We start from the raw sequence: 115,343 nt of genomic DNA, 5'->3' as shown, positions 1-115,343 counted from the left end.
AATTATCGCTGTTTCTCGCCCGTCAGGGGTACGACGTACTCGGCATCGACCTCTCGTCGGTGGCGATCTCGCAAGCTAATAAAAAAAGCTCGTTGGCGCCGAGTTTCTGCACAGTTTCTCGTCTGGGATGCACTGGATCTCCAAGGACTGAAGAATGCAGAATTTTCGTTTCGTACGGTCGTCGATTCAGCGATGTTCCATATTCTCGGCGATCGGGAGCGCGATCGATTCATCGCTGAACTCGGGAAAATCGTGCGAAAAAGTTCTTCGCCGCATACTGGCCGACGGCGGGAGAAGGAGAGACCGCCGACTTGATGAACAGCATCGACAAGTTCGTCGCATCGAGGACCTTGGACGAAGTGAAATGGCAGAATTCTACATTGCTCAAAGGGGATGCGGCAGAGGCCGTCCCCGAGTTGAAACGACAGATCAGCGGTGACCTCCGGGTCATGGGCAGCGGCGAACTCGTCCAGACGCTCATGCAGCACGATCTCGTCGACCAGTACCAGCTCAAGATCCATCCAAAAATCCTCGGGAGTGGGAAGAGACTCTTCAGGGAGGGAAGCAAGCGAACCGATTTAGAACTTCTCGACAGGAAAATGACCGGGACAGGCGTCGTAATTCTCAAGTACCCGATTGAAAAATAGGAATAGACGGGAGAGGCAGGATCGGGGTTCGAGTTCTGAGCTCGCGTAAATCAGGTGACCCGGACGCTCTCTAAGCAGACCCACCGATCAGTCGGTTCACGCTCGGTTACACTGCAAATAAGTCACGCATCAAATCCATCCTTCGAGGTCGTAAAGATGAGACTATACGGGCAATAGCGTGCCCAGGTTGCATGATTTGGGACAGCAGTCGAAACTTCTGGCGCCAGTTGACAGTTCGACCCAGAGCTGTGGCTCATCGACTGGCATTTATTGTATCGTACCGCAGTTCTAGCCACTTCTTGTCTGCTTCAGCAGCGTGAGAACCATGTTTGCCGTTATGAGTTTCTTTAACCTTCGTTGACCATTAAATAGTGTCGGACAATAATACTGTGTATGGAGTACCGTACACGGTCGCGTATCCGTATCCTTATCGGTCTTGTTGTAGCTCTCCCTATTTTTACCAACTATTGGTTTGGTTGGCCAGAGATCAAATCATATCTCGAAATGGCAGTAGTAACGATAGCTGCTTTACTTTTAGTTTTAGGATGGGCGTACTACGATTTCTTTACCCAGAGAAACTCGCAAAACACGTAGTTTGCGCCCCCCACATCGTGAATGAATGCCTTGAGAACACCAATTCCAACTAATGTTCAAGGTACATTTTTGTTCCCAATATCTCGATTTTATGGCCTGCTCGGTCGCCGATGGAGGGATTGTCCTCCGCCAAATCAATCGCGACGATTCCAGCGATCTAGTCATATGAGGGTTCCGGAGTAAATATATGCCCGAGTATTAGTTATTATAGTATAGTGGGAGAACGGACACGGCGACTAGGTGGCTTCTTAACCCGATATGGAATCTTCTATCCGGGCATTGCAACTGGGTGCTCCTACCTCGCGAGCACGATTCTTGAAGCGAGTTTCGAAATCATCCTATTTACCGTATTCGCGATAGCCACTGTCCTAACCGGGTTCAGCGCGATGAGTGGTCCGTCGTCGAACGATCCAGTTCATGCTCAAGGCGGATTCTTCGGCACGGTTAACGCTGGGGAAGACTGGGGAATTACTACGATTGTCAAACTGGTCCTGTTTGACGTGGGAATGGCGGTGGTGCTCACCCTCTACACTTTCGCATGAGCTGACCCTCGGGTGAATACTACCGCAAGATCCTCCTTTCAGCGTATTCTATGCATTGGAAGCTGTTGACGCAACTCTTGCAATTCGTCTACTAATTGCTCCAGGTTACATATATACCGTAGATGAAGCCGGTAACTGCGCCTTCTATCACACTACTGGGAAGGATTATGAAGGGCGTGTTACCACCTGTTGCTGGCAAAGAGTTGTGGTGAACGAGTATGTCCGCGATAAGAATAGCAGTACCGACGAGTGTGAGACAAATGGCTCCGGCAACACTCCAAACGGCGATGGTAACAGCCTGTTCACCCCGAGAGTCGCTTGTCGCTAACCAGTATCCAGCGTAGAGTAGCACTACTGAAAGACAAAGCGGGAATACGACACCGGAGACGACTGGCATCGTGTGTAAATCTTCGAGAAGATGGTCAATGTGCATCAATCCAGTTATCACTCCGATGCTGCTGATAACGCCCCCACTAAGCCTGCGCTGAGACACTGGGGTTCCGATTAGTGACCTACCCATCCTTCTAGATTTTCTCGAAGACGCTGGTTTTGATCATCGAACAAACGATACAGTCACTATTTCATACGTGTACGGATATATCTTGATACACGAGAGCAAATTATTTATCATTGAGTGTTTGGATATGATATAATGAGTGCAAACGTCTCTTCCATCCTCGTTGGCCGCAACCAGCACCGCTCTCGACAGTTTTCCGTTCTAGGGGGCGCTTTTAGCCTGGGGAGTGCTTTAGCATACACTGCGATAGTGCTCGGTGGGCTTCCGGATACTTTTCTGTTCATGGTCGGGCCTGTGGTAGTAGTGCTTGGTGTCGCGACGATTAGCGCATTTCTCAACGACGGGCTTCTCGTAAGTGGGTTGATTACAGGTATGTTCGCACTTGGAGGAGTCGTTGCGATGCATATCGATGCCAGTCTTGGTCCGGTTAGCTATCCGGTTTCTCTGGCAACGGACATCCGTATCATTGCGATTTTCGTCGGGCTCGGAATCGGAGGGTTCGTCATCGGTGCTGTCACACGACGCGCGATAACGCATATTAGATGAGAATCGGGAGGAGAAGTGGATACTGCGTGATGACCTTGGTAACAAATTGTAGAGAATGGGTAATAAACGTCAAAGATAGTCATCCCTTCGTTCACACATGAGTCACTCATATCCTGCCAGCCCTCCAGCCCGCTCAGAGGCCGTGAGAATGAGCCGACTGCTCACTTCTGTCGCATTGAAGCAGCTCGCCACGTGTCAACCAGTACGATTGCGAGTCCCATACCTAACAAAACCAGAGAGGAGACATGGGTTATCTGCCAGAGAGCTATAAAACCGACCGCTGTTGCACCAACTGTTAGAGGCAGCGAACGATTTTCAGGCCATTCAAACGAATTCATACCCGTACTTCTTGCCGCTCGCCCTTCATTTTTACCCTGTCAGTAGACGCTTGGTTGCTCACAGGAGCCCCCTCGATAGCCAAGAATTACCGTCATGTGCTAGCGAATCGGACAGGGAGCCCTTCTGCGTCGGCGTGAATCAGCTCCACGTTTCCGAGGTCTGTCTCACTCATTGTCTTCTGGAGGTAGCGAAGGGCGTCGTGATTTCTCTCGATGGCGTACACGACACCTGACGGTCCGACTCGCCAGGCCACGCGGAACGCTGTGCGACCGGGATCACTCCCGACCTCGACAACCGCGTCACCGGTTTCGACTGAGACTTCGTCGAGCCACCTGAAAACGTACTCGTCGCGTGTAACCGACCGATCGTACACTTCGTCCCAGGTGAGGAGGCTCAGATCTCTGTGGTAGTCGTCGGTTATGCTCGTCCGTATCGACCATTGAATCTACACGCAATCATCCTGTCTTTTCGCTCCCACAAGAACCGGGTGGACTACCTCTCCGGTGGTACCAAGTTATCCGCCAGCCATCCAGCGACGTCTCTCTGTTTCGTGGGTACGGGGTCGACTCGACGCGCGTCAGATCGTGTAGAAATGAAATCCGCAGGCGTCAATTTGAATCGGTGTCGATGGGAAGGTGACTCTAAGTGCGTTATGAACGTAACTCGGAGACGTCAAAGACCGGTTTGCAAGTCTGTCCGCCAACGAATGATTCGAAAGCTTCGTCAGCGTTCAATAGCGAAAAGCGGTCGTCGATGAATGTCTCAGCATCAACGTCGCCGCTATCAATCAACCGAAGCGCGTTCTCAAAGTCCCCATACATCGAAGCGTAAGAGCACTGGAGGTCGATCTCGGCGCGAACGAGCGGCGAGTATTCCATGGTAGTCTCACCAGTCTGCCCAATGAGGACTATCTGGCCGCCCTTCCGTACTTCCTCAACTGCGGAAGAAAGACCGGAGGGGTGACCGGTTGTGTCGAAAACGACGTCGTATCCGATATTATCGGTAAACTCCTCGCGACACAGATTGAGGTCATCCGTTGCGATGTTGATCGTCTCGAATCCAAGCTCTTCGGCAAGCGGGAGACGGTAGTCAGCGTCCTGTCCAACTCCGGAGACGACCACGTCACCGCCCTGAGCGCGTGCTATCTGGGCCGTCAATAGGCCGATTGGTCCTGGACCTTCGATCAAGATCCGATCACCGGCACTGACCCGTGAGTTCTGGATGACGGCACGGGCGCCGATGCTCGTCGGTTCGACCATAGCGGCGTGTTGTTGTTCGACGCCGTCGGGGACCTGGTGAAGCGCTTTCTCGGGGACAGCGATGAATGGCTCGTAGGCGCCATCATGGTCGACGCCCGTGATGACGGAGTTCTGGCAGACGTTCGATTCGCCGATCTCACACTGGTAGCAGTCACCACAACCTCGAATCGGTCGCTCGACCACTCGGTCACCCACGTCGAACTTCGTGACCGCGTCGCCGGTCTCCACGATATGGCCAGAATACTCGTGACCGATGACAGTCGGAAGATTCATCCGCTCGAAGGCGGACTCAAACTCGTAAATGCCAGCATCGCTACCGCAGAGACCGGCGTAGTCGACTTCGACGAGAGCCTCGTGAGGACTCGGTTTCGGTCGCTTACGGGAGATAATGTCCATCGCACCGGGGGTACGGTCGATTTTCGCTAGTCCTTGCATAGGGGAGAACTCTCACGGAGGGGTAAATAAGGTGTGAGATAGATACAAAAGTTTGCCCTTCTCCGAAACAGTAATAGGAACTCTAGACACGATACAGCTATGAGTTCTTACGAGCACACACCTGTATCCGTGGACGAGAAGCGCGCGGTCGTTGTCGGCGGAACGAGCGGCATCGGACAGGTGATTGCCCTCGGATTCGCGAGCGAGGGCGCGGACGTTATCGCGACAAGTCGTGGCCAAGAGAAGGTCACTGAGACTGCCGACGCCATCGAAAACTACGGCGCCAACACTGCCCGGATTACATGCGATGTCACTGATCAGGATTCGCTAGATGCAGTGTGTGAGACTGCGACTGAGGAGTTTGGCGGCCTTGACGTCGTGGTCGCCTCACAGGGAGCCATCTCCCGCGAGACGGTGCTGAGCATTGGTAATGACGACTGGGACTTTGTAACCGATGTGGCACTGAACGGCGTTCGAAAGGTAACCCAGGCAATGGCGCCAGCGATGGACGAGGGGGGGTCGATAATCAATATTTCTTCAATGGCTGCCCGTCTCGCGATGGCGAACCTGCCGGCGTACTCCGCGGCCAAAGGCGGCGTCGAGGCCTTCACTAGGGCATCAGCAAAGGAACTCGCCCCCGAAATCAGGGTCAATGCTATCGCGCCAGGCTTCGTCATCACGCCGCAGAACGCCGAGACGTACGCCGAGGGAACCGACAAGCGCACCGAAATTAACGAGCGGACTCCCCTCGGCCGGGTAGCCGACCGCGAGGAAATCGTCGGCGCGGCAGTGTTCCTCGCTAGCGATGCCGCCTCCTACGTGACTGGTGAGGTACTCACTGTTGACGGCGGTTTCGGCGACAGCGCATTCTGAGGGGGATATTCGAGCCCGAAATCCGTTTCTCGTAGCCAAGAATCGCATCCGCTTGTTAGTATACCATACTAACTCTTGCACACCCCCAACCCTGACGGTCTGTTCGGTTGAATATGCGCCTATTCACAAATTCGAATAGTCGACTATTCGGATAGGCGTCTGACGCACCTATTTATCAATTCCGTACAGACGCCTATTCATGACGTATAGTGTCAGCGTATCGAACCAGAAGGGTGGCACCGGCAAAACGACTGTTGCTGTCAATTTAGTGGGTGCACTTGCCAATCGAGGCAACGAGGTGCTCCTCGTCGACCTCGATCCACAGGGCTATGCAACCGAATCGGTCGGTATCCCCGACGCATACGACGCTGATGGGCTCACACTCCATGACGTGCTTCTCGACCTCGACAAAATCTCTCGGACTGACGACTTGGTCCGAGAAGCCCCCGAGTTCGACGTCATTCCCAGCAATGTGGCTCTCACGGCTAGGAACACCGAGACAAATCTACAGAATGCGCAAGGTGGAGAACGACGGGTTGGGATGGCCCTCGACAACCTTTCCACTGACTATGACTTCATCGTCATCGATTGTCCACCTGGACTGGGCGCACTTACCGACAATGCTCTTCTTGCTACCGGGCGTGTGCTGATTCCGGCGGAAACCAAGGGAACGAGTAAACGAGCTGTCGAACTCCTACGCGATCAAATCGACTCGCTCGAAATGCTGTTTCCGGAAGCTAGTATTCAGCCCGTTGGAGTCGTCGCTAATGACGTCCGCCAGGATGGGGTTAGTAACGAGATGATCGAGTGGTTTGATACGGTGTTCGGGGAACTCGTCCCCGTCTACGAACTCCGGAAGCGAGTGGTCCTCCAACGAGCCCAGATGGCCGGTCGAACGATTTTCGAACACGATGAAGAGTGTGATATGGAGGGCGTGTTCGATGACATTGCTGCGGATCTCGAAGGGAGGGCTGCTGAATGACTGACGATCGTGCCCAGGAGTTGTCCGGCCGATGGGGAAACTCAGACGATGAGGATAATGAACAGGCGGATAGTCAGATAGACGAACAGGCGTCTGAAACGAATGGGCAAACAGATGACGAAGACGAACAGGCGAAGAAGCGTCGGAAACTGACGACGAGAGAGCGGGAAAGTCAAATGGTCTATCTTCGCCCCGACCAATATGAACAGCTCCATGGCACGTGGTTAGACTTGGAGTATCGGTTCGGCCGAAAACGTGGGATCGACCTGGAGAAGAGCCGCGACTTCCTCGTGCCACTACTTGAACTAGGGATGGCCCAGCTAGGTGATGTAGAGTCCCGAGATTTAGATGAGTTGGCGGACCTGCTCGGCATTGAAGACCAGTAACAGGTATTTTGGATAGTTCGTCGATTTTCCCTGTCTTATCGTGATCTCATACAGTTGTCTACTCTAGGAGAAAGGCATACCTATGAACAACTACTAGACTATGAATAATGAGTAAATCAGAACAACCAAGCGACTGAAAAGAAGTCGTCGCCGTGACAAAACACGGACAAGCCACGATCCCAAAACGGTTCCGCGACAAGCTCGGAATCGATGCCCCGGGGAAGGTTCTGTTCCGAGAAACCGACGATGGCACTGTCATCGTCGAGCACGTCCGCTCACCCAGTGAAATGCGTGGCTTCGCCACGCGAAGTGATGCACGGACCGACACACCAGCAACGGAGATTCTCCGTGAGAAACGCGAACAAGACCGAGACGAGCGCGAAGCCCAGTTTTCATCCGAGGACGAGTAATGATACCTGACTGCGTTGTTTTCGATGCCGAGCCGTTGATCGCACATGCAGACGATGAACCGGGAAGCAAAACCGTTGAACAATATCTCAATGCCGTTGCTGCCGAGAATACTGCTGGATACACTAGTCGTGTGAATCTCACTGAAGTTCGGTATACGCTCGCCCAAAAATACGACCGAGCGACTGCTGACGAATATCTAGAGTGGCTCGACGATCTTGGCTTCAAGCCCGTCGATGTCGAGCAGGTGTGGATGGACGCTTCCGACTATATTCTCGAATATAATCCTGCTCTGGGCGATTCGTTCGCACGTGCGACCGCAACTCATCTCGACGCAACGCTCCTTGTTGGTGGGGATAACGATTATGATGAAACCTCCTCGGAACCCATTGAGCGCTTTCGCGACGGGTCTGCGTAGCTATCCTTTCGAGCGGCGGTCGAAACTTCGTATTTGTGGGATGGGCTGTTCAGACTTGCTCACGCCGAATCGTTACGATATCGGCAGCCACTCGTTCAGATCCTTCGGCTGCAATCACGAGCAGATTCGGTGCTGGTGTGCAGGGCGCCCGATCACCCACGTGAAATCCTGCATCTGCAGCACCGGGGAGTTGCACCTGGTACCCATTGCCCGCAATTTGCAGTGAAGCGTTTGCAACTCGGTGGATCGAGACGGTGTCGAGCGCCGCTGACGTTGCGAGTTCGACGGTGTTCTCGTCATTGATGCGGTCGAGGTCGACGACGAGCAGGAGACCGTCAAATGCGAATACGCGGATGTTGGCAAGACGGGTGGGCTCGTCAGTCTCTTCGACGAGTCCAGCGGCTCGGGCGGGCTTTGTGACTTGGAGAGCGAGGCCATCGCCGGAGCGTTTGATTGTGTTGGGCATTATCGGTAGTATGTTATACTAACCGATGAGTGTTTGCCTTGTCGCTCTTGTTCTCGGCGCAGTAGTGGTGATGTGAATGGTAGAACCATGTTTGTAGCGGGTACATTCAGTTTCACTTCCGCTGTGGTTGGCTGAAGACTTTATCCGTCGGGTACCAAGTATAGATTGCAGTTAACGTTCTGAGCAGCCGATGTGGGTTGTCGTACTCATCCCAACCCATACTCCCACATCGGCTGCTTATTCCCCTTCTACACCATACTAGCTAGTGGCACGAACAAACTCTGTCCGAGGGTTTACCTGTGTGGTAGATGAATTGGAGGGTACGAATGGTTCCAAATGGGAAATCTCCGCTCTCCCCACTTGCGCAAGACGCGCTTGATGCGCTCGCGAGACGTCTCCCTGAAGAGCGCGAGCTCACCTACGAGCACGCCTATTCGATTTTGGACGATGAAGAGGATCTCGGACGACCATCTGCCGAGGATATCATCGAACGGCTGCACGATAAGGGCCATATTTACGAAGTGGAGGGAAAGATTCGACTCACCGACTACAGCTCTGAATAGCGACGTCAGTCTCGATAGCGCCTCTTGGTCGATACGAAGATCATCTGGACTTTGTTTGGGGGGTTAGTTCAGTATGGCACTGTCGATCTCGGTGCGTTGTGATCCAAGTGGTTCGTAGATACGGACGGTGTTGTCGCTCCGAACGCTGATGAGATGGTTTTCGATCACAAATCGCACTTCGACAGCACTCTGCTTTGAGCCACTTGCCTCGATAAGCTCTTCGAGGGCATCCGGATTGACGTGCTGGTACAAATTGAGCGACGTCTGGCCATCGGGTGGCCTCAGTGTCTCGACGATCGTTTCGATCAAACTCACTGGTAGTGAGTGATCTGGATCAATCGATTGGGTCGCGATTAGGGCGTATTGTGGTAAGGAATTTGTGCCAGTAGATGTGTTCTCGTTTTCGAACCAGCTTGTCGTCTCGCAAGGGTATCTTGTGATTTTAGTGCTCTAAATGGATACTAAAATCAAATTTTGTGCTTACGGTACCTCCTTTATGCCCTTGACCGTTGGCCCACATGCACTCACACAGTCCAATAACAGAGCCACACTGTCTGGCGTCATCACCCAGAGACAGTCTTCATGAGGGGCTGTCTGTGAGCTGCCTCCCGAATTGCCGCCATCCTCCCTTTCGTTGATTAAATCGCCCTTGGTTCATTCGACTCTGATTGTGATGGGTCCTTGGCTTTCGGAAGCATGAATCGGAAACAGATAAATCGAGGAGGACTACTCTATATCGTCGGGTTGCTTTGGAGTGAAATTGATGCACGTTTCGGTACGAGATTCCAGTGCAAATCGCTTCGACAGCACCCATCGATCTCCGAGGAACTAATCTGATCACTCATAGTGTTATCTTCGATCGATTCACCAAGCCGATTTCCCCACAACTAACTCCATGCCGCCCGTGTTTCGGGTATGAAGTAGACTGCTATCTCGTCGAACACGCTTGGGCTGAGTCGAATGCGTTGAACCGTTCTCACGGTGGTATCGTCCGGTCAGAACCTCCGTCAATATCGGTCTTATTTTCCTCCCAGTATGGCAGCCAGCAGGTGGCGCTACCGATGCGTGTTGACAGCGGCATCTCCTGTATCGGAACCTTTGGAAATGACTCGGGCTTGCCTAAGGGACTCTCGGTAGTCGTGATTACCTGCAATGATGCAAAGCAGCCACAGTGAGTCCGGATGGGATGCGTTTCGCCGAGCACTTCGACCGACCGATCAGGAAGTATTCGATCGACTCGTCGAATATGCTCAGTTGCATACCGATCCTAGCACGGTTCACAAGCCCCTGTTCGTTGAGACGCCCATTCTGCTCTCAATATTGCTTGAACAGCAACTGCAGATCGACGATTTGGAAGAACGGCTTGATCACTTTGAAGACGATTTGAACGGCCAGGGATGAGCCGATGGTGTACAAAATCGACTACGTCGACGGCGACGACCTCATTCCGGACGGACGGTTTGCGATTCGTGACAGAGGCAAGCATCTCATCGTCATAGCGGGCCAATCGTTGCAGTGGAAGCAGGTCTGCTATTGAGTGGGCAACGCTGCCACTGCGATCGAGGATATCTTTCTCGCCCCGGCTCGCTGCGGTACTTTCATCTAATCAGCGCCATGTATTCCATCAAGTGCCAACCGTTCGTACCAACGACATCGAAACCTACTACGAGAGGCGTGGTGACGGACCCCCGGTCGTCTTCATTCACGGCATGATCATGACCGCCACCATGTGGGAGCCCCAGCTGGGTGCGCTTGATGATGTGTTCACGACCATCGCCTACGACGTCCGTGGTCACGGACGTACCGGTGGCGCAGACAGAAATCCGTATTCCATCGACCTCTTCGCATCAGATCTTGCTGTGCTCTTGGACGAACTTGATATTGACCGGACGGTCGTCTGTGGCCTCTCGATGGGTGGCGCCATCGCACAGGCATTCGCTGCTGCTCATCCCGAGAGGGTAGCGGGACTCGTCCTTGCTGATACGTTTCCTCCCGGTCCGTTGCCCCTGACCGGGCGACTCGCGTTGGCGAACATTCGATTCCTCGCACGGCTCGACCGGCTGATCAACTACAAAACCCTCAATCGGTGGCAACTTCGGGTCGGCAACTGGCTCCTTCCCGGAGTCTCAGGTGACGAGGTGACCATTCAACGGATCGTCGACGAGTCACCGACGATTCCCCATGCCGAGTTCGTCAAAATTGCTGATGCGACTGCACGGTTTCCGAAGGACAGTATCGATCTCTCGCGGGTCACTGCGCCGACGCTTATTCTCCATGGCGAGCATCTCCCGATGGCCAACGAGGAAATCACCGGACAACTGGTCAGGCAACTCACGAGCACCGACCCCACGGTTCACGTCGTCCCGGGAAGTGGGCATGCATCGAACCTCGACAACCCCGAATTATTCACCGCGAGACTGCAGGAATTCCTCACTGGGTGTGTCTACAGTGCCAGACCCGAGGATAACGATGATCCAAGTGACGCCGGAGAGTCGCCTTGATGACTCTACGAGATCAGCGACGACGTAGTCGGCGACGCTCCTGCTGAAATAGAAGCTCGATTACACCGTTGTACTTTTGATCCAAGTGGGGGTTCTGCGAACCCCCGTGATTACAATGCTGTAATCAGCGCCCTCCGTTCTCCCGCGTTTGTTTCGTATGCTCGAGGACGTTCAAGTATTTGTCCTCTATCCGACGGTTGCTGATCGATCTCCCCAGTAGTGGTGTCCAAGCGACCGTTCCCGGTGCGCCCTGTTCGAGGGGTGAAAACGGAGGGGATATACGAGGCTGTTAGCTGTCCCGATTTGGTATCTCTCCAGCAGGCACGATTTCGCATTCCGGGAGATCGGCCAAGACGTCTTCTGGACCGGGTGGTGAGTACACCGCCAGTAATTGGAGCGGTTGCCAACCGGTGTTTATCGTTCCGTGCTCGGTTCCAGCAGGGACGAATATCATTTCACCGGGTCCGACCTCGCGCGTTTCGTCCTCGACAGTCTGTTCTCCTTCCCCGCTGATAACGTACAGTATCTCATCGCTATCCGGATGTGTATGTAACTCGTGGCCTTTTCCGGGCGCGAGTTGAACGACACCGGCGCTGAATCGCTCGGAGCCGTTAACGTCGGGTGTGGCCATCCATTTGAGCGTTCCCCAATCAAACAGCTGAGTCGATACGTCTTCGCTGCTAACGAAATTCTCGTCTGCCATTGTCCCACGAATCCCTCGACGTATACGATCATAGTTGTATCGCGGATCTCGGTCGGAAAGCAGGTCGACGAACCCATCGGTGCGACGAATCGGGGGGACTGCGACTGTGAGTGTCTCGTATCGATCTAATTACACTTCTTGTGAATATTGATTATGGTTCTCGCTGTAGATGGATGCGGTACATGAAATATACACGTGAGGAGTCGCTCGCGCGACTCGAAGAAACGATAGCCAGCGGCGAACCTATCATCGGAGCCGGTGCGGGAACCGGTATCTCGGCGAAGTTCGCGGAGCGAGGCGGCGTCGATATGCTCATCATCTACAACTCGGGGCGGTACCGGATGAACGGTCGAGGCTCCCTCGCTGGATTGCTCCCGTACGGCGACGCCAATGAAATCGTCGTCGAGATGGGACACGAAGTCTTGCCGGTCGTCGAAGACACGCCAGTCCTTGCAGGGGTCAACGGAACCGACCCATTCCGCCAAATGGACGTCTTCATCGACGATCTGAAACGCCGTGGGTTCTCTGGCGTCCAAAACTTCCCGACGGTTGGGCTTATCGACGAAGGAAGTCAATTCCGGCAGAACATAGAGGAAACGGGGATGGGCTACGACAAGGAGGTAGACATGATCCAAGAGGCGGCCGAACAGGAGATGCTGACATGCCCGTACGTGTTCACCGAAGAGCACGCTCGCGAGATGACCGAGGTAGGTGCCGACGTCATCGTGTCGCACATGGGGCTCACTACTTCCGGCGACATCGGTGCGGAGACGGCACTGGATTTGGACGATGCGGCGGAGCGTGTGCAGGCCCATCACGATGCTGCAAAAGCGGTCAACGATGAGGTCATGGTCATCTGTCACGGCGGTCCGATAGCGTGGCCGGACGACGCCGAGTACGTGCTCAACAATACAGACGGCGTCGTCGGCTTCTTCGGTGCCTCGAGCCTCGAGCGCTTGCCGACGGAAGAAGCGATTCAGAACCAAGCTCGGGACTTCAAAGAGATCCAGTTCTAGCATGGCAGTCGTACTCATCGGGACGCTAGACACCAAAGGGGAAGAACTGGATTTCGCCCGAGAAATCATCGAAGCACACGATATCGATGTCCACCTGATCGACGTTGGGGTACTGAACGACCCCGACATCGAACCGGATACGTCGGCACACGATGTTGCCGAGGCGGGTGGTACCAGCCTCGAACGACTTCGGGAGGAAGCCGACCGTGGGAGCGCCATGGAGACGATGGGCGACGGCAGCGCCGTCGTTGCGTCTCGACTTCACGACGAGGGCGTTCTCGATGGTATCGTGGGACTCGGCGGGTCAGGCAACACTTCTATCGCGACCACAGCGATGCGCGCACTGCCCGTCGGGGTTCCGAAACTGATGGTCTCGACGATGGCCTCCGGTGACACGGAACCATATGTCGGCGCGAAAGACGTGATGATGCTGTACTCGGTCGCCGACATCGAAGGACTCAATCAGCTCTCCCGCCGCGTCATCTCCAACGCGGCGCTCGCGATGGTCGGTATGGTAGCCAACGAACCCGATATCTCGATCACGGAAAAGCCGACGATCGCCATCACGATGTTCGGGGTGACGACTCCCTGCGTGCATGCGGCACGCGAGTATCTGGAATCAAACGGATACGAGACGATAGTCTTCCACGCGACCGGAACCGGTGGCCGCGCGATGGAACAGCTCGTCAGGCAGGGCGTCGTCGACGGTGTGCTCGACGTTACGACAACCGAATGGGCCGACGAACTCGTCGGTGGTGTGCTGAGTGCTGGGGAAACACGGCTCGATGCGGCCGCGGAGATGGGAATTCCACAAGTCGTCTCGCCGGGTGCGCTCGATATGGTCAACTTCGGTCCGCGGGAGTCCGTGCCGGAGAGGTTCGAGGGGCGGACGTTCCACATTCACAATCCACAGGTGACGTTGATGCGAACGACACCCGCGGAGAACGCCGAGCTCGGCGAAATCATCGCGAAGAAACTGAACGCATCCACGGGGCCAACCGCGCTGTTTCTCCCGCTCGGTGGAATCTCGCTCATCGACGTCGAGAGTGAAGGTTTCCACGACCCGGAGGCGGATTCGAAGTTGTTCGACGCCCTGCGGGAACACCTCGGGGAGGACGTGGAGTTGGTCGAAGTCGATGCCGCCATCAACGACGAGGAGTTCGCGACGGCGATCGCGGAAAAGCTCGACGAGTATCTGCGCGCGACCGATAGCAGTCAGTAAGGAATAGAGAGTGTGTAGGTTGGTAGCATCTATTACTATACGCGGCATTAGTATTGTCGAAATGTCCACAGACACAGACAGCTCACGGAAGGGTTACGCGCTCTTCCTGGAGGAAATTACCGACTGGGAGAGCTACCTGAACGACTATCTTCCGGTCGCAGCCGAAACGATCGAGGACCACGACGGAGAGGTGATCGTCGGTCATCCTGACCCTGCGGTCATCGAGGGAGAATGGGACCACGGCATGAGCGTCGTCACAGAGTTCCCATCGCTCGAAGACGCTCAAGCGTGGTACGACGATCCCGCGTATCAGGAGGTCAAACCGATTCGGGTTGAGGCATGCGAGTCCGCGCACGCGATACTCTACCCGTCGTTTTCCCCGGAGGATCTGCCGAGCTGAGCGACCGTATCGTGTCGAATTCGTCCACGCTTGATAGGATATGTCGGTTTGATTGGAGTCATATGAACGTTCGCTGCCTTCGATCAAAAGCGGTCGACCTCCAAACCACCTGATTTCAGCGCGAACAATACACGTTCGCTGATCGGAGAACATCCGTTGAATACACCCTCTATATCCGGCACACCATTCCTGACAGACCCTTGTCGGGAGACCGCTGACTGCTGGCTCGAAATCGTGAATCACTTCGGCACGATCTCGATCGTAACATCCTCGACTGCCACGAGTGGGAGTCATCGATTATCGGCCAGAAGATAGTGAGTTGAGACCGCGAGCCACGCCTTATTGCCCGTTCTAACCCTTAATTACGCTGATGGGATATGGACGCACTGGCGGTACTCGGAACGAGTAGAAATACTAAACGGTGGAATGGTTTGTCGTCTCTAAAACAGGATACTACCGACAATCTACAAGCTTAATCCGCTCGATTTTCCCTCCACACTCGGGACAAACGAGATATGAATCTGCCGCTGAAGTTATTTCTCCACAGAGAACACATTCATAGAGAAGTTCACCTGTCGCCGACGTCTGGTACTGCTTGATCGGCGATTCAAACGTGACCATTTTCGTTCCTCCAGAGTGGAGGGTTCGATACCCAATTCATAATAATTATTGGCTAGTGATTGGCCTGCTGTAATTACTTAATTGCTGTCTTGATGGCGGTTTAATGGGGACAGAGTGGGTGTACGAGGATTTGAACCCCGGGCTGCCCGGTTCTACGGTACGTCGCTTGGGTACTACCATGGTTTCACGTTTTCCCACTACTGAGCACACACCGTGCGTTCTGCCAGACTGAACTACACACCCAATTCGATACCTGTAGGCATCCTACAAACGTGTTGTTTTTATCAGTACCGATAGCGACCCCATATTGGCTATCTGGATGCAAATGAATCTCGTAAGTCCGATGCAATCGCTGCAAGTGCGTCTGATGCAGCGTCAATGTCGTCGATTAAATTGATGAAGCCATGAATTTGACGCTCGTATTCACGATGCATAACGGAAACTCCAGCGGTTTCTAGTCGATCAGCGTATGCTACGCCTTCGTCGTGGAGTGGATCAAATCCACATGTAAGGACCGTTGCAGATGGCAACTCGGTAAAGTCGTCGGCAAGCAGTGGTGCTGCATACTCGTTGCGAGCGTCGGTGAAATGGGACAGGTACTGGTCGTAGTACCACTGCATACTCTCGTGTTCGAGAAAGTAACCGTGACCGTTTTCCTCGTAACTGTCGAACGTGTGTACGAGTGGAGACGCGACAGCAGGATAAATGAGCACTTGGTGGTCGAGTTCGAGTCCTGTATCTGGATTTTCAGAACTTCCTATAAAACCAGTGCTTTCGTCTCGTGCAAGTAATGTCACGGATGCAGTGAGTTGCCCTCCGGCGCTATCACCTCCGACTGCGATATGATCGGTATCGACGCCGATTTCTGCGCCGTGGTGCATGACCCATCTTGCGGCTGCGTAGGCATCCTCGACCGCAGCTGGGAACGGTGATTCGGGAGCGCGCCGGTAATCGACCGAAACGACGATGCAATCGGCACTATTGCAAAGTGTTCGACAGACGTCATCATGTGTGTCGAGCGACCCACGCACCCATCCCCCACCGTGATAATACAGCAGTGCAGGATGAGGACCGTCGCTATCGGGGACGTAGACTCGTAGTGGAATATCAGACGCAGGACCGGGAACACTGAACTCGCTGATTGTTCCGACCGGTTCGATTTCCTCCGTAGTAAAGAACTCTTCGAGGGAGGTGCGCCCGCTTTCGACAGAGAGTCCCGGTGTAGACGGAAGGACGCTCTCATCGACGCGTTCGAGGACGGCTTTTGCTTGTGGATCAAGTTCTGCCATATTGTACGTATCAGTGCCCGTGCTACAAATTATCTCTTACGCTCGTGTTCGTCAGCATTTTACTCGTTACGTAGTGTACAAGCGAGATAGCGTTCTTCTATTGCGTGATTCGGACGCTGGTGTGTTGACGAATCCCTTCCGAAAAGTCGCTATTTACTCGGTAGTCTCCCTTGTGACTGTGCTTCCCACTGCTTCGCTCGAAGCGACTTCGCCGGCCTCGATCAAGGCCTCGACCGCCTCACGAGTCGCTTCGAGCGAGGTGTATCGCGGTTCGTATCCGAGTTTCTCGCGTGCCTTCTCGATGCTCACGTTCGGGCTGTAGCGGATGTGTTCCTCGGTCATCTCGACGTCTTCTCCGCTGTATTCAGATCGGTCGGCCCACTCGTCGAACGGCAGGTACGTGAGGTCGGCATTTCGTCCGAACCACCCGGCGACGGCCTCGGCGTAGCCCCTGAGGGTGAGCGCTCGCGGCGAGACGACGTGGAAGCTTTCGCCAACGGCCGCTGACCAGTTCTCTAGGGCACGCTGGAAGCCCTGTGCGACGTCATCGGCGTGGACGTGATGGACGGTTTCGAGCCCGAAGTTAGGGAGCGCGACTTCTTCACCTCGCGCGAGTCGCGAGAACACATCAGCGTCGAAGTTGCCCGCCGGATTGACGGGCTCCCAGCCGGGACCCACGATGTGTCCGGGGTGGAGGACGGTCGCCGGGAAATCGTTCCGGCGCGCCTCATCAAGCAGGTATGCCTCGATCTCGGCTTTCTTTCGTCCGTACTCACCGAGCGGCCGGCGCGTGCGCGGGGCGTCCTCGATCGTGGGAACGACGTCGCTGGGACCGTGGACCCAGACCGTCCCACAGTGCAGCAGGTGTTGGACTTCCCCACGTAACGACGCGACGAGCGCTTCGGCGCTCTCCGGTTCAAAACAGATCAGGTCGACAACGGCATCCGGGTCGGTGGCCGCGATCGCCTCGCCGAACTCGCCGCGTTCCTCGGCAGTTTCGCGGTCGAGCTCGACTGATTCGACGTCGGTCCACGCGCTATCGTCTTGGTAGGGATCGCGCTCTCCCCGGCTGACTGCGACGACTTCGTGGCCGGCCCGCACCAGTCGCGGCACCAGGTAGGTGCCGATGTGTCCGGTGGCTCCGATGATAGTGACTCGCATGGTTAGCGCAATCGCTAGACCTCACGAAAAGAATTTGGATACCGGACTGATTCGGCTCTTGTCCGAGCGATCCGCATGTCGCATCCAAGGTGCTAGATGGTACGGTCGGTGCGCTCGTCATTGATGATTAGCACGTGGACACCGTAGACATCATCAGCCGGATTCTCGACGCGGTGGCCGAGCACGAGCAGGGACTCCGATAGCTCTTCCTTCAAAGGTTTTTCATACTACCCAAGTCAGGATAGGATACTTAAACCCCAGATAGATGGGAGACAACGATATCCATAGATATAGCCGACGTCAAAGGATTTGTGAAAAACCGGAACCATTGGAAAAAGAACAGCAGTTATGTTGATGTATTGTTGTATATCTGATCAGCTGATTGAGTATCATCTGTATCCCGAAATCGCTGGCAAGTAGAACGGGAAACAGATCGACATGACAATCGAGTGGATATCGGAACAACTAGAGTTAGACAACGCAAAAACACTAGATTTGGGTCGTCGCACTGGTCTCTATACCGAAAATCTCGCTCTCTTCAGTGATAATGTCTTTGGGATTGATTCCCCAATATCTTTATAAGTCGGGCGAGAAAGAGAGCGACAGGAAAAGACGTTTATATCGATTACTTCCCCAACAACTATCGAGATACTGAGTATGAAAATGAGTATGATCATATATTGGTGATCTACTGTGAGTTTGGTGCCCTATCTCCCGATGAGCAGGAGGTACTGTCGAGCAATAATCGAGTCCTGAAGTATCGGGCCGTCGCTCATCCCATGATTGCAACGAACTAACGACTTTCAAAGTGACAAATCACGAATCACAGGCACCAAGGCCGATTCCTGTCGGGGGTATTTTCCCACTGGTCTCGCGATTCGGTTGCGAATATCGTGTCGTCGGCCGAGACGAACCGGGTCAGAACTTACTTGAAATGGCTGCCCGTACTCGTTTTCATGAACGAAGACACGCGGCGGGTGATTATCGATACCGATACGGCGGGCGACGACACGCAAGCACTTCTCCTCGCGGCAACCAGCAACGACATCGAAATCGAAGGCGTGACCATCTGTACCGGAAACGTCGAATTCGAATACATGGTGGAAAATGCCAAGTACACGCTGGACATGGTAGGCATCGCCGAAGACGTTACCGTGTATGAAGGTGCACGATCGCCGCTTGTGAAGACGCACGAATACGCCGATTACGTTCACGGGGAAGGTGGACTCGGCGGCGACCTATTCCCGGATACCGGAATCCCCTCCGGCGACCGCCACGGTGCGGACTACATCGTCGAGATGGCACGGGAGAATCCGGGAGAAATCACGCTCGCCTGTATTGCGCCGCTGACGAACGTCGCCCTCGCACTGCAAAAAGAACCGAACCTGAACGAATTACTCGACGAAGTGTGGGTGATGGGTGGAAACGTCAACTGCCTCGGGAACGTCACTCCCGCCGCGGAGTTCAACTTCTGGGTCGACCCTGACGCCGCTAAGCGAGTCATCCGCGATCTGGATGTCGTTCTCTTCGATTGGGGTGTCACCGTCCGAGACACCGTATTCGATGCCGACCTGCTGACCGAAATAGACGATGGTCCCGACACCGAACTTGCATCGTTCTTTACAGAGATAACCACTCCCGTCCGCGAGTTTAACGAGGAGTCACAGGGGCGGGACATGACGACGCAACCGGACGCGGGCCTGATGGCAACGCTCATCGAACCGGATCTCATCGAATCGGCCGCTACCTACCACGTCGACGTCGACGAGCGAGAAGGCCTGACTCGCGGATACACGTTAGTGGACGAGGACGACGTCACGGACGGGGAGGCCAGGACGACTGTGATCGAATCGATCGATACCGCCACGTTTCACCGGATGTTCGAGGACATGCTGTTCGAATCGTCGCCAAAAGCATCCCTGTAACCGGATCAACTCGGCCTTCAGCGTGGGGGAACGGTATGAGAATCCACTCCGCTCGTAGCGAACGATCCAGACGTGATGGTCTCGGTTTTGGAACGACGCTGCGTATCACCCTTCGCGAAGCGAATCCCGTCGATAGAGACCGAACCGTAGACGACTGGTACATGCTACTCCAGATGGCCCGTTCTCGGTAGGGAGAATATAGTCACAGCAAACCGTCACCCTTAGAGGTCCGTTCGGCTCGAATGACGGACGTCCAATCGAGTCTCGGATACACTTCCGTCAAATCGGGGAGTGCGACGTTCCAACGACGGATGAAAGCCGTGTGGAGCTACGACTCGCGTTCGAAGGCGGCAACCTGCTCGTTGATTTCTCGAAGTCGCTCGGGGTCGAACTTCGGTTCCCGGTCGTAGGTGTACAGCCCGTTCGTCTCCTGCTCCACGTCGTAGAGCTGCGTGTAACAGAACGCCCACATGGCCTCGTTTTCGAGTAGCGTCTCGGTCATCCCCCGATAGCGGGCGAAGAACTCTGCCTCGTCCTCGGGACGGTCGCCGTATCCCCATCCGTCCTCGGCCTCGGGGTTCCACCAGATACCGCCGTATTCGCTCACGTAACTCAATTCCTCGCTCCACTCGGTGTGACTATGGCCGGTTGGCTCGACCGGCCCCTGGATTTTCCCGTAGGTTTCATGGAAGGTATCTGGGTCCTGTTCGTAGTCGTGAGCGTCCACGAGGTCGGTTTCGACGTGATACCAACCACTCGTGTCGATGACCGGTCGCGTGGGGTCCAATCGCTTCGTCGTCCGGTACACAGTCCGAATGAGGTCGTCATCCTGGTGCGATTGGGTTTCGTTGAACGGCGTCCACCCGACGAGCGCCGGGTGGTTGTAATCGCGTTGGATCACCTCCAGCCATTCCTGGAGAAACGGTCCCAGCGTCTCGGTGCGACCGTGGTCCATTCCCCAGTTCGCGTGTTCGTCCCAGACCAGATATCCCAATCGGTCGGCGTGGTAGAGGTAGCGTGGTTCGAACACCTTCTCGTGAAGTCGAGCACCGTTGAATCCGAGTTCCAGTGAGCGCTCGATATCCTCCCGGAGTGCGGCGTCCGAGGGCGCGGTGTAAACCCCGTCGGGGTAGTATCCTTGGTCGAGTACCAATCGTTGGAACACCGGTTTCCCGTTGAGGTAGACGCAGTTATCGCCGAGCGTCACCGACCGGAGGCCGAAGTAGCTCTCGACAGTATCGATGGGTTCTCCACCCACCGCGAGTTCGACAGCCAGGTCGTAGAGGTTCGGGTTTTCGGGAGTCCAGAGGTGTGTCTCGTCGATCGGGAGCGTGAATGCAGCGTAGGTGCCATCCGTCACCACCGTCGTCTCGCCGACGGGGTCGTCATCGAACGTCGCAGTGGCGGTGAGGGTTCCCCTTTGAGCCGCGCCGCTCAATTCGACTTCCGCGTGGAGCGTATCGTTCTCCGGATCGGGTTGAAATCGTAGGTTCTCTACGTACGTCTCGGGAACGGGTTCTAGCCACACCGTCTGCCAGATTCCCGTTACGCGCGTGTACTTCGGCCCGTGTGAATCGTACTCTTGGCTCTGTTTGCCTGCCGGTTGGAGCGTCGATCGAACGTCGTCCTCGGCACAGATCGTCACGACGTTCGTCCCCGGTTCGACGGCATCGGTGACGTCGAATGCAAAGGGAGTGTAGCCGCCACGGTGCGTCCCGACGGACGTTCCGTTGACCCAAACCTCTGACTCGTAATCGACTGCACCGAACCGCAGGTGCAATCGTCCGTCGAGGAATCGCTGGGGGACGTCGAATTCCCGTCGGTACCACACAGCGTCCATGAAGTCGGTGTGTTCGACGCCCGAGAGTTCGCTTTCGGGTGGGAACGGGACTGTGATCGTCTCCCCTAGCGATTCGGCGTCCGGAAGGTCTCGGGCACGGCCGCTCGCTCCGTGGTCGATTTCGAATTCCCATTCACCGTTCAGATTGTGCCACGAATCGCGTCGCAGTTGTGGGCGCGGATACTCCGGGCGTGGTGTTGAATCAGTCATCGATTTCTATACACGCAGTATCGCGATTTAATCGTTGTTCCCGGCGACGAACGTTACATCGACTGGACGGCTGTCATCACGAACGGACGGCGTGCGGTCGTCGGTGACTTCGAGGTGCAAACTGAACACCACGGCCGGGACGATGATGACGAGTCCGACGACGGAAACGACGCCGACGAGAACGATACCGGCCATCGTCAACGCGCTCGATACCGAGAGCATCGGGTTGCGTACGACCCACCCGTAGCCTGCACTGACCGACTCGACGAACCCGTCGCCGTCGGAGAGGCGGCCGACGGTCGTCAACGATACGAGCAGGAGGAATGTAGCCAGATACACACCCGAAATCGACAGGAGGAGGTACTGAATCCCTCCTGTCTCGACGTACTGCACGGCATACAGCACCGTCATCACGGCGAGGAGCATCGGGACGAAACTCATCACCGTCACGTTGAATCCGTGACGGCGGAGCGATTCGCTGACGGTATCCCACCGCGGTCGGTCGTCGTTTCGTAGTGACCGGATCGCCGAGAATGCACCGAGCGTAGCGATCCCGGATGTAACGACTGGGAGTGAGGCGAGGACCCAACAAACGCTGATCACGACGAGCCACGTGCTGTGTCGGTAGACAAACCCGGCGGTTCGCCGGAGCGAGCGTCGATATCTACCGGCGCTTTTTCGCGGTGCAGTCATCCGGTCATCCCCTGGAACTGTACCGCCTCGATGATTCGGTCCTGTAGCAACAGGAAGAGGATGAAAAGCGGGAGCGCGGCGATGACTCCTGAAGCCATGGTGAGGCCCGGTTGGAACGTGAAGGTATCGCGGAGCACGACCAGACCGAGCGGGAGGGTAAACGAACTCTGGCTCTGAAGCACGACCACCGGCCACACGAACTGGTTCCAGTTGAACACGAAGACGAAGATGGCCAGTGCGGACAGTATCGGCTTCGAAATCGGGAGGATGATACGGGTGTAAATCTGGAAGTTCGAGAACCCGTCCAACCGGGCGGCTTCGTCGTACTCGTCGGGGATATCACGGAAGAACTGATAGAGGAGGAAAACCCCGAGCGGATTCGCCACCGCGGGAAGTATCACGCCGAGCAAACTGCTGACGAGCCCCAAATCCGCCACGATGGTGAACAAGGGAACCAGATTCACGTAGAACGGGACGAGGAAACTGGCGACGATGACGCTCAGCAGCAGCGATTGACCGGGCCAGTCCAACCGCGTGAGCGAGAACGCGATCATCGAATCGACGATGAGGACGAGTACCGTCGCGACGGTGGCGACGATGAAGGTGTTGATGACCCACGGGATTATCAGCGAGCTATCGAGCAGTTCGGTGTAGTTGGCGAACGTGATCTCCGGCGGGATGAGATGGGGCGTCGAACTGATAGCAAATCGTTCCGGTTGGATCGATAGCGATATCATGTAGATGTACGGCAGCAGGAACAGGAACGCGACGCCGTACAATCCGGCGTGAACCGCGACGGTACGTAGTGTTATGCTGGAATCTATACGGCTCGTCAGACCGACGTTCGAGTTGCTCATGCTGAATCACTTCCGATGTATCGATAGTTGACGTACGAGACGCCGACGAGGATGGCGAACAGGAGATAGCCTATCGCCGCAGCGTATCCGAACCGCTGTTGGCTGAAGGCCGCGTTGTAGAGGTAGAAGACCAACGTCGTCGTCACGTTATTGGGTCCACCGTTGGTCATCACGTAGGGTTGGCCGAACACTTGGAACTGCTGTATGAACTGGATGATGACGACGAACGCGATGGCGTTTCGCATCTGGGGAAGCGTGATGTCCCGGAAGGCACGCCACGTTCCCGCACCGTCGAGTTTGGCCGCCTCGTACAGTCGCTCCGGGACGTTCTGCCGTGCGGCCAGCAGGATGACGAAGTTGAACCCGAGGAGCCACCAGTCGGTGACGAGGGCGAGTATCGGCATCGCCAACGTCGGGGAGCCGAGCCAATCGGGCGGGCTGTCCATGACGAATCCGAGGTAGTAGTTGACAGGGCCGAATCCGGTCGCGAGGAACAGCGACCATACGATTCCGACGATGGAGACGGTGAGGATGTACGGACTGAAGTAGATCGTCCGCAGGTATCGCCGTCCGAACACCTTCCTGTTCACACCGAGTGCCAGCGCCAGACTTAGGACGACCATGGTCGGAACGGTGAGGACGACGAAGTACACCGTGTTCCACAGCGCGTTCCAGAACGCCGGGTCCTGAAACATCGCAACGTAGTTCCCGAGGCCGACGAACCGCGACTGTGACGGAAAGAGCGGGTCCCACTCGAAGAGGCTCATGTACAACCCTTCCAACAGGGGGTACAGAAGGAACAGACAAAAGAAGGCGAGATACGGGAGGGAAAACAGGATACCGTCGACCGTCTCCCGCCGTCCGAGACTCTCACGCAACCGATTCCTCCCCTCATCTCCGAATTTATCTCTAATTGACATCGTTGATCAGTCGTTGGATGGAGTTCACGCCTCTGTTCATGCCCTGCTTCGGCGATGAGTTGTGCGCGTAAATGTCCGGGAAGAAGTTCCACGTCGACGAGTTGTTGACGTTGAACGGCGTCCGGGGAAGGTAGGCGAACTGGTCGTCGCTGGCCATCTCGAAGAACGTCGATAGCGACTTCGGCCATAGTGGCGAGTTTCGAAGCGCGTCCGAGTTCAATGCATCAGTCGCGGCCGGTAAGTGCCCGGCCCGCGTCCCCCATATCGGGTTCTTCTGCGTTATCCACTCGGCGACTTCGACCGAGACGCGCGTCTTCTTCTCATCTCGACGGGGGTTTCGAGGGAGGATGACCGTGTGGCTTCCCGATTCCGTGAAGCCCCGTTTCTTTCCCGGGGCGACGAACGGTTTGAACATGCTCCAGTCGAATCCGTCGATGGATTCCAATACGGACGCGTACCACGTCCCGTTCATCGTCATCGCTAGCTTATCATCCTGAAACGCGATGTCGGCTCTGTTTTCCGAGGTGTTCGGGATGTCCCACCCGTACTTTCCGGTTATATCGTGGAGCAGTTGGGCGGTTCCCATTCCGGCCTCGTCGTCGAAGGTCACTTTGGTCATGTCGTCGTTGAACAGTTCACCGCCGCGCTGTTTGTCGAACGCGACGAACGTTCGGAGCATACCGATGGGGTCGAGATACGGGGTCGGTGCGAACGCGTGTGCGTCGGTCTTCTTCGTGATCGTGTCACACGCCCGTTTGAACTCTCGGAAGTTCTTCGGCGGTGAGTCGGGATCGAGGCCAGCCTTCTCGAATAGCGATCGGTTGTAGTAGATTCCGACCGGATGCGCATCGAGTGGGAGGGATAACTGGTCGCCGTCGAAACGCATTCGCTCCCACAATGTCGGTACGTACTTGTCCGCGGCGGAGTCACTCAGGTATCGGTTGTACGGAACGAGCATCCGTTGAAATCTGCCCATCAACGCCTGGTGCATTATCGCGATATCCGGTCCCTTGTCGGCTACGAGCGCAGTGTACAACTTCGTGTAGTAATCATCCCATGGAATCCGTTGTCGATCTATTCGGACGTCTCCGAGGGGCCGTTCGTCGTTGAACCGGTTCACGATGGATTTCATCGTCGCCCCGTCGCCGCCGCTGAAGAGCGTCCAGAATTGTATCGTCGTCCCGGCGGTGCTAGCTGAGTTCCCCAGAATCATGTTCCGGGAACTACAACCGGCCAGCCCCAGGGTGCTTGTGGCGCCGACACCGCCGAGGAGTTGCCGTCTCGTTAGTGCACTATTCGGTCCCTTCGTTGATGCCATGATAACAAGTAGCGAGGGGAACTGTTTTAAAAATTTTGTTTGATTATATATTATATTGAGGCCCTAAAGCAACCCTCGGGTCAGACGCGGCAAGATTCACCCGCCAGTTCGGACAGGAGTCAGAAACGGACCGTCCTGCAATCACCGTCGAACCTATGCGTCCTGTTTCGTATCGCTAGTGGGGGCGGTGCTGACGACGTCCTGATAGACGAAAACGTTCTCACCCGTCGCTCTGTCGAAGACGTGTATATCCGATTCGTCGAAGGAAACCTGCAACGTATCACCTTCCTCGTACTCCACTTGCCCCAGAACGCGCATCGTGAACTCGGTGTCCCCGCTTCGTAGGTAGAGGTAGTTGTCATCGCCGACGGGTTCGCGTACTTCCAGAACTGCGTCGATTCCGTTGTCGTGAGTCGTCTCGGCGAACGTCATGTGTTCGGGGCGGATGCCGAGTATGAGGTCGTCGCTCGTGCTTCGTTCGAGAATTCGTTCGGCGAGAGGACGGGAGACGGAATAGGTGACGTCGCGGCCGACGAGGGTCGAATCCTCCAAGCGGACGTCGAAGAAGTTCATGGAGGGACTGCCGATGAACTCGGCGACGAACGTGTTTTTCGGTTCGGTGAACACCTCTCGCGGCGTTCCAACCTGTTGTACCTCACCGTGGTTCAGGATGACGACCCGATCGCTCATCGTCATCGCCTCTTCCTGGTCGTGTGTGACGTAAACGGTAGTCGTCTCGAGTTCCTCCTGAATCCGTTGCAGTTCGGTCCGCATGTGCGACCGAAGCTTCGCGTCGAGGTTCGACAGCGGTTCATCCATCAGGAATGCTGCCGGGTCGCGGACGATGGCGCGACCGGTCGCCACGCGCTGTTGTTGCCCGCCGGAAAGTTCGCTGGGTTTCTTGTCCAACTGGTCCTCTATTCCCATCATCTCCGCCGCTTCCCGCACGCGATTTTCTATCGCTTCGTCCGCCTTGTCGGAGTTGAGTTTCAACCCGTAGGACATGTTCTTCTCGACACTCATGTGGGGGTAAAGCGCGTAGTTCTGGAACACCATCGCGATGTCGCGGTCTTGCGGTTTCACGTCGTTAATCTGCTGGCCACCGATGGAGATCGAACCGTCCGTGATGCTCTCCAATCCGGCGATCATTCGGAGGACGGTCGATTTTCCGGACCCCGACGGACCGACGATGGTGATGAACTCCCCGTCTTGGATATCGAGGTCGAAGCCGTCCACCGCGACGATGCCGCCATCGTACTGTTTCTTCACGCCATCGAGACGTATCCCGCTCATAGATAGCAACATCATCGTCTATAATGTATATACCTTTCCTAAACAACCAAATCAATTATTTGTTTGCACGATGTTGATTTTCTGTGGAATATACTTCGAAAGCTGTGAAAACGGCGGCCTACGAGCGATGAGCGGGATGTCGAGCGTTCCCGCGGAGAGCGGATTATCGAACGGAGAACCCGGCGACCGTAGACGCCGCCAGTTCCGCCGTCAGGACGCCGTCTTCGATCGAAACGTCGAGGTCCGTCGCTTCAAACTCGTCGGCGTTGTCCACGGTGACCTCAACCTTTGGGCCGTGTTCTGCGAACAGGACTTCGGCGTCAACCCGGTTCGGGTCTTGGATCCCTTCGAGGGCGATTTCGACGGAGCGCGCCTCCCGGCAGTCGAGGTTCGTGACGGTGATGAAGACCCCGTCGTCGTCCGTCGACGCGGACGCTTTGACCAGCGGGAGGTTGGTTTCATCGAGGTCTCGCGACGGCGCATCGACGGACGTCCGGACAGCTTCGTTCCCTTTGTGGTTGGCATAGAGGTCGAAGACACGGTACGTCGGTCGCGCCCACGCATCGTCGCCGTCCGTTTCGACGAGACACTGGAGGACGTTGACCGTCTGGGCGATGTTCGCCATCGTCATGACGTCGCTGTTCTCGTTGAACACGTCGAGAACCGCGGCGGCAGACAACGCGTCGAGGACGGTTCCAGGCTGTTCGAGTCCGCTTTCGGGGACCGATTCGGGATGCCACGAACCCCATTCGTCGATGATGACGCCGATGTCGCGGGTGGTCGCAACCGCGTTGATGGCCGCTGCAATGCGCTCGATGTGGTCCTCGATTTCGAGGGCTTCGACGAGAAACCGGTCGTACTGGTCCTCGTCGGCCTCGGAGACGGAAAAGGAGCGTCCGTAGTAGTGGTGGAGCGTGAGATGGTCGAGGGGGAACTCGACACCCCAACTGCTGCTACCGATCTCCTCCATGAATCTGCGGTTCCAGTCGTGGTTCTCGAACCCACACGCGATGAGATCGAGGTCGTGATCGAGCATCAGTTTGTCCATGCTGCCGACGTAGGTGGCGTATCGACGGTACTCCCGAGCGTACTGTTCGGGCGTCATCTGCCCGCCACAGCCCCAGTTCTCGTTTCCGAGTCCCCAGTACCGAACGCCGTACGGTTCTTCGTGCCCGTTCTCGCGTCTCCGGTCGGCGAGTTCGGTATCACCGTCGTAGTTACAGTATTCGACCCAATCTACCGCCTCCTGAGGATCTCCTGAGCCCACGTTCGCGGCGAGATACGGTTCCGTATCGATGTGTTCACAGAGTTCGAGAAACTCGTCAGTTCCGAACGCGTTGGACTCCTCGGGGCGCTCGCCCGTGTCCTGCGCCCAGAAGAGATTTCGACGACGAGGACGGTCCTCTCGCGGGCCGATACCGTCCTCCCAGTGGTAGTCGTCGGCGAAACAACCGCCCGGCCACCGAAGCACGGGTATTTCGAGATCGGAAAGCAGGGAGACGACATCCTCCCGGAAGCCGACCTCCTCATCGGCTTCGCCGTGCCAGATTCCGTCGTAGATACACCGTCCGAGGTGTTCGGAGAAGTGGCCGTGTAGTTCGGGCGCGATACGGTCGATAACCGCCGCAGTGTGAACTGTGACGCGAGCGTCTGTCATACACTTCGATGATATTCCTTGGCCCGAGCATAAATTAACCGGTTATTGACCGATATGATACCTGTCATCACATGCGGGACTGACGATTCGTTTCACTCGAGAGCACCAACTGAACTCGATCAACCAGCAATCTCTGTTACAGCAATCGGCCGGGTACTGACTACCCGCGGATCGAGAAAGAGAATACGTCGTTCCGACGTAGTCGGAGTGAATTCGCCGGATTTTCCAAATACGTGGATGCATGACGAGGATATACGGACGCGCGATGAAGAAAGGAATCTCCACGTTTCATACGCCCTCGTAGTAGCCATCGACAGTTGGAATCCGACAATATCGGATCCGTACATTCTTATAGATGATGAATAAAAGGGAGGGAAGGCGGGCACTCGCTAGCGATTTGGTTACAGTCCTAACCTTGTAATGATCGGGCGACTTTGGGGAGTATTTGATCCGACGATATCGGATACACCGTCCGGCACACATCTCGACCGAAAGGGGCGAAACCATCAGCCGGTTTATTTTTCACGACGATACTCTTTTAACACTATCCGGCAATCGTTCAGTATGCGCTATTACCGACTCCCCGGTGGAGAGCGTTCAGCGATGAGTTCGCTCGTTGCATTGGATGCCGACGGAACCGCATACGACTTGCGTTCAGCGTCACCCGATCTCGGGTCGTTTACGGCCCTCGCTCGGACGGCAAACGCGAGTAACGAAACCATCGACGCTATCGCCCGAAAACGCCTCAACGACGCCGACCATATCGACCCCCACACCCTCGGTGACGATGTCCTCCAACCCGTCATCGCCGACGAAGTATGGGCGGCCGGCGTCACGTATCAAATCAGCGAGGAGGCGCGCAAAGCGGAGAGCGGGAAACCCGAGGTGTATATCGACGTGTACGACAGCGAACGCCCAGAGCTGTTCCTGAAAGCAACCCCCTCGCGAACGGTCGGTCCCTCGGAGGACATCGGCGTACGGGGCGATTCGGAGTGGAACGTCCCTGAACCGGAACTCGGAGTCGTCCTTCACCACGGCAACATCGTCGGGTATACCATCGGCAACGACGTTTCCAGTCGCGACATCGAGGGGGAAAATCCGCTGTTCCTCCCGCAAGCGAAGGTGTACGACCGCTGTTGTTCCATCGGACCATGTGTTGCGACCGAGGAAACGGTCGGAAACCCACACGACCTCGAAATGTCGTTGACCATCGAACGCAACGGCGAGATAATGTATGAGGACTCGACATCCACGAGCGAGATGGCGACCACATGCGAGGAACTCGTCTCGTATCTCGAACGTCACAACAGTCTCCCCGAGACGGTAGTTCTGCTCACGGGGACTGCCCTCGTTCCACCCGAGTCATTCACTCTGAGCGAGGGCGATGATGTCATTATCGACATCGACGACATCGGCCAACTCGTCAACGGTACGGTCACCGTCTGAACGGGTGAAAGGTTTGTCGCAGTCCCACTCCGTCCGCGAGAAGTCACCCGAATCACCATATCTTTCTACTCGACGGGCGTAGTTCGTGTCTTCGAGAAGTACGTCCGGCCGTTCGCTGGCACGTCCTTCGTCGCGGTTACCTCGAACTCCGCCGAATCGACGATGCCGTTCGCCGAACGACCGACGCGGAGTTCGTACGGTCCCGACTCGACCCCGAGGTTCATATCGCGGTCGTAAAATGCAATTTGGGATGTGTCAACGTCGAAACCTTGCTCTTCGCCACGCGTCCGGATGGCGTCGAGCGGCGTCGTCGGCTTTCGGTCCGATGCCCGCACAGGCGACAAGGTCCACTTCTGCTTGCTCGTACGCGCTGGCGTGGCGGTACGTCATCGCGATTCCTTGGTTGTTTTGCGTCCCGGGGTCCGGACCAGTTCCGGTAAAGACGCTAGTGATCGCTTTCATTGGTCACGAATCACATCTGAGTGATCCAAATTAGACGATAAAGTTTGTGATCGATCAACCCAGAAGATTGCGGATTTGAGGTATAGAGTGCCAGTCAGCGATTCGTCGATAACGGATCGATATCGGTTATGCGCTTCCGAAACGACTGCATTGGGACGCCGTTCTATCATTGTAGCGGATGAATATGGCTGAAATCGGGCGTTTTAACGTATGAGAAGAGGATTCATGGCAAAATCCCCCAATCATTATGATTCTCCATTATAGAAAATGATAGAGGAGTACTGTAATATTGTCGATGATACTCGAATACGACTTCAAGTGAACTCCGCAAGATCGGATCGGATAACGAATCTGCATTACATCGTTAGCTATGTAATTCTTATCTGAATCAGAACTACATGACACGTAGGATATGTTCACTGGCTTATGAGATCCCAAATACCCCGTTCTCCATCTCAGGAACGATTGACTTTGAATAAATCGACCATCGATATGGGATATCGTTCGGTAGCGTTCAATGATATCACAAACAATAAAGATAATCAGTCGATAAGCCGATTTCTCGTCTGGTTTTTCAGTGCAGAAGAGAATTGAAAAATGCACATCCTGACGACTGCCAGCGATACGGAGGTAATCAGCGCAAATGAATCACAGTACGGAGTCGTTGGTTGATTGTGTAAACAGGGGTATATTCGACATTAGTATTCAGATACATAACCTGACATTCCAATAGTCGGTAATTCCTCAGTAGGATAGCGATTCTATATCCCAGAAAGCCTTGAAGGAATCGATGAATGGACATGGGAGTAGCCGATAAGGAGACAAGAACACATTCAACTCGACATCGCCACCGATCCTAATGACAATTATAGCAGCAGTATTGTCGGAATCGGTGGCATCACAGGACGAACTTGATACAAAATTAGTAATGCGGATCCCCACCGACAGCGAATCTCGTTTGTGAGAGACTTGCTCTGTCTGTATCACCGGAACCACACTGGTTCACACTGAACCATGGGCAAGCAGCCCGCTCCCTTTCGAGATTGCGAGAGCCACGACCTGTGGAAACAATATAGCGCCATATAGTATATAGATGGCTGTACTCGCTCGGCCGTACAGCCAATCGCTGAATTCTTGACCGTGATCAGAGTAGATCGGGAAGCAACTGCAACCGTTTTACGAACAGAAGTCAGTCGCTCGGTATCCTCGGCCGTTTCCAATGGTGGCGTCAAATATCTCCACGTCGCTCAACCACTCGCAGAATCCACGGAGTGGCTACAGCAGGAACTGGACATGTGGACAGTCATCGTTGTGACACAACTATCGCTACTTGCGAATTAGTATCTATTTGGACGATGCCTCTGCGTTACCGCTACATTTCCAGGATGAGTTTTGGTACAACGTCGTTTGCGATGTTAGAAGTTCGTGCGATGTTTACGATTCATTAAATTCGTATGGTTAGCACACGACAGTTAGAGAAGTCGGAGAATTAATTGGAGTATTGGCGCATTCGAGGTTTGCGAACTTCGAGATTCTCAGGATGTTCACGATTCGTGAGAATCGTAGAGTACGCTATTTCCGATCTGTTTTTTAGCCCTTTGACCGACGAAACGCGTCACGTACGGTAGACTTCGTACATTGTTTGAGGTTCGATCGAGTTTCACGATGCTTGCAGTTCGTACGATTCGTACGAATCGTATGATTCGCACAATTCTCACAGTTCGCTCGTAACGTTTATACAATCGTCGTGAGATAATTGGATCAGAGGCGCTTGCGAGGTTTACGAACTTCGAGATTCGGAGGATGTCTGCGATTCGTTCGAATCTCATAGTTCGTGAAGTTCGCAGAGTGCAGGAGGATCAATCATGGAAGAGGAACACAACAGCGGAGAACCGCGCGCCGTTTCTGTCGGCGTACTTAAAGGCGGGTTCGGGAAAACAACGACAGCGATTAACCTCGCTCGTGAGTTAGCTCATCGAAACGGCTCAGCTCTCGTGGTCGACCTCGACGACAACGGCCACATGAGCCAAAACCTCGGATTCACAGAGCAGTACAGTGCCGAAGAGAATCATGCCGAGGCCGTTCTCATCGACGGTGAGGAACCAACTCGATATATTCAAACAGTTACGCATGGACTCGATATTTTCCCTGCCCACGTACAACTCGAAGACGTCCAGAGTGGCCTAAAGGAGGCAACAATGGGAACGACACGACTCAAGGAGAACCTCATCACACCACTGCTCGGTGACGAGTACGACTACATCGTGGTCGACTGTCCAGCAAATCGCGGGAAGTTGAACGACAACGCCATGTACGCAACAGGGAACATTATCATCCCCCTTCGTGCAGAGAGCGGATACGAAAGCGGACTTTCGAGCACCGTTCAACGACTCGTGCAAGAAGCACGGCAGTACTTCGAGTTGAACATCCTCGCAATCACACCTACAGACTTACAAGATCGTATCGACCAAGACACGCGCGACCGTTCACTCCTCAAGGAGATCAACAATCGGGATGGTGTATCGAAGCTCGTACCGAACTATGCACGAATAACCGATGATGATTGGGAAGCGATCGACCAAGGGAAACAAAACGGGAATCTGCCGGGGATTCGACACCGAGCGGCGATCGATCGTGCGCACGATGAAGGTGTTCCACTCCGAGATTATGATGAGACCTGCGACCAGCTCGAAGCCTACGACGAACTCGCTCAAATCGTCGAGCATGGGGAGGTGGTGCACGAATGACGGCGTTTGACGATCTCGAAAATGCGATCAACGAGGAAACAGAGGAGACACCAACTGCGAGCAGCTCGTCCGATTCGAACGAATCCCACGAATCTAACGAGCCTCAAACATCTAACGAATCGCAAACATCGAAGGAGGTAAAGGATCCACGAAAGACGCCTGCATTCGAGTTTTCACCGGATTTACGACGGAGTATCTACACACGAGAAGATTCCTGGCAGGAGTTTGAGGATGCACGTGATCTAGAGATGACACGACAATTGCGGGATGCAGGCGTTCGAAACCACGCGAGCCGTGAGGTGCACGATGCGATGGTTCGATTAGCGGCGGAGAATCCCGAAGAGATGGCGCAGTTAATCCTTGACGCACGGGGTATCGACGAAGAGTAGACGCAAGCCGAAGTTGCCACTATACACTTCCACAGTCCACATTGCAAGCGGACAATATCGTATTTCTTGACAATGCTCATTTGAAGAGCGTAAATTTCCCAAGTTAGTATTGGATACTAACGGCAGCTAGCACTGACCATATGAGTCGTCGATAGGGATAATCAACAAGATCCTCGAACGTTCAAATTCCGATCAACTGTTTTGAAGATCAGAGACGATATTCTGTTTGGTCTTTGGCTGTTCGAATACAGTATCGAGCACCATATCCGAGTCGCGCAAGAGAGAGTGTTCCCGGTAGCTTCCTTCACTCTTTCCACCGCCAGTATGCCGATTTTCAGTGACATCACTAAAGGCCCATTCCTTCAATAATTCCAGTACCCGCTGGTGACTGAGGGGATCAGTTCCTTCACTCGTACAGACGTCTTCGTACACACGGTAAATCTCGCCTGTGCTAAAGGCTTGCTTCAGAGAGGATTTCTGGAGATAGGCGAGTGCAAACAGGACATATTTCGAATGGGGAGTTGATCCCCGAATTAGCTCTTGGAATCGAGACATTTCCGCATAGTCCTGTGCTGCGTCGACATGCTCTTCCGTCACACCGGAATCCCCGTTTCGAGCCGCCAGCTTTCCTGCGCTCGAAAGGATCTCAATCGCTTTCCGTGCGTCACCATGCTCACGCGCGGCGAGCGCTGCTACGCGTGGGATAACACCCTCTTCGAGAACATCCGGTTGGAATGCATCTCGCCGTTTACTCAGAATTTCACGAATTTGACCGGCGTCATATGGATGAAAAACGAGTTCGTCGTCTTGAAAACTGGACTTCACACGCTCGTCGAGATTTTCGTAATACTCGATCTTGTTGCTAATCGCAACGACGCCGATATAGCAACCCGTTTTACCACTCTCTTCGGCTCTAGAGAGTTTGAATAAGATTTCATCGTCACCCAGTTTGTCGATCTCGTCGATGATGGCAATGAGGACATCAGCGTCGTCGAGGAGCGTATAGAGGTAATCCATGTACTCGCTCGATCCGATCCCCTTATCTGGAATACCGAGTGAGCGAGGAGATTGATATTCAGCCTGTTGGGAAAGAGATCGAGCGACGCGAGTAATGGTGTTTGCTTGATCACAATCGATATAGGCAGAAATGAGAGAGACGTCGTTAGTTTGGGCGATCGCTCGAACACGTCCCGTAACGTGTCGGGAGACGAGCGATTTACCGGACCCTGTTTTTCCGTATACGATCGCATTTCCCGGTGGATCACCAAAAACACCGGGTTGGAGCAACTCTTCTATATCTTTGATTTCAGCATCACGACCGACGATACGGTCGCTATCAGGAACATGGCCAATTCGGAGTAGTTCACGGCGCGCGAAAATAGAGTCATTACGCTTGGTAAGAGGATCGTCAGTGAGATCTTCTGGATCCGGCGTGGGGATAGGATCATTTGGCATGTTATTACAGCGTTTCAAGAAGGAACATCTTAGTTCTACCGCTCCCCCTGTTTTCAGTGAAAAGAGTAGAACGAGTATCGAGAGCGTATGAGTATGGACAACCAGTGGTCTAAAAGTGACGAGAGACACCCCTCGCTTTCAGTGAAATCAGCAGAGCGAGTAGCTACTCGATTCGATGAGAATACGCTAACTTAAAAGAGCGATAGTAACCGTATCGTCAGACACCACGTTTTCAGTGAAAAATGCGGTGACTGCAGTCGATTTCCATCTTCCACACTCGCCGCATAAATCCCCTCTACCCATAGATACTTACTATACTTACTAGTTAAACTAGTAGAGTAGTTGAGGTTCAGTAGTAGAGTAGTTGGAGTTCAGCTAGCAGTTCTATTTTCACTGAAAATGAGGGGTCTCTCTAGTGGCAGATATTCGACTTCCATACTGTGAGGAATCGACACTCGTTTCACTGAAAACGAGGGGTGTATGGATTCGTCGAACGTACTCTCAACCCCTGTAGAAATGACCTTCCAATCTGCCCCATGTATTTCTCCTACCGTGGTGATGGGCTGACCTCCGACTTCGAGTTTTTTCCTTCTGCTGTGAGTAGCGCATGTGAACCATCGCGACTACTCGGGTGGCCCGTCCCACTCCTCACCGTTATCTTGGGGAGCATACCCGATGGTCTCGTGGGCATATTCGAGATCATCGAGCCATCTACGTTGATTGTTGCTCACTCCGTAGAAATGATCCCACTCCACCGAGTCGTCCTGAAGACAACACTCGACCAGTCGTGCCAAATCCCTCCTCGATTGCCACAGTCCTTTCATCCGGGCAACCTGTTCTTCGTATTCATCGCTCCCACGCTCGAAGTCCCCGTTTTCAACGCCCCGTTCGGCGTCACCGTACGGATGATCGTACGCCGGATCCCGACAAGCACCGATACGTAACCCGTAAAACTGAATGTCGTGAGCCTCCGCGGCCAATCGGCCAAGATCCTCGCCGTAGCTCTTAGTTACCCCATACCGGGAGTCCGGTCGGTGGGGCTCGTCGTGACCGGCAGTGATACCTTGTCTATGATATACTTCCGGAGCGTTTCGAACTTCTACCATCCCGACCGCGTGGTTCGAGGACGCAAAGATGAGAGTGTCGAGGCCGGCGTCGACAGCCGCTTCATAGACGTTGTTGATCCCCTCTAGATTATCTGCCAGTGACTGCGACCAACCCAACTCACGGGAGCTAGCCCCACCTGTCCCTGGAATCAGCGCCAGATGGACAACGGCATCCTGCCCATCGAAATGTGGTCGGAGTTCCTCGTAATCCCGTACGTCGGCGCGAATGGCCTCACCCGGGCCATCAACGGATTCGATATCAAGTAACGTGAACTCATAGCGGTCGTCGTCTCCGAGATGGTCTGTGATGGCCGTCCCGACGATACCCCCTGCGCCGGTGATTAATACGTTCATATCGACTACTGTACGGATTTCTACTTAGCTTTTCCTTTAATCAATAATTGTCACTTAACTAAATTAAACATCGGGTTAACTGAATTATCTATTCTGGCAATTGAGGCGGTATTCTCCATTATCGAATGGACAATATCCAGACGAACTAATAGCTAGCATTCGAGTGTTATCTCTCGAGCGGTGGTGGCAAAAATCCCGACCCAGGGAGGTCTACTTCGCAAGCATGACACGGGTCATGCCCACGTATAGGCCGGAATTCGAGATGCTGCGGTAGTGGTGTGGTGGTCACCAAACCGATGGTGAAGGTGGTTTACAGCGAACTACCGAATCGAAGGACGTCAACCGTCCTGACTCTGGTTCGATCGGTAGCGGTCGAGTGAACCTCGACCATTTCGGGCTATGACTGATTTCAAAAAATGAGTTTTGACCAGTCTCTCAAAAACGTCTGTACCAGTTCCCCGATGACAACTGATGCGCGACTTCCCAAGCGGTGGTTTCACTTTCACTACGTGGCCACGGGATATGGTTGAACCATCCGTATCGTACAATCAACGAACTATGACTCGGTTAGAGCATCTACACCCGGATACGTCGATGGATCGATCGACGACCCGAATGTTCATCATCGTTGCGGGAATCGTACTCGCACAAATGACGCTTCAAATATCACTTGCAACCGGTCTATCTCGCTGGCCAGCGATGGGAGCAGGGGCCGTGGTTGCGTTCATCGCTGGGGTGAGTCTGGCCGGGTATGAGACGAGTTCGACAGTACGAGAGCAGACCCCTACCCGTAGTTCGCTGAAGTAGACTCCAACCAGCCGGTTCATACCGATTCGGAACTTGCTACTTGTGCTGACACTGGTTGGTTTCGCCGTCGATATCGACCAAGTGACAGAGATGCACACTCGGGCCGACCAGTTTGGTTTTCGAGTCAAATTCACCAGACTAGTCGAGATGACTAACGAGATCCACGAGAACCTCGCTGAGCACCACTACGTCGTCACACTGCACAACGTGACGAACAATATGGTTGCTTCGACAGCGGACCGTGCTTTCCAATCATGTACCCGAAACTGACAATCCGGCGGCTAATGAACTATCGAATGATCGTATCTCTCACTCGCTAATCTCGATTTCGACCAAATCCTGTCCCGCATCGACTTCCGATTCGTTGTCCACGAAATACCGGGTGATCGTTCCCGACTGTTCAGCCGTGATGTCGTGGAAGTTCTTCATCACACCAACGAGACCAATAACATCCCCTGCTTCGACGAAATCTCCCTCCGTGGCGAACAGGTCTTCGTCCGGGTCCGGCCGGCGGTAAAACACGCCGGGCATCGGGGATTGCATCGTGATTTGTTCAGTCATGATCCACGCTCCATTGTATCATCAGTATCGATACTCCGGATATGTTTGTATATGCTTCGTCCGATAGAGCGTCGTGACCGGGTTTTATTTGATGATTGTATCATTCGCTGAGTGTGGATTGAATTGCCTCGAGTCGTTCGGTGTGCTCGGTTCGTGCAGTAAGTGCCTCGTCGATGGTCACAGCTTCGAAGGAAAACGACTGATGCGTTCGATGTTGCGCGAGGCGGTTTCGGTCGGGGCTGATAACCGTTCCAATCGTCGCATAGCCTCCACCAGTCACAGCGTCCCGCATCAGAACGATGGGCTGTTCTGGAACTTGAATCGATCCGACTGGATAGCCCAAATCCACGACGTTCGAAGGGTCCGGTCCCGCACCGAAGGGTTGTTCCCGTTCGATAAACTCGAGATCGATTCCCTCCACCCGATACCCGACACGGTCTGCCTCGGGCGTCACAGTCCACTTGGCGTCCAAAAACTCCGCCTTACTCTCGTCGGTGAGTCGATAGTCACACAAGCCCATGACGACGCGAATTGGGGCCATATCACTGTATCCCGGTCGGAGTTCATTGGGCACACGCCTCTTGTCATGTACCGAATCGCCATCCACGTTCCCGATTGGGAGTGTGTCTCCACTTTCGAGTGATCTCCCTTCGTGGCCACCGATTCCGATAAGTGTGTACGTCGACCGGCTTTCCATCATGAGCGGTACATCGATTCCACCCTGAACGGCGAGGTAACTTCGGGCACCCTCGGTCGAAAAGTTGAACGACAGGACGTCTCCAGCATCGATCTGGTATGATTCCCAAGTATCGACTGATTCGTCATTTATCGTTGCGTCCATATCGGCACCGGCTATGGCGATGACGGTGTCCACGTCGAATTTGAGATCTGGACCTTGATACGTGACTTCCAGCGTCGCTTCGCCTTCATCGTTACCGACGAGATAATTTGCGACCTTGTGGGAGAGCAGGTCCATTGCTCCGGATGGTGGCATTCCGATGTGATAGTGACCAAATCGGCCGAGATCTTGGACCGTAGTCGAAATTCCGGATTCCAACACTTCGATCATTCGTACAGCACCTCCACGAGTTCCTCGTTGTACGTCTCAGGGTCCTGGAAAAACTCCTCGGGAGAGAATTTGACCGATTCGTACCGGTATTCGAACGTCCCATCGTCGATTTCCGTCCGAATGCGGTCGTACTCATCACGGTCGATTTTTCTGAATTTCATTATATCTCCGGGCTGTGGGAACACCATCGACTCCGTGAAGTCGGGGAGGTTCTGCTCGACATCCAATACCTCGACAGGGGTTCGACCGAACAACTGATAACCGCCAGCTCCCTGAACCGGATAAATCGCCGTGAACGCCCCCCCATAGCCGATCGCCCGACTCGGGGTATCGGTTCTCGGTTGAACGTATTTCGGAACTTCGATCTGCTCATCGCGCGGGACCATTTGGAACGTCCACGGGAGGCCCGGCACGAATCCGATCATCGTCACCATATGCGGGGTCCCCGCGTGTGCATCGATGAATGCCTCCGGAGTTTCGAACCCGTTGATACGTGCCGAATACTCCAAATCCGTCGCGTTCGGATCTTGATGGTTGTCACGGAAACGCATCAGCGTTTCATGTGTCCATGGATCGTCATAGAGTACGGGAAAGTCGATGATGCGAGTCTCCCACTCGTATTCCGAGAGGTGTATCTCACGGTCGAGGTCTTTCAGTTTGGCAACGAGCGCGTCCGGCTCGATCAGGTCCGGATCGAAGTGAAGCAGGTAGGACGCGTTCGCAGGACACACATCGATAAGTCCGGCCAGATCCATCTCCCGAATCTGTTGTGTAATTGCCATCGCCTTGAAGTTGGCGTCGAAACTCATCTCCTGGTCTAACTCGACGAAGATGTGGTCGTCACCGCCGTATTCGTACCGTGGTGACGGTAACTCCGTTCGTTGGATTTGTGATCCGGTCATGGTATAAACAAACACACCTCATGCGGAACCGTATAGTTATCGCCGGGTAGCAACTCGGTGGAATCCATTTTTGAAGTGTAGTCCGCTGGAAGACGTGTGGGCTACTTCGGTATTATATGCCGCGGGACCGATACTCATATACAATGTTTGATCGTGTAATGGTCGCGAATCGTGGTGAGATTGCCGTCCGCGTCATCCAAGCTTGCAACGAACTCGATATCGAGTCGATAGCCGTCTATAGCGACGCGGACGAAAACGCACGCCACGTTCGCTTGGCGGATGAAGCGTACCACATCGGTCCCTCTGTCGCCCGCGAGAGTTATCTCAACCAGGACTCGCTCCTCGACGCTGCTCGAAAAGCAAAGGTCGATGCCATCCACCCGGGGTATGGATTCCTCGCCGAGAGCAAATCGTTCGCTGCAGCAGTCGAAGAGAGTGATTTCGTCTGGGTCGGTCCACCGAGTCTGGTTATGGAGCAGTTCGGTGAAAAAACGAAAGCTCGGAAAATAATGCAGCGAGCCGATGTCCCGATCGTTCCTGGCACGACAGAACCGGTCACAGACATCGAAAAGATACGCCAATTCGGTCACGAACATGGTTATCCGATCGCAATCAAAGCCGATGGCGGGGGCGGTGGGAGAGGTCTCAAAGTCGTCCACGAGGAGGGCGAAATCGAAGAGCAGTTTACGAACGCGAAACGAGAGGGGGAGGCGTACTTCGACAACTCGAACGTGTACCTCGAACGCTACCTCGAAAACCCTCGACATATCGAAGTCCAAATCCTGTGTGATGAACACGGTAACGTCCGGGACCTTGGCGAGCGCGACTGCAGTATCCAGCGACGACAGCAGAAGCTCATCGAAGAGACGCCGAGTCCGGCATTGACCGCGACAGAGCGAGAGAACATACGGAATGCAGCGCGAAAGGGAGCTGCTGAAGCGGACTATGTTAATGCAGGAACGGTGGAGTTCCTCTACGAGGATGGCGAGTTCTATTTCCTCGAGGTGAATGCGAGAATTCAGGTCGAACATCCGATCTCGGAGATTGTCACGGGACTCGACCTCGTCCAGTGGCAACTCAAAGTGGCCGCGGGGGAACCGCTCACGTTCGAGCAAACAGATATCCGATCCCGTGGCACTGCGATGGAATTCCGTATCAACGCGGAAAACCCGTCTAACGAATTCGCACCGATGCCAGGGACGGTTGACCGATATCGACAACCGCGTGGCATTGGAACCCGTGTCGACGACGGAGTCGACGAAGGTGACGAGATTAGTCCCTACTACGACTCCCTTATTGCCAAGTTCATCGTCTCCGCGGAAGACCGACCACAACTCCTCCAACGAGCGAGACGCGTGCTTCAGGAGGCTGAAATAGAAGGTGTCCCATCCACTATTCCATTCCACTTAGCGATGCTTGATGACGATGCCTTCCGCGATGGCGAATATACTACCAAGTATATCGATGAGGAGTTTAGTATGCCATCCGAGCAAGCGGAGTGAGGAGGCGAGAGTTCATCAAACACGGGTCAAAACCGTTGCACGAGTTTGATACCCCGGTGGTTGTGCACGTTTATGCGATTTCGTCGAGTGACGTGAGTTGGATATCGTGTTCGTCCACCTGTTGGTGAATGGTTTCGAGCAGTTCAACCGCGTTCGGTCCATCGCCGTGAATACAGATACTCTTTGCAGGAACGTCGATTTCCGTCCCGTCTTCGGCGGTCACTTTCCCATCGATTGCGATATCGAAAAATCGCTCGGCGACCAGATTCGGATCTTTCGGTTCCATCTGTTGTTCGACGATGAGACTTCGGTCCGGACGGTACGTGAGATCCACGTATCCCTCGAACACGGAGCGAAGTTCGTCGTACTCCTGTGCGACCTCGTAGATGTTCATATCCGTCGCGAGGTAAATGAGGTCCTCGTTCACGTCGAGAATACCGTCCATTACCGCCCGAGCGTGCTCATCGCTCTCCGAGAGCATCGAATACATCGCACCGTGCGGTTTGACGTGTTGGACGGTCGTTCCGTGCCGCTCGGCAAACGCTTGCAACGCGCCCAACTGATAGGTGACGTAGTCGCGAACTTCCTCGGGACTCGCGGCCATCGTTCGACGCCCGAACCCCATCTTGTCGGGGAGGCCGGGGTGTACTCCGATTCCAACGCCGTGTTCCGCAGCGAGAGCAACAGTGTCGTCCATCACGTGTGGGTCGCCTGCATGATATCCTCCTGCAATATTGGCGGATGTGATGTATGGCATCACTTCTTCGTCCCGTCCCATCGTCCAGTTCCCGAAGCTTTCCCCCATGTCGCAGTTGATGTCGATAGTTACCATACCGAATACGTGGCCAGAGAGAAGGAAATAACTTCGGCCGGCTTTGTTGAAATCCTATTAGTTCGACTCCACTCTCTCTAAAACAGCCGTTCGGTAGCACTGCGTATCACTCATCGGACTGTGCGGAGCGGTCATACAGCCACCACGGAATATCAAGCATCATTGCCAGTACGACTGCTACTCCGAGTCCAATCAAGAGCCCATCAGTAACTCGAATTGCGAGGAAAACCGCGGCACCGCTCACGGCAATTCTCGTCACTCGGTTTAGGTTCCAGTCGAGAAGGACAGACCGAAGCGTGGACATATCTATCACTCATACAACTGTGGATGTATATCTTCGGGAGAACTGAGGATTCGACGAGAGCCAGCTGATAGACCTACACTGTCTACTCACTTGTGGCGACCGGTCAGCGTAGAGGCTCTATCTAACGTTCAGAGTGCCTTGTCGATATTGTGAGTGAGACAGCTGACAACGAGTTCTCGGAACTGCTTCCACCAGCGACGTGAGCGGACAAATGCACTGTACTTGCGTTTGAGTCGGGAGTTCACCGTCTCGTTCTGACTGCGCTGACCGTAGAGATCGGCATCCAGCCGAGCGTTCCATGCCTTCTGTAGCGATGAAAACTCGCGGTGCTTGATGAGCGGTCGAACACCAGTTGTACGCGCTAATGTGCGAACCTTCTGGTCGTCGTATCCTTTGTCGCCGAGGAGAATCGCCACATTCTCAGTATTCCGCTTGATGAGCGATAGTGCAATCTGAGAATCGTGTTTTCTGGTCGTCGAGTGATAAGCCAGACAATACCGATACCGGGATTAACGCACCGACGAAGGCGTTTCTGATTCCCTACCAAGTGGCGAGTCCGCTCGTCGTCTGGCCTGCGGTTGAGTGGTACTTCCCGCCAATTCCCTTTACTGGCTATCTCTCGGTTGGAACCCTGGTGTTGATGGGCATTTTAGGAAGATTGATCGATCGGGTTGAACGTCGCTGTGGTGGTTCAGCAGTGGAGTACAGCAGGTTCTGTGGCTGGGAAACAGCTCTTTTCAGGGTCACTCGCTGCATCCGGTGCGACTGCTTGTTGTTGCTGTGCACCAGCTTTCTATCGCGCCCTCAGTGTCCTGTTCGACACAGCCGTCACGCCAGTTTATTGGTCGTTCATGATTCCGTCGTCATCCGTTGGCAGTACGTTCCTCGCGGCAAGTGCACTCCTCTTCTTGGGAGCTTTCTCCAATCGGCGGGAGCGCCACAAAGTACGGTGAGTCGTCGATAACTCTCGCAAATTGAGTGAGCTGCCCCTCAATTAGACTCACAATAGGGGCAAAAACCTTAGTAGCGTTTCGGTGTGGCCTCTTCACACTGTTCTAACGTCGTATAATTACGCTCCAATTATAATTAATCTCTAAATATGGGTGGCCGAAACTTATCTTGCCATCGGTACGTCATTGGCATATCCAGCAATGTCCAACACAAACCAGCGGTCCCGGCGAACCGTCCTGCTCTCCAGCGGTGCTATCGCAATTACTGCCCTCGCTGGCTGTACTGGTGGATCGAAAGAGAACAAGAACGAGGATTCGGGAAAGAATGGTGGCGGTGGGAGTCAAAAAGAAATTCGACTTGGTGCGAAGAAAGAGGGCTGGATGGGTCGTGCACCTGATTCGATCAAGGACAAGAAGAACCCGACTCTCTCCCTGAAACCAGGTCAAAAGTACAAACTCACCTGGAAGAACCTTGACGGCAAAGAACACGAACTTATGCTCTTGGACAAGAATGGAGAAGAATTGAAAAAGAGCGATGATGCCGAAGAGAAAGGCGAGACGGTTACGATGACATTTACTGCGTCTGAAAAGATGGCGAAATACAAGTGTGAATATCATCCGCAAACGATGCGCGGCCAAATCAAACTCAAAAACAGCAAGTAGCTGCCTGGAAATCTTTTGCCTTCAGTAGGAGTCTCTTTTCTACGCGATCCAAACAGAAGCATTCGTTCCCTCCCACCGTCCGAGTCAGATTTCTTCGAGTAGGGTGATGCTCATGAATCTCGTTTTCCAAACCGAGAGAACTACACACAGTCGGCCCGGTGTGTGGCGGCGCTAGAGCGAGCGGCTGATTTAGGGTTGGCGCGTGCGCCTGGACAGTGTGTGTCGTATGTGATGGTCGATGATGCAAAGCAGTCGCGAGAGCGGGTGTAGTTAGCGAGTGAGGAGCTAAATGAGTATGATACTGGATTTCTCGTGGATGGCTACGGCTATCGGACTGCCCTCTTTCGAATTGGGTTGAGCGGTCGGCTCGACTACACGGAGCGAAACCTGACCGAAAAGTGGTTTCACACGCTCAAACAGCGCATCGACCGTTTCCATACGTCGTGGGTGGGCAGTCGGCCGAGCGTCCAGGGGTGTCTTGAACGATTTGTGCATTACTATTCCCATCAGAAATCGTATCAATCACTCAACAACCGACCACCTGTCGAGGAGGAGCTAAACTAGACAGTGCCGCTCTCTGGATCGTGTTTGAAGCCGTCTACTTTGAACGTGACCGTACTACGCGGTCGGGTGTCGCCGTGGTTGCAGAAGCTGGGCGGATTCACCTCGTCGTATTTGTGTCGCAGGTCGAACCATGACTGGAAAGCGTTAGAAAGTTCTTCGATGACCTTCTGACTGGATTGCACGTTCAATTCTTTCCAACAGCTTGGATCTTATGTACGCCTTCAGTACGCCCGCATCAGGGATTTTACCGGTTGCTTCCCATACGCGGTCTGCTGCCCATCGTGCGACGTCCCAGATTTTTGAGGCAGAATCTTCGAGCGAATCAAGGCCCTCACAGACATGCCGATGGTTCTGGATGGGACCAACGTAAGTCCGAGTGATATCAATTTCCTCACATAGGATATATTGGAACACTCACTTATTGGTTTGAACTCACGTGGAATATCCGGCCTACCATCGACGGTGGTTGGTGTCGGAGTTGTCGGATTCACTCCCGCCGTAAACGGCGAGATCTTCTCCTCAAAGATAGATAGCTCGAATATGCGACGGTCAGCAGCAACCTGACTCCGTCAGTTCTCAGAATTTCCCTCTACGGGAACCTCTGTGAACAGGTATTCATCATCAGTAGAGACTACCCATACTTCGATTTCATCGTGAGGGCTTAGATCGGTGAGCGATACAGAGCCACCGGATTCAACCAATTCTTTCTGGTAGGTGTCACCATCGTCAGGAATGACTTTGACGTACACCTGGTCGGCACTGCCCTTTCGATCCAAATCAATCGTGGCCGAACATCGCTTCTCCTGTTGACCAGTGCAGGTGTACTCCTGCCCCACCGAAATCTGGTCCTTGTCGACTGATTTGTTATTAGAGCTGACTAAGCCCGAATTGACTCCCGCGATGAGTGCTGCGAGCACTACGACCACTATGAATATCCCAACTCTTTTTGAGGCGATGCGACTCATACTCAAATATTATCTTGTAGCTGTATGTGTCTTGTGATTATAAAAACTTATTAATAGATAAAGTCATCGACTTCAGTTACGTGGCTATCCGAACCGTAAGGTATGAGTTCCCGAGTAGCTCGCATCGTCGAGGAACGTGGAGTAGTTCCATTCGGCATGATCCTTACAGATGATCTCGAGGTAATCTGGATCCCTGCCCATAAGTGCGGAACTTGCCACCTCGTATGTTTGAGTTGAAGAATTACCGTTGTTGATCGTCCAGTCCCAATCTGCATCTGTGACTCCACCACTAGGGGACATATACACATCCGGCGGATCGTACGAAACGCCAACGCTACCTACTTGTCTTCGACTTGCTGACTCTCGGCTCGTTTCTCGCGGAAGTTAACGAGCTCTGTGTTCTGTTCCGAACACTGGACCGTTTCGAAGAATTGACGAACAGCGTTCGACCAAACGAATCGGGGACGTCACTAGCTATTCTCACTAGCTATTCAAGACAACTCTCGCACGTTGTACATAGGTGTTCTTCGACCAACTTCGTGCCGTACTCATTTCATCGAGTAACGACTCCGCATCAGCTGGTGATACAATCTCGTTTCGCACGAGAGCAACAAGCAGCATCGGCGTGGTCACAAGCCGAGTATCAACGAGTGACGCATGGATGAGGGCAAGCCGATTGAACTCATCACACAGAAACTGCGTCGCGTTGCGTTCGTTCGTGAGTGTCACGGCGGCGTTCTCGCCATCGTCTAGTGGGAATGACTCATCGAGGTCGACAGCTCGTTCGTCAAAGTCCTCCCGTCGATCAAGAACCTGTTTTGCGCCGTGTCCCGACGCATCATCATACGCTGCCGTCTCCTCTAACTCATCGAAGACCAGTGTTGGAACGATGATCGTGTGAGTCGCAAGGAGATGGTCGAGTGGGTTCCACGTGTGATCGGCGACCGTGCCGAGGCTCACAAGAGCAGATGTGTCTGCGACAACCTGCATCTACGAATCAGCTAGCTCCTCGGCGGTCTCGTCAATGAATTCGTCCTCGAGTTGCTCTTTGAGAATTCGGAAGTTGGCAGCTTCTTCGTGACCAACAAGGTCCTTCAACTGTGTAAACGTAATATCGTTGCTGTAGAATGCTTCTGCGATCTCTTGTTTGAGTTCGTCGTTGTGTGCGGCATCACGAAGATAGTTCCGGAGTGCCGAGAGAATGACTGTCGTCCGATCAGTCTCTAAGACGGTGGCGAGCGTATCCGTTTGCTGGACGAGCCGCTCGGGGGCACGAAATTGGACTCGCTTTTTCTCCCCTGTATCCGAACTCATGTGTGTACATTGTGAGCCGAACGGGAAAACTCTGTTGTCGCATTCTATGATGCGAGTCTCACGCACCGGCTGTCCCGACCACAAACAGGTGGCCACATTCGAGAGCTCGTGCATCGCGTCCATCGTCCGGCGAGCAAGTTCTTGGCTGTATTTCTTGCTCACACCGGATTCTTTCAGGCGAATCCAATCAGCCAGCTCTGAAGCGTCTAAATAGGCTCGGATCTCCCCACTGCCCTTGGACCAGAGTGAGTAGCGACCTGCCTCGCCGCGTTCACGCCACGCCTTGCTTGCGAGTTCGTCGATCCGTTCGTCACAGGCCTGTGTCTTGCAGGTGATTGCCTCTCGATGGGCTTGTGCCCCATTGTGACTGAAAACTCCCGAATTCTGTAGGCTGATCCTTTAGTGAGATCTCAGCCCGATCGACCAACTGACGGTAAGAAGTGACCGTCGTTGAGCTCGGCGACAATCTTCGTCTCTGTACCGTTAAGTTGGACTTTCAGACTGGGAGCAAGCGTTCCGCCAAAGAGTTCCTTTTGCTCTTCTGGTGGAAGATAACCCACCTCGTCGAGGCTGATCGAACCGCGGGACGTATTGTCGAGCCCACGGAAGTTCTCGAAGCTTTCGACCAAGATGTTGTCTCCCTGCGGCATCGCAAGCCACGAATACGCCTGGAACGGTTGTTCTTCGGGGTTGGCGATAACCAGCCCACTTTCGTTAAGCGGTTCGTAGTCATCATACAGTGAATCGCCCACGAACCCGTACAGAGCGTCAGGACCACTCAGACCAGGTGCGAAAGTGAATTTATGGCTGATGGTGAACAGATACCACTTGCCGTCGTTGAATACAAAGTGAGGGCGCTCGAGCTGTTGGTTAGTTCCGATCGCTTCCATCACTGGCGGCAATAGTTCCCACTCGGTCAACTCATCATTCGTCGCGCGCATGACACCGATGTTTCCGTTGAAGCTTTTCGGGTCGCTTGGATCCTTACTTCCAGTTGGCGTGTTCGCCTCGAATACGACAAGGTCTTCACCCGTTTCGGGATGCTTGAAATACCACGGGTCACGGAACGCATAGACGATACCTTGCTCGCGAGACTGTTCGAGAGTCTGGTACATCTCGCCGTCGGGCGTACCCATGATGGCGTGTTCTTGGTCGCCAGTCAGTTCGACTCCCTTTGGACCCGTTTCGATCGAAGCACCGATGCCCACTGCGGGCCGCTGTCGGAACTCCGGCTCGGGACTGACAGCCGTGTAGAAGTGATAAATCTGCTCTTCGGTCTGATCATACATCGCAGAGCCAGCCCATTGATGATGGCCGAGTGGGGCGTCGAATGCTTTACCACCCTCCTGCCAATTCTTACCGTTCCGCGAGTAGAAGTACCGGATGGTTGCTGCATTGTGGCGGGCACCTGGGACGAGGTCATTGGGTGCCGTGAGTGAGAAGACGATTTGCCACCCGTTAATCTTCACAATGGCCCCATCACGAGTCCGAAGCGGCCACGTGTCCCAGATCCAATACTGATCGGAAATCGAGTTGGGGTTGTCGCTGATTACCGGTGCGGTGGTATCATCAGTCAGTTTGATCTGCTCTGCTTCTGCGCGTGTCCATTGGTCGGTATTCCCTATTTCAACAGCAGTTGCAGAGCCACCCATCGATGAGAGACTCAAACTGGCGACACCAAGACCAGCGGCTGTTTTCATGAAACTTCGGCGATTCGCTTTCGTCGAGTCGTTCTCGTTTCCCATCGCAACAAAATCTTTAAACTACCTCTTGAATAAGTTTCTGGCGAGAATTTTGATTATAGAGATAACGATGCTTACGAATGTTGTCTAACAAATTTACTAATACCGTGACTCACTAATACAATCTGAAAACTTCTGATATTATTTCCTAGTTTAACGTGGCTAGTGAATGAAAAATCCCAGTAAAGTGCGATACGTCCGTAGCGCACCGAGAACTTGAAGCGACTTGGAGAGGACTTTGTCCCGTGAACAAGTCAACCGATTAATTGGGCCTAAGAGTGACCGACGTCGCTTCGTAATCTTCTAAAATCGTATTTTGTCCTCCGACACTAACCTCGCCTGCATCGGTCTCAATGTAGAGACCTGTTTCCAATGTATGTTCGTTAGTCGGTGGTTCGACAAGTGCCTGACGGATTTGGCTCACTGTCCCAGAGATCGTCTGGCCATCGGTTGTTTCGATGTTCGCCCAGAGATCCACCCCTGACTTTTGATGCAGCCGTGCGTGAAGGACGGCCTGCCAAAACCACTCGAACGTTTTCGGGAGCGGATCTGGTTCAGTGACGAAGACTTCCTCCCCTGCCAGCCAATAGGCGCTAAAGAACATTCCACGAACAGAGCCTGCTAAGTGTTGTTCCGAGACTGCGACTCCGTCGCCGCGATCGTGAGTTCCAGACAATAATTGAGCATCACCTATCAAAACTGACTGTGTTGTCTGATGGTTTTTTGACTGGGTATCTGTTGCAAACAGGAATAGGACGTTCTCGCTCCAACACCGAACAACATCTGCGGCACCTGTATATCGATTTCGTGCTTCCTCAAGGTCATCTACATCTTGGACGAGAAGGAAAACAAGGAGATCTCGTTTGGCTGCAGCCTGTAGCTCTGATTCAATTTCTGGATAGATATATTCTGGAATCGCAACGATGACTTCTCTTTGTGCTTTCGAGATGGCGTCTCGCAATCGTTTGATTGCGGTCTTTTGAGACTTCACCATCTTCAGCTCCGGGGTCCGAGGTTCTGTGTCGTTAAACCGATCTTTGAGAACTGGTGTTATCGAATCTATTCGACTTGCGAGGGTTGCCATCGATTCTTCTGGTGGTATGGCACGAATTGTCTTCGGCGACGCGTGATCGTTAACATGGACTAAGCTACGGTCTTCCAGCCGGTCGGTGATGGTGTATACCGCTTGCTGTGTGACGTCAGCGTCTTCTGAAATGGCACCCGTGGTTGCTTCGCCTCGTTCTAGGAGAGTGAGATAGACATCGATCTCTTTATCTGAAAATCCGAACTCACCCAGCTCTTCTCTAAGCATCTCGTCGTTTGGCGCACCGTTCCGAGACATTATACTGGTAGTTGAGACTCAAAGATGATTTGGCTGTTCATTCATATGGCCGTGGATTGCGATGGTTTTCGACGGTCGTTGGCGCCAATTAGTGGTTAGTATTAGCTACTAACCTATCGGCGCAGACTCTTGTGAAATCATGTGCCGTTGGTGAAATCCATAGGAATAGTCGCTCAGAGAAAATCGCTACTATTGGCAGCAAAGCGACATTGACGTAGACAACGTCAACGCGATCATAGCCTGATTGTCGCCGTTAAAGATCCGATTCTCGTCGGCGATAGCGAATTGGTTACACTGTCGTAATCTCCTTCAGACGCCCAGTGTAATCAGCTGAACTGGTTCTTTCCTTCTCTTCGGGCCGCGAAGAGAAGACGCAATTACACCCTTCAGTAGCCAACCGTTCATTCCGCCCTCAGAGGGATTGCAACTTGCACCCCCTCATCTTTTGCGGATCGTCAATTACGGTTAGTGGTTCGGTGGTGATTACGACACTGTAAAGAGCGGGCGGCCTGCATTGGTTGCTTCCGCGGCGAGGTTCGGCGACTTGTCGTCAACGTTCTCTTCGGTTTCGTAATTCTGATCGTGAGCAAGTATCCACGAACCGCTTGTCAGTTTGTGAAGATTCTCGATGAATCGGAAAGCGTTCACGAAGGTCACTGCATCGCCATACCCATGCGATGTAAGTACGGTTTCGGCACCTTCCCCTGCAGCGATATCGGTTGTGTAAATGTATGCATGTGTAGTCGTTCCTGTACTGAGAAGTTGTGCTGCGAGTGCGGCAAGCGCGGCATCTGCTCGTTCGACTTTATCAGCAGGTCGGTCATCAGCATTCGCGATGTATCGCTGGACGCCATCCATTGCTTGCGATACGACTGAAATTGTATAGTCGAGCGGATCGGCTACCTGTGCCCATCCCTCTTCGATTGCCGTCTTAATCGGTGGTCTCTTGGTTTCGCCGGTAGTCTCTGCAATCTCCTCATAGACTCGCTCCGGGAGGAGAAACACGATATCATTCTGTCGGGCAAACGCTCTCACATGTTGATAGCGACTGTTTGTGGGCTTTCCGAGAGCGATGAACATTCCCGAGTCGGCGATATGGATGTCGCTCACGTGTCATCAGATGTCTCTGCAGTTTGCTCGTCCGGCCCAAGATCAGGTCCTACTGCACCGGATTCTTCAATGTCGATGTGATCGTGAACGACCGGGCGAAGGGCCTGGAGAATGATCTCTGCAGCGAGAGGCGAGATATCCAAATCGTCTGCCATCAATCGGTGGGTTACTTCACCGCGCTCACGTGCAACCGTATATGTGAGTGCTGTTGCGAGACCGTCAATGCCGTGGCGAGCGATGTATGTCTCGATATCGTCATTGGTAGATTGGCGACTCACGGCGTCCACCAACATCGGGGTAATCGTATACTCACGCGTTCCATTCCCAGCCGAGACCGTGAGGTCGATCGGGTGAGCAACATATGTTCGCGGTTGCTCGTCGCCCGTTGCTTCGATAACACCTGTATCGGCCAGCCGCTTCACGTACGTATAGGCCGTTCCTTGCGGGAGGTCCAATGCATCCATGAGTTCTTGGACGGTTGCTGGACCCTGTCGGGCAAGGTAGGCGTATAGTTGGGCTAACCGTGGCTCTTCGAGGAGGTCTGCAACCGAGAGGAAATCCCGAATGACATCGCCATTGGCGTGGGATGCAGTGTGTGACATTGGTGTTTGTGCTGTTTACAACTTACAGATAATCAGTAAAGAGTGTTTGGATTGTCGGAGCCGTCAGTCAGGAGCCTCCTCTGGAATCCGCTACTGAACGCATATCGACGAGACGAGTTCACCACATAGCATGCGTTTCGCCACGAGAAGTTCGAAACCATGCATCGATTTGATCACGCTTCCCGACCACAGACACGGTGGCCGGTAGGACCTCTCCCCTCCTGCTGGTTTCTAGCCGATAGATGCCGATACAACTACCATACTCACAATCGGGTTTTGTGAGGCCGAACGTCTACGTCATCGAGGCAGACGATCTTGACCCCCTCTCCTTCGATGAATGCCCGCAGGTACTCGATGTCGCCAACGGTCCGCGTTCGGATGACCTCTGCAGGGGCGTCGTTGAGCATCACCCGTTGACTGGGAGAGAGTTCCACGCTACTCATCCGTTCTCGGTCCTCCGGAAGTGACGTTCATCATAACGGAGTCGATCATCCTTGCGTGATACTGATGAAGTCCAGTACGAACTCTTGCGGAAGCAGGCCGCCGTGATAGAAGCGGTCATCACCGACTCCTCTCTTGCTGAACCGCTTGAGCGGGCTTGCGAGCACGCTGACGTTGGCATCGAGATATCCCAATCGCGTACTCGAATCGAGGAGGACGCCCGATTCGCCCTCACCGACCTCCTCGCCGGCGATCCAGCGGCGACTGGAGTCCGTTGCCACATCCGGACGGGGAATTTTCTCCGGTTTGAATCCCTCCGGGAGGAGAACAAAGCCGTGGTCCGTCAGAATGTACGCCTGGTCCCACTCACACTGCTCGAGTTTATCCGCGATAAACTCTGCGAGGGATTCGACGCGCCGGGACAACAACGCTTCGAGGTCGGTGAGTTCCTTCTCTCCCATATCGTCGAGGTCGTTTTTGAAGTACGCCAACCGCGTCGAATGCCACCCGTCCTCTTCATCACGGGTGACAGTCCAGCCGTCACCGTCCAGCAGCGACTCCCGACGGTTGGTAGTGACGCGCCGATCGTTGCGAAGCGGTTGGAGGTCGCCGTCGACGAGCGAGATGTCGAACATCTGTATTTCACCCGGTGTGATCGCCGCCTTCCCGAACTCGGTCTCCGAGGGAAGGGTTCCGAGCCAAACGCTTTCCTCGACGGCGAAGTCAGGTTTGTCGACGGAGAACTCGCCGACGTGAGTACGAAGTTCGTCCGCGAGCTGCCGGGCGAGATCCAATCGGAGCGCGTCGATGACGAACAGCGCGACCGTCTGTCCGCTTTCCAGTCCATCGGATTCCTTCGTGAAGAACTGATGGGCGTGATCCTCTTCCACGAACGGAGCGCCGGCTTCGACGGTCTCGGTGACGAGACCACCGAGGTCTTCGAGGTAGTCGACGTACTCCGACTGGAGTCCAGTTCGCACGTCGCCGAGTGAATCGGTCGCCGGGTGATCGTTCGGGAGGCCGGTCTCCGGTTTTCCGGAGACGACGAGGTTGAGGACTGCGTCGTCGATCTGCCACGTGCCGTCCTCCTCGTCGGCATACACGGAGACGACATCTTCGCCAGCGCTCTCGTCCCACGTGTCGAGTCTGTGGGCGACCCGGGCAATTTGTACCGCTTGCTCCCACGTCTCCGTCCATGGACTATCCGGGCCGTAGGCACCCCTGTACTCGTCACGGAATCCCTTCCGCCCGCGAAGTGATTCGTACCGCTCTTGGGCGCGATCGAGACAGATCTCGTAGTCACCGTCGTCGAAGGTCGACATCCACGTCTCCCAGAGACGCCGTTCGAGCGCGCCGTCGACGATACACTCCGATAGCTCCCACGGGTCGTCGGTTCCGTCGACGACCCCGGGCCACACGGTTTCCCCGAGGTATCGATCGGCGATGCGGCCGGCCGAGGTAGTGTTGTTCAGCACCGACTTGAGTTCGGGGAGGTCGTGAGCGCCGGCGGTCTCCGCGCGAAACAGTTCGGGGAAGCGGTCCGCGTCGGCACCGGCGTGAATCAGCCACTCCGCGACGGCCCAGCGCCGTGTCGCTGTGACGATGCCCGCCGGCTCGTCCTCGTTGGCGACGGCATCGACGCCGTCGGTCGTCAGTAAGTCCGCCATCTGCTCGATGGTACCCCGGTCGTCTTTGATGTCTCCCCAGCCGTTCTCCAGCACGAACGCCACCGGGTCGGTGTAGCCGCCGGTGACGATCCGCGTGCGAAGCTGTTCGAGCGTCGGAAGCTGCCCCCCGGTGAGTTGGTCGTGGAGAATCCGTGCGATCTTACGGCGCTTTTTCGGGTCGTCAGAACGCGTCGCGTTTTTCAACTCCCACGCATCGAGTTGTCCGCGGCCGAACGCGCGGACGGTGAGGTCTTCGATGCTCATCTCCACCTCGCCGCCCGTGTGTTCGATATCCCGGAACCAGTCGTAATCACCGTCGGCGTCTGCGAGGTCTTTGACGTGTGGAACGTACCAAACCTGTTCGCCGTCGACCGGATCGGCACGAAGTTCGAGTGGCGTCCCGTCGGGGATTTTCAGGTGAACGCCGAGGTCGGCACAGGCCTCCTCGACGATGTCCTCTAGGTAGTTTCCGTCGTCCCACCAGAGGACCACCGGGGTCGACGATTCAGCGCGGTCGAACTCCCTTCGGATAATGTCCTTCGCGGCGTCGGGAAGCGATTTGCTCGCCTGCATGGTTCAGAGCACCTTTTCTTCGACGATTTCGGGGACGATACTCTTCTCCGCGAGTGGTGTGATATTGATCGCCACGCCGTGCTTCGGGTTGGGTTGGTAACCGGCGGTCGTGATCTCCGATAGTGCTCGGTCCGACCAATTCGAGGGAATGTCCGCGGCGACCTCGTCACAGGCTTCAGAGATGTCGGTAGCCAGTTGCTTATAATCGTCAACGTCGGCAGCGAGTTCCGAGAGTAGCCGTTGGCGTTCGGAGACACCACCATCACTAATCTGGGTTTGGCCCGCGTCTTCGAGTTGGTAGCGAACGTTCGCCTCGACGCGGTCGCGCATCTCGGTGACGACGTCCTCGAGATGCTCGCGCTCTTCCTTGTCGAGCTGGGCCTTTCGGTGATGGATGGTTTCTCCGTCCATACGAAATTCGGTGATATTTCAAGCAGAACCATTGAGATGTCTTGAAGATTGCCCATTCCCGGACGCTGTCGATTCGCTGGACGGCATGTGATCCGGGTACTCGAAGTCTCGGAGTCGCATCACCGATTACGATCTCACTATAGAACGACGGGTCGGGTATGATCGCCTTCGTAGTCCCGTAACGAACGCCCGTTACTCGGGCGATTCGACGAGGACGGTGGAACCGTCTTCGAGGTCGTCCATCGCCTCCTGAATCCGTCGCCACTGCTCGTCGACGCCTTCGAGCAACCGTTCGGCGTCCTCGATCAAGCCGGCGACGCGTTCGTCGCTCGGCAGCGAGTCGGATTCGACGGCCGATACCACGGCGGTTGTCGTCTCGTGGTCGGGATACTCCGCCCGTAGTTCGTCGGCGAGTTCGACCAATCGCTCGTCGACTTCGAAGGGATTTTCGGCCGCTGCAAGCAGACGCGTCACCTCATCGACGCTCGGAGGAAGTGATCTGTCGAGTACCGACTGCACCGTACTCGTCACGGGATGGCTCGGACGCTCCCGTTCGAGGCGCCGCGATGCGTCGTGGAGCTGCGACCAAAGGCTCGATGCGCCTCCTGACGTTTCGAGAAGACGGCGAGAACTCGCATACCGCTCGGCCTGCTGGACGACGGATGGGTCGACGAGATCGCCCTCCGAGAACGAATCGCCGTCCCACGCGATCTCGAAGAGGTCGTACAGGTCGTCGATCGTCACACCGCTGAACTCGACGACCACGCGATCGGCAGTCTCCTTGCTACTGCCGTCGTGCGCGTACAGCCACGTCACGAGACTCGATACGATTTCGTCGGGCCGCTCGTCTTTCGGAGCCTCACCGACGATACGCTCGTACTGTTCGTGGACGACCTGCCGTCTGTGCGATTCCGCTTCGTCCAATATCGACCGCAATCGCTCGGCTCGGGGGATTCCGTCGCCGCCGGCGATGTCTTGCATCTCGCCCGTAACGTTCGCACCGGGGTGCAAGCGCTGCATCTCCGCGGTCCGATCGGTAAACCGCTCCCAGAGGGTTTCGTCATCGACTGTCCGGAACAGAGTTCTGGCGCGAGCGAATCGCTTCGCTTGCGTCGCGATCGTCTCCGACGCCACGTCTTCGGTCCGAAGTTCCTCGCCGCCGAGAGCTGGCTCCAGCGCCTCCGCAAGCTCATCCAGAGGTGCTCCCGTGCCAAACTCGCGACGGACGCCGCGAAGGACGCGTTTCACGGGAACGCTGTTCTCGTTGACCCAGCGAGCCAACTCCGATACCCACGCATCCGGATCGCTACCCGATGGTGGCGACCCGATTATCGTCTCGACCGTCGTCCGGATCCGATCGGGGTCGATACCGTCGAGCGACTCGAAGCGAATCTGTATGTCGGCGAGGTTCGTCTTGTTACGGACCGCTCGACCGATCGCTTCGGGGTCGGTGATGTATTCGTCGTTGCGACGGAGCGCGATCTCGTTGGCCGTCGCGAGCGTGATGAGCAGCGCGGAGATCGACTCCCGCGGGGTTCCCCGGTACTTTCCACCGCGCTGGACGGTCTGCACGAGCAGATCCTCGGCTCGTAGCGACTGCCTGTTTTCGTACTCGTCGAGGAACTCCTGGCCCCACCCGTCCGCGAGTTCTCTCCGGTCAGTAGCCACGCCGAGCGTGACCGCGTCTTCCCTCGAAAGGGGCCACTCACCGACGCCGCGGAAGAACCGTGCCATCTGCTTGGCGTCAGCCACTTCGGTGATCCCGTTCGTGAGGACGTAACGCGTTCTACCGAACACGGAGCGGGCTTGGTCGATAACGACTCGCTCGAACGCATCGTCGTAGGTTCCGAGTGTGTCCCCCGTCTGGATGTAGATGTCTCCATTCTCGAGTTGCTCGCGCACTGCCGACTCAAGTGCTCGTTGTTCGTTCCGGTGGTCGGACTCCAGATCGGGATAGGTCTCCGTTTCCTCCGAGAGGACTTCCTGCATTCCCATCATATCTCGAAGTCGGTCAACTATCGACTTCGGGATGGTAACTGCGGCAAGTATGTGTTCGCCACCGTCCCGGCCCTCGTTGGTCGACTGCCACGTTTCCCGCTGTTCACGTACGTCTTCGGGGTGATCAGCGACTACTCTCACTTGGAGCGCATCGAATTCCGGTGTCGGCGCACGTTCGATCGGATCGAGAATCGAGTACTCGAATCGAAGGGGAACCCGCCGCTCACCGTCGAAGTCGACTTCGTGGCGACTCCCGTCCGAGAGGAGGTCGTCACTTCCGTCCTGCAGATACGATTCGAGTTTGGCCGAGAGGCGATGGGACGAAATCTGCTGAGCGCGCGTTTTCGCCCGCGTCAGGATGTCCTCCTGCTCTTCGGAAACGAGGAGATACTCCTCGTCGCCGTGCTCGTTGGTTTCGGTCAGTACGTACCGATTCTCGACAAGCCCGTTTTCGTGGTCGGTAAGGGCAGATCTCACGTCCTCAGTGACGGAGTCGAGTGACGTGTCCGTCGAGTCGACCATGAGTTTGGCGAGGTTTTCCGGCGTCGACGGGATCGTCGATCGGACCTGATTCAGCAGGTAGAGCCCCTTCGCGACTCGAACACGAGATATATTGTCGTCGCTAGCGTCGCATTTCCGGATACGGTCGAGCATCTCCTGAACCCACAACGGGACGTACGTCGTCTCTTCGACCAGTAGGTCGAAGAGGTCGTCCCACGTGACGAGCGCGCCGACCGATTTGTCCCCCCAGTCGAAACGAGTGAACAACGACCGAACGAGGATGAGCAGGGCTCGCCCCTGTACGTACTCTTCCTCGGTGACTCGCCCGCGCGGCATCAACTGTTGGATGACGTTCCGAAGCAGCCCGAGATCGTACTCCCGGAAGGGGTACGACTCGACCGGATCAGGACCGACGCCGGTAACATCTCCGTACGCGCCGAGCGACAGGTCGGGCATACGGTCGATTGCCTCCTTGACAGTCTGCTCGTCTCGGCTGTTCTTTTGTAACCAGCGTTTGCGAACGATGATCTCCGTACCAGCTCCTTCGAGCGGTTCCTGTGCCCCGTACCACGGTTGGGCCGTAACGTCGGTGTCTTCGAACTCGCCGTGGATCTTTCCGATCGGATACTGGCCAGTTCCGATAATAGGCGGGTTGGGGCCGGTTGCCAGGTCGGTAAGGGCTTTCATCGTGTCTTCGAACTCCCGGTACCGGTGGCGACCGTCCCCGATGAACAGGGCCACTTCGTCGAGTCCGATCAGGAGTTCGGTGTTGCCGTCCTTCGTGCTCAACGCTGATTGTGCCTCTTCGACCCGTTCTACGAGGTCGTCGGCGTCGAATTCGTCCGGAGAAACCTCGTTGACGGCCTCGTTTATCGACCGTTTGACCTCGGCGGGAGTTTCAAACGGCGAGTCCGTGAGCGTCGGCACAGCCTCGTAGAGCCAGCTCCGTAGTGACGCACGTTCGACGAGAACCTCGTCGAACGTCTTCCCGTCGTGTCTTAGGTCCTGTAACTGCTCCCAGCAATCGCCGTGGTTCATATCGAGTTGCCACGCCCATTCCAGGAGCCAGTTCGGATCGGTCGGGTATCCGAATTCCCGCCCGATAGCCTCGTAGATGAGGTATGGAAGCGGTGGTTCCTGTGATGCGTCTCGGTTGAGGAGGTTGAGGAAGACCGGCTTTAGCCGATCCACGTGGGAGTTGGCGACGCTCCCGCGGAACGACTGGAATCCGGGCCATCGGTCGGCCAACTCCTCACCGAGGTCGTCGAATTCGGCTTCCGTGTCGGCCGCGAAGCCGATGAGCTTCAGCAGGTGGGTCTTCCCCGACCCGAATGTCGCCGAGATATAGAGGAAACGCGGATCTTCGTGCGGATACTTGTCGATGAGTTTGCCAAGTGTCGTGAGGACGTTGCGTGCGCTCTCGGTCTCGTAGAACTCACGAACGTCGTTCTCTGCACGTTCGCGTGCGTTGACCTTCTGTACTTCCTCGAGTTCGCGCGTCGGCGACTGTTGGAAGATGTCGTGGATTCGTGTGTCGTCAGTCATTGCAAATGCTCCTCCTTGACTCGCCCCTCGATCTGATGGGCCGGGTAGTAGCTCCGCGATTCTCCGCCGAAGAAGCTCAACTTCCCGCCGCCGATGTTACCGGGGAAGGGAATGCCGATCGTGGAGCGGACGTTTCGCCTGTCGAGTTCGTCCAACAACTCCGAGGCGCGCGTGAACGGATAGAGGCTGCCGAGATGGGTCAAGACCACGATGTGGCTTTGTCGTCCGGGGTCCGCGATTTCCTCGATCGTCTCGTTCACGAGTTCTTCGGCCAGCCGTTCCTGCATCGTCTCCCTGACCGCTTCCGGTTCCGCTCGCTCGCCGATATCGATCGCGATGTCGAACACCTTTGTCTCGACGAGTAATCGGTCCAGCCTGAGGACTTCGACGGACCCCTCGTTCGGAAACCCGTCCGTCTTCCGCGGATTTTTCGCCCATTCGGTGAGATGGTCAGCGACGCGGTGTTCGTATTTGGGCTGAACGGGAACGATGACGAACGGGTTCCGAATCCCGCGACTTCCGTCCGCGAAACGCGCCAATCGTTCCTTGAAGTCGTGAAGCGGACGATCGCTCGTCATCGAAGCACCACCCCCGAATCGCTCCGCTCGATGGTTAGATCGCGCTGTTTTGTAAGACGTTCCAGTCTCGCATCGAGCGTTTCGCGATCCGACGGGAGCAGCCCGACGATGGTGACATCGGATGGGTCCCTGTCACCGACGACACCCTGTAATCCTTCGAAAACCTCCCGCAACTCGGGTATTTCCGCGTCAGCGTACACGGAAAGCGGCGGCGTGTCCACGAGTGTATCCGTCGCTCGAACGAAGTCGTCGGTTTCCGCCGTCGTCGTGCTGCCAGTGACGACATCGACGGCCTCATCGACGTCCTCGTACCACCTGATCGCACGCCGAAGCGGGGTGATGTACTCGCTCTCGAAGGCTGGGCGGACGTTCGACTCGAAGCGACCCGCCGGCTGCACCCACGAGTGCGCTCGCAGGTCGGCGACGAGCGACTCGATGTCGGTCGATTGTTGGAACGTCGTCCACGCGTTCTCTATCGCGGTGTCCAGTGATGGCGAGACGCTTCTCACATCGGTGAATCCGTCCCACCCATCGTGGCTCCACCACTCTCCGGAGTAGTCGTCGATATTCCCGCGGAGTTCCTCGCCGGCTTCCGAACAGTCGTCGGAAAGCCACGTGTATGGCCGTCGAGCGAGGGCGAGTTGGGCGTCGAGCTGAACGAGCGAGGGAAGTCGACGGTTCCACACCTCCGTTGCGTCCTCGTTCCACTCTTGGGCAGCACTCGTGGCTTCGACGGTGTCGTGCCAATCCGTCTCCCCGGACTTCACGGCTTCTCGCCGGGTATCCGCGGCGGTTTTCTGCGTATCGAGCGCGTCGATGAAGCTCACGAGAAGATCGCGAACGTGTTCCGTTCTGATGTCGTTCTCGGCGACCAACTCCACGTCTTCGGTTATGCTTCTCAGTCGCCCCGCGAGCGCGTCGTTTGCTTTCTGTAGTTTGACGATGCCGTCGGGAACGGTTTCGGTCGTCTCGATGAAGCCGCCCTTCTCGAGCGCCCCACGGACGTCGTTTCCGCCAGCGATCTTCAGACGCGTCGTCGTCAACGCGTCGAGGTCGAGTACTGCATTCAGTTCGAGTGAATCGCCCGTTTCATCGACCGGCAGAAAGTCACCCTTTCGGCAGAGGCCCCAAATGATCGCGCAGAGTGCGGGACGAGCGCCTTCGTAGATCGGTTTTCGGTCGACGATCACGTCGAGAATCGTCGCCATCGCGAGACTCCCACCACGCTGTTTTAATTGTCGACCGGTGAATGCGCGGACGTTGTTCTGGATGGAGCCACCGTGGGTCTCCGGATCTTCGGTGGCAACCTCGATCTGCTCGGCCCACGTCGGGAGCGGGTCTTTCGCCGTCAGGCTCCGAAGTTCCTGCAGATGTTCCTCCCCGACACGAATCATCATCGGATGGAAGTCGCTGGGATAGCGAACGTCGATGGCCTCCTCGACTGCGGCCGTCAGTCCGCGTATTTCCGTCCGATCCTTGACCGCGAACGTGCCGTTCTTGAGCGTCTCCACGAGTTTGCTCCGAACGCGAGACGCCCGGTCAGACAGGTCGCGCTCCACGGATCGGGGAAGAGCATGGTCCCCGACCGCGGCCCTGAGCGCCCACCACTCGATGAGGCTCTCTCGGAGATCACCGACCCCGTCGTCTCCGATCGTCCATTCGAGGGGGTCGCCATCGTAGTTCACATCCGTGTCCGTGGGGCCAACCCCCTCGACGGCGATGTCGATGTCGAGTGCATCATCGGCATCGATCGACGTATCGAGGTCGATACCGTCGACGCTGAACCCGTAGCGAATCGGATACTGTTCGCCCGTGTCACCGTACTCGGCGGCGGTGGGTAACGATAGTTCTCGAACGATATCTTCCCAGAGATAGGCGTCGACAGAGGCAATGATGTCGTCCCAATCAGGGGCATCGAGGTTGTCTTCGGATTCCTCGTAGATCTCTCGCTCTTCCTGATTGGCGAACGTGTATCTTGCCCCAGTCTCATCGTGCGTCGGGCGAATGAATTTACGGAGCCGCTGTAGTGATTCCTCGACACGATTTTCCATCTGGAACTGTGTCGGGCCGTCGAGGTCGTTCAATATCGCAACAGCGAGATTTCGTTCCGACATCGGAATCGTCTCGGGAATGTGCTGCAGCAGGAGTACTGCTTTCGCGACCGAGACATCGATATCGTTGAGTTCCTTCTCCTCTCGCTTCCGTCCAATCTCCTCAACGACTTCTACGTCCCGAGGCGTGATATCTTCGAGTTCGGGTTCGATCAGGTCGTAGAAGTCGACCAGCGAGATGACGGTTGCCTCATCGTATTCGTCCTCCTCAACCCAGTCCTGAAGGAGGCCGTGAACGAGGGCCAGGATCGCACGAGCGGTTCCGGAGAAAATGGACTTTGCCGGATCGGGGGCCGCTTCCCGAAGATTCGAGAGGATCGTGAGGAATAGTGCAGGCTGGTAGGGAAGAAGCGGGTAACAGTCGCGGAAACGATCACGCTCGATACTGTCGAGCGGGGGCTCCGTGTTCTGTTCGATCCCCGAATACACCAGCAGTGTCTCCGGGTCGTTGCTGGTACGTTCGAGGATCCGTTCCGTCTCTTTCTCTCCTTCCTTCGTCTTCTTTAGCAAGCGCTGTGTCGAAATTTCACCGACGTGGCGGCTCGGGAGTCCAAAACGATGGGGGAAGCGGTCTTTGACAATGCTGGAGTCGGCCCCGTGCGCTGCAAACTGCGGCTGAACGTCTTCAATTTTGGCCTGCGCCGTCGCCACCAGTTGTACGTCACCATCCCCGATTTCGTCGACGCTTTCCGCGAGCGTCTGTAACTCGGTGAGACGGTCGAAGTCGGTCCCGATGAACAGGCTCACTTCGTCGAGCAGGAGGACGAGTTTGACCGGGCGACCGAGTCGTTCTTCCCGCTCGCTTCGGAGGTGTTCGAGCCGTCTGACCATCGCGGCGGGGTCGAAATCGGATGGGGTCAAGTCATCAAGCCCGTCCGTCGTTCCCGTTTGTTCCTCGAAGAGCGCCGGCAGTACTTCGTTAGCGAGAAGATTGTACTGCTGGACGTCCCGCCAACCGTATCGACCGGCGTCGCCGACGGTCGATCGGAGTGCCGACCGAGCGCGTTCCGTTCGGTCATCCCACGCATCGGTCGTTCGATACCAGTCCTCGAAGTACGCAACGTCGAGTTGCGAGGAGAGTCCGCCCTCGACACCGGTGAGTCGTTCCGATCGATGTGCGGCGCGGAGCACGATTTCACTGAAGCTTCGCTGCTTTTGCCCCTGATACTTGAGGAGGTTCACCGAGACGGGGATGATTTCGTACTCCTTGTGAATCGACGCCCACGTCGTCTCCAGCGTCGATAACTCGCTGTCTCCGGCTAGCTGCTGCCAAATGTCGTCTTGCTCCCGGAGCCATTCGCTGTCCATCAGCCCTCGAAGCACGCTGAGCAGGTGGCTCTTCCCGCTCCCGTAATATCCGTAAAGCCAATAGTTCGCGCCGGAGCGCATATCCTCGGAACGGCCGCGTAATCTGGCGAAAAAATCCCGCATGAATTCCTCGGACTCCGCGGTCACGTGGTACGTATCGATGGACTCCAGTCGGTGATCCCGACCGTCGTCCTCGCGGTCGATACGGACGGACTCCTCGAAATCGTCACCCACGATAGCGACGAACCAATCGTCCGATGTCATTCGTTCTCCTCCGCCCGTTCTGCCCATGCGAAGGTTTCTCCGACCGGTTGGAGTCGTAGTTCCCCGTGAATTCCGCTGGCCTCCCAGTCCGGATGTCCGCTCACGCGTTCGGCCAGCGAATCCCAGTACTGTTCCGGTTGGAAGAGATAGTGCCAGCCGACTGGCCGGGATAGCCATTCCTTGCCGTCGTTCTCGTAGGAATACCCCGATGCGACGAGTAACGGAATCGTCCCGACGTTCGGTGCTCGACCTTGTAGCGACTGTTGGGTTTCGAGAACGTCGATCTCGCGTAGCACCGAGCGCAGTCCTTTCCCCCACCGGTGCGTCGTGGAATCCGCATAGTCGAATTCGCTCCCGTCGTCGTAGTGAAATTCGTTCAGGAATCGATCGACCGTCTCCTGTGAGAAATCGAGTCCCTCGTCGCTGGCGTTCTGGAATCGCTGGACGTACCGATGGACGACGTACTTCACCAGCGGGTCGTCCTCGACGAGATAGAAATAGAGAACCTGTGCTTTGCCGCGCCTCGTTTCGCACTGGTCAAAGACGGACGGAAGTTGGGTGACTGCGGGGAGGTTTGGGCTGGCTGTTTTAAAGCGAGAGCTGAGAACGCGATAGATTCCCCGTGAACTCCCTCGGGTACTCCGCTCGTCGTGTCTCTCTTCGAGCCACCTCTCTTCGACAACCGTCCAGTCACGGTGACGAGCGTAGAGTCGCGCCACCGTCTCCGCGTTCTCGACGAGAAGCCCGCATCTCGTGAGGTCCACCGACACCTCGTTACGACTGTACCTCGCATCGAGTGAGGGCAGAGAAGTTCCTTGGCCGTCTGTGCGAAGACTCATACTACGAGTCGACTCATCGATGCTACTTATGTCGTAGGGAAAGCCAGCGACGGTGGAGATAAACAGTCGCGACCGATACGGAGACGATGGACGATCGGGAAGCCGTCGTCTGCGCGAGATCAGTCCGCCCAGACGCCGGTGAGTAACAGGGTAGTCGCGAGCATGATCAGGAGCGCGATCGACTGAAAGATACCCGCGCCGACCCAGAACCACTTGCGTTTCGCGTACCCACGCATGCGCCCGGAGGCGACGAGTTGTGGGAACGACGCGGCTCCTCGACGTATCGGCTCCAGCATTCCCGAGAAGAACACCGGTGCCCCGAGCGCGCTGAGCAGCCAGACCAACACCAGATCCGGACTGGCGAGTTGCTCGGCTAGCTTCGTCGAAGTCCCGTTCAACAGGTTGAGAACGAAATTCCGCGGCGTCTCCTGATAGGCCTCTTCGGAGATACTTTCGGGGACTTGTCGTCCCGAGTAGTCGGTGATCCATCGATAGACCCGTCTGTATACAGTCACCGGTGCTGGATCTCCGTCCCACTAGGTATCGGTGCCAGTCATTTGGGTCCTTTGCAGATCTACCGATTTCCCCCGAGATCACCGATGAGACTACCTGAAACCGGTCGTTTCGGAGGAAACGGATCACATCGCCGACTATTTGACGTGGAGACGGTCCCGAAAACGGCGGGGTGAGGTCCACGTACTCCACGAGGACCTCCTAATCGAGTACCCTGATCGAGCCGGAGGACCTCCCGATTGAGGACACCCTAGAGTGTACTAGGGAAGAATTTACAAACACCGTTCCCGTTCTTGGGATGATACTGTGACTACCTGTGCGTTACTGACTGGAAACCATTGGATCTAGTTGGGTCTCCCTGAGTCTCTCCTCCACGATGAGCGTTCGAAGACACTGCTACAAAGAGATAGAACAACACATGCACGACCAAAATCGCGACCACGACCATCGTTCTCGGCAAGGAGTCGACCGTACCACGGAAAAAACGGAATCCGCGATCGTCATTGCAGTTAACGAAACCGACGAGTCCTCCATCGACAAGCTCGCCGACACTGCTGTGGATATTGCAGGTCCTGCGCACGCAACCGTTCATCTCGTTCGCGTCTTTTCGGGTGCCGAATTCGAACGGACGGTTGACCGGCTCAATTACGATGTTGCATCACCACCCGACCCGGACGAAGTCGCGGCACGGACCGCTTCCATCCGGGAGGCCACTACGCAGCTGAAAGATCCGATTCATAACGTCGGTGTACCCGTCGCTATTCACGGACGCATAGCCGACAGCGTCGGCGCATCTATCGTCGAGGTTGCAAATGATACCGACGCTTCGCAAGTCATCATCGGTCATACACAGCGGTCTTCGGGCGGGGGGATGTTGTTCCGAAGTACTGCTCAGTACGTCCTTCTCAACGCACCATGTCCCGTAACGTTCGTTCGTGGCGGTTGACCTCCCGGATAGTCCCCGTTGAGACTTCGTAGGATAGGTTACCGTTGTACGTTCCCTTCACCCGCTCGATCCGGCCAATGAGGGGTCCGACGAAAACACGGTAGCCGGGTAATTCACGGCGTCTTATCGACTCTCGGCATCGAGCGGTTCGAGTTCGATCGTCCGATCAGCGTGGACGCTGACCCGATAGCCGCAGTACTCGAACATCACTTTCCCGTGTCGGTCGTTCTCTCGATGGAGTGGAGCGAACAGCGCGTCGAGTGCATCCGGGTCGATAGCTTCGTACAATGGCGGACAGTCGTTCATATCGGGACCGTCACGGGCAGCGATGGCGGCATGGATCAACACCGTGATCGAGGGCTTTGCTACGGTCGTTTGCTCGTCGTTTGGTGTATTGGTTGAAGTCTCTCCCATGATTGTAGGCTCTCCCCGGAGCGCTCGTACTGTTGGAGATTTCCCACCGAGCACTCCATCCAAAACGTGGGCACGTAGTTATAAACATCCTCTGGCAAGAGATGAAGCGACTACTCTCGTAGAAACACGCACATACGTCGATGAAACAGCCTATCCGTATCTAGTCGGTCGATGGTCGATCACTTCTCCCTCGTATCGATCACAGCCAGACACTTTTCTACTAGCGGGTGAGCCCGGTATCGGATCGTTTCGCTTCGGGTATCGAACTCGACCATTCCGGCATCTTCCAGCTTTGGGAGGTGGTTGTGATGCAACGCGATACTCACGGCGTCACCCCGAGTCCGTCGTGTGCTCGTCTCGTCCCCCGATTCATGCTCCGAAATATGCGTGACGAGATCGGCTACTGTCGCGAGATCGTCTTCGGTCCGTGAAAGGAAGAAGAGGATTTGGCGGCGATACGAATGGGACAGGATATCGAAGATCGTATCGAGGGAGGGATTCGCGGATGCAGAGCCATCCTTGCGCTGAGAAGAGTTTATCGGGTTGCGGTTGAACTGCGAGCTACTCGTCGTAGAATCGAGCCTACTGGACCGAGCGTTGTCGTGCGGATTCATTGGTATGTGCTTTTGTGATGGCGCATGGGCAGTGTGTCCCTCGTACCGGCGACGCGCATGAACGCGATCCGAACGCGCTGCAAGGATCATCGGAGCGCGGCTCGAACACACTTTCTATTCAACGATACGATTATCCAAAGTATATGTTTCTGTAATAAACTTCGGGCTGCATTTGCAGGCTTCTCGGTTCCACGTCTTCCACACGAGAAGGCCATATTTTCATATTCTCAGGATTCGATTTTATTGACGGCTCTTGAAGCCACGAGTGAACAGCAGAAAGGATGCGATGGGTAGTCGGACGGTCGTTTCCAAGCATCGTATTCCGGATCCGCACGGCAGTATCCGCCGGGTTTAGTATGACTTGCATTCAAAGCCAGAACGTAATGGCCCTCTCACGTTGTCTCTTCTTCTGTACCGAGCCGCAACCGAGTGCGAAGCAGACCACTCGATCCACTAACTATCATGGTCACCACAGCAACTGCCGACAATCAACCTAGCGAACGGTGTGATAACTGTGATGCGATGACGCCGCACGAGGTGACGGTTAAACTAGTCACCGAGAGCGAAGCCGATTCGAATGCAGTGTTCTCCCGCGAACCGTATCGGGTCACGAAGTGCCAGCAGTGTGGCGCGACGACCGAACAACGCGCAAACGATATGTAGAGGAAGTAAATCACGTCCGAGACGACCACCTCGAGTCGAACGGAGTCGCGGATCGCCGACAGTCGGTGTCGAAATTGTGGCGGCTTTGTCACCCGCGATTTTGCGTGGCTTTGGTGATGATGGAAATAGCGTCCGTGGCCGTTTAGATCGGACGGATGGCACTGCCGTTTAGAATGGCCACGCAGTCGATCGATAACGAGGTGCTCCATAGCATAGCGAGCGATCCTCTTCGGCACCAATCGCTCCCTCCCCGACGCAGTATGGGGGGTGCGTTCGCTGACCCCATTTGAGTTTAGAGACGTACTCACCTACCTGTCCCCATTTTATACGGTGACATACGCAACAGCGAGATATTCATCGCCACGCGAGTTACTACAAAGTGGACGAAAGGACGCTTGAGAGCAATGAACAAACATATGAAATTTCGAACAGCGACCGAAGACCTCGAAAGCACTATCAGCGGTGCAACAGACCAGAGACTTTCGGAGACGGAAATCAGTGAATTGCTCACGAGCCAACGGCGACGGGTGATCGTTTCGTATTTACAAGTATGTGATGGTCCGGTCGAGATCGAATCACTGATCGAACACCTCACCTACCAAGAACTGGAGGACAGTTCCGATGGCACGCCGACTCGACTCTTCGAAGAGATTACGAAGGCCGTCTGGAACGATCATCTGCCGCTACTCGCCGAGCACGATGTCATCAAGTACGATCGAGAGAGCGAGAGACTGCGCGGGTGGACCAACATCGGTCAGCTATCACACCGCCTGAGGAAACGATAGCTGAACGATCGTCTTTTCACGCGCGGACTGACCGTGATTCCTTTGAACACCCCGTTCGGATAATCGCCGAACGGACGAGAGAGCAAACCCGGACCGCCGAGATGAGAACTTAGTCCGCCGAGTTCATCCGAGGAGATGGAGTTGCGGGTGTCGATTCAGGAGCGGAAGAAACGGGTCCATTGACGAATAGCGCATGCCCGATCAGGAGGATGGAGACGGTTGCGCCGACCGGTACGGCTGCTGTCATCGAAAGCCCAGCGGCGCTGACTGCACCGGTTACACCGATCAATGCGAGCGGGATCAAACCGAGAATGAGATCATAATATCCTGTCATAATCTATTCTATAAAATGGGTCGTAGGTACATAAGAGTTCTGCATAGCTACTCTGGGGGTTCTTCATTATAACTAGATAGCATCTGAAAATGCAACCGATAACTTATGAGATTCGGATAGTCGCGTTCCATCTCAAAATGAACGGCTGTCGGAACGTGCTACCGATGCCATCGGTTGCGAACGTGGGTTACTACAATCGATATTTGTGTTACCGGAACGCGTTTTGTTCCGCCATCCGATGGTACAGATGCGCTCTCACAACCGGCCGGGATGGCTCCAAGGAGCCATCATGCGACGCTCCTGCGACTGACCGGTTGTGGGAGCCTGCGATCGGCATTCCGTGCCTTTCCCGGTGAACGGTAGTGGGGATCGGTTTTCGGAAAATCAAATCGGAAACGGTTCGATAGGGCCACCGATGATCGATTCGTCTCCGACGGGATGACGACTACGAGGTCACAGCGTATTCCGTACGCTGGAGAGTCGGCGTCCGGTAAACGAATGACTCGGAGAGGGACACATGGGAAATCGACATGTGCGCGACGCTGACGACGAGGATACCGAGGGAGCTAGCAGCGAGGCTCCGTCGTCCGGTATGGACGGAGAGTGGAATACCGTCAGCCCTTCCCTCCGCCACTGACCATCGAAACGACGGGGCAGGACGCGTTCATCAACACGCTCTGTGCCGTACTCCCAAAGATGGCTTTCCCGACCGGCGACCGTCGTTTCCCGCCGATCACGAGGTAACGGGGGTCGCTCTGCTCGACTTCGGCCAGTATCTTCTCGGCCGGATTTCCAACGCGTCCCCTGGTTTCGACCCGGTCCGGGTCGTAGTCGTCGAGCGATTCATGGACGGCTCGGTAGGCGATTTCAGCGCCGCTTTGCTCTTCCCGGCCGATGGCGAAGTTGTTGTACGCCGGCGTACCTTTGACCGCTGCTTTGTGTTTGTTGAAATCTTCCTTCGGGATGACGTGCAGGACGACTAACTGCTCGTCGTACGTCGTCGCGAGGTCGTACCCGACCGAGATCGTTCCGTTCGAGTGCAGTTCCTCTCCAACCGCTGTAAGTATCGTCATCTGTTGTCACCGTGAATAGTTCGTCGTGGAAACTTCGGCGGGGTCAGCGCCGTCCCTCCACCGATGGATTCCCGGATGATTGCTCGCGCTGTTCCGTTATTCGAACTCCTCTCTCCGGTAGCTCGATGTCGAGCGTATCGTTGACGGCTTCGAGGTTCGCGTCCCCTCGAACCGGAACGGTCACTGGTACCGCGTCGACCACTGCATCCGGCGACGGGGTCCCCAGCATCTCTATACCTCCTCGACCGGTTCACGCTCCGCTCGCTCGCGTTCGCGTGCGTACTGCGCCAGCAGTTCACTCTCGATGTCTTCGACCGGGAAGTGACATGCCGCCTCGTGGTCACCGTTCGTGAACGCCGAGCGGGCGGGGTCGTCCCGTCGACACTCCTCGGTGGCTTTCGGACAGCGAGGTGCGAAGTTACAGCCCCCCGGCAACTCGACCGGGTTCGGCGGTTCGCCCGGGAGCAGCACCCGTTGACGGTCGATCTGTGGGTCCGCCTTCGGCGAAGCCGAGAGGAGCGACGCCGCATACGGGTGTCTGGGGTTTTCGACGACCTCGTCGGTGGCGCCGAGTTCGACTATCTGGCCGAGGTACATCACCGCCAGCCGATCGGTGATCTGCGAGAGGCTCGCCAGGTCGTGAGAGATGTAGACGATGCCGATGTTTCGCTCGTCGGCCATCTCTCGCAGGATATTGAGGATGTTCGCCTTCAGCGAGACGTCGAGCATCGAGGCCGGTTCATCACAGATGAGCAGTTTGGGTTCGAGTACCAGCGCTTGCGCGATGGCCACGCGCTGGCGCTCGCCACCCGAGAGTTGATTGGGGTGCTGGTCGAGGTACTTCTCCGGTGGATTGAGTCCCACGTCCGCGAGCGTCCGTCGGACCCGGCGATCTATCTCGTCGGAGCTGTATCCCTGTATTTTCAGCGGTTCGCCGACCGCTGCCCGCACCCGCTGCCTCGGGTTCAGCGAGTCGAACGGATCCTGGAAGATGAATTGGACCTGCGAGCGGAACTCCCGGGTCCCTTCATCGAGCAGATCTTCGACCGGGACGTCGTCGATGAGAATCTCCCCGCCCGACTGCGATTGGAGCGCCGATATCACCTCGCCGAGCGTCGACTTTCCGCACCCGGACTCGCCGGCCACGCCGACGATCTCGCTCTCGCGGACGTCGAGATCGACGCCGTTCACGGCTTTGACGTAGTCCGGTTCCTCGCCGAGGAGGTCATCGAGGATGGGTTGTGACTGTTCGAACCACTTCTCCAACCCGTCGGTCTCGACGATGACCTCCCCCAAGTCACGCGACTCGGATTCCTCCGGCGCATCGATGCCCCACGTTTCGGGGTCCCTCGCCCGCTCCTGCATGTCGTTCGCCTCGTCGGCGTAGTAACAGGCCGAAACCTGGTCGCCGCTTTCGACGAGCGGCGGGTGATCGGTTTCGCACTGCTCGGTCGCGAACGGACACCGGTTACGGAAGACACACCCCGTCGGTGCGTCGGTGAGGTCCGGGAGCGAACCCGGGATGGATATCGCCTGTTCGTCGAACTCGTCGACCTCCGGGAAGGCGTTTTTCAGCCCCATCGTGTACGGATTCTGCGGGTCATCGAAGACGTCGAACGTGTCCCCCTGCTCCATCACCTTCCCGCCGTACAGCACCGAAACATCGTCACAGGTCTCCGCGACGACGCCGACCTCGTGGGTGATCAACAGCAGGGAGCTATCGATCTCCTCCTGGATCTCCATCAGCTTGTGGACGATCTTGTCCTGGACGATGACGTCCAGTCCCGTCGTCGGCTCGTCCGCGATGATGAGGTCGGGGTCGAGCGCGAGTGCCATCGCGATCGCAACCCGCTGGCGCATGCCCCCGGAGAACTCGTGGGGATACTCGTCCGTTCGAGCCGGATCGAGCCCGACTATTTCGAAGACCTCGTCGACGCGCTCGTTGGCTTCGGCCTTCGAGACGTTCCTGTGCTTGCGAATCGACTGGCGGATCTGCGCACCAACGGACATCACGGGGTCGAGGGAGTCCATCGCGCTCTGCGGGATGTAGGCGATTTCCTCCCAGCGAACGTCCCGCCACTCCTGCTCGGACAGACCGACGAGTTCGCGACCCTTGAACGTGACACTCCCGGATCGGACCGCACCGTTGTCGTCGAGCAGTCCGAGAACGGCTTTCGCGAGGGTCGACTTCCCGGATCCGGACTCACCCACGAGGCCGTAGTTGGTTCCCTCCTCGATCGAGAAGGAGGCGTCGTTAACGGCATGCACTTCGCCATCTGCGGTCCGATACGTGATCTTCACGTCGTTGACTTCGAGTAGACTCATTCTTGCTCCGTTCTGAGTTCGGGGTTGACGATCTCCTCGAGGGCGCGCCCGACGAGGAAGACCGCAGTGGTCACGGCAGCGATACCGAACGCCGGCGGAAGGACCCACCACCAGGCGACCCGGATCGCGCCCGACCGGAACACCTGCTGTAGCATCCGCCCCCACGAGGTCGTCGTCGGGTCGCCGAAGCCGAGGAACGCGAGCGACGCCCCGACCACGATCGACCACCCGACTGCGTACGCGGTGTAGAGGAAGCCGATGCCCAGCACGTTCGGTGCGACGTGCAGGAACATCGTCCGGAGGTGGCTCGCCCCTCTCGCACGGGCCGACTTCACGAACGTCCGCTCTTTAACCGTCATTACCTCCGAACGGATGACTCGTGCCGGCATTTTCCAGAGGAAGACCACGAGGATGGCGGTGATGAGCCAGACGTTCGGCGTCACGAAGGACAGTATCACCAGTGCCATCGGCAAGAGCGGAAGCGCGAACGTGAGGTCGGTCAGCCGCATCAGTGCCTCGTCGACTCGGCCACCGAAGTAGCCGCTCGTGAGTCCGACGAGGAAGCCCAACACGCCGGTTCCGACGCCACCGAAGAACCCCATGATGAGCGTTGGTTGGGCACCAGCCAGGAACTGACTGAGGACGTCCTTCCCGAAGGACGTCGTTCCGAAGAGCGCTTTCGAGCTCGGTTCCTGTAGTTTCATGATCGAATAATCCTGGCGAAGGGTGTCCTCGATCGGATGGTGCGGGGCGATGTACGGGCCGAACAGTCCCATGAAAATGAAGACCGTGAGGACGATGAGACCGACCCTCGCGGCGGTATCCTGCCAGATGATGCTCATCATCCGGGACGCGCGATCGAGCTCGGATCTGAGGCGCTCTCTCACGGTATCGACGTCGAGCGAGTATCCGGACATCAGACGTCACCCGCTTCGATCGTCGGATCGAGTTTCGCGTACGCGAGGTCCGCGGTGAGGTTCATCACGATGACCGCCAGTGCCATGATGAACACGGCGGCCTGGACCGTCGGGTAATCCTGATTGAGTATCGCCTGGACGAGCGCGCGGCCGATTCCCGGCCACGCGAAGACCACTTCCAACGTGATGACTCCCTGGAAAATCATCCCCGTCCGGAGCGCGAAGTAGGTCACCAGCGGGAGCAGGGAGTTGCGACCGGCGCGGGCGAGCTGTTCCCGCTCCGAGAGCCCCTTGGCGCGGTGGAGCTTGAGGAACTCGGATCCCTTCCGCTCGACGATCGAGTTGCGCGCCAGCATCAGAAAGTCGCCGCTGAAGAACAGTACTGATGCCGTGAAGGGGAGAATGTAGTGTTTCAGGAAGTCGACGGAAAGGAACGTCGCTACGTACCCGTGTGGGTTCTCCACCGGACTACGCATTCCGAATGCGGGTAGCCAATTCAGCCCGTACGAGAAAGTGATGAGCAGGAGGATGCCGGTCACGAAGATCGGGGTCGCACGGAAGAACGTCGTCGTCACGATCGCCCCCTGTTCGAACCACGACCCGCGGTTCCAGCCGGCGTACATGCCGGCGATCGAACTGATGACTGCCGTGACGACGAGTGCGGGCAACAGGAGGACGAGCGTGTTGACCAGCGCGGGGATGACGATTTTCCCGACCGGCCGTTGCTGCGTGAGAGAGACCCCGAAATGGAACGTGAGGAGGTTTCTGACATACTTCAGGTACTGCACGTATATCGGTTCGTCGAGGCCGTACATCGTCCGCAGCCGCGTCACCTGCTCGGCCGTCAGCGATCCGGATGCGACCAGACCGCTGAACGGATCGCTCGGCAGAAGCCGGAGCGTCGCGAAGATGATGCTGACCGACACGATGGTCAGTATCGCTGCGATCGCGGTCCGTTTGATGAGGAATTTTCGAAAGCTCATTGTGGTTAGGAGAAGTCGGGCTGGTCGAGTTCCGACCGGGTGGCGTGGCCGTGCTTGACGCGCTTGGCGAAGGGGTCCCAGGCGTCGCCTTCCGGCCAGACGAGCGTGTCCTCGCTTTCGAACGTGTACCCCGCCTTCTTCAGCATCGTCTTGGCCTTCTCCACGTTGTACTCGTACGGTTCGGTCTCGGCGGCGAAGGGGGTGAGAAGGCTCGTGATCAGACGCTGGCCCTTAATCGCGGTACCGCGGCCGCCGAGCACGTTTTCGACGAAGCCCTGTTTGTCGACGGCGTGGCTGAGCGCCACGCGGAACGTTTTGTCCCGGAACAACGGGACGATGTGGTTGAGGTGAACGTCGGTCGGAACGAAGTTCTTGGACGTCTGCTTCTCGACGCCGTCGGCCTTGGACGCGCGGTCGGCCTGCTGGTTTGAGACGGTCGTCCCGATGGCATCGATATCGCCTGACTGCATCGCGCCGATGAGCGTCGAAACGTTCCCAACGTTGGATTCAACCAGTTCGTCGATGCCGTCACCGGGGACGAAGTATTCGCCGAGGATTTCCTTTCGGACCTTGTCGTTCCAGAGCCAGTGGTTCTCGTGTTTCTTTAGTCTGAGTTCGGCTCCCTGCTCCCAATTGACAAACTTGAAGGGCCCGGTCCCGATGGGATTCTTCGGATTGTGCTGTCCGGGGCTGTCGACGTCTTTCCAACGGTGTTTCGGGATGATGGCGCTGCGGACGGCCCGCTGGGTGAGGAAGGAGGCGTCGGGTTCGGTGAGGTTGAACCGGATGCGGCCGCCTCCGGTGTTCGAGACGACTTCCACGCTGTCGATGGTCCGGTAGAACGGCCCCTGCTGGGGGGCCGTGTACTGTTTGTACTGCTCGACGCTGAACTTCACGTCCTCGGGGCTGAACGATTTGCCGTCGTGCCAAGTGACGCCCTTTCGGAGGTCCATCTCGACCGTGGTGTCGTCCACGACTTCGTGTCCGGTTGCGAGACCGGGGACGATTTCCAGTTGCGGGGAGGCGTCATAAAGGCCATCGTACAGGTTGAGCAGACGCTTCTCCTCCATTCCCCCGGTCGACCAGGGGAGGTTGGTTCCTTGCATCCCCGAGAACACGCCTTTCACCCACGTGGTCGAGTCGCCCTGGGGCTGGAGGTTCACCTGCGTCCAGACGAACGAGTCGCGGGTCGTACCGTTCCCCGGTGTCGGGACGTACCCCTTCCAATCGGCGGTGTTGGCCACCGTGATTACGTCAGGGAAGTTGGAGGCGATGACGTACGCGTCTTCGCTGAGTTTCTTCTGAATCTCCTTACAGATCTCGGCGCGCGCTTTCGTGTCGCCGATCGTCGCCGCCTGTTTGTCCAGGAGTTTCGTAATCTCGTCGTTTTTGTAATTGTAGTAGTTCCCTCCCGTCTCCGGGTGTGCGCGCATCAGGAACGGGTTCGGGTCGAGTCCCCGCTGCGGGTCCGGCCCGTGGAGGTTCATCACCACGGGCGTCGGGTGCCCGATGTCCGCACGCCAGTATTTGCCGTACCTGGTGCTCGGCTGAACGTTGACGAGATTCGTCGGAACGCCGAGGGCCTTGAACGAGTCCTTGATCATCAACGCGTGCTCGCGCATCCACGGCGTCTCCGACTGCGCGAAGTGCATATCCACGGGGGACAAGGGCGCACCCTCGACCGCATCGTACTCGAACTGGACGGCCTCGTCGTTGACCGACTTCCCCTTCGTCTCGACGGGCCACTCATCCCAGAACTTGGTCTTGATGGTACGGCCATCGCCGCTGCTACCGTCGCTGTTCCCGTTGCTCTGGCAACCTGCCAATCCGGCGAGGCCCGCCGCACCCGCGACCCGGATGAACCGGCGTCGAGAGGTGGTACCTGTCTCAATCTCGAACGATTTTTCCTGCGACATCACAACACCGCGTTTCCACCTTATCAGCCTGAAAGTATTCCCGATACCCGTCAATCATCATCAGACTTTATATGCACACCCGTATTTTTGGGATTCATCGACCCGAACTCACTGTGAAAAACACGATAAAACATCATATATAAATACAATTATAAAATAGTTTGCCATTAGTCACGAGCGTACGTTCGAGCGGGAACCGACCGTTCACCCGTCGTCGGACTCGGCGTTCGGTGCACCCCCTTCGCCGGAGAAGACGAGGTCGAAAAGTCGCTTCTCGGCGAGCCGGAGGCGTTCGCTGAGCGTCGACTGAGCGATGCCGAGTTCCGCCGCGATATCGTCGGCCGACGCCTGGCGTGGCGCGTCGAAATATCCCATCGAGTGGGCCGCCTCAAGAACGGTCATCTGTTGCTGGGAGAGTTCGTTCCGCAGCACGCGGCCGAGCTGTCCGCTTCCAAGCGGTTCCCCGGTCGTCTCGACCTGATTCACGCTCAGGAGTTCGAATCGCTCGAACCGCTCCTGGATCCGATCCGCCAGCCGCCGGAAATCCTCCCATTCCTTCACCGTCACAACCCCGTCAAAGTGATCCCCGTGCAGTTTCAGTCGATTCGGGATGGCCTTCTGGCGCAGAATCACACCGAGGATGAACGGGTACGGTTCGTGGGCGACGATGGTCAATCGGTACGTTTGCTGATTGGAAGCGTCCGGCGACACCTGTTCGTGATGGAACAGTTCAGCACGGGGGAGGGATTCGACTGCCGCCTCGGGATCGAACTCGCCGCCCAACGTGACAAGCAGCGATTCGATCCAGTCCCCTTCGTCGGCGTAGAAGGCGTTCTCGAACTCGATCCGTTGAACGTCCGGGAACTGCGTATTGAGGTCTTCGACGACACCGGACGGGATGGTCTGGAACTCGATGCGGAGAATTTTGAATCACCTTGGCCAAACGTATGCACCCTCTTGGGGAGTACCACATTAAAGAGTGGTCACTTGGTTAAGATTCGCCACTTGACGTTTCGCCTCACTCGCAGGTTCGGACGAGTACATCGACGGCGATGGGGCCGTCTTCGGTGACGAAAACCGGGTTCAAATCGAGTTCGGCGACGGCGTCGACCGAGTGAGCCATGTCCCCGACGTTCACGAGCAGGTCGACGACCTGCTCGACTGGTACGGAGTCACCATCCCGCCGCTCGACGAGCAGGTCCCCGAGGACGGTGCGTTCGATGGCCCGCCGCGCGTCCGCTCGCGAGAACGGCGGAACTAGCGTCGCGCTCTCGTCCAGCGCTTCCACGAGGATACCACCGGCGCCGACGGTGACGATCGAGTTAAACACGTCCACGGATGCGATTCCGACCATCGTTTCGACGCCGTCGTCGACCATTGGCTGGACCAACACGCCTTCGATGTCGCTGTCGTCGACGTGTGCTCGTGATGCAGAGACCACGTCGTGGTACGCCTCCCGCGCTTCCGTGGGAGAGTCGACACCGATCCGGACGGCGCCGATGTCGGTTCTGTGCGGGAGTTCCGGGGAGTCGATTTTGAGGACGGCGGGTCCGCGCATCGACTCCACGGCGGCGGCCGCCTCGTCAGCGTCAGTGACCGACCGGGTCTCCACCGTCGGCACGTCGAACGTAGCGAGCAGTGCCTCGGCCTCGTTCCACGTGAGTACCCGTCCTCTCGGTAGGTCGAGGTCGAGTGCGTCGGTATCGTGAGTCTTCTGACTACTTCTACTGCACATCGTGGGGAGCGAGTGCCGTGGCGGCCGGTCGGCGATGCGGTCGCGGTCGGCCGCGAAGTCGTACGTCGACGCGACGGCGTCGAGACACCGGCTCGGGTCCTCGTAGACCGGGACCGACTCGCGGAGACGGGCGTACGGCGGCGTCTCGGCTGGGTTGTCGGGTTCCTTTCGTCCGGTCCAGAGCACGTACACGGGGGCCTCCGCCCGTTCGATGATGCCTTGCAGGTCGTCGGCGATTTGGGCCGCGCGGTCGTCCACTCCCGAGAGGCCGATCGCGAAGACGTAGGAGTCGAACTCGTCGGCGGCAAGGAGTGCGTCGGCGATTTTTGGAAGTGCCTCGGCGCCATATCCCCGGATGTCTGCAGGATTGTGTAGCTGACCGTAGTTCAAGAGTTCGTCCATCTCCAACAGCGCACGTTCGGTCTCGCCGTCGATATCGGGGAGCGTGAGATCACGCTCGGCGGCCATATCGGCGAGCAGGCTCGCGAGGCCGCCGCTGGTCGAGGCGATACAGACGCCCGTACCGTCGGGGGCGTCGTAGGCGGTGTGTGCGCTCGCCCGGACGAGGAGATCGGGGATGTCCGGGACGCGCTGGATACCGGCCTGGTCCAGGGCCGCCGCCCAGGCGTCGTCGTCGCCGGTGAGCGACCCCGTGTGCGAGAGCGTGGCCTCCTCCGCGAGGTCTGACTGCCCGATTTTCACCGTCAGGACGGGTATTCCGTTCCGGATCGCAGTCTCGGCGACCCGCACGAACCGTTCCGGTTCGTCGATTCCCTCGACGTACGTGCAGATGACATCGACGCTCTCCTGGCCGGCGAGATGCGCGACGTAGTCCGTGAGCGTCAGATCCGTCTCGTTCCCCGTCGAGACGATGTGACTGAAATGGAGGTCGCGATCGGCCGCCCGCTCGAAGAACGTCGTGAACGCCAGCGCCCCGGACTGACTGACGAGACCGATTCTTCCCGGTTCGGGTTCGCGTGAACACGTCGAGGTGAGTGTCGCACCCCGGGCGGCCATGACACCGATGCAGTTCGGACCGACCACTCGGATTCCCGCCTCTGCAGCTGTCTCGGCGAGGTTTCTCTCCATCTCGATTCCTGTTTCGTCCGCTTCGGCGAACCCCGCCGTGAGGACGAGCGCGACGGGCACTCCTCGCTCGCCCGCTGCACGCACGACCTCAACGACGTATTCGCGCGGGACGCTCACGACGGCGAGGTCGACGGTCTCCGGCACGTCCCCGATGCTGTCGTAACACGGGCGGTTCCACGCGTCCTCCCGGTTCGGGTTGACGGGGTAGAGGGTCCCGTCGAAGCCGTAATCGAGGAGGTTGTCGACGAGGTTGCCCGAGTAGAACGACTCCGGACTCGCCCCGACGACCGCGACCGAATCGGGGTCGAACAACGGTCCCAGTTCTGGTGTCGTTCGGGATTCCTGATCGGAACGATTTGTACCGTTTGTCGTCATATCACTGGGTCGGTTCCCGTAGTATCCACGTGAACCTGCCCCCGATGGGTGTCGATTATCTTCATCGTTTAAATCCCCGCCCGGGAGAACTCAGTCGCTTTCGACCGCCGTGTCGATCCGTTTTTCGTCCGGCTCGCCGTCGAGCGTGTCGTCGGCCGGGTGGAAACACGCCGCGGAGTGACGGTCGTCCGTCCACTCGGCTAGGCCGGGATCCTCGTCCCAACAGCAGTCGGTCGCCTTCGGGCAACGCGGGGCGAACTGGCAGCTCGTGGTAGCCCGCGAGGGGAGCGCCGGTTTCCCGTCGAGGGTGATTCGCTCGCGGTTCCCCCGCGGGTCCGTCTCCGGGACCGCCGCGAGCAGGGCCTCGGTGTAGGGGTGTTGTGGGTCGGTCACGATCTGTTCAGTCCGTCCGCGCTCGACGAACTGGCCGAGATACATTATCGCCATGCGATCCGCGATCTGCGAGAGGCTGGCGAGGTCGTGTGAGATGTACAGCACACCGATGCCCTCGGTGTTGGCCAGCCCGCGGAGGAGGTTGAGAACCTCCGCCTGTAGCGAGACGTCGAGCATCGAGGCTGGCTCGTCACAGATGAGTAGGTCGGGGTCGATGACGAGCGCCCGGGCGATGGCGACGCGCTGGCGCTGCCCGCCCGATAGTTCGTTCGGATACGTGTCCAGGTACCGCTCCGCCGGGGCCAGTCCCACCTGTTCGAGCGACTCCTCGACGGCGGTTTCGCGCTCGTCGAGACGATACCCGTGGATCGTCAATGGCTCTTTGACCAGCTGCTCGACCGTCATCCGCGGATTCAGTGATTCGTACGGGTTTTGGAAGATAATCTGTAGTTTCCGCCGGAACAACTGGAGGTCGTCCCGGTAGTACTCGTACGAGCGCCCGTCGAACGTGAACCGGTCCACCGTGGGGTCCTCCAAGAGCGCGAGCGTCTCTCCGAGCGTCGACTTGCCGCAGCCCGACTCGCCGACGATACCGAGGATTTCACCGCGTGAGACGCTCAACGAGACCCCGTCGACTGCGCGGACGTGCGATTCGTCCCGCCCGATCACCGTTCCGATCACCTCGCCCCGTTGATCCCACCACTCGCGGATGTTGCCGGTGAGTCCCGTGATGGAGGGTGCGATACTGTCGATCGGGAGGCTCCCCAGTAACGAGTCCTCGCGTTTATACCACTTGCTCAACTCCTCGACTTCCAGAAGCACTTCACCATCCCGCGTCCGATACCCCTCGGCGATCCCACCCCACGTCGAGGGGTCCTCGGCAACGGAACGCATCCGGTTCGATCGTTCCACGTGGTGGCACGCGACCCGTTGGTTCCGGTACGGGAGCTTCTCGAGCTCCGGGACGGTCTCAGAACACGCGTCGGTCGCGAATGGACACCTCGACTCGAAGACACACCCGGTCGGTTTCGAATCCAGGTTCGGCGGTTTTCCCGGAACCGCGACGAGATCCCTCCCGTTCCCGGCGTCCAGAGCCGGATACGCGTTTTTGAGTCCCATCGTGTACGGGTTCGATGGGTTGAGAAGGAGGTTATCGATGCACCCTTGCTCCATGACCATCCCCCCGTACAGCACCGACATCTCGTCACAGGTCTCCGCGATGACGCTGAGGTCGTGCGTGATCAACAGTAGCGAGCTATCCGTCTCCTCTTGAATCTTCAGAATGTTGTCGATTATCTCGTCCTGGACGATGACGTCCAGCCCCGTCGTCGGCTCGTCCGCGATGATGAGTTTCGGGTCGAGGGCGAGCGCCATCGCGATGACGACACGCTGGCGCATCCCGTCCGAGAACTGATGCGGATAGTCCTCGGTTCGGCCGGGATTCAGCCCGACGGTCTCGAACAGTTCGCGTGCTCTCCGCTTGGCGCTCCGCTCGGAGACCGTCCTGTGAGTCCGTATGGCCTGGCAAATCTGGCCGCCGACCGTCAGCGTGGGGTCGAGTGCGTCGATGGCCGTCTGTGGAATGAAGGCGATCTCCTCCCAGAGCAGGTCCTGTCGCTCCGCTGGCGTCATCGACCGCAAATCTCGACCCTCGAACTCGATCCGCCCCGACTCTATCACCGCATGGTCCGGTAGCAGGCCGAGGATTGCCTTCGCCGTCGTGGACTTTCCGGACGCTGACTCGCCCGAGAGCGCATAGTTGACACCGTCTTCGATGGTGAACGAGACGCCGTTCACGCTGTGGAGTGATTCGTCACTCGTGTCGTAACGCACCTCCAAGTCGTCGACATCGAGGAGCGTCATTTTCTTCCCCCGAAACGTTTCGTGGGGGATACGGCCGTAGTTGCATGCCAGTAGTTCGTGTCTATCATGCAGGGAACGCCGCGGCCGAATCGGACCATCCTGTGGTATCTTTTTGGGTGACCGTTATCAATCTCCGCTTTTGGTCAATTTTCGACACATAAAGGTTCACATCTCATGTGTCAGTTGTGCTTCCGGTACCCGGTCGCTCCCGTGGACAGATGGGAGCGCACCCGGTCAGCACGTGCCGCCCGCACCACCGGCCGCTCCGGCTCCAGCACAGGTCGCTGCGCTCGCGCTCGCACTCGTCGCTGCAGTTGTCCCCGCAACGACGATCGCTGCGTTGTTCGTCCGGCTATAGTTCGTGGACTCGCCCCACGCGACCGGTGCGATTTCGTCGTCGATATCGTCCGCAGCGAATACGGCGTCGCGCAGATTTGCGAGCGTAAAGCCGGCGTCGGTTGCGTATCGGTCGACTAGCTCGTCCGTCAGAAGAACGCGCCGACACTCCTCGGCCTCGAAGAGTTCGTCGCCATCGAACGTGAATTGGATATCGTAGTGACGGACGAAGACATCGTCGAAGGGGGCCTGCATCGCGAGTGCAGCTTCGCCAACGAGATCCCACACGAGGTTTTGATCGGGATTTTCGACGTCCTCCCCGAGGGAAAATCGAGCGATCGGCACGACGATCGGTTTTCCGTCAGGACCTTCGTTGACGACCGCGACGCCCGTTATACCACAGTCGTCGACGGCGTAGCCACCGCGCTCGACGGCCTCGTGGAGCGCTTCATCCGCCTCGTTTTGTCGCGATTCCAGATCGACTTGTTCGTCCGGCGTGTCGCTGCCGAGGAGTCGTTCGAGTAGTGAAGGCATCGTACCGGAATCGTTCGTCTGCAGTACCTTTGTTATTCGGGTGCTAGACCGCTGACGACGAGCGAGCACATGCGCTGGAATTCACCAGTTTGACGACACGGGTTATACAGCCACACGTTCGATGGCTCCGCTCAATGGACGCCGACGAAACAGTGACTGATCTATTATACCATCGTAATGGAAGGATCGGACGCGACTCTCCATTTCTTCGATATGGACACCCCACCGGAGCCAACCAACTCGTACCGCCATGTGTCACCGACAACGGGGTGTGACTCTCGCGTGGTGGCGTCGTGGAGGAGTGGTCTCTAAATTCCCATAATCATTCCAATTGTTTCACGAGCTGGGTAACGTAGGGACTGTCGTCCCAGCTTCGATACGACCCAATTGCGTTCACAAGGTTCCGTGCTTCAATGTGAGTCATATGGCCATCACGGGCATAATCACAGATAAGACGCGGCGTTGGGACGATGCGAGGTCCTCTCAGTGCCGCATGGACGAGTGCGAAATTCGTACCACCGAATTCATCCGTGAGAAAGCCATCCACAGCGAGTGCATTCGCGAGCAGTATGCCGTCTGTTTCGCCATCATCGAGCCCAAACGTCGGACGTGTATCCGGTGCTTCCGCTTTCTGATATGGGTCTGTAACGGTGTAGTGCTCTTGTGCGGCCAGAACGTTGTGGGCTGCCGCGCTATGGATGTCGTGATACTGCGCGATATCGTTGAGTTCCGAGACGACTTCGGGGGGAACGACGACTTCACATGAGGTGAGCAGATATTGGAGCGGATCGGGCGCGGAATCAGTATCGTAGTCGCTAGCAGCACGCGGGACTCCAAGACTCGCTAGTGCGCTCGTGTCCGCAACGACTGTCCGCAATCGTGGATGGCCGCTCATCGCTCGTCTACGTCGTTTGGTGTGCGTTCCGAATCGACGGCCTTCGCATTGCCATCGTATATGTCGGTGGCGTCAGGGGCCGCAAGGTCGAATGGCTCGCCTTCGAGGTCTGCTTTGAGCAATCTGAGCCGCTGGGCTGTTTCAGCACCGACCAATTGTTTCACCGTTTCGAACTCTAACTGGTCGTCATAATACTTCGTTGCGACCAGTTCCTGAAACGTCTCACTTTCCGCCGTGTCTTCGATATACTCGCGAATTGCCTCTACGAGGAGGTCGGTTCGGTCTTTGTCGAAGAGGCTGGCAATTGCATCCAGTCGCTCGACCAGATACTCCGGAGATTGAAAATGGACGCGTCGGGGATCATCACTCGCGCTCATTGTATGTGCATGTTCTGCACATAGACGGAAAACGATTTCGACTCGTGTGCAAGCTATGCACACAAATGCACCATCCCCGTCGTCAATCGGGAAAGCGCAGAAAGGATTGGTTCGGACGGCGAGTGTGCTGTCGCCGCTTGGATGGCATGAAATACGTTTTGGGCAGTTCCTCGCGAGTCATGTCGAAATCAGTCTCGAATCACTTTTCTAACGATACGCATTTCGAGGGCGAGTTGGGGATACTAGTATGAACGGTACGACTAGCGGGGTAGTGAAATTCCTCTTGATTTTCAGTCTCGTCGGGAGCATCGTCAACGAGCAGAGGATAGGCGCGTTGATCAGCCTCACGCTCCTCGTCCTTTGGTACGAGTGGCGAGAATACGAGCGAAAGAATGGCCCCGGTGAATCTCGAAAGGATATCGAAGAGGAGGAAGAACCTACTACGTCTCGGTTTGACCGGAATCGTTGAGACCGTTATCATTCTCGCCTACATCGTGGATCAGGCGGATTCCGACGAGTCGGCGCTCTTCCTCCCGATCGGATTACGCCGTCAGTAGTTCGCTCGCTCGGCTCCTCTTTTCGAGAGGGGGTTAGAGCGGATCGTTGTACTGGTCGGCCGGATCCTGTTGCTCATCGACGGCATCCGTAAACAGATCTTCATCCAACTCCTCTTCGAACTCGTCGCCGGTTTCTTGGGCCGATAACCCCAGCGAGAGAAGCTCTTCGACCGCTTGTTCTCGATTCAGAAAATCGCCTTGTTCGACAAGACGATCGATGTCGCTCTCGATACGATCGGGCAGGGCTACCTCGAGCGTGACCATACACACACTCTGTTCCGGAGACAGATTAACTCTCGGGCTGTTCCCTCGTTGCGTAGTGGTGCTATTCCTCGGTTTCCGTCGTTTTCAGTTCTTCCCGGGGGAGAACCCCCGAAATCTATGGATACACACCCATGCCCGACCCGTGACGCTGACGGAACGGCACGGTTCCGGATAGCTACCGGTTCAATTACCTGCTCGATCGGAGCATCGATCCCAAAAAGCCCGGAGAGGAATGTACGATACCGCCTACCCTGGCGATATGTCGGGCGCACTCGTTCCCGACGATCGAATCGAGATAGTGTGTGGTGATTTGTGGCACGGTTGCATTCGCACGGGAGTTATCCGTCGTTTCCGAAGAACTTCCATAGCGACCGTGACGGAACGATTCTCCGTGCAACGTAGTAGATCGCGGGGTGGCAGCCATCCGTCGGACCAACGCCCTTCATTTCGCGGAAAATGACGTGGGTGCGCTCGCGAGGAGACTCTCACAAAGTAAGACAGGGAACCGGTGATTTGCAGACGAGTTTTTCGGCGACGCTTCCAAATACACGCCGATTGAAGTCAGTTCGGTCGCGAGTTCCGACGACGAGGAGATCGACATCGTGGTCGTCGACATACGAGAGAATCGCTTGATAGTTTGACGGTCCGTGTTCAATCGCTCGGGAGATCGATCCAACGCCCGCCTTCTTGGCGTCGATTGACGCGGTCTCGAGTACCTCACGCGCATTCTCCTCTTCGGATGTCGACCGACTATCACCCCAAACATCAATGCCGAGCGATGCTGTATTATCGACGGACAGAAGGTGAAGTGCGGCCTCAGCCGTCGTTGCTGCCTCGATTCCGATCGAGAATGCCTCGGTCGCACAGTCGCTTCCGTCAGTTGAAACTAACACGTCTCGATACGGGTATGTCGTCGTACTCTCTCCGGGCCGAATCGTGAGAACGGGGGTGTCGGCTTGTCTGACGACGCGCTCGGCTGTACTCCTGATCAGGAGACGCGTAAGCCCGTCACGTCCGTGGGTTGGCATAGTAATGAGATCGATACCCTGTGAACTAGCGTAGTCGACGATCGAACTCGATGGCTCTCCCCGAACGACGTCAGTGACGGTATCAACGCCACGTCGGTGAGCGCGTTCGGCAGCGACGCGAACGATTTCTTCACCTCTTTCCTCGAAGATATCGACGATATCGAAGGCGTCGACGATCGCTCCTTGAAAGAGGGAGTCGCTCGCATGTGTCGTATCCGCGATGTTGAGAATATGGACGGTTACGTCGTGTTCGGCCGCGATATCGAGAATGTGATCGAACACGACGTTTGCACCGTCGCTGCCGTCCGTTGGAACGAGTATTTGATCATACACGGAATCCGTGTCACCGTGCAGACCTAAAAGCCGGACTGATGTACACGCCGGAAGGACGACTGAATACATCGATACTCGGCGATCGAAAAATGCACTTTCGATGATATAGTCTAGAGGACTCCGCGAGGTAGGCGAGAATTCGGCGCTCCTGCGGGCGGTGAACGGGCGGGGATATCCGGCCGGAATCGAACGTTTCGGCCGGGCGTTCAACGAGCCCTACCGTGGGGGATATCGCTTGAGTGTGGGGTGGGTGTCACGCCGACTCGACGACGTTGGTCGGTTTCCCGCCGGTGAGCCACTGTTCGAGATCGGCGGCGACGATGCGAGGGCCGCCAAGAACGGCATCACGGGTGGATCCGGCGACGTGTGGGGTGAGAACGACCCCGTCACAGGTGAGCAGCGGATCGTCGTCCGGGAGCGGTTCCTGCCGGAACACGTCGAGTGCGGCACCGGCGATGTGGTTCGATTTGATCGCATCGACCAGTGCGTCTTCGTCCACGAGGCCGCCACGGGCGGTGTTGACGAGGAAGGCCGAATTTTTCATGGTCTCGAACTCCTCACGTCCGATGAGGCCACTCGTCTCCTCGGAGAGGCGGACGTGGAGCGTGACGGCGTCCGACCGCTCCAACAACTCCGGGAGCGTCACGGGCTCTGCGTCCACTTCGCGGATGGCGTCGTCGTCGACGTACGGGTCGTAGGCGAGAACGTGGCTGTCGAACCCGTCCAGACGGCGGGCGACACCCCGGCCGATGTTTCCGAACCCGACGACACCGACCGTCGTTCGTTCCATGTCCGGCGGGAGTTCATCGGGGTCGAAAATCTGGTTCCACTCCCCGTCGGTCATCGCGCCGTGATGGAAGGGAACCCCGCGGAGGCGCGAGAGCAACATCGTCATGGCGTAGTCGGCGACGGCGTTCCGGTTGCGGCCGGGAGCGTGTAGAACGGTTACGTCGTTTTCGTGCGCGGCTACGACGTCGATGTTCTCGGTGCCGCCGCGGGCCGCCGCGACCACCCGTAAGTCCTCGGCTGCCTCGATGAGTTCCCGCGACACCGGTGCCTTGTGGACGACCAGCACCTCGACCCCCTCGCGGGCGTTTTCGAGTATGTCGTCGGCGTCGAAACCGCTCGGACCGACCGCCTCCATATCCATCGTCACGTCGCGGAACTCGGTCGGGGAGGCGGTCCCGAGCCAGTTCATCTCCTCGAAGTGGACTCCCTCCGATTCGAGGCGACCAAGCTCCTCGTACATGTATTCGCTCGGTTGCTGTGGATCCCCACAGAGAAGACACGTCACGGAGCGAGCACCACGGTTGGTATCTTCTGACATGGTTTTATTTCCACCCATCCCTATTCAACAGTTTCCATGTCGGACGGACATCCTCCCGAACGCGTTCGAAGGTGTCCACGAGGTGACGATAGGTGGTGACGGTTTCGGGGTCCGGGTCGTGAGTTCGGTTCACGTCGACCGCAATCGACGTCGCCGCCCGGTGATCTTCGTAAAGATCTGCGGCGACGCCAGCACAGAGGGCCGCCCCGCGCGCCCCGAGTTCGTCGCCGTCCGGAACGGAAACGGGATTGCCGTGAATGTCCGCGAACGTTTCCGACCATACTTCGCTTCGCGCTCCACCGCCGGTCAGTCTGAGGTCGGACACGCCCGACGAGAGGTCCGCCAATCCCGTGCACTGAGCGATGGCGACGCCCTCGTAGACCGCGCGCAGCAGTTCCTCGCCGGAGTGGTCCAGCGTCAGTCCGTAGAACCCGCCGCGCGCCTCCGGATAGTCGGTCGACCCGGAGAGGTACGGATGGAAAATCACGCCGCCGGCCCCGACGGGGGCGTCCGCGACGGTTTCGTCGTAGACGACGTACGGATTCACGCCCCGCTCGTCGGCTTCGGCGCGCCACTTGTCGCCGAACTCGTCCACGAACCAGTCGACACAGGCGGTTCCCGAGCGAATACCGCGGTAGCGAATCCAGTTATCGAGGAACCGTCGCGGGAGCCCCGTCCCTCCGCCGTCGGGGTCGTCGAGAACGGCGACGCTTTGTCCCCACGTTCCGAGAATGACGACGCCTTGCCCGGGACGAATCGCTCCGGCACCGAGCGCACACGCCCCCACGTCGTGGAGCCCCGCGGCAACCGGCGTGCCCGTCGGGAGACCCGTCGCCGCGGCGGCCGACTCCGTGACCTCGCCACAGACCGACGTGCTCTCGACGACCCTCGGGAGCGCGTCGAACGCCTCGGGGATGTCGAACGTGTCGAACACCGACGGGTCGTAATCGTCGTCGGGGCCGTAGAAAACGCTCCCTTCCATCGTATCCGTGCCGAGACGCCCCGTCAACCGGTGCGTGATGACGTCCTTGCAGAACAGCACCGTCTCCACTTTCGAGTACGCCGCCGGGCGTTCGGACTTCAACCACGCCAGCAGACTGAACGGATCGGCACCGAACGGTTCCCAGCCGAGGCGGTCGGTCGCCGCGGCGAGCGTGCCGTCCGCCCGCCACTCTTCGAGGCGACTCATCGCTCGGGAGTCGGTCGACTTGATGCCCACGACGGGGCTGTCGTCGGCGTCCAGCGCGTACAACCCGTGACCGTGACCCGCAACGCCGACGCCTGCGACCGACTCCGGGTCGACTGCATCGTCTCCGGTCACCGTCGCGATCGTGTCGGCGACCGCCTCCCACAACGCGTCGTGATCCTGATCGTCGCGTCCGGGGAGTCCGTCCCCGCTCGGCGTCTCTCGCGTCTCGACGGCGACCGTCTCACCATCCCGCGTGAACGCCGCCGCCTTCGTGTTCGTGAGGCCGGCGTCCACGCCGACTAACAGGGGGTCACTCATCGTCGTGGACGTCCGTTGTTCGACTCCGTCCGGCGCACCCGGTGAGTTCCGCCAGATCGACCATCACCTCGGCCAGTCGGTCGCGGATCTCGTCGCCGACCACGTGTGGGTGAAAGTACGTCTTGTCCGGCGACCACTCGTCGTCCGCGAAAAACGAGTTGCGATCCGCGGCCGTCTCCTCCGGCGGTCTGATGGCGTCCGCGTGGTCCCGATAGAAATCGGCGGCGGTTCGAGCGAACTCGTACTGGTAGCGCGTGTTTTTGTTGAACTTACAGACACCGGCATCGAGGAACTCCGCGACCTGTTCGTCGGCGACGCCCGACGATCCGTGAACCACTAACGGGACGTCGTGGCCCGCCTCGTGGAGCGCCGTATTCACCTCGTCCGCCACGTCCGGTCGGACGTCTAAATCGCGTCCGGACGCCACGCCGTGTTGCGTACCGACGGACACCGCGAGCAGATCGACATCGGTTCGCTCGACGAACCGAACGGCGTCGTCCGGGTCCGTATAGAAGGCTTCGTTCGGACTGGTCTCGACACCGTTCTCCTCACCCGCAACCCGGCCGAGTTCGGCCTCGACCAACAGCTCCTCCGGACCGTCACGGACTGCCTTGACGGCCTCACGGGTGCATTCGACGTTCTCCTCGAACGGACGGTCCGAGGCGTCGACCATCACCGAAGACGGCACGCCGGACGCGACGACGTCGTCGAGGAACGATCGTTGATCGGGCAAGTGGACGTGGTCGACGTTGAGGAAGACGTTGACGCTCTTCGACTCGGCGAGGTTCTCGACGTAGGAACCGAACGCACGCAGGCCAGCGGAGGCATCCCCGTCGCCGTAGAACGCACACGCATCACGGCTGACTTGTAACACCAAGTCGGCATCCGCATCGAGCGCACCTCGAAGCAGTCCGACCATGATGTCGAATTGAACGACGTTGCTCGCGAAGAACCCGTACCCGTTCTCGCGAGCGGTGGCGTACGTATCCGCGAGTTCGTCACCGTGACAATATGGCATGTGAGAGACAGGCGTGTAAGCTCGTATAATTCTATTGGAAGCGACGAAAACATTCGAAAGTCTAACCGACGCCCGCGTTCGGAATTTCGGTTCTCCGCGGCGTACCAATCGTTCTCTTTACCTGAATTGCAGGCGCTAAGGCCCCTTCCTCACGGAGCGAGTAGGGAGGGAATACGGCGTCCACAAGCGCTTCGCTCTTGTGGGCGAACGAATCGCTACACGATTCGATTGCTGCCGGACAACTGAGCCGGTGTCGTCCCTCTTATCCGGGGGTTGCTTCGGAAAATGATCTCCGTGTGGACGACTCCCCGGGAACAACCATATGAAACATAATTGTCAGTTCATGTATGGAGTATAGATACGATGTAGATGATTAGGAAGTACTATCAAACTACGGAAACCAGATGTGCGTATCTATTTTCCGCCGTATACGATCGATCTGTAGCGCTACTCTCGATGCACGTTCATCGTATATCCGTACCAGAACGCCAGAATCGACGTCATCACCGTCCATTTGAGACGGTTCGAGAACGGTGAATATATCGCTACTGTATGATCCTCCCGATCGACTAATTATCAGTTATCGAAATATACTGTCAAATCGTTCCCTCTTCTATTACTTATATTCTTATACATATTTATATACTGATATACGCCTATAGATCGCCGGAGTAATGATGCAGTTGACACCTTGTCCCATCACTCGAATTGTTCGTTCGGGCAAAAATTCTGGGGAGGAGTGTCACCGATGAAGACCGCCGGATGCCTCGAAAGATCATGGACCAACAGGTGCGCTCGCCGCCGGTAGCGTCGGACTCGCGAAGTTAGCGCCGTCGAGCCGATTGCTAGTCGTTCGAACTGCTTGTTTATTGGCATTCACAACGTTCATCTCATTTGGAAGCGGTTAATATACTTGCCCTAGTCAGGCGCTTCTTCGACCAGTAACGGCTCTTTTAGCAAATCATAAATTATATACTGCCAAATGGAATTTATACAGCCGTGAGATCATTCTCTGTTCACGCACCTTTCATCAATCGCAAAACCCACATTATTCGGTGGATTCAAAGAATGGGGTCATCGGACAGAACCGCTCGTCGTCGCTCTATATTCAGTGAGTAAGCGAGAAGTATCAAATCAAAATATGGGATCGATCATTTGGCGAATGCTACGGCTATTCCCTGGGCAAACCCGCCGATCTGGGGGTTGGCTAACCGGCGTGGCTATCCCCATCCATCGTCACGTTCAGGAGGCGCCTCGGGTCACGGTTGGGTTTCGACGATACTCCTCAAGTGGACACTGGATGGATGCATCAGTCCACTCGAACAGTATCCTGTCAGTTACTCTCGTCGCAGTCGTTCAAGCGTTTTGATACATTCAAGCAGCGCTCTCCCGTTGTGATAGGCTCCTTTGTAGACCGCGCCTTTGCGCCCGACTGGTTCGAGATCATCGGTGATCCCGGAGTGCCACTCGCCATGGTCATCGTCAACGTGATACTTTCGAATGAATCGCCACGTCTCCTCAAAGGCGTCAAAATACCGTACGTCCCCAGTATGCTCGTACATTCGCAACGCGCTGGTCATACATTCCGCTTGAACCCACCAAGCCTTGACGCGAAAACTGGCCGGTTCATCGAACCCGCCGTAGAAGTAGAACCCACCGTGTTCCTCGTCGTAGCCGTACTCCAGTGAGTATTTCCACAGCGTTTCGAACAGTTCGGAAAACAGCGTGGTCGAGATGTCGAGTGCCGATGCCGCTTCCATGACCAGCCACACTCCTTCCAAGTCGTGTCCGTACGAGACGATGCGGAAATCCTCGTCGTCGAGTTTGGGTGTCCAGTCTGGGGTGTACTTGTCCGTACAGAACCTCCTTCCCGTTCTGTAGACGGTGTTAGTGACGATGTCCAACAGCTCGTGTAGACGCCGTCGTCCCCTCTCAGTTCCGGTCGCCTCGTAGTAGGTCGTGAATGCCTCCATGAGATGGAGGTGTGTGTTCGTCAATTTGAGCGTAGGGTCGAGCACGGCGTCACCGGATTCCTTCGGTGACCAGTCCGGTTCGATGCTCTCGAGGTAGGTTTGCCCCTCGGTGATCGGCTTCCAGTCCGGCGTGAAGTACTCCACGTAACCACCGAGTTCATCATCCTTTGCGTGTTCGTCCATCATCTCTACGAGTTCGTGAGCGTACTCCGTGGCTCTGTCATCGTCGAACGTGCGAATGTACTCCGAGAGTGCGTAGAGCCCGAACGACTGCCCGTAGAGGTGTTTGTTCGGTTTTGTAACCGTACCGTCACGCTCGACTTCCCAGTAGAACCCACCGTGTCTTTCATCCCACATCTCTTCGAGCAGGAAGTCGAAGCCGTGTTCGGCGAGATCGGCGAACTCTTGACCGTAGCCTTCGCGAACGAGCCGAGCATTCAGCCAGACCATCCGCGCCTGTGTGACTATCTGTTTGGTTCCGTTGCCTGCGAACTCGCCCGCTTTGTCGTAACTGGTGATGAACCCACCGTACTCGGTGTCGACCGACCGGGGAAACCAGAAATCGAGGACGTTTTCCCTCAGCACTTCCTGCAACTGTTCGAGATACTGCTGGCTCTTGCCGCGTGGCTCCGTCTGCATGTGCGTCAGCAGCTACCACAGCATTGGTAATAAGACTGCTTCCGATGATAGTTCATCAGCAGAATTCCGTCAGGCGGAATAAGATCGAGTTGCGTTCCTCTATTACAGTAGTAGGGGTGTAAACAAGGGCGCACGAATTCCGCATCGTGGAATCATTAGTGATAACGAGCCACATGCAACTGTGTCGATAACCTGTATACAGTTGTCACATCCAGTAAGAAGTGGCGGTGACGGACACACAACGGAATGTCCACCTCGTGATGATTGCCTAACGCTGTGGTGACGCAGTGGGTGCTGATTCTCATTGCCCAACGTGTGCGCACTACTTCCCCTTGTCCACACTACAATTAAAAATTTAGTCGAACGTGGGGTGCTCTTCTCACGTGCGTACGTTCCAGCACCGGTCTGCGTCCGCGCGTGTCAATCCTTGGTCTGGATAGCCACTCGCCACAGATACACGATCTCGCTGAATTCTCGGACCATGCGGACTCGTTGAATAATCGTCCGGAGAGTTCCAGCGGCGGCGAGTCACTTCAGCAGATGAGCCTCGATGACTGGAACGGTATGGAAACGTCTTCGGTGAACTCGTGACGATCGTCACTCCCTTCGCCAGTACTGTACGTTGAGTGCGATTTCGTCCGATGCTCGTCGAACTAGATCGGGGATCTCTTTCGTGAACCTATCTCCTTCAAGTCTCGTCGCTGGGCCTGCAATGTCGATAGCACCGATGACATCTTCAGTCTGCTTGTCGATGACTGGTGCAGCGACACCTCGAACACCAGCCAACCGTTCTTGATCGTCGAAGGCGACCCCCTTCGAACGGATATCTTGCAGTTCTGTCAACAGTGTCTCGCGGTCTGTGATCGTGTTGTCGGTCATTGGCCTGATTCCCTCGTCTAGAACGACTTCGGTCTCTTCCTCGCTCATATGGGCAAGCAAAGCCTTACCACCGGACGTGTTGTAGAGATGCATCGACAGACCGAGGTGAGCGTCGGTCGTTACTGACCGATCGCTCTCGGCGATGTAACATTTTACTGCCCGACCCTGCTCTGCGACGACGAGCGAAACACGTTCTTCGATCTGCCTAGCTACTTCGTCTGCAGTCGAACGACCGATGTGAAACAGTGGATTCCGTTCGCGGTTGTACGATGCAAGGTCGAACAGGTGGAGACTGATGTGGAATTCACCGTCTTCCCGAAAAACGTATCCCTCCTGGCGAAACGTCGAAAGATGGCGGTGAATCGTCGATTTCGAAAAATCGAGTTCTCCATCGAGCTCAACGAGCGTTGCACCCTCGTGCTCTCGTATCGCCTCGAGGATAGTCATGCCCGTCTCAAGGGCCGACACGGGATTTGCTGCGGGTTGGCTTGGCATACAGCCTATACAAATCCTCCCTTAATAATCATTCCGCCACTTCGAATGTCGGTAGGAGTTAGCTTTGCGTCCAACAAACTCGGCGACAGCTACAGTGACGGTGAAATCAGTATCTCGGGAGCGTCGAAGAGCGGAGATGTCTCAAATCGCCTTTCGAGCAGGGCGAAGCAGAATCCGTTGGCCGCTGCTTCGTGAACGACTTTCGAGCGAAGGCTGACGTTGAAGAGTGATTCGACGACGCTGCGCCACTGTTGCGTTCTTCGTGAGTCGATTTTGGATACATCGACGAGATAGTGGCCAAGTTCGTGTGCAAGTGTCGCTTCGACGAGTTGGAACTCGGGGACGCCGTTTGCAGCGGCGACGTCTCGAATCTGTGTGCGATAGAGGGTGATGGTCTCGTCACGGTACGTACCGAGGAGAACTAAAGAGTCGAGTCCGTGCCAATCGTCTTCGATCACGCTCAGACCACTCTCTACTGTGAGTGTTTCTGGATTGGACGAGCCGTGCTCGTGATATACTTCAGCCGCACGATTTCGGCCGTAGGCCCAGGCTCGATGCTCACGAGCAGAATCAAAGCTGATTTGCGTCGAGCCCGATGTTCTCACGGACGTTCACCGATGATGAGCAGCTCTTGATCGGGCTGTACGTTCTTGAGTTCGATATCGACGATCGACTGAATCTGGTCACGTCCCGACATACCGCTCACGTCGAGTATCTGATTCCCGTGACAGATGTAAATATTCGGTAGTCGAGTCGTCGACCCGCTGTAGACCGATTCTTTGTCGAGGACACGCTCAAGCGAGCGCTCTAATGAGTCTTTCTCGGTCGAATACACCGACGCATCCTGAAGTTTGAGTTTGACGACCCCGGTGTCGTCGATCACCGAGAGGAGCGTTTTCTCTTTGGTGAGCAAGCCGAAAAATCTCGAATGCTCCTCGGCAGCCTGATAGACGAACAATCCCCCACTCGTAGCGGCTTCTTCGACCGAGTCTTCGGAAACGTCGAGACTTGTCGCAGCGACGGATCGACGGTCGTCCTCTCCTACGCCAGATTGACCCATTTCGCGGGTCTGCAGTTCGGTAGAGCCTTCTGCCTCCACTCGCAGCAAGTTTTCCGAATCGTCGTACTCGATCGTCGTTTCGATGGTATCCTGATTGGCTCCCATACCGACGACGGAGTCGATTGCTTCCTCTCGGATGTGTTCTATCTGCTCCTCGGACGGATTCATTACATTCCGTTCGACGACGTCACGAACCATCGCGAGCCCGACTCCGACAGTACTCGCGATCTCGTGGTTCTCTGCGAGCCGAGTTCTGTACTCGGTTGCCTCCCCAAGGTAGGGAATGAGCGCCCCGCAACCGCCACCGCCGCCCACCACCTCGAGCAAGGCAGGGTCGAGATCGTACTCTTCGATCACGTCTTCGATGACCGGGACGACTTTCGCGATACTCACGTCGAGGACCTCACGAGCTGCCGTCTCAACGTCCACGCCGAGTTCGGCCGCGAGCGGTTCGAACGCTTTTTTAGCGGCCTTCGGGTTCCCTGCGGCGTAATCGCCATCGTCGATCAACCCGAGGAGGTTCGACGCTCCGCTCGGGGTAAGCGCATACACTTTACCGGTCGCGGTTTCTATCCCAACGTACTCGGGGTCGCCCTCCTTCGGCGTAATCCAGATTAGTTCGGGATCTACTATGTCTTCGGGATCGGCAAATGCCGCGTACGGAAGGTCCGCGATGTGTGCGCTCCGTGGTCCCGACTGGACCACTTCCCCATCCTCGACACGAATCATCGAACCCCCCGCAACCCCTTCGGTCCGAATGTCGAGCGTCCTCAGAAACGTGGAGTGACCGCCTATTTCGGCCGACTTCCACTTCGGCTGCCCCTTTTCGATAACACTGATGTCGCTGCTCGTCCCTCCGACGTCGACGAAGATGCCGTCGGTTACGTTCTCGTACATGAGCGCACCCGCGACCCCCGCTGCCGGTCCGGAGAGAATCGTCTGAATCGGGCGGCTACGCATCTCGTCGATACCCATTACTCCACCGTCCGAGCGCATTATCATCGGAGGTGTGTCGATGCCGAAATTCTCAATGCTCTCTCCAGTTGCCGTCGATGTCTCGACCATGCGCGGGAGGATACTAGCGTTGACCACCGCAGTTCTCGTTCGGATTTTGAGACCGTATCGCTTCGAGACGACGTTCGCTCCGATAGCGGGGAGTCCGTACTCTTGGGATGTGGTCTGGACCCGTTTTTCTATCCGCGGGTCGTCGACGCTGAAGGCCTGACTCGCGACCACCGCCCCAACATCGTTCTCTTCGAACGACCTGAGTATCCCTCGAATTTCGCTCTCGTCGACGCCGTTCTTTATATTATAGAAACCGTGTTCGGTCGTGATCGCTTGCCCATCGCCGAGGTCGATGTCGCCGACGTCCGTCTCGGAACGGGCGCGACGTCCTTGGATGCCTTTCCCAAGCCCGAGTACCCCAACCTTTGCGACGTCTCCCTCGAGGAGTGCGTTCGTCGCCTGCGTTGTACCATGTGCAATAAATACGACATCATCCGGAGATACTGAAAGCGAATCCAAGAGTTTCGACGTCGCTTCAACGATACCGGCGGCAACGCCGATGTCGGCGTCGTGCGTGGTCGGGACTTTGATTTGCTCAAGTACGTCGAACGTCTCGCTATCTATCGCAACTGCGTCGGTGAACGTTCCACCAACGTCGATTCCGACTCTAATCGAAGCCATCGATAATAACTTGGAAAGCGAATATAAATAATTATCGTTCAAGATGCCGAAGACTGTACAAGCGTTTTTCAGCAGTGCAGACGCGACGATCACGTCGGAGTAGGAGAGGGACGAACGGGGATGACTAACGAAACGGCTCTGGATTACCGGACGAAGTCACATACCGAAGAGGTAGACAGACATTACGACACCGGCGGCAGCGATCACCCAGATGTATGGGAGGATATCCTTTGTGATGTCGTTGACGTTTACTTCCAGTTCTTCGGCAGACCAAGCGTTGTGTGTGTTCGTCGGATCACCGGGTGCTTGTACTCGAAGCGCGCTAATCGCGGTCGTAGTGATGAGTTGGGGATTAATACCGATCGCGGCCAGCACGCCGATGATTCCGCTTCCCAAGCCCCAGATGTTCATCGGCCCACGGTACAACGCCAACGGTGCGAGTAGCGAGAACATTATCGCGTATAAGATCATGTTCTCGGGGACGATCTGCATGAGTAGTGGCTGCATCGTTGAAGAGATGGGTTCCGCAAAGACGGCTTTGAGTAGCCATCCGATAACCACCATCAATGCAATGGCGGGAGCGACCTGCTTGATTCCGTCGTGAAAGCTTTGGGTGATGAGTCGCAGCGTATCGCCGAAGTTCTTTATTCCCTCCAGTCCGGGCTGGCTAAAGATAGCAGCGTACAGGATGCCGACGATGAATGCCGCATAGACGTTCATCACGTCCGCGATGACGAGTGCGACCGGAATTAACGGTGCGAGGAGCGCGTACTTCGGCGTTGACGAGGAAAAATCGTCCTGATCGACCTGTGCAAGTGTACTGTTGAGAGCCGGTTTACGGACCTGCATGAACACGTACAGGATACCCACCACGAAGGCGATACCCGCAACGGGAAGTGCCCAGACGATGACGCTGTCCAGCGAGATGCCGGTGACTTCCTGGTAGAAGACCCAATTGCTCGGGTTAAGCATCACACCGTTCCCAAACCCGAGAAGCGTAATCGCGCCGGCGATCTGCTTCGGGAATCCGACGCTGATGAGGATCGGGAAGATGATCGTGGCCATTAAAATGAACGCGCCGAGGCCAGTCATACTGGTTGAAGCGATAACGACCGCCGTGTACAGCGCGACAGCCATGACGAGCGGACTGTCACCCCCGAGCTCTGCCGCGGATTTGACGATATCCTCGAGAATTCCCTGTTTTTCGGCCAGGACACCCAGTGTGCCTCCGAACACTGCTGCGATCATCGCAGACGCGAGCCTCGTTGAGCCATCCTGAACGACATCCGTTAGTATCATCTCCGGCGTTAATCCGCCGGCTATACTTATTGCAATCGCCATTCCCCCGAGTGCGATGAAAGTTGGTACGACTTCAAACATCATCATTGCACCGAAGATGATGAATGCAGCTATTATCCCTAATGCGCCAATCTCTATCATGGTTCGAAACTCGGCCACAAGTTATCGATGGGGGTATATATAATTTACTCAACAATGATGTTAATCGCAGGTACCGTTTCCGCTTTCTCGAGAAACCATGTCACGAGAGGAACGTGAAAAAATTTAAATCATGGTTGTTCGTAGGATCTGTAACGCTGGTCAAAAAGTGTTTAGCACACTACCCAGCACATAGCAACGAATATATGACTCGTACATACTCGGCCGTCGTTCTCGGCGGCACACCTGGCGGGATCGCATCTGCAATCAGGGCTGCACGCGAGGGCCATGACACTTTGCTGTTCACGTACAATCAGCATCTCGGCGGGATGATGTCCGGTGGGTTGAGCTACACCGACACGATGATGAAAAAACCGCGAGCACCGCTATTTGCGGAATTCCGCGCTGAAGTGAGAGAGCATTACCGCTCAGAATTCGGATCCGAATCCTCCGATTACGATGCCTGCGAAGACGGGTACATCTTTGAACCGCACGTCGCCGAGAATATCTTCGACGCGCTTGTCGACGCGGAGTCGAATCTCGAAGTTCGTAGGGGTTACTACCCGATTCACGTCGAGCGAAACGGCAGGACTATCGAATCGCTCACCGTTTCGTCGTTCGAAGATGGCGAGAGGCTGACCGTCAAGGCACCCGTGTTTATCGAGGCAACCTACGAAGGCGACCTGCTCGCAACCGCTGGCGTGTCGTACCGCCTCGGGAGGGAAAGTCGCTCGGAGTACAACGAACAGTTCGCCGGTGAACTGTACACTCGTACCCGTGGCGACCGATACTATCCGCAGGAAGCCGTCGGCGAAGGCGTCGACTCCACGGCTCCCGACGAGAGACGTGGTCCCCTCGACACACCTACAGAGCAACAACAAGGCGAACTCGACCTCATCCCCCATCCTGCGGGAATTTCGGAATTGTATCCGAAGAGTACGGGCATTGGAGATGATCGGATACAAGCCTACAGCTATCGTCTCTGTCTCACAAACAACCCGTCGAAACGGGTCATGCCGAGTCAACCCGACGAGTACGATCCCGACGATTTTCAAGACTCCCTGGAGGAAGTCAAACGGGTGGGACTCAGGGCGTTTCTCAGGCTTCGGCATCTTCCAAACGACAAAGCGGATATGAACACCGCCGACCTACCCGGGGAGAACTACGAATATCCAGAAGGGGACTGGGAAACCCGAGACGAGATTGCCGCCCGCCATCGATCGCACGTACTTGGACTCCTCTACTTCCTCCAGCACGACGACGCAGTTCCAAACGGGATTCAGACGGAAGCTAATGAGTGGGGACTCGCGGCGGATGAGTTCGTCGACAACGATTACTTCCCGTTCCAACTGTACATTCGAGAAGCACGACGACTCGATGGCAGGTACACATTTACCGAGGACGACGCTCGGTACGCTACTGGCCTCGACCGACCGACTATTCATCGTGATAGTATTGCAGTCGCCGAGTATCCGCTGGACTCGCACGCGTGCAAACCCGATCGGCAAGCCGGTAGTCACCCCGAGGGTCACTTCTTCGCCTCGCAGGTGACGCGACCCGCCCATGTGCCGTATCGAACCGTTCTCCCGAAAGAGGTCGATAACTTGCTCGCCGCGGTTCCCGTATCCGCCTCCCACGTGGGCTACGGCTCTCTGAGACTCGAACCGACATGGCTCCATATCGGTGAATCAGTAGGCTACGCGGCGGCAATCGCATTGGAGTCCGGAGCGACTCCAGCCGACGTCTCCGTGAATCGGCTCCAGCAAACGCTGGCCGGAAACGAGGTTATGTTGTCATTCTTCAACGACCACGACGTGACCGACGAAGAAGCGTGGGTGCCCGCCCTTCAGTACCTCGGGACGCGTGGATACTTCGAGTCGTTCAATGCCGAACCCACCGAACCGCTGACGGAAAATGTCGCAGAGGAGTGGGTAAGGACTACCGCGGCGCTACTGGTCGACAAACTTGACGACCCGACTCGGCGGGCGAGGGACCTGTCCGAACTTTCCGACTCGCCCCCGGTGACCAGCGAGGAATTCGTGACCCAGTTGGAGTCGGTGATCGACTACACAGGCACATCCGTAGACATCCAACGAGTTCGAGCAGAGTTCGAATTCGGTCAGGATGACCCCCTCCTCCGTGGTGAGGCGTGCAGGTTCATCTATCGGTTGTTGTCGAATTCGTAGCCGTCTCCTATTCAATAACAGTCGGCTCCCGCTGTAAGGCGTTGCTACCTCGTGTTAATTACCGCCCAGTAGTACGGATGGAGGATTCGACAGTGCGGAATATTACTAGCCGACGATTGTCAACGGTCAGCTATTAGCGGCGAAACCTTCGGAGAAGATCGGTGTGAGTGCACTCGTGTTCGGGGTACCGCAGTTTCTTCCCGTCGTCCCTTTATATACGCCCTCTCGGACTCGCAGTACATATTCCGTATTACGGAATCAAAGTGCGAGTTGTAAATTTGCATTTCGGCTATGCGAGGAAGATAGAATACCTCAATCCGAGAGGAGACTGCAAAATGGCGTCACCGTCGGCCTGCCGGGACGAATTTGTCTGACTCCCCGTGATCGACTCCGCCGACACTACTGACCGATCGGTCGAAACGCGACGTGTAGCGACACATCCGAATATGGCCCAGCAGGAGTCGACGATATGGCTGTAGAATATATCCCCTATCATCACGAATTTCGTTCCCTTTGGAACAAGTTATTTATAGTGTGGTAACAATGTGCACATTGGCTTTGGGCGCGAAGACTCCGAAGTCAACCAGACCCATGGCAGGTAAACCTCGACTCAGCAGACGTACTGCTCTCAAAACACTCGGGACGCTCGGTGCGGCCGGAGCCGGAACGGTGTTCACCGGGACAACGCTCGGATACGAATCGAAGCTCGAATCGTTCTACGAACTTGACGGCAGTTCTGCGACCGACACCTCCGGTAACGGAAACGATGGAACGGTAAACGGGGCATCGCCGGGGGCCGCTGGCATCTCGAACGCCTGCTTTTCCTTCGACGGCGTCAGCGACACCATCACCGTTCCTCACGTCCTGTCGGGACAACCTAGAGGGTCGTATTCCATCTGGGTGAACGCCGATAGTTTCGGTCAGGACAGGGGAATTCTCGGGGATTGGTCGAACGGATCGATCACTATGTGGTACGATATCGGGAACGACTACTGGGGATTCGCCGCTCGCATCGGCGGAACCATTCGGAAGGTCACCGGTGGGTCGCCGACGACCGGCGCTTGGACCCACCTCGTCGCGGCGTACGACGGCAGCGAACTCAAACTGTACGTGAACGGAGCCGAAGTCGATAGCACGGCCGCTAGCGGCGACTTCGAAGCCGAGAGCGACATTCAGGTCGGGAGCGATACCGGCGATCACAACTACTGGGACGGCCGTATCGACGAAGTCCGAACGTACTCGCTCGGTCTCTCGTCGAGCGAAGTGGGTGAACTGTACGACAATCCAGGCTCGGGTGATCTGGGTGATAACGACGACGTCACGGACATCGTCATGACGAACCGCCAGCTCGCGTTCGCGCCGAGCGCACCAAGCTACTCGCCGGGCGACGAGTGGATCTTCCCATCGATCATCGAGACATCGAAGATCGCCAACCCGCTCGGTAAGTACCACCTCTATTGTGCGCCACACGGGACACCGGAGACGAAGGACGGCGAAACCGTCGGTATCGCGTTGTTTTATGCGGATTCCCTCGGCGGCTCCTGGACTGAGTACGCCGGAAACCCGATCATCGACCCATCGGATTTCAGCGACGCGTCTCACATTTCGTCGCCGCATGCGCTCTACGCTGACGAATATGGCAAAGTGCTACTCTACGCCCACGGCAGTAACGACAAGACGCGATGGTGGTACTGTAGTGGCGGCGATGGTGTGACCTTTGACTATGGCGGCGTTGCCGTCGAGAACTCGATGTACTCGGGATCCTCGGAGACCTCATACGCTCGCGTGTACAACTACTCGATTCCGAACAGGAACAACAGTTACACGATGTTCTTCATGGCGAACCAAAGCGGGACACGCCATATTCGGCTGGCGACCTCGGACGACGGCAAGAACTGGACCGTCGACCCGAACGAGGTCATCACGCCACAACCCGAACACGACGGCAACGTGGCGTCGCCCTTTTTCTTCCGGTACGACGGAATGTATTGCTTGGCGTTCAACGCCTCCGACGGCAACACTTGGGTTGCCGAAGTCGGCCAGAACATCGATCGAGAGAACCATCTCGGGATACTCAACCAAGCAACCAGCGGCGCACCGGATGACGGACGGTGCGCCTCCCCGTTCTTCGTGAGGGACGACGGCGGCCAGCCGTGGTTCTACTACGAATCCGGGTCGCGACTCAACGAGGGCATCGCGTTCGCACAGGTGCCCGATTCCGCGGACGCGGCCACACTGGACCTCTTCGAGTTGTCGTAACCGTATTGGACGAAAACATCGTTTTTTGGACTATCTCGGTACCGTTGTCGCGCGTGATCACGTGATGACTCCAATCCACAGTCAGTTGTATACCGATCGACGGAGATCTCTCGGCGGCGGCGATCTATTGATCTCACGGTCGGCCCCCGCTCGATTTCGAAATAGTGGCGTCCCTAATGACGGAATCATACATTGTTTGCTCCCTTCCCGGACCAACCATTCCACATGACGCAATAAGATCGGGAGCTGACCGTCACGGATTCTGGCAAGCCATTACAGTACTATATTCGTAATGCATTTGCAGAATCGACCATTACGACGAGCGGTACGTTGTCACTCCGTTCACGAACGGGGACTGTTCGGCATCCCGAATTCCGTCGCAACCACTTCTGGCCCGCTTCCCACTCTGTCCGGAGGAAGGGTCAGTTCTAGCGCCATGATGATCGTTCGACCTCCGTTCCGATAGCACCCACCGTTCCGTATGATGCAACGGCTTGTCTCCAAGCTATCGTGACGAATGAGGTTTGTGACGGCGATTCACGACATCGAATGGGGTTGATCCCGTGATCCGCTTTCCACCTACAAGACTCCCTGTTGGTACCGAAACGACACCCGATAAATATCGACGGATACACATTGTTAAAAACAGTTCACAGACGCGCCGAGAGCGATCGATATTACCGGGGCGACCCAAACAACTATCATATCGGTGATCGATACAGAGGCATGGCCGATGTTATCGTCGACAGGGATGTACCTGCGAAGATGCGAGACGGAACAGTACTCCGTGCGGACGTCTACCGTGCGGCGAAGGGACGCCAACCGGCGATCCTCGTCCGCACACCCTACGGCAAAGACGACCTCTCCGTTCTCGCTGACCTGTGCAACCCCTTCGAGGCGGTCGAGCGCGGTTTCGCGGTGGTCTATCAGGATTGTCGCGGCCGGTACGCCTCCGATGGCGACTGGACACCCTACGTCGACGAAGCCGCCGACGGCTACGACACGGTCGAGTGGATCGCCGACCGGCCGTGGTGTACCGGGTGCGTCGGCATCGGTGGACCCTCTTACCTCGGCATCACGACGTGGCAGGCGGTGATCGCTGACCCACCGCACCTCGAAGCGGCGCTCCCGCTCTTCACCGCGGGAAACCTCCACGAAGGATGGGCGTACACCGGCGGCGCATTCGAACTCGGGTTTTCCCTGACGTGGGCAGTCCATGCGCTCGCGGGTGGGGCGCTCGCCGCTCGCGAGACGGTAAGCGAGGCATCGGTCGAACTGCATGATCGATACGTCGAAACATACGAAACGGTCGCCGAACGACTGGCTGAGTTGCCGCTCACGGACGCCATCGCACCAATCTCGGACCTGGTGCCCGCATACGAGCGATGGCTCGAACATCCCGCTTACGACGCGTACTGGGACCGCGTCGACGTAACTGAGAACATCGAGTCGGCCAGCGTGCCAGTACTCGAAGTCGCCGGTTGGTACGATGCGTTTGCCAAAGGTGCCTTCGACATCGCCGACGCGGTGGCGGCGGCCGCTCCGTCAATGTGTGACGACGATTATCACCTCGTCGTTGGGCCGTGGGACCATAGGACCGCGCGGTCGGCAACGCCGACGTACGCCGGCGAGAAGGATCAAGGTTATTCGTCCGCGCTGGCACCCGTTCTCGACGAGCTCGTGCTCCCGTGGTTCGCACATCACCTGACCGACCGGTCGACCGCCGTCGCAGACCTCCCGCGAATTCGCTACTTCCGGATGGGTGACGCGACGTGGCAGACGTTCGACGGCTGGCCGCCCGCAATCCGACGTTCGACTTACTACCTCGACAGCGGCGGCGAGGCCGCCACGAACGCTGATGACGGTCGTCTCGTCGAACCGCAACCAACGGACGGGTCGGTTGTCGATAGCTATCGCTACGATCCGTTGGATCCGGTTCCATCAGTCGGCGGGAACACACATATGCACCCGTTCGGAAAACCAGGCGTCAGCGACCAGTCCGAGGTCGAAGGCCGGGACGACGTACTCGTCTACACCACACCACCGCTCGCTTCTCCGGTTTCGGTCGTGGGTCGACCCGCGCTAACGCTGTTCGTAACCTCCAGTGCACCGGACACTGATTTCACGGGCAAACTGGTTGACGTGGAACCCGACGGGTACTGTGCCAACATCACCGAGGGTATCTGTCGCGCGCGCTATCGTAACTCGTCCACGGACCCGGAATTCATGACACCAAATCAAACGTATGAGGTACCTGTCGAACTCTGGCCGACCGCGCATAAGTTTGCCGCCGACCATCGAATCCGTTTGGAAGTCAGCAGCAGTAACTTCCCGCGTTTCGATCGCAATCCGAATGTAGCCGGACCAGTGCACGAAGCAGACGAGGCGGATGTCCAAATAGCGACAAACAGCGTTCGTCACGGCCCTAACCATCCGTCAAAGCTCTCGCTGCCGGTCCGTAAACGTTGACTCTGTGAGTGCTGCCAAGAACGTTGAGACCTCTTGAGTCCCGGTCGTACCGAATATCCGTGCATTGCTATCAATCACGCGAATTTTACCGGACCGCGAGTAGCTTTCCTCACGTTAGGGAAAATAAACAGTAGCGATGTTCAATTTGTGGTTTTACTGCCGTCACTATTGGTGTCGATATCGATACTTTCTATGGAGGTGCGAAGCAAATAGTGGGATACAAGTTAGGCTGTCCTCCCGGTTCTGGGATCAAACTCGAAAGAGAGACATGAGCTTGAATCGAAGTGATCACTCATCGATTAATATGATTAGTACGTCACTATCTGGTTAGTATCTCCTTGGAAGACATTTGTTCTCAAACGACAATCGTAGCCTTCGAGGATTGTAGAATTGTTCATAGTATTCAAGACTCTCCTTGAGGATCGTCGACTATCCACCCCGTTACGAGTGGAAGCGTCGATCCGTATTATAACGATGTGGGATCATTTTTTCGATTCGGTCCCCCTCGATATCGCCGATATAATCGATACCCTATTCGAAAGCATAGCGTGCGATATCCGTACTACTCGGCGAGGAAATCAACAATTGAACGGTTCTATTCCTCGCTATTTCAGATGAAGGTGAACCTCTCAAAGTAGGACAATAGGAACAAAAAGAATGGTGTTCAGAAACGGTCCCATGTCGAGACTATTGTGAGATCTGTACTCGACTATTCGTCGTTTACTTCGATTCGACGGCGGAACATTCCCCCAACCACTGTTTCACCGCAAGCAAGTTGCTGGCCATGGAGACTACATGGTTGAGGCAACACAGCGTCGTCTCGAGACGTGGTCACCGGGCGAAATATGTGATATCGAATCAGAGATGCAAGATCTCACCCTCGAAATTGGATGTCGTGGCGAGTGCGTTGTCAGTCAAGCGCGATCGATAGGCAGGCGAGTCAGTACCGATCTAGTCGTACTCGTCACCAAGCAATGGATCGACGACCTCGCGCTGTAACTCTTCGAGCGCATCCGGATTCACGTGCTGGTACAGACCGAGTGAGGTCTGGCCATCGGGCGGCTTCAGCGTCTCAACAAGCGTTTCGATCAAACTCACTGACAATGATTGGTCTGGATCGACCGAGTCACAATCAACGCGTATTGTGGTGGATTCGTTGGGTCTGCGGATGTACTTCGTTTTCGAACCAGCGTGTCGTTTGGGTGGTCGTTGTGTTACTCGACATACTTTCTGTTTATGCTCGATCTATTTGAGTAATGCCTGCTTACCTCCAAAACCGCTTGAGATTGGTTCAGTGTCCCGAATTGGATACCGAGGAGAGCATCGATCGAATACTCGAATCGAGTTTTGTGTTTCCGGTACTCGCTTTCTCTTCCCGACCGTTGGTCTAGATGCGTCGCACGGCATCCCATAGAAACACGTCGTCTGGCGCCATCACGCGGACAACCTTCTCACCGACTATAGCCAACCAGAACTCGTTGAAAAGCCTCGGGAGAGATTTGAACTCTCGACCGACTCCTTACAAAGGAGTTGCTCTGCCAGCCTGAGCTACCAAGGCACCCCGATATCAAAACGCACTCAACAAAGGCTTTCCCTTTTCTTTCCCCCTCGCCGTTGTAATTGATCCCATGTCCTCCTTCTAACTGGTGGACCATGTAACTCGTTGCCACACAAGAACTTTGATCAAATACAAATAACTATCGAAAAATGTTCCAGCGTCCGGTACAGCGCACTCTCTTTGATTTTGCGTGTGGGATATATACTAGCATTCTTGCAACAGTGGTCGTTACACTCCTCACGAGCGTTCACTACTTCTCCCGCATTTCACTCATTACAGCATGCCTCGGCTTCTCGTTTGGCGTTGTTCTTGCAGTTGTTCGAGACGGCCTCGCTGAATCGCTTGTTCGGACTCGTCTCTATCTCATACTCTCGATCGGACCATTCTTTGTGTATCTGATCAGCGACGGTGTTACCGCATTTAGCATGGGCTCAGGTTCCACCGTACTACAGAATTGGATCGCTGAAGCTCTACTTCTCACGATTGCTGGATTCTTCCTCTATATCACGACGATGAACTACTATGCTGTGGTCCTCCGCCGTCATGAAGAAGTTCTCATAGAGTGGTGCGGGCGACCAGATACCTCGTATCTCCGTTTCGTTCGACTACTATCGATCACGGGCGGCCTCATCTTCCTTGTGAGCGGAGTTATACTCCACATCTCGATAGAATCGATCCAAGGTTTGTTCCCCTCGATTGGGGGCGTTCTTCTTGGCAATGCAATTGTCATAGGAAAAGCCAAGCACTACACCTTGGTTGAGAGTGGCCTCCTGGTAAAGCGGAGTGGCACACTCAACAATCGATTTATTCCACGCCATCAGCTACGATCGGTCGAATGCAATGGGGATGTTCTCACGCTTCATCGAGGATTACCATGGCCACTGCCATTTCGATTTCGGCTCACTACGATTCCGGATTCTGACTCGGTTGTCCAGTCACTTTTCGCATACGATGCTGTCCATGTACATCCATAGAGAAAGGGAACATCGAGTACACTGATCTCCGCAACGAACTCACCAACCCATGAATCATCTATTTCGGCGGCAAAGTCCTCCCGATCGACACGATCACCTCTTCGATTGAAGAGTACAGAATTATGACGCGTTATTCACATCCTTTGCGCCACGAACGGTTGCCTTGACTGCCTCGATACCGGCGTCATGGAGTATATCACCGACAATAACCGTATCAGCGACACTCGCCATCTCGTAGGCCGAATCGTAGTCGTGAATGCCGCCACCGTAGAAGAGCTGTGCTGATGAGAGTGCATCATGTACGGCAGCCACGACAGCTGGATAACCAAGCGTGCCAGAATATTCGAGATAGACGATATCTTGGCCGAGGATCTGTTCGGCGAGTTCAGCATAGGCGACGACGTCATCGACATCGAGGTTACAGCCCGCTTGCGTGTACGTCGCGACTGCTGACGCCGGATTGAGGACGATATAGGCTTCAGGATGGACGTCGTCCCACTCAAGATCCGAAGAGCGGACCCATTCGTGGTGTGCTCCTGTGATCCACAGTGGGTCACCGGCATTCAGAACAATTGGAACGAGATATCCAGAGAGTGCCTCGGTATGAGACGACGGGCGGTAGGTCGGCTCGACGAATATGGGAATCTCGGTAGAGGAAAGTGCGTTCAGAATCGGTTGAACACGTGCTTCTGTAACGTTCGTAGTACCACCGATAACGAGTGCATCTGTGCCTGTTTTAGCAATGTCAGCGTAGGAATCCCCGTCGTGTAGCGTTTTGTCCGGATCGACCTTCGTGACGTGGTCCCACTGCGTCCATGGAGCCGCCATAGTTCTGTGTAGTCCGATAACACGCAAACCGCTTTCTCTCTGCCTACTCGAAACTACAGAATCGTACCACAGCCGCGAATCCTCGGTTTCGAATAAGCCAATATCAGTCTACTATCGATTACATCTATATGGGAAAATTAATGTAATTATAAATCACAGATACGATCGATGGTTCGATCTCAGGCTAGACGAGCAGTACTCAAGACGATCGGTGGTATAGCGACTACAGCTGGTTTCGTCGGTGCCGTGGGTGGACAACAACGGGACAAGCACCGAAAGCAGGATCGTGGGACACGCTACGCGACGTTTAACGTGATCGAACTGGAAACAGAGCAAGTCCAAGAGAAAGGCGACCCGCAGGCCGAAGCGGCCGCCCGAGTCGTCCAAGAGGTTCAACCAGATATCCTCGTTATCAACGAACTCACGAACAATTTACAGCAGGGCAAATACACCGACAGAGCGAACATCGACGCCTTTGTCGACAACTACCTCAGCATCTCGCAACGGGATGACCTCGAGGGCATCGATTACGAACATACGCTTCAGCCAAAGAGTAATACTGGCGTTCTTCCCGAACGGGACTACGACTTCAATAAGGACGGAACCTTCGGCGAACGCCCAGGTGACGCGTACGGATTCGGGGAATATCCGGGTCACTATGCATTCGCGATCGCGAGCAAGTATCCGATCGACGAATCAAATATTCGTTCCTTCCGGAGATTTAAATGGGCGGATATGCCTGGGAATCTCATTCCGATGGCGGGCGAAGAGTGCGTTGTGACAGAGACTGGGGATGACGAAACCGCACTCTACCTAACGGAGGAGGAGCTCAACGTCTATCGACTCTCCTCAAAAACCCATATTGATGTCCCATTTGAGACCGAAGGAGGGACAGTTCACGGCCTGTTTGCACACCCGACGCCACCTGGCTTCGACGGCAAGAACAATTTCAACGGAAAGTGGAACCATGACGAAGTCCGGTTCTTCGCGGATTACGTCGCCGGTGAAGACTACATCTACGACGACAGTGGCGTCCACGGTGGGCTTGATGAGAACACCTCTTACGTCCTGATGGGCGACATGAATGCGGGCCCAGGTCTGGGTCGAGACGAGCGTCCACTCCACCCTGCACAGAAGTTCCTCCTCGGGAATGACGACTTCGACACTAGTCAACTCCCAAAAAGTCCGGGCGGGGCGCAACGCGGTCTCCCCACCGCAACACGATTCGGTGGTGATGTTGAGGGCGTTGTTGAACAGATCGATTACGTTCTTCCATCCCCTGATCTCGCGCTTCACGCCTCGTCGGTTGTCTGGCCGAGCAAAAACGCAACAAAGCGAAACCTCGGCAAGGATGTCAATACGGCCTCGGACCATCGGCTCGTCTGGGCTGACATCGAAACGACTCCCTCCAACTAAAGCGAATTCGATCCGTCTACCCGTGGTTTCGCTGTCAGGGTAGACCACTGCATTCCGTCATCGATAGTAGCGTACGACGTCGCTACTTCCCTCCTTGGTTTGAGACACTCCTGTTTATCAAACTAAATGAGAGTACATTCGGTCTACTTATAGATGAAGAGTGGATTGGTTGGGATCCGTTTGCTTCACTACCTCATGTGAATTTAACCGGCAGGAAATCAGGTTCAGTCTTCTTGTTTGTCCTCGTCGGTTGGGACATTGTCAATCGTATCGAGCGGACTACCAGATGGCACCTCTAGCTTGGTAGCGATTACTGCCATCAATTTCCACGCTTGTTATCGCCGATCTAAATCAAACTGTCTGGTGGGGTTCATCGCTAGCTAGACTGGAAATGAATGTGCTAAAGTTAGTATAATATGCTACTTTGTTTAGCACCTGGAGCGCCGAAAAGCGAACGAATGCGAGAATGAGGGTGGATCGAAAGCGTTCGCGGGAGTCAGTGAGCGTCAGCGAGGATATCCGTCACCCACATATCAGGGCGGGGTGGGTGCAAATCGCCCGTTGCAAGCACCGCATCCGGTGCCGCGAGACGATGACTGCACGGGCTCACATGGACCCGCGACGGACCCGCCACCGTCATCGTCCCAATAAGCCGCAGACAGTTCGGACAGCGTACTTCTGCGTCATTCGGAAACCTCCTCAACGCGGAGCGACCCACCGCAGTCGCCACAGCTGTACTGCTCGGGGTGTTTGACGACTTTCGAGCGGCGATAGTGTGCAAGTTGTCCATCCGATACTTGGGCGGGGTCTCCTCGATTGGCCGACCGATGTCGTGCAACTGGCGGATGAGCTGAACGTGGATGAGTTCGCCGTGATCGGTGTCTCAAGTGTGGCCCATACGCACTCGCGTGTGCCTACGCGATCCCAGAACGACTCACCGCAGTAACGATAGTCTCTGGAGTCGCACCGCTGGATACGCCGGACGCAATCGACGAGATCAGTCTCATCGAACAACTCCCGATCCGGACAAATCGTCGGTCTCCAAGAATATCCAGGCGCTTCCTCGGTGACGTCGCAGAGGAGTATCGCGTGTGTGGAGAACCGTGGGGGTTCGATGTCGTAGACATCGCCCTCGATATTGATGTGTGGTACGGTACGCGAGACTGGGCACTCTCAGCGTATCACGCAACCATTGCCGCCTCCCAACTGCCAAACGCAACTCTCCATACGCTCCCGAATACGGGCCACCTTGGAAGCGTCGCTAATCACAACAATGAGATTCTCGCATCTCTCACCAGATCAATGCGTTCGGGGTCGCTCACCTGATCGATCACACAGCACCATTCCATAAAACCAAGCAGATAATGGGTTCTAGCGGTTCCCTCGTTTAATCTCCTTGTCTGTCTGCTGTTCGCGCTCTATCTTGGAGATCTAGAGAAGAGTAGAGTGACAAAAAGCTAGGGCATAGTTAGTTCGACAGTTCTTTTCGTCCCGTTCGTACGCATGGCCAACACGGGAAGTCGCCCCTCCGACTACTGTCTGTGCGTGAAGATCAATGCGCGATCGTCTTCAACGCCGACGCAGAGGTCGAGTTGCAACGAGAGGTTGAGGCTCGTCGGGTTCTGCTTGCAGACGACGAGATCTTCGAATGGTTCGTCGCATGCCGGACACGGCACTGAAACCGTGTTCTGGTACGACTTAATCGACTGGTTCTCCTCCTGGGGCGTTAGTGACGACACCAGGGACTTGAGGTCTACCTCGTCCATGCCCGTCGAAACGAAGTTCTCCCTCATAAACGCTCTGCAGGTTCAGATCGAACAGTCTGGGACCGAATCCCCACTCGGTCGATCCGCCGTGCATCACTCCACTACAAAGGAAGGAAAGGCACGAAAGAGCATGGAAAATACGCGCCCGGTATCTCGCACGCCCGCTGAAACATATCCACGGTTGAGAATTTCGTCGAGTACACAGGGTACTGATTCACCTGAACAAGATGAAGAAACATTTGTGAATCCGCTTCCCGAGGATGAAATACAATCAATTTCGTTGCTGTTCAAACCTCGGGAATAATGCCTAATTGGCGCATCAGACTGACATTGTCCGCATAGAGATAGAGATCTACGATTCTCCTGTTTTCAATACGAAAGACACCAGCATTCTTCAGAATAATCTCGTTGCCCGTCGGTTCGACTCCCATAATTTCCCCCTCGTGCGTACCAGTCAAGGTATGCCGGTATACGACGGTATGCCCTTCAGCAATGCATCCGTCTTCCGTGACGGTGAGGTCGGGAAATGCAGTGAAGAAGTCTGCATTCCCCGCTTTAAACTCCTCGCGGCTTTGGAATGATTCCCCATTTCCGGTTGCGTATTCCGTGTAGTCCTCAGCCAGATATTTGTCAGCGATCTCTATGTTTTTCTCGTTGAAAACCTCCTCCATGAGGCGACGCACGATCTCCTTGTTTTCTGCTTCCCTCTGACGCTGCTCGGTCATTGTTTTTGCCTCAGGAGAGGTTCGTTGTCACTACAGATAAGATGTCTCGCTCTTCTACGAATTCGTTACTGGATAAAAGGGCAAAAGCGGTGGTCTCGCTGCTCTCTTCAGTAGGTCTCTGGAATCACCCAGAAGACTCTAGTTCAGAATCACCTCGGCAGGCTTCCGTCATCCCAATAATGACAGATCATATATTAATTATTGCACCCATTTATTTAACAATATCCGTTATCTTATAAAGGTGGCCTGTGAACCTGGAGAAATGATGCACGTAAACGTCCCTCTGGTGCTCGGCGGACAAGGTCCGCTTGTCTCACTGCTCGCCGGAGTTATCGCCGTCGTCTTTCTCCTAGTCGTACTTGACCTTCCAGCATTCGTCGGACTCGTCATCGCGACGTTCGTCGTCGGAACAGTCTCTCCGCAAGTCCCGTTGGGCAATGTCGTGAGTAAAACGGCCGCCGGATTCGGTGACGGGATGGCCGGGATCGGAATCCCAATTCTGATGGCAGCGATCATCGGGAAAGCGATGACCGAGAGCGGTGCGGCAGACCGCATCGTTCGCGCATTCGGCACGCTGAGCAATGGCAAAACCGAAATTTCTTTGTTCGGCAGCAGTTTCGTGATGGCGATCCCCGTGTTCTTCGACAACGTCTTTTACTTGCTCGCCCCCCTTGCCCGGTCCGCTCGGTCACGGACAGGCGGGAATTACACGCTTTACATCGTGGTCCTCGCCGCCGGTGGGGTGGTAACACACGGATTCATCCCGCCGACGCCGGGACCCTTGCTCGCGGTCGATAATATCGGCTCCAATCTCGGGACCACGATGCTTGTCGGCGTCGTCGTCGGACTCCCGACCGCACTCGTATCGGGATTGGCCTACGGTCACTGGATCAACCGACGATTGGACATCCCGCTCCGGGACGCGATGGGGACGACGGTCACGGAAATCGAAGAAGTGGCCACGACGCCGATAGACCAGCTTCCCGGTCTGTTCGAGTCACTCCTGCCGATCATTCTCGCCGTTGGACTCGTGGGCGCCGCCACGACCGTCGATACGTTGTTCTCCGATAACACGTTTGCGTCCGCTGTGACGGGATACGTGGGCGATCCAAACTTCGCCCTGACCGCGGCTGCGATGGCGGCGGCAGCCACGTACTTCCGTATCAGCGACATAGGCCGGTCGGAGTTCTCCGACGAGTTGACCGACGCCCTCAAAAGCGGCGGCAACATCGCCGCGATCACCGCCGCCGGGGGTGCTTTCGGAGTTATGTTGCAGGCAGCAGGTGCCGGCGATTACATCGCTGGCGGACTCAAAGGCGTCGGATTCGGGCTGCTCGTCACGGCATGGATCATCGCAGCCGGCGTGCGCGTCGTTCAGGGATCGGCAACCGTCGCTATCGTGACTACGTCCGGAATCATGGCCCCGTTCGCCAGTCAACTCTCCGTCAACCCTGCGTACCTCGTAATGGCGATCGGTGCCGGAGCCTCGATCTTTTCGTGGTATAACGACAGCGGCTTCTGGATCGTCAAAGAAATCGGCGGTCTCACGCAAAAAGAGACACTCAAGACGTGGACGGTGGTCACCACCTTGGTCGGCGTCATCGGTCTCATCACCACATTGATCGTCTCACGAATATTACCGCTCGCTTGAGGAAACCTCCTTTTCAGTCGATCCGTGCCCTTCTGTTCAACTTTATCTTTCTTCGAGGAGAGAATCCCGCCGTTTACGGCGTTAACGAGACGGGTGCGTCTCGTTCGTACACCAGAACGTGAAGCCCTGCTGTTTACGACGGGAGGATGCAACTCTCATCTACTGTACTTCATAGCAACTGGGGAAAGCTATCTGTCGGCAGCGGAAAGGTGTTAGCTTCTCCGACATATCGACCTCGTTCTAGCGATATCGATACCTGCAAAACATTGACAAAGGACTTAACAAACGATACCACCTGGTTCATCTATGGTAGAGATACTCTTTCTCATTGGACTTGCCGTTGCGATTTTTGTAGGCTTCAATGTTGGAGGTTCGAATACGGGCGTTGCGTTCGGACCTGCAGTTGGGAGCAACACGATTTCAAAGGTCGGTGCCGCATCTCTCATGAGTATCTGTGCTCTTGTTGGCGGATGGACAGTTGGTCGGAATGTCATCAATACAATGGGTGGCGAAATCGTTCCGAGCCGATTTTTCACTCTGGAAGCGAGTATTGCGATTCTCTTTTTTATTGGATTGGCGTTGTTTCTCTCGAATATCGTCGGTGTCCCTGCCTCGACTTCGATGACCGGTGTCGGCACGATTGCTGGCCTCGGCCTCGCAACTGATGCGCTAAACGTGGGTGTAATGGGGCGGATTGTTTCATGGTGGCTCGTCTCTCCGGTAATTGCCTTTTGGGTGAGTGCAGTTATTGGTCGATACTGGTATCCAACCCTTCTCGATTGGTTCGCAATTACACAAACCAAAGGAACACTGGTTCAGATCGATCGCTCGGGAGGTCTTGTCCGACCGACACTCGGTCCAAATACAACGATGCGCGAATTCATTGGTACCTTGTTGGTCATCATCGTCGGCTGTTATACCGCCTTCTCGGCAGGGGCATCGAATATGGCGAACGCAATTGCTCCACTCGTCGGCAGCGGTGCCATTGAAATGAACTATGGTATTTTGATCGCGGGGAGTGCTATTGCAGTCGGGGCGTTTACCATCGCTCGACGAACTCTCGATACGATGGGAAGTGAACTCACTGATATGCCACTACTTGCAGCATTGATCGTCGCACTCGTGAGTTCCACACTTATCACTGTTCTTTCGGAACTCGGGATCCCTGCTAGCATCGTTATCGTTTCTACGATGAGTATTGTCGGTCTTGGATGGGGCCGTGCCACTCGCGTCAAGGAGTATACTCGTCGCTCTACAATGATCGAGGAAGGCCCACTGGGGATCTCTGGTGGCGCACTTGCTGTAGATTCAGCGGATACGCCAACAATTAAGCAAACCAAATCAGAAGAGAACCACCATTCCTCAACTAGCGAACTGGATAAAAATCATCACCCAGATATTAATTCGCTATATGAACCGTGGACTACTGCCCGTGTTATTGCCATGCAGAATATTGTTCCCGGAATTTCAACGGTCTCTGCGTACCTGGTATTTGAATTCGTTCCTATCTTCGGTTAGCCCGGTTTTCGTATCTGTCGTCCACTGTTATCGAACCATATCAGAATATTTACAGTACTGCGAGGTGTCGAGGCGGTCCGTCCACTGGGTGAACGTTCGCCCGTGATCTGTCACCGAACTCGTGGTACTGCCACGCGTGAATGAGTTCGTGGCGGACGGTTGCACTGAACTGCTCCCAATCATGCGAGTCGTAGGCCGTCCAGGTCAGCACAATCGTAATCGCCTCTGTTGTCGGGTCGTACTTCGTGACGCCTGCCTGTCGTTGGGCTCGGTGTGAAACTTCCCAGTCGATTGCTTCGATCGGCAGTTCTGGGAAGTGCTCGGCGGCGACGTTCGTTGCATGCTGTCGTGCTCGGTCGAGGGGGGCTGTCGATGTCTCAGGTGTATCGTCGGTCGTAGCGTTTGCGCTTTCGGTGAGCGTTCGCTGGTCGGTGATATCCAAGAACGTCAATTGGCGTGTCATGGATAAAAAGGGCAGAAGCGGTGGTTAGTTCGGCAGTTCCTTCCGTCCTGTTCGCACACACAGCCAGCACGGGAACTCGTTGAGACCCTCACAGCCGCAGTCCTCCGGTTCGGCTTCGTCGTTGTCCTCGGATGGGAATGCCTCAAGCGTCCCGTCGTTGGTTGCAGTTTCGACGGCGGCCATGTGTTTGCAGAAGGCGTTCCGGTGGACGTGGTTCGGGCA

The 115,343-nt window shown here is 56.1% G+C and carries 98 protein-coding genes, 2 tRNA genes and 5 pseudogenes (1 of these 105 running past the window's edge); 34 read left to right on the top strand and 71 right to left on the bottom strand.

Going from position 1 to position 115,343, the window contains the following annotated elements; translation table 11 throughout:
- The 3 genes from LJF34_RS20720 to LJF34_RS20710 form a co-directional block, all read left to right on the top strand.
- Positions 1 to 239, top strand: partial view of a class I SAM-dependent methyltransferase gene (locus LJF34_RS20720; RefSeq protein WP_231187439.1) — the 3' portion only. 169 nt of this gene lie to the left of the window's left edge; 239 of the gene's 408 nt are visible here — the last part of the coding sequence; the start codon falls outside the window, past its left edge; the stop codon is at positions 237 to 239.
- A gap of 75 nt (positions 240 to 314) precedes the next feature.
- Positions 315 to 647, top strand: coding sequence for a dihydrofolate reductase family protein (locus LJF34_RS20715; RefSeq protein WP_231187437.1), 333 nt, complete (start codon positions 315 to 317; stop codon positions 645 to 647).
- 809 nt (positions 648 to 1,456) lie between these two features.
- On the top strand, positions 1,457 to 1,783 hold the full coding sequence (locus tag LJF34_RS20710; protein WP_231187435.1) for a hypothetical protein: 327 nt from the start codon (positions 1,457 to 1,459) through the stop codon (positions 1,781 to 1,783).
- Between the two features lie 91 nt (positions 1,784 to 1,874).
- On the opposite strand, the gene LJF34_RS20705 is transcribed toward LJF34_RS20710, so the two are convergent.
- Positions 1,875 to 2,303 carry a hypothetical protein gene (locus tag LJF34_RS20705; protein ID WP_255666342.1) on the bottom strand — a complete coding sequence of 143 codons (429 nt, stop codon included), beginning with the start codon at positions 2,301 to 2,303 and terminating at the stop codon, positions 1,875 to 1,877.
- A gap of 132 nt (positions 2,304 to 2,435) precedes the next feature.
- Between LJF34_RS20705 and LJF34_RS20700 the strand changes: the two genes are divergently transcribed.
- Positions 2,436 to 2,846, top strand: coding sequence for a hypothetical protein (locus LJF34_RS20700; protein ID WP_231187431.1), 411 nt, complete (start codon positions 2,436 to 2,438; stop codon positions 2,844 to 2,846).
- 430 nt (positions 2,847 to 3,276) lie between these two features.
- Here LJF34_RS20700 and LJF34_RS20695 read toward each other — a convergent pair whose 3' ends face one another.
- Entirely contained in the window at positions 3,277 to 3,558 is a 282-nt protein-coding gene (locus tag LJF34_RS20695) for a methyltransferase domain-containing protein (RefSeq protein WP_231187429.1), read from the bottom strand.
- 277 nt (positions 3,559 to 3,835) lie between these two features.
- Positions 3,836 to 4,840 carry an alcohol dehydrogenase catalytic domain-containing protein gene (locus LJF34_RS20690; RefSeq protein WP_231187427.1) on the bottom strand — a complete coding sequence of 335 codons (1,005 nt, stop codon included), beginning with the start codon at positions 4,838 to 4,840 and terminating at the stop codon, positions 3,836 to 3,838.
- Between the two features lie 138 nt (positions 4,841 to 4,978).
- Here LJF34_RS20690 and LJF34_RS20685 point away from each other — a divergent pair, with 138 nt between their 5' ends.
- From LJF34_RS20685 to LJF34_RS20665, 5 genes are all read left to right on the top strand, one after another.
- Positions 4,979 to 5,752, top strand: coding sequence for an SDR family NAD(P)-dependent oxidoreductase (locus tag LJF34_RS20685; protein WP_231187425.1), 774 nt, complete (start codon positions 4,979 to 4,981; stop codon positions 5,750 to 5,752).
- 199 nt (positions 5,753 to 5,951) lie between these two features.
- Complete coding sequence (locus LJF34_RS20680) at positions 5,952 to 6,734, top strand: ParA family protein (protein WP_231187423.1); 783 nt, start codon at positions 5,952 to 5,954, stop codon at positions 6,732 to 6,734.
- Complete coding sequence (locus LJF34_RS20675) at positions 6,731 to 7,120, top strand: hypothetical protein (protein WP_231187421.1); 390 nt, start codon at positions 6,731 to 6,733, stop codon at positions 7,118 to 7,120. The genes LJF34_RS20680 and LJF34_RS20675 overlap by 4 nt, the downstream gene beginning before the upstream one ends.
- Before the next feature lie 152 nt (positions 7,121 to 7,272).
- Complete coding sequence (locus LJF34_RS20670; RefSeq protein ID WP_231187419.1) at positions 7,273 to 7,530, top strand: AbrB/MazE/SpoVT family DNA-binding domain-containing protein; 258 nt, start codon at positions 7,273 to 7,275, stop codon at positions 7,528 to 7,530.
- On the top strand, positions 7,530 to 7,946 hold the full coding sequence (locus LJF34_RS20665) for a PIN domain-containing protein (protein WP_231187417.1): 417 nt from the start codon (positions 7,530 to 7,532) through the stop codon (positions 7,944 to 7,946). Before LJF34_RS20670 ends, LJF34_RS20665 begins: the two co-directional genes overlap by 1 nt.
- Positions 7,947 to 7,995: 49 nt before the next feature.
- Here the strand turns inward: LJF34_RS20665 and LJF34_RS20660 are convergent, their stop codons facing one another.
- The gene (locus tag LJF34_RS20660; protein ID WP_231187415.1) at positions 7,996 to 8,412 is read right to left on the bottom strand and encodes a hypothetical protein; all 417 of its coding nucleotides are present in this window, start codon (positions 8,410 to 8,412) and stop codon (positions 7,996 to 7,998) included.
- Between the two features lie 326 nt (positions 8,413 to 8,738).
- Between LJF34_RS20660 and LJF34_RS20655 the strand changes: the two genes are divergently transcribed.
- Positions 8,739 to 8,975: a hypothetical protein gene (locus LJF34_RS20655; RefSeq protein WP_231187413.1), complete on the top strand. Its 237-nt coding sequence runs from the start codon at positions 8,739 to 8,741 to the stop codon at positions 8,973 to 8,975.
- 63 nt (positions 8,976 to 9,038) lie between these two features.
- On the opposite strand, the gene LJF34_RS20650 is transcribed toward LJF34_RS20655, so the two are convergent.
- On the bottom strand, positions 9,039 to 9,284 hold the full coding sequence (locus LJF34_RS20650) for a HalOD1 output domain-containing protein (RefSeq protein ID WP_231187411.1): 246 nt from the start codon (positions 9,282 to 9,284) through the stop codon (positions 9,039 to 9,041).
- Between the two features lie 843 nt (positions 9,285 to 10,127).
- On the opposite strand from LJF34_RS20650, the gene LJF34_RS20645 reads away from it, so the two are divergent.
- The 3 genes from LJF34_RS20645 to LJF34_RS20640 all read left to right on the top strand — a co-directional run bounded on the left by LJF34_RS20645 (position 10,128) and on the right by LJF34_RS20640 (position 11,476).
- On the top strand, positions 10,128 to 10,376 hold the full coding sequence (locus LJF34_RS20645) for a hypothetical protein (protein ID WP_231187410.1): 249 nt from the start codon (positions 10,128 to 10,130) through the stop codon (positions 10,374 to 10,376).
- A 4-nt stretch (positions 10,377 to 10,380) separates the two neighbouring features.
- Complete coding sequence (locus LJF34_RS29060; RefSeq protein WP_255666337.1) at positions 10,381 to 10,512, top strand: hypothetical protein; 132 nt, start codon at positions 10,381 to 10,383, stop codon at positions 10,510 to 10,512.
- A gap of 91 nt (positions 10,513 to 10,603) precedes the next feature.
- Positions 10,604 to 11,476 carry an alpha/beta hydrolase gene (locus LJF34_RS20640; protein WP_231187408.1) on the top strand — a complete coding sequence of 291 codons (873 nt, stop codon included), beginning with the start codon at positions 10,604 to 10,606 and terminating at the stop codon, positions 11,474 to 11,476.
- Between the two features lie 289 nt (positions 11,477 to 11,765).
- On the opposite strand, the gene LJF34_RS20635 is transcribed toward LJF34_RS20640, so the two are convergent.
- On the bottom strand, positions 11,766 to 12,179 hold the full coding sequence (locus tag LJF34_RS20635; RefSeq protein WP_231187406.1) for a cupin domain-containing protein: 414 nt from the start codon (positions 12,177 to 12,179) through the stop codon (positions 11,766 to 11,768).
- Positions 12,180 to 12,361: 182 nt separating this feature from the next.
- Here LJF34_RS20635 and LJF34_RS20630 point away from each other — a divergent pair, with 182 nt between their 5' ends.
- The 3 genes from LJF34_RS20630 (at position 12,362) to LJF34_RS20620 (ending at position 14,817) form a co-directional block, all read left to right on the top strand.
- Positions 12,362 to 13,195: a phosphoenolpyruvate hydrolase family protein gene (locus LJF34_RS20630; RefSeq protein WP_231187404.1), complete on the top strand. Its 834-nt coding sequence runs from the start codon at positions 12,362 to 12,364 to the stop codon at positions 13,193 to 13,195.
- Position 13,196: 1 nt separating this feature from the next.
- Positions 13,197 to 14,417 carry a Tm-1-like ATP-binding domain-containing protein gene (locus tag LJF34_RS20625; RefSeq protein ID WP_231187402.1) on the top strand — a complete coding sequence of 407 codons (1,221 nt, stop codon included), beginning with the start codon at positions 13,197 to 13,199 and terminating at the stop codon, positions 14,415 to 14,417.
- 61 nt (positions 14,418 to 14,478) lie between these two features.
- Positions 14,479 to 14,817, top strand: a complete 339-nt coding sequence (locus tag LJF34_RS20620; protein WP_231187400.1) for a DUF1330 domain-containing protein — start codon at positions 14,479 to 14,481, stop codon at positions 14,815 to 14,817.
- A gap of 736 nt (positions 14,818 to 15,553) precedes the next feature.
- Here the strand turns inward: LJF34_RS20620 and LJF34_RS20615 are convergent.
- From LJF34_RS20615 to LJF34_RS20605, 3 genes are all read right to left on the bottom strand, one after another.
- Positions 15,554 to 15,681, bottom strand: a tRNA-Thr gene (locus tag LJF34_RS20615).
- Between the two features lie 68 nt (positions 15,682 to 15,749).
- Positions 15,750 to 16,727 (bottom strand): alpha/beta hydrolase, encoded by a 978-nt coding sequence (locus LJF34_RS20610; protein ID WP_231187398.1) that lies wholly within the window; start codon positions 16,725 to 16,727, stop codon positions 15,750 to 15,752.
- A 153-nt stretch (positions 16,728 to 16,880) separates the two neighbouring features.
- Positions 16,881 to 17,888, bottom strand: a complete 1,008-nt coding sequence (locus tag LJF34_RS20605) for an NAD-dependent epimerase/dehydratase family protein (RefSeq protein WP_231187396.1) — start codon at positions 17,886 to 17,888, stop codon at positions 16,881 to 16,883.
- Between the two features lie 956 nt (positions 17,889 to 18,844).
- Between LJF34_RS20605 and LJF34_RS20600 the strand changes: the two genes are divergently transcribed.
- Positions 18,845 to 19,813: a nucleoside hydrolase gene (locus LJF34_RS20600; protein ID WP_231187394.1), complete on the top strand. Its 969-nt coding sequence runs from the start codon at positions 18,845 to 18,847 to the stop codon at positions 19,811 to 19,813.
- Positions 19,814 to 20,141: 328 nt separating this feature from the next.
- Here LJF34_RS20600 and LJF34_RS20595 read toward each other — a convergent pair whose 3' ends face one another.
- The 7 genes from LJF34_RS20595 to LJF34_RS20565 form a co-directional block, all read right to left on the bottom strand.
- Positions 20,142 to 21,863 (bottom strand): sugar-binding domain-containing protein, encoded by a 1,722-nt coding sequence (locus LJF34_RS20595; RefSeq protein ID WP_231187392.1) that lies wholly within the window; start codon positions 21,861 to 21,863, stop codon positions 20,142 to 20,144.
- 27 nt (positions 21,864 to 21,890) lie between these two features.
- The gene (locus LJF34_RS20590) at positions 21,891 to 22,556 is read right to left on the bottom strand and encodes a hypothetical protein (RefSeq protein ID WP_231187390.1); all 666 of its coding nucleotides are present in this window, start codon (positions 22,554 to 22,556) and stop codon (positions 21,891 to 21,893) included.
- On the bottom strand, positions 22,553 to 23,413 hold the full coding sequence (locus LJF34_RS20585; RefSeq protein ID WP_231187388.1) for a carbohydrate ABC transporter permease: 861 nt from the start codon (positions 23,411 to 23,413) through the stop codon (positions 22,553 to 22,555). Before LJF34_RS20585 ends, LJF34_RS20590 begins: the two co-directional genes overlap by 4 nt.
- Positions 23,410 to 24,291 carry a sugar ABC transporter permease gene (locus LJF34_RS20580; RefSeq protein WP_231187386.1) on the bottom strand — a complete coding sequence of 294 codons (882 nt, stop codon included), beginning with the start codon at positions 24,289 to 24,291 and terminating at the stop codon, positions 23,410 to 23,412. Before LJF34_RS20580 ends, LJF34_RS20585 begins: the two co-directional genes overlap by 4 nt.
- A 31-nt stretch (positions 24,292 to 24,322) precedes the next feature.
- Positions 24,323 to 25,651, bottom strand: coding sequence for an extracellular solute-binding protein (locus tag LJF34_RS20575; protein ID WP_231187384.1), 1,329 nt, complete (start codon positions 25,649 to 25,651; stop codon positions 24,323 to 24,325).
- A gap of 153 nt (positions 25,652 to 25,804) precedes the next feature.
- Positions 25,805 to 26,944 carry a sn-glycerol-3-phosphate ABC transporter ATP-binding protein UgpC gene (gene ugpC / locus LJF34_RS20570; RefSeq protein WP_231187382.1) on the bottom strand — a complete coding sequence of 380 codons (1,140 nt, stop codon included), beginning with the start codon at positions 26,942 to 26,944 and terminating at the stop codon, positions 25,805 to 25,807.
- 163 nt (positions 26,945 to 27,107) lie between these two features.
- Positions 27,108 to 28,601, bottom strand: a complete 1,494-nt coding sequence (locus tag LJF34_RS20565; protein WP_231187380.1) for an alpha-L-arabinofuranosidase C-terminal domain-containing protein — start codon at positions 28,599 to 28,601, stop codon at positions 27,108 to 27,110.
- Between the two features lie 603 nt (positions 28,602 to 29,204).
- Between LJF34_RS20565 and LJF34_RS20560 the strand changes: the two genes are divergently transcribed.
- Complete coding sequence (locus LJF34_RS20560; protein WP_231187378.1) at positions 29,205 to 30,047, top strand: fumarylacetoacetate hydrolase family protein; 843 nt, start codon at positions 29,205 to 29,207, stop codon at positions 30,045 to 30,047.
- 65 nt (positions 30,048 to 30,112) lie between these two features.
- Here the strand turns inward: LJF34_RS20560 and LJF34_RS20555 are convergent, their stop codons facing one another.
- Positions 30,113 to 30,271: a hypothetical protein gene (locus LJF34_RS20555; protein ID WP_231187376.1), complete on the bottom strand. Its 159-nt coding sequence runs from the start codon at positions 30,269 to 30,271 to the stop codon at positions 30,113 to 30,115.
- Between the two features lie 31 nt (positions 30,272 to 30,302).
- Positions 30,303 to 30,509 carry a hypothetical protein gene (locus tag LJF34_RS20550; protein ID WP_231187374.1) on the bottom strand — a complete coding sequence of 69 codons (207 nt, stop codon included), beginning with the start codon at positions 30,507 to 30,509 and terminating at the stop codon, positions 30,303 to 30,305.
- Positions 30,510 to 32,374: 1,865 nt separating this feature from the next.
- Here LJF34_RS20550 and LJF34_RS20545 point away from each other — a divergent pair.
- Complete coding sequence (locus LJF34_RS20545; RefSeq protein ID WP_231187372.1) at positions 32,375 to 33,256, top strand: ParA family protein; 882 nt, start codon at positions 32,375 to 32,377, stop codon at positions 33,254 to 33,256.
- Positions 33,253 to 33,645: a hypothetical protein gene (locus LJF34_RS20540; protein WP_231187370.1), complete on the top strand. Its 393-nt coding sequence runs from the start codon at positions 33,253 to 33,255 to the stop codon at positions 33,643 to 33,645. Before LJF34_RS20545 ends, LJF34_RS20540 begins: the two co-directional genes overlap by 4 nt.
- A gap of 192 nt (positions 33,646 to 33,837) precedes the next feature.
- On the opposite strand, the gene LJF34_RS20535 is transcribed toward LJF34_RS20540, so the two are convergent.
- From LJF34_RS20535 to LJF34_RS20515, 5 genes are all read right to left on the bottom strand, one after another.
- Positions 33,838 to 35,100 carry an orc1/cdc6 family replication initiation protein gene (locus tag LJF34_RS20535; protein ID WP_231187368.1) on the bottom strand — a complete coding sequence of 421 codons (1,263 nt, stop codon included), beginning with the start codon at positions 35,098 to 35,100 and terminating at the stop codon, positions 33,838 to 33,840.
- 623 nt (positions 35,101 to 35,723) lie between these two features.
- The gene (locus LJF34_RS20530; protein ID WP_231187366.1) at positions 35,724 to 36,560 is read right to left on the bottom strand and encodes an NAD(P)-dependent oxidoreductase; all 837 of its coding nucleotides are present in this window, start codon (positions 36,558 to 36,560) and stop codon (positions 35,724 to 35,726) included.
- A 1,116-nt stretch (positions 36,561 to 37,676) separates the two neighbouring features.
- On the bottom strand, positions 37,677 to 37,928 hold the full coding sequence (locus LJF34_RS20525) for an acetyl-CoA carboxylase (protein WP_231187364.1): 252 nt from the start codon (positions 37,926 to 37,928) through the stop codon (positions 37,677 to 37,679).
- 100 nt (positions 37,929 to 38,028) lie between these two features.
- On the bottom strand, positions 38,029 to 38,997 hold the full coding sequence (locus LJF34_RS20520) for a biotin-dependent carboxyltransferase family protein (protein WP_231187363.1): 969 nt from the start codon (positions 38,995 to 38,997) through the stop codon (positions 38,029 to 38,031).
- The gene (locus LJF34_RS20515) at positions 38,994 to 39,899 is read right to left on the bottom strand and encodes a carboxyltransferase domain-containing protein (protein WP_231187362.1); all 906 of its coding nucleotides are present in this window, start codon (positions 39,897 to 39,899) and stop codon (positions 38,994 to 38,996) included. The genes LJF34_RS20520 and LJF34_RS20515 overlap by 4 nt, the downstream gene beginning before the upstream one ends.
- A gap of 143 nt (positions 39,900 to 40,042) precedes the next feature.
- On the opposite strand from LJF34_RS20515, the pseudogene LJF34_RS20510 reads away from it, so the two are divergent.
- Positions 40,043 to 41,371, top strand: a pseudogene (locus LJF34_RS20510) (acetyl-CoA carboxylase biotin carboxylase subunit); the annotation flags it as partial.
- Positions 41,372 to 41,471: 100 nt separating this feature from the next.
- Here LJF34_RS20510 and LJF34_RS20505 read toward each other — a convergent pair.
- From LJF34_RS20505 to LJF34_RS20495, 3 genes and pseudogenes are all read right to left on the bottom strand, one after another.
- Positions 41,472 to 42,233 (bottom strand): 5-oxoprolinase subunit PxpA, encoded by a 762-nt coding sequence (locus LJF34_RS20505; RefSeq protein ID WP_231187361.1) that lies wholly within the window; start codon positions 42,231 to 42,233, stop codon positions 41,472 to 41,474.
- A 106-nt stretch (positions 42,234 to 42,339) separates the two neighbouring features.
- Positions 42,340 to 42,537 (bottom strand): hypothetical protein, encoded by a 198-nt coding sequence (locus tag LJF34_RS20500; RefSeq protein WP_231187360.1) that lies wholly within the window; start codon positions 42,535 to 42,537, stop codon positions 42,340 to 42,342.
- 128 nt (positions 42,538 to 42,665) lie between these two features.
- Positions 42,666 to 43,019 (bottom strand): annotated as a pseudogene (locus tag LJF34_RS20495) (transposase); the annotation flags it as partial.
- Between the two features lie 669 nt (positions 43,020 to 43,688).
- Between LJF34_RS20495 and LJF34_RS20490 the strand changes: the two are divergent.
- Complete coding sequence (locus LJF34_RS20490) at positions 43,689 to 44,150, top strand: plastocyanin/azurin family copper-binding protein (RefSeq protein WP_231187359.1); 462 nt, start codon at positions 43,689 to 43,691, stop codon at positions 44,148 to 44,150.
- Between the two features lie 297 nt (positions 44,151 to 44,447).
- A pseudogene (locus tag LJF34_RS20485) lies at positions 44,448 to 44,714 on the top strand (DDE-type integrase/transposase/recombinase); the annotation flags it as partial.
- 569 nt (positions 44,715 to 45,283) lie between these two features.
- On the opposite strand, the gene LJF34_RS20480 reads toward LJF34_RS20485, so the two are convergent.
- The 15 genes and pseudogenes from LJF34_RS20480 to LJF34_RS20410 form a co-directional block, all read right to left on the bottom strand.
- Positions 45,284 to 45,679, bottom strand: a complete 396-nt coding sequence (locus LJF34_RS20480) for a hypothetical protein (protein ID WP_231187358.1) — start codon at positions 45,677 to 45,679, stop codon at positions 45,284 to 45,286.
- A gap of 483 nt (positions 45,680 to 46,162) precedes the next feature.
- Positions 46,163 to 46,669: a hypothetical protein gene (locus LJF34_RS20475; RefSeq protein ID WP_231187357.1), complete on the bottom strand. Its 507-nt coding sequence runs from the start codon at positions 46,667 to 46,669 to the stop codon at positions 46,163 to 46,165.
- Positions 46,670 to 46,993, bottom strand: a complete 324-nt coding sequence (locus LJF34_RS20470) for a hypothetical protein (protein WP_231187356.1) — start codon at positions 46,991 to 46,993, stop codon at positions 46,670 to 46,672. It abuts the gene before it with no gap.
- A 410-nt stretch (positions 46,994 to 47,403) separates the two neighbouring features.
- Positions 47,404 to 48,738, bottom strand: coding sequence for a glycoside hydrolase family 68 protein (locus LJF34_RS20465; protein ID WP_231187354.1), 1,335 nt, complete (start codon positions 48,736 to 48,738; stop codon positions 47,404 to 47,406).
- Positions 48,739 to 48,997: 259 nt separating this feature from the next.
- Positions 48,998 to 50,077, bottom strand: a complete 1,080-nt coding sequence (locus LJF34_RS20460) for a TrmB family transcriptional regulator sugar-binding domain-containing protein (RefSeq protein WP_231187352.1) — start codon at positions 50,075 to 50,077, stop codon at positions 48,998 to 49,000.
- Between the two features lie 618 nt (positions 50,078 to 50,695).
- Positions 50,696 to 51,187 (bottom strand): annotated as a pseudogene (locus LJF34_RS20455) (hypothetical protein); the annotation flags it as partial.
- Positions 51,184 to 51,789 (bottom strand): helix-turn-helix domain-containing protein, encoded by a 606-nt coding sequence (locus tag LJF34_RS20450; RefSeq protein ID WP_231187350.1) that lies wholly within the window; start codon positions 51,787 to 51,789, stop codon positions 51,184 to 51,186. The gene LJF34_RS20450 and the pseudogene LJF34_RS20455, both read right to left, overlap by 4 nt.
- 263 nt (positions 51,790 to 52,052) lie before the next feature.
- Positions 52,053 to 52,232 (bottom strand): hypothetical protein, encoded by a 180-nt coding sequence (locus tag LJF34_RS20445; protein ID WP_231187348.1) that lies wholly within the window; start codon positions 52,230 to 52,232, stop codon positions 52,053 to 52,055.
- 45 nt (positions 52,233 to 52,277) lie between these two features.
- Positions 52,278 to 54,470 (bottom strand): BREX-5 system phosphatase PglZ, encoded by a 2,193-nt coding sequence (gene pglZ / locus LJF34_RS20440; RefSeq protein ID WP_231187347.1) that lies wholly within the window; start codon positions 54,468 to 54,470, stop codon positions 52,278 to 52,280.
- Between the two features lie 3 nt (positions 54,471 to 54,473).
- Positions 54,474 to 54,881 (bottom strand): hypothetical protein, encoded by a 408-nt coding sequence (locus LJF34_RS20435; RefSeq protein ID WP_231187345.1) that lies wholly within the window; start codon positions 54,879 to 54,881, stop codon positions 54,474 to 54,476.
- A gap of 192 nt (positions 54,882 to 55,073) precedes the next feature.
- Positions 55,074 to 58,925: a hypothetical protein gene (locus LJF34_RS20430; RefSeq protein WP_231187343.1), complete on the bottom strand. Its 3,852-nt coding sequence runs from the start codon at positions 58,923 to 58,925 to the stop codon at positions 55,074 to 55,076.
- The gene (locus tag LJF34_RS20425) at positions 58,922 to 59,503 is read right to left on the bottom strand and encodes a BREX protein BrxB domain-containing protein (protein ID WP_231187341.1); all 582 of its coding nucleotides are present in this window, start codon (positions 59,501 to 59,503) and stop codon (positions 58,922 to 58,924) included. Before LJF34_RS20425 ends, LJF34_RS20430 begins: the two co-directional genes overlap by 4 nt.
- Complete coding sequence (locus LJF34_RS20420) at positions 59,500 to 63,186, bottom strand: hypothetical protein (protein WP_231187339.1); 3,687 nt, start codon at positions 63,184 to 63,186, stop codon at positions 59,500 to 59,502. Before LJF34_RS20420 ends, LJF34_RS20425 begins: the two co-directional genes overlap by 4 nt.
- Positions 63,183 to 63,950 carry a BrxA family protein gene (locus LJF34_RS20415; RefSeq protein WP_231187809.1) on the bottom strand — a complete coding sequence of 256 codons (768 nt, stop codon included), beginning with the start codon at positions 63,948 to 63,950 and terminating at the stop codon, positions 63,183 to 63,185. Before LJF34_RS20415 ends, LJF34_RS20420 begins: the two co-directional genes overlap by 4 nt.
- 194 nt (positions 63,951 to 64,144) lie before the next feature.
- Complete coding sequence (locus LJF34_RS20410) at positions 64,145 to 64,540, bottom strand: hypothetical protein (RefSeq protein ID WP_231187338.1); 396 nt, start codon at positions 64,538 to 64,540, stop codon at positions 64,145 to 64,147.
- Positions 64,541 to 64,914: 374 nt separating this feature from the next.
- On the opposite strand from LJF34_RS20410, the gene LJF34_RS20405 reads away from it, so the two are divergent.
- The gene (locus tag LJF34_RS20405; protein WP_231187337.1) at positions 64,915 to 65,484 is read left to right on the top strand and encodes a universal stress protein; all 570 of its coding nucleotides are present in this window, start codon (positions 64,915 to 64,917) and stop codon (positions 65,482 to 65,484) included.
- 123 nt (positions 65,485 to 65,607) lie between these two features.
- On the opposite strand, the gene LJF34_RS20400 is transcribed toward LJF34_RS20405, so the two are convergent.
- Positions 65,608 to 65,898, bottom strand: a complete 291-nt coding sequence (locus tag LJF34_RS20400) for a HalOD1 output domain-containing protein (protein ID WP_231187336.1) — start codon at positions 65,896 to 65,898, stop codon at positions 65,608 to 65,610.
- 308 nt (positions 65,899 to 66,206) lie between these two features.
- Here LJF34_RS20400 and LJF34_RS29055 point away from each other — a divergent pair, with 308 nt between their 5' ends.
- From LJF34_RS29055 to LJF34_RS20390, 3 genes are all read left to right on the top strand, one after another.
- Entirely contained in the window at positions 66,207 to 66,329 is a 123-nt protein-coding gene (locus tag LJF34_RS29055) for a hypothetical protein (protein ID WP_255666334.1), read from the top strand.
- 645 nt (positions 66,330 to 66,974) lie between these two features.
- Positions 66,975 to 67,175 carry a hypothetical protein gene (locus tag LJF34_RS20395; RefSeq protein WP_231187335.1) on the top strand — a complete coding sequence of 67 codons (201 nt, stop codon included), beginning with the start codon at positions 66,975 to 66,977 and terminating at the stop codon, positions 67,173 to 67,175.
- Between the two features lie 416 nt (positions 67,176 to 67,591).
- Entirely contained in the window at positions 67,592 to 67,960 is a 369-nt protein-coding gene (locus LJF34_RS20390) for a hypothetical protein (protein WP_231187334.1), read from the top strand.
- Positions 67,961 to 68,908: 948 nt separating this feature from the next.
- Here LJF34_RS20390 and LJF34_RS20385 read toward each other — a convergent pair.
- The 12 genes from LJF34_RS20385 to LJF34_RS20330 all read right to left on the bottom strand — a co-directional run bounded on the left by LJF34_RS20385 (position 68,909) and on the right by LJF34_RS20330 (position 83,105).
- Positions 68,909 to 69,367: a universal stress protein gene (locus tag LJF34_RS20385; RefSeq protein WP_231187333.1), complete on the bottom strand. Its 459-nt coding sequence runs from the start codon at positions 69,365 to 69,367 to the stop codon at positions 68,909 to 68,911.
- Between the two features lie 43 nt (positions 69,368 to 69,410).
- Entirely contained in the window at positions 69,411 to 69,596 is a 186-nt protein-coding gene (locus LJF34_RS20380) for a hypothetical protein (protein WP_231187332.1), read from the bottom strand.
- Positions 69,597 to 69,598: 2 nt separating this feature from the next.
- On the bottom strand, positions 69,599 to 71,692 hold the full coding sequence (locus LJF34_RS20375; protein WP_231187330.1) for an ABC transporter ATP-binding protein: 2,094 nt from the start codon (positions 71,690 to 71,692) through the stop codon (positions 69,599 to 69,601).
- A complete protein-coding gene (locus LJF34_RS20370; protein ID WP_231187328.1) occupies positions 71,689 to 72,609 on the bottom strand; it encodes an ABC transporter permease in 921 nt (306 codons plus the stop codon). Before LJF34_RS20370 ends, LJF34_RS20375 begins: the two co-directional genes overlap by 4 nt.
- Positions 72,609 to 73,592 (bottom strand): ABC transporter permease, encoded by a 984-nt coding sequence (locus tag LJF34_RS20365; RefSeq protein ID WP_231187326.1) that lies wholly within the window; start codon positions 73,590 to 73,592, stop codon positions 72,609 to 72,611. The genes LJF34_RS20370 and LJF34_RS20365 overlap by 1 nt, the downstream gene beginning before the upstream one ends.
- A 5-nt stretch (positions 73,593 to 73,597) precedes the next feature.
- Positions 73,598 to 75,508: an ABC transporter substrate-binding protein gene (locus LJF34_RS20360; RefSeq protein WP_231187324.1), complete on the bottom strand. Its 1,911-nt coding sequence runs from the start codon at positions 75,506 to 75,508 to the stop codon at positions 73,598 to 73,600.
- 204 nt (positions 75,509 to 75,712) lie between these two features.
- Entirely contained in the window at positions 75,713 to 76,291 is a 579-nt protein-coding gene (locus tag LJF34_RS20355) for a helix-turn-helix domain-containing protein (RefSeq protein ID WP_231187322.1), read from the bottom strand.
- Positions 76,292 to 76,526: 235 nt separating this feature from the next.
- Positions 76,527 to 78,707 carry an acetate--CoA ligase gene (locus LJF34_RS20350; RefSeq protein WP_231187320.1) on the bottom strand — a complete coding sequence of 727 codons (2,181 nt, stop codon included), beginning with the start codon at positions 78,705 to 78,707 and terminating at the stop codon, positions 76,527 to 76,529.
- Positions 78,708 to 78,797: 90 nt separating this feature from the next.
- A complete protein-coding gene (locus LJF34_RS20345) occupies positions 78,798 to 80,963 on the bottom strand; it encodes an ABC transporter ATP-binding protein (RefSeq protein WP_231187318.1) in 2,166 nt (721 codons plus the stop codon).
- Between the two features lie 234 nt (positions 80,964 to 81,197).
- A complete protein-coding gene (locus LJF34_RS20340; RefSeq protein WP_231187316.1) occupies positions 81,198 to 81,833 on the bottom strand; it encodes a hypothetical protein in 636 nt (211 codons plus the stop codon).
- Between the two features lie 322 nt (positions 81,834 to 82,155).
- Positions 82,156 to 82,728, bottom strand: a complete 573-nt coding sequence (locus LJF34_RS20335) for a hypothetical protein (protein ID WP_231187314.1) — start codon at positions 82,726 to 82,728, stop codon at positions 82,156 to 82,158.
- Entirely contained in the window at positions 82,725 to 83,105 is a 381-nt protein-coding gene (locus LJF34_RS20330) for a hypothetical protein (RefSeq protein ID WP_231187312.1), read from the bottom strand. Before LJF34_RS20330 ends, LJF34_RS20335 begins: the two co-directional genes overlap by 4 nt.
- 247 nt (positions 83,106 to 83,352) lie before the next feature.
- Here LJF34_RS20330 and LJF34_RS20325 point away from each other — a divergent pair, with 247 nt between their 5' ends.
- The gene (locus LJF34_RS20325) at positions 83,353 to 83,574 is read left to right on the top strand and encodes a hypothetical protein (RefSeq protein WP_231187310.1); all 222 of its coding nucleotides are present in this window, start codon (positions 83,353 to 83,355) and stop codon (positions 83,572 to 83,574) included.
- 121 nt (positions 83,575 to 83,695) lie between these two features.
- On the opposite strand, the gene LJF34_RS20320 is transcribed toward LJF34_RS20325, so the two are convergent.
- From LJF34_RS20320 to LJF34_RS20275, 10 genes are all read right to left on the bottom strand, one after another.
- Positions 83,696 to 83,926: a ribbon-helix-helix domain-containing protein gene (locus tag LJF34_RS20320; RefSeq protein WP_231187308.1), complete on the bottom strand. Its 231-nt coding sequence runs from the start codon at positions 83,924 to 83,926 to the stop codon at positions 83,696 to 83,698.
- 485 nt (positions 83,927 to 84,411) lie between these two features.
- Positions 84,412 to 85,287, bottom strand: a complete 876-nt coding sequence (locus LJF34_RS20315) for a universal stress protein (RefSeq protein ID WP_231187306.1) — start codon at positions 85,285 to 85,287, stop codon at positions 84,412 to 84,414.
- Positions 85,288 to 85,540: 253 nt separating this feature from the next.
- Positions 85,541 to 86,614, bottom strand: a complete 1,074-nt coding sequence (locus tag LJF34_RS20310; protein WP_231187304.1) for a 2-hydroxyacid dehydrogenase — start codon at positions 86,612 to 86,614, stop codon at positions 85,541 to 85,543.
- Between the two features lie 4 nt (positions 86,615 to 86,618).
- On the bottom strand, positions 86,619 to 88,121 hold the full coding sequence (locus tag LJF34_RS20305) for an FGGY family carbohydrate kinase (protein ID WP_231187301.1): 1,503 nt from the start codon (positions 88,119 to 88,121) through the stop codon (positions 86,619 to 86,621).
- The gene (gene fba / locus LJF34_RS20300; protein WP_231187299.1) at positions 88,114 to 89,139 is read right to left on the bottom strand and encodes a class II fructose-bisphosphate aldolase; all 1,026 of its coding nucleotides are present in this window, start codon (positions 89,137 to 89,139) and stop codon (positions 88,114 to 88,116) included. Before fba ends, LJF34_RS20305 begins: the two co-directional genes overlap by 8 nt.
- A gap of 1,337 nt (positions 89,140 to 90,476) precedes the next feature.
- A complete protein-coding gene (locus LJF34_RS20295; RefSeq protein WP_231187298.1) occupies positions 90,477 to 91,751 on the bottom strand; it encodes an AGE family epimerase/isomerase in 1,275 nt (424 codons plus the stop codon).
- A 597-nt stretch (positions 91,752 to 92,348) separates the two neighbouring features.
- The gene (locus LJF34_RS20290; protein ID WP_231187295.1) at positions 92,349 to 93,098 is read right to left on the bottom strand and encodes an IclR family transcriptional regulator; all 750 of its coding nucleotides are present in this window, start codon (positions 93,096 to 93,098) and stop codon (positions 92,349 to 92,351) included.
- Between the two features lie 116 nt (positions 93,099 to 93,214).
- Positions 93,215 to 93,583, bottom strand: coding sequence for a hypothetical protein (locus LJF34_RS20285; RefSeq protein WP_231187293.1), 369 nt, complete (start codon positions 93,581 to 93,583; stop codon positions 93,215 to 93,217).
- Between the two features lie 143 nt (positions 93,584 to 93,726).
- Positions 93,727 to 95,871: a hydantoinase/oxoprolinase family protein gene (locus LJF34_RS20280; protein WP_231187291.1), complete on the bottom strand. Its 2,145-nt coding sequence runs from the start codon at positions 95,869 to 95,871 to the stop codon at positions 93,727 to 93,729.
- Positions 95,872 to 96,027: 156 nt separating this feature from the next.
- Positions 96,028 to 97,311, bottom strand: coding sequence for a citrate transporter (locus LJF34_RS20275; RefSeq protein WP_231187289.1), 1,284 nt, complete (start codon positions 97,309 to 97,311; stop codon positions 96,028 to 96,030).
- Between the two features lie 203 nt (positions 97,312 to 97,514).
- On the opposite strand from LJF34_RS20275, the gene LJF34_RS20270 reads away from it, so the two are divergent.
- From LJF34_RS20270 to LJF34_RS20260, 3 genes are all read left to right on the top strand, one after another.
- On the top strand, positions 97,515 to 99,494 hold the full coding sequence (locus tag LJF34_RS20270) for an FAD-dependent oxidoreductase (RefSeq protein ID WP_231187287.1): 1,980 nt from the start codon (positions 97,515 to 97,517) through the stop codon (positions 99,492 to 99,494).
- 591 nt (positions 99,495 to 100,085) lie between these two features.
- On the top strand, positions 100,086 to 101,753 hold the full coding sequence (locus tag LJF34_RS20265; protein WP_231187285.1) for a LamG-like jellyroll fold domain-containing protein: 1,668 nt from the start codon (positions 100,086 to 100,088) through the stop codon (positions 101,751 to 101,753).
- A 726-nt stretch (positions 101,754 to 102,479) separates the two neighbouring features.
- Complete coding sequence (locus LJF34_RS20260; RefSeq protein ID WP_231187283.1) at positions 102,480 to 104,222, top strand: CocE/NonD family hydrolase; 1,743 nt, start codon at positions 102,480 to 102,482, stop codon at positions 104,220 to 104,222.
- A 951-nt stretch (positions 104,223 to 105,173) separates the two neighbouring features.
- Here the strand turns inward: LJF34_RS20260 and LJF34_RS20255 are convergent.
- The 3 genes from LJF34_RS20255 to LJF34_RS20245 form a co-directional block, all read right to left on the bottom strand.
- The gene (locus LJF34_RS20255; protein WP_231187281.1) at positions 105,174 to 105,320 is read right to left on the bottom strand and encodes a hypothetical protein; all 147 of its coding nucleotides are present in this window, start codon (positions 105,318 to 105,320) and stop codon (positions 105,174 to 105,176) included.
- 386 nt (positions 105,321 to 105,706) lie between these two features.
- Positions 105,707 to 105,780 (bottom strand) — tRNA-Thr (locus tag LJF34_RS20250).
- A gap of 1,094 nt (positions 105,781 to 106,874) precedes the next feature.
- Complete coding sequence (locus LJF34_RS20245; RefSeq protein WP_231187279.1) at positions 106,875 to 107,582, bottom strand: phosphoglycerol geranylgeranyltransferase; 708 nt, start codon at positions 107,580 to 107,582, stop codon at positions 106,875 to 106,877.
- Between the two features lie 312 nt (positions 107,583 to 107,894).
- Between LJF34_RS20245 and LJF34_RS20240 the strand changes: the two genes are divergently transcribed.
- Positions 107,895 to 108,998 (top strand): endonuclease/exonuclease/phosphatase family protein, encoded by a 1,104-nt coding sequence (locus tag LJF34_RS20240; RefSeq protein ID WP_231187277.1) that lies wholly within the window; start codon positions 107,895 to 107,897, stop codon positions 108,996 to 108,998.
- A gap of 1,532 nt (positions 108,999 to 110,530) precedes the next feature.
- On the opposite strand, the gene LJF34_RS20235 is transcribed toward LJF34_RS20240, so the two are convergent.
- Positions 110,531 to 110,764 carry a hypothetical protein gene (locus LJF34_RS20235; RefSeq protein WP_231187275.1) on the bottom strand — a complete coding sequence of 78 codons (234 nt, stop codon included), beginning with the start codon at positions 110,762 to 110,764 and terminating at the stop codon, positions 110,531 to 110,533.
- Positions 110,765 to 111,051: 287 nt separating this feature from the next.
- Positions 111,052 to 111,489 carry an ester cyclase gene (locus LJF34_RS20230; protein WP_231187273.1) on the bottom strand — a complete coding sequence of 146 codons (438 nt, stop codon included), beginning with the start codon at positions 111,487 to 111,489 and terminating at the stop codon, positions 111,052 to 111,054.
- Between the two features lie 265 nt (positions 111,490 to 111,754).
- On the opposite strand from LJF34_RS20230, the gene LJF34_RS20225 reads away from it, so the two are divergent.
- Together LJF34_RS20225 and LJF34_RS20220 are read left to right on the top strand one after the other, a co-directional pair.
- On the top strand, positions 111,755 to 113,140 hold the full coding sequence (locus tag LJF34_RS20225; protein ID WP_231187272.1) for a GntP family permease: 1,386 nt from the start codon (positions 111,755 to 111,757) through the stop codon (positions 113,138 to 113,140).
- Between the two features lie 306 nt (positions 113,141 to 113,446).
- The gene (locus tag LJF34_RS20220; protein ID WP_231187270.1) at positions 113,447 to 114,658 is read left to right on the top strand and encodes an inorganic phosphate transporter; all 1,212 of its coding nucleotides are present in this window, start codon (positions 113,447 to 113,449) and stop codon (positions 114,656 to 114,658) included.
- Positions 114,659 to 114,707: 49 nt separating this feature from the next.
- Here LJF34_RS20220 and LJF34_RS20215 read toward each other — a convergent pair whose 3' ends face one another.
- Together LJF34_RS20215 and LJF34_RS20210 are read right to left on the bottom strand one after the other, a co-directional pair.
- Entirely contained in the window at positions 114,708 to 115,121 is a 414-nt protein-coding gene (locus LJF34_RS20215) for a SprT-like domain-containing protein (RefSeq protein WP_231187268.1), read from the bottom strand.
- 24 nt (positions 115,122 to 115,145) lie between these two features.
- A pseudogene (locus tag LJF34_RS20210) lies at positions 115,146 to 115,343 on the bottom strand (SWIM zinc finger family protein); the annotation flags it as partial.

This window comes from Haladaptatus sp. DYF46 (assembly GCF_021083305.1).
Taxonomy (GTDB): Archaea; Halobacteriota; Halobacteria; order Halobacteriales; family Haladaptataceae; genus Haladaptatus.
Note: the sequence above shows the minus strand (reverse complement) of the source record. Positions and strands in the feature narration are given on the sequence as shown.

What these genes read in the sequence shown, in the direction of transcription:
- LJF34_RS20715 (WP_231187437.1), top strand. Translation starts at nt 315, where the DNA reads ATGAACAGCATCGACAAGTTCGTCGCATCGAGGACCTTGGACGAAGTG.
- LJF34_RS20705 (WP_255666342.1), bottom strand. Translation starts at nt 2,303, where the DNA reads ATGGGTAGGTCACTAATCGGAACCCCAGTGTCTCAGCGCAGGCTTAGT.
- LJF34_RS20700 (WP_231187431.1), top strand. Translation starts at nt 2,436, where the DNA reads ATGAGTGCAAACGTCTCTTCCATCCTCGTTGGCCGCAACCAGCACCGC.
- LJF34_RS20690 (WP_231187427.1), bottom strand. Translation starts at nt 4,840, where the DNA reads ATGGACATTATCTCCCGTAAGCGACCGAAACCGAGTCCTCACGAGGCT.
- LJF34_RS20685 (WP_231187425.1), top strand. Translation starts at nt 4,979, where the DNA reads ATGAGTTCTTACGAGCACACACCTGTATCCGTGGACGAGAAGCGCGCG.
- LJF34_RS20680 (WP_231187423.1), top strand. Translation starts at nt 5,952, where the DNA reads ATGACGTATAGTGTCAGCGTATCGAACCAGAAGGGTGGCACCGGCAAA.
- LJF34_RS20675 (WP_231187421.1), top strand. Translation starts at nt 6,731, where the DNA reads ATGACTGACGATCGTGCCCAGGAGTTGTCCGGCCGATGGGGAAACTCA.
- LJF34_RS20665 (WP_231187417.1), top strand. Translation starts at nt 7,530, where the DNA reads ATGATACCTGACTGCGTTGTTTTCGATGCCGAGCCGTTGATCGCACAT.
- LJF34_RS20660 (WP_231187415.1), bottom strand. Translation starts at nt 8,412, where the DNA reads ATGCCCAACACAATCAAACGCTCCGGCGATGGCCTCGCTCTCCAAGTC.
- LJF34_RS20655 (WP_231187413.1), top strand. Translation starts at nt 8,739, where the DNA reads ATGGTTCCAAATGGGAAATCTCCGCTCTCCCCACTTGCGCAAGACGCG.
- LJF34_RS20645 (WP_231187410.1), top strand. Translation starts at nt 10,128, where the DNA reads ATGATGCAAAGCAGCCACAGTGAGTCCGGATGGGATGCGTTTCGCCGA.
- LJF34_RS29060 (WP_255666337.1), top strand. Translation starts at nt 10,381, where the DNA reads ATGGTGTACAAAATCGACTACGTCGACGGCGACGACCTCATTCCGGAC.
- LJF34_RS20635 (WP_231187406.1), bottom strand. Translation starts at nt 12,179, where the DNA reads ATGGCAGACGAGAATTTCGTTAGCAGCGAAGACGTATCGACTCAGCTG.
- LJF34_RS20630 (WP_231187404.1), top strand. Translation starts at nt 12,362, where the DNA reads ATGAAATATACACGTGAGGAGTCGCTCGCGCGACTCGAAGAAACGATA.
- LJF34_RS20625 (WP_231187402.1), top strand. Translation starts at nt 13,197, where the DNA reads ATGGCAGTCGTACTCATCGGGACGCTAGACACCAAAGGGGAAGAACTG.
- LJF34_RS20620 (WP_231187400.1), top strand. Translation starts at nt 14,479, where the DNA reads ATGTCCACAGACACAGACAGCTCACGGAAGGGTTACGCGCTCTTCCTG.
- LJF34_RS20610 (WP_231187398.1), bottom strand. Translation starts at nt 16,727, where the DNA reads ATGGCAGAACTTGATCCACAAGCAAAAGCCGTCCTCGAACGCGTCGAT.
- LJF34_RS20605 (WP_231187396.1), bottom strand. Translation starts at nt 17,888, where the DNA reads ATGCGAGTCACTATCATCGGAGCCACCGGACACATCGGCACCTACCTG.
- LJF34_RS20600 (WP_231187394.1), top strand. Translation starts at nt 18,845, where the DNA reads ATGAACGAAGACACGCGGCGGGTGATTATCGATACCGATACGGCGGGC.
- LJF34_RS20595 (WP_231187392.1), bottom strand. Translation starts at nt 21,863, where the DNA reads ATGACTGATTCAACACCACGCCCGGAGTATCCGCGCCCACAACTGCGA.
- LJF34_RS20590 (WP_231187390.1), bottom strand. Translation starts at nt 22,556, where the DNA reads ATGACTGCACCGCGAAAAAGCGCCGGTAGATATCGACGCTCGCTCCGG.
- LJF34_RS20585 (WP_231187388.1), bottom strand. Translation starts at nt 23,413, where the DNA reads ATGAGCAACTCGAACGTCGGTCTGACGAGCCGTATAGATTCCAGCATA.
- LJF34_RS20575 (WP_231187384.1), bottom strand. Translation starts at nt 25,651, where the DNA reads ATGGCATCAACGAAGGGACCGAATAGTGCACTAACGAGACGGCAACTC.
- ugpC (WP_231187382.1), bottom strand. Translation starts at nt 26,944, where the DNA reads ATGAGCGGGATACGTCTCGATGGCGTGAAGAAACAGTACGATGGCGGC.
- LJF34_RS20565 (WP_231187380.1), bottom strand. Translation starts at nt 28,601, where the DNA reads ATGACAGACGCTCGCGTCACAGTTCACACTGCGGCGGTTATCGACCGT.
- LJF34_RS20560 (WP_231187378.1), top strand. Translation starts at nt 29,205, where the DNA reads ATGAGTTCGCTCGTTGCATTGGATGCCGACGGAACCGCATACGACTTG.
- LJF34_RS20555 (WP_231187376.1), bottom strand. Translation starts at nt 30,271, where the DNA reads ATGAACCTCGGGGTCGAGTCGGGACCGTACGAACTCCGCGTCGGTCGT.
- LJF34_RS20550 (WP_231187374.1), bottom strand. Translation starts at nt 30,509, where the DNA reads ATGAAAGCGATCACTAGCGTCTTTACCGGAACTGGTCCGGACCCCGGG.
- LJF34_RS20545 (WP_231187372.1), top strand. Translation starts at nt 32,375, where the DNA reads ATGGAAGAGGAACACAACAGCGGAGAACCGCGCGCCGTTTCTGTCGGC.
- LJF34_RS20540 (WP_231187370.1), top strand. Translation starts at nt 33,253, where the DNA reads ATGACGGCGTTTGACGATCTCGAAAATGCGATCAACGAGGAAACAGAG.
- LJF34_RS20535 (WP_231187368.1), bottom strand. Translation starts at nt 35,100, where the DNA reads ATGCCAAATGATCCTATCCCCACGCCGGATCCAGAAGATCTCACTGAC.
- LJF34_RS20530 (WP_231187366.1), bottom strand. Translation starts at nt 36,560, where the DNA reads ATGAACGTATTAATCACCGGCGCAGGGGGTATCGTCGGGACGGCCATC.
- LJF34_RS20525 (WP_231187364.1), bottom strand. Translation starts at nt 37,928, where the DNA reads ATGACTGAACAAATCACGATGCAATCCCCGATGCCCGGCGTGTTTTAC.
- LJF34_RS20520 (WP_231187363.1), bottom strand. Translation starts at nt 38,997, where the DNA reads ATGATCGAAGTGTTGGAATCCGGAATTTCGACTACGGTCCAAGATCTC.
- LJF34_RS20515 (WP_231187362.1), bottom strand. Translation starts at nt 39,899, where the DNA reads ATGACCGGATCACAAATCCAACGAACGGAGTTACCGTCACCACGGTAC.
- LJF34_RS20505 (WP_231187361.1), bottom strand. Translation starts at nt 42,233, where the DNA reads ATGGTAACTATCGACATCAACTGCGACATGGGGGAAAGCTTCGGGAAC.
- LJF34_RS20500 (WP_231187360.1), bottom strand. Translation starts at nt 42,537, where the DNA reads ATGTCCACGCTTCGGTCTGTCCTTCTCGACTGGAACCTAAACCGAGTG.
- LJF34_RS20490 (WP_231187359.1), top strand. Translation starts at nt 43,689, where the DNA reads ATGTCCAACACAAACCAGCGGTCCCGGCGAACCGTCCTGCTCTCCAGC.
- LJF34_RS20480 (WP_231187358.1), bottom strand. Translation starts at nt 45,679, where the DNA reads ATGAGTCGCATCGCCTCAAAAAGAGTTGGGATATTCATAGTGGTCGTA.
- LJF34_RS20475 (WP_231187357.1), bottom strand. Translation starts at nt 46,669, where the DNA reads ATGCAGGTTGTCGCAGACACATCTGCTCTTGTGAGCCTCGGCACGGTC.
- LJF34_RS20470 (WP_231187356.1), bottom strand. Translation starts at nt 46,993, where the DNA reads ATGAGTTCGGATACAGGGGAGAAAAAGCGAGTCCAATTTCGTGCCCCC.
- LJF34_RS20465 (WP_231187354.1), bottom strand. Translation starts at nt 48,738, where the DNA reads ATGGGAAACGAGAACGACTCGACGAAAGCGAATCGCCGAAGTTTCATG.
- LJF34_RS20460 (WP_231187352.1), bottom strand. Translation starts at nt 50,077, where the DNA reads ATGTCTCGGAACGGTGCGCCAAACGACGAGATGCTTAGAGAAGAGCTG.
- LJF34_RS20450 (WP_231187350.1), bottom strand. Translation starts at nt 51,789, where the DNA reads ATGTCACACACTGCATCCCACGCCAATGGCGATGTCATTCGGGATTTC.
- LJF34_RS20445 (WP_231187348.1), bottom strand. Translation starts at nt 52,232, where the DNA reads ATGAGTAGCGTGGAACTCTCTCCCAGTCAACGGGTGATGCTCAACGAC.
- pglZ (WP_231187347.1), bottom strand. Translation starts at nt 54,470, where the DNA reads ATGCAGGCGAGCAAATCGCTTCCCGACGCCGCGAAGGACATTATCCGA.
- LJF34_RS20435 (WP_231187345.1), bottom strand. Translation starts at nt 54,881, where the DNA reads ATGGACGGAGAAACCATCCATCACCGAAAGGCCCAGCTCGACAAGGAA.
- LJF34_RS20430 (WP_231187343.1), bottom strand. Translation starts at nt 58,925, where the DNA reads ATGACTGACGACACACGAATCCACGACATCTTCCAACAGTCGCCGACG.
- LJF34_RS20425 (WP_231187341.1), bottom strand. Translation starts at nt 59,503, where the DNA reads ATGACGAGCGATCGTCCGCTTCACGACTTCAAGGAACGATTGGCGCGT.
- LJF34_RS20420 (WP_231187339.1), bottom strand. Translation starts at nt 63,186, where the DNA reads ATGACATCGGACGATTGGTTCGTCGCTATCGTGGGTGACGATTTCGAG.
- LJF34_RS20405 (WP_231187337.1), top strand. Translation starts at nt 64,915, where the DNA reads ATGAGCGTTCGAAGACACTGCTACAAAGAGATAGAACAACACATGCAC.
- LJF34_RS20400 (WP_231187336.1), bottom strand. Translation starts at nt 65,898, where the DNA reads ATGGGAGAGACTTCAACCAATACACCAAACGACGAGCAAACGACCGTA.
- LJF34_RS29055 (WP_255666334.1), top strand. Translation starts at nt 66,207, where the DNA reads ATGCAACGCGATACTCACGGCGTCACCCCGAGTCCGTCGTGTGCTCGT.
- LJF34_RS20395 (WP_231187335.1), top strand. Translation starts at nt 66,975, where the DNA reads ATGGTCACCACAGCAACTGCCGACAATCAACCTAGCGAACGGTGTGAT.
- LJF34_RS20390 (WP_231187334.1), top strand. Translation starts at nt 67,592, where the DNA reads ATGAAATTTCGAACAGCGACCGAAGACCTCGAAAGCACTATCAGCGGT.
- LJF34_RS20385 (WP_231187333.1), bottom strand. Translation starts at nt 69,367, where the DNA reads ATGACGATACTTACAGCGGTTGGAGAGGAACTGCACTCGAACGGAACG.
- LJF34_RS20380 (WP_231187332.1), bottom strand. Translation starts at nt 69,596, where the DNA reads ATGCTGGGGACCCCGTCGCCGGATGCAGTGGTCGACGCGGTACCAGTG.
- LJF34_RS20375 (WP_231187330.1), bottom strand. Translation starts at nt 71,692, where the DNA reads ATGAGTCTACTCGAAGTCAACGACGTGAAGATCACGTATCGGACCGCA.
- LJF34_RS20370 (WP_231187328.1), bottom strand. Translation starts at nt 72,609, where the DNA reads ATGTCCGGATACTCGCTCGACGTCGATACCGTGAGAGAGCGCCTCAGA.
- LJF34_RS20365 (WP_231187326.1), bottom strand. Translation starts at nt 73,592, where the DNA reads ATGAGCTTTCGAAAATTCCTCATCAAACGGACCGCGATCGCAGCGATA.
- LJF34_RS20360 (WP_231187324.1), bottom strand. Translation starts at nt 75,508, where the DNA reads ATGTCGCAGGAAAAATCGTTCGAGATTGAGACAGGTACCACCTCTCGA.
- LJF34_RS20350 (WP_231187320.1), bottom strand. Translation starts at nt 78,707, where the DNA reads ATGACGACAAACGGTACAAATCGTTCCGATCAGGAATCCCGAACGACA.
- LJF34_RS20345 (WP_231187318.1), bottom strand. Translation starts at nt 80,963, where the DNA reads ATGACGCTCCTCGATGTCGACGACTTGGAGGTGCGTTACGACACGAGT.
- LJF34_RS20340 (WP_231187316.1), bottom strand. Translation starts at nt 81,833, where the DNA reads ATGCCTTCACTACTCGAACGACTCCTCGGCAGCGACACGCCGGACGAA.
- LJF34_RS20335 (WP_231187314.1), bottom strand. Translation starts at nt 82,728, where the DNA reads ATGAGCGGCCATCCACGATTGCGGACAGTCGTTGCGGACACGAGCGCA.
- LJF34_RS20330 (WP_231187312.1), bottom strand. Translation starts at nt 83,105, where the DNA reads ATGAGCGCGAGTGATGATCCCCGACGCGTCCATTTTCAATCTCCGGAG.
- LJF34_RS20325 (WP_231187310.1), top strand. Translation starts at nt 83,353, where the DNA reads ATGAACGGTACGACTAGCGGGGTAGTGAAATTCCTCTTGATTTTCAGT.
- LJF34_RS20320 (WP_231187308.1), bottom strand. Translation starts at nt 83,926, where the DNA reads ATGGTCACGCTCGAGGTAGCCCTGCCCGATCGTATCGAGAGCGACATC.
- LJF34_RS20310 (WP_231187304.1), bottom strand. Translation starts at nt 86,614, where the DNA reads ATGTCAGAAGATACCAACCGTGGTGCTCGCTCCGTGACGTGTCTTCTC.
- LJF34_RS20305 (WP_231187301.1), bottom strand. Translation starts at nt 88,121, where the DNA reads ATGAGTGACCCCCTGTTAGTCGGCGTGGACGCCGGCCTCACGAACACG.
- fba (WP_231187299.1), bottom strand. Translation starts at nt 89,139, where the DNA reads ATGCCATATTGTCACGGTGACGAACTCGCGGATACGTACGCCACCGCT.
- LJF34_RS20295 (WP_231187298.1), bottom strand. Translation starts at nt 91,751, where the DNA reads ATGCAGACGGAGCCACGCGGCAAGAGCCAGCAGTATCTCGAACAGTTG.
- LJF34_RS20280 (WP_231187291.1), bottom strand. Translation starts at nt 95,871, where the DNA reads ATGGCTTCGATTAGAGTCGGAATCGACGTTGGTGGAACGTTCACCGAC.
- LJF34_RS20275 (WP_231187289.1), bottom strand. Translation starts at nt 97,311, where the DNA reads ATGATAGAGATTGGCGCATTAGGGATAATAGCTGCATTCATCATCTTC.
- LJF34_RS20270 (WP_231187287.1), top strand. Translation starts at nt 97,515, where the DNA reads ATGACTCGTACATACTCGGCCGTCGTTCTCGGCGGCACACCTGGCGGG.
- LJF34_RS20265 (WP_231187285.1), top strand. Translation starts at nt 100,086, where the DNA reads ATGGCAGGTAAACCTCGACTCAGCAGACGTACTGCTCTCAAAACACTC.
- LJF34_RS20260 (WP_231187283.1), top strand. Translation starts at nt 102,480, where the DNA reads ATGGCCGATGTTATCGTCGACAGGGATGTACCTGCGAAGATGCGAGAC.
- LJF34_RS20245 (WP_231187279.1), bottom strand. Translation starts at nt 107,582, where the DNA reads ATGGCGGCTCCATGGACGCAGTGGGACCACGTCACGAAGGTCGATCCG.
- LJF34_RS20235 (WP_231187275.1), bottom strand. Translation starts at nt 110,764, where the DNA reads ATGGACGAGGTAGACCTCAAGTCCCTGGTGTCGTCACTAACGCCCCAG.
- LJF34_RS20230 (WP_231187273.1), bottom strand. Translation starts at nt 111,489, where the DNA reads ATGACCGAGCAGCGTCAGAGGGAAGCAGAAAACAAGGAGATCGTGCGT.
- LJF34_RS20225 (WP_231187272.1), top strand. Translation starts at nt 111,755, where the DNA reads ATGCACGTAAACGTCCCTCTGGTGCTCGGCGGACAAGGTCCGCTTGTC.
- LJF34_RS20220 (WP_231187270.1), top strand. Translation starts at nt 113,447, where the DNA reads ATGGTAGAGATACTCTTTCTCATTGGACTTGCCGTTGCGATTTTTGTA.
- LJF34_RS20215 (WP_231187268.1), bottom strand. Translation starts at nt 115,121, where the DNA reads ATGACACGCCAATTGACGTTCTTGGATATCACCGACCAGCGAACGCTC.